Annotated in this window: 105 protein-coding genes and 3 tRNA genes (1 of these 108 only partly in view); 59 read left to right on the plus strand and 49 right to left on the minus strand. The window is 70.8% G+C overall.

The genetic code is table 11. The features are described from left to right. The 12 genes from dnaA to ACVFI9_RS00060 all read left to right on the plus strand — a co-directional run bounded on the left by dnaA (position 1) and on the right by ACVFI9_RS00060 (position 12,562). A complete protein-coding gene (dnaA, locus tag ACVFI9_RS00005; protein ID WP_474764000.1) occupies positions 1-1,458 on the plus strand; it encodes a chromosomal replication initiator protein DnaA in 1,458 nt (485 codons plus the stop codon). 444 nt (positions 1,459-1,902) lie between these two features. After that, positions 1,903-3,051, plus strand: a complete 1,149-nt coding sequence (gene dnaN, locus ACVFI9_RS00010; protein WP_474766336.1) for a DNA polymerase III subunit beta — start codon at positions 1,903-1,905, stop codon at positions 3,049-3,051. Between the two features lie 99 nt (positions 3,052-3,150). Beyond that, positions 3,151-4,359 carry a DNA replication/repair protein RecF gene (gene recF / locus ACVFI9_RS00015; RefSeq protein ID WP_474764001.1) on the plus strand — a complete coding sequence of 403 codons (1,209 nt, stop codon included), beginning with the start codon at positions 3,151-3,153 and terminating at the stop codon, positions 4,357-4,359. Beyond that, complete coding sequence (locus ACVFI9_RS00020) at positions 4,352-4,828, plus strand: DciA family protein (protein WP_474764002.1); 477 nt, start codon at positions 4,352-4,354, stop codon at positions 4,826-4,828. Before recF ends, ACVFI9_RS00020 begins: the two co-directional genes overlap by 8 nt. A gap of 123 nt (positions 4,829-4,951) precedes the next feature. Continuing rightward, positions 4,952-6,964: a DNA topoisomerase (ATP-hydrolyzing) subunit B gene (gene gyrB, locus ACVFI9_RS00025; RefSeq protein ID WP_474764003.1), complete on the plus strand. Its 2,013-nt coding sequence runs from the start codon at positions 4,952-4,954 to the stop codon at positions 6,962-6,964. An 82-nt stretch (positions 6,965-7,046) separates the two neighbouring features. Beyond that, positions 7,047-9,572 carry a DNA gyrase subunit A gene (gene gyrA / locus ACVFI9_RS00030; RefSeq protein WP_474766338.1) on the plus strand — a complete coding sequence of 842 codons (2,526 nt, stop codon included), beginning with the start codon at positions 7,047-7,049 and terminating at the stop codon, positions 9,570-9,572. A gap of 6 nt (positions 9,573-9,578) precedes the next feature. Continuing rightward, on the plus strand, positions 9,579-9,983 hold the full coding sequence (locus tag ACVFI9_RS00035) for a DUF3566 domain-containing protein (protein WP_360510580.1): 405 nt from the start codon (positions 9,579-9,581) through the stop codon (positions 9,981-9,983). Between the two features lie 162 nt (positions 9,984-10,145). Further along, a tRNA-Ile gene (locus ACVFI9_RS00040) sits at positions 10,146-10,219 on the plus strand. A gap of 44 nt (positions 10,220-10,263) precedes the next feature. Next, a tRNA-Ala gene (locus ACVFI9_RS00045) sits at positions 10,264-10,336 on the plus strand. A gap of 202 nt (positions 10,337-10,538) precedes the next feature. Further along, a complete protein-coding gene (locus tag ACVFI9_RS00050) occupies positions 10,539-10,757 on the plus strand; it encodes a hypothetical protein (RefSeq protein WP_474764004.1) in 219 nt (72 codons plus the stop codon). Positions 10,758-10,945: 188 nt separating this feature from the next. Further along, positions 10,946-12,052: a zinc-dependent alcohol dehydrogenase gene (locus ACVFI9_RS00055; RefSeq protein WP_474764005.1), complete on the plus strand. Its 1,107-nt coding sequence runs from the start codon at positions 10,946-10,948 to the stop codon at positions 12,050-12,052. Between the two features lie 63 nt (positions 12,053-12,115). Beyond that, a complete protein-coding gene (locus ACVFI9_RS00060) occupies positions 12,116-12,562 on the plus strand; it encodes an NUDIX hydrolase (RefSeq protein WP_474764006.1) in 447 nt (148 codons plus the stop codon). A gap of 171 nt (positions 12,563-12,733) precedes the next feature. On the opposite strand, the gene ACVFI9_RS00065 is transcribed toward ACVFI9_RS00060, so the two are convergent. After that, the gene (locus ACVFI9_RS00065; RefSeq protein ID WP_474764007.1) at positions 12,734-12,985 is read right to left on the minus strand and encodes a hypothetical protein; all 252 of its coding nucleotides are present in this window, start codon (positions 12,983-12,985) and stop codon (positions 12,734-12,736) included. Positions 12,986-13,619: 634 nt separating this feature from the next. Beyond that, on the minus strand, positions 13,620-14,129 hold the full coding sequence (locus tag ACVFI9_RS00070) for a hypothetical protein (protein ID WP_474764008.1): 510 nt from the start codon (positions 14,127-14,129) through the stop codon (positions 13,620-13,622). Between the two features lie 119 nt (positions 14,130-14,248). Here ACVFI9_RS00070 and ACVFI9_RS00075 point away from each other — a divergent pair, with 119 nt between their 5' ends. Together ACVFI9_RS00075 and ACVFI9_RS00080 are read left to right on the plus strand one after the other, a co-directional pair. Then, entirely contained in the window at positions 14,249-14,788 is a 540-nt protein-coding gene (locus ACVFI9_RS00075) for a peptidylprolyl isomerase (RefSeq protein WP_474764009.1), read from the plus strand. A gap of 235 nt (positions 14,789-15,023) precedes the next feature. Beyond that, positions 15,024-15,653 carry a rhomboid family intramembrane serine protease gene (locus ACVFI9_RS00080; protein WP_474764010.1) on the plus strand — a complete coding sequence of 210 codons (630 nt, stop codon included), beginning with the start codon at positions 15,024-15,026 and terminating at the stop codon, positions 15,651-15,653. Between the two features lie 208 nt (positions 15,654-15,861). On the opposite strand, the gene ACVFI9_RS00085 is transcribed toward ACVFI9_RS00080, so the two are convergent. After that, positions 15,862-16,101 (minus strand): cell division protein CrgA, encoded by a 240-nt coding sequence (locus ACVFI9_RS00085; protein ID WP_474764011.1) that lies wholly within the window; start codon positions 16,099-16,101, stop codon positions 15,862-15,864. A gap of 71 nt (positions 16,102-16,172) precedes the next feature. Here ACVFI9_RS00085 and ACVFI9_RS00090 point away from each other — a divergent pair, with 71 nt between their 5' ends. From ACVFI9_RS00090 to ACVFI9_RS00100, 3 genes are read left to right on the plus strand one after another with little or no spacing between them, the layout of a single operon-like run. After that, positions 16,173-16,985: a class E sortase gene (locus ACVFI9_RS00090; protein WP_474764012.1), complete on the plus strand. Its 813-nt coding sequence runs from the start codon at positions 16,173-16,175 to the stop codon at positions 16,983-16,985. 1 nt (position 16,986) lies between these two features. Beyond that, positions 16,987-17,142, plus strand: coding sequence for a hypothetical protein (locus ACVFI9_RS00095; RefSeq protein ID WP_360510571.1), 156 nt, complete (start codon positions 16,987-16,989; stop codon positions 17,140-17,142). Further along, positions 17,143-17,781, plus strand: a complete 639-nt coding sequence (locus tag ACVFI9_RS00100; protein WP_474764013.1) for an anthranilate synthase component II — start codon at positions 17,143-17,145, stop codon at positions 17,779-17,781. Between the two features lie 56 nt (positions 17,782-17,837). Here the strand turns inward: ACVFI9_RS00100 and pknB are convergent, their stop codons facing one another. The 9 genes from pknB to ACVFI9_RS00145 all read right to left on the minus strand — a co-directional run bounded on the left by pknB (position 17,838) and on the right by ACVFI9_RS00145 (position 30,070). Further along, positions 17,838-19,535, minus strand: coding sequence for a Stk1 family PASTA domain-containing Ser/Thr kinase (gene pknB / locus ACVFI9_RS00105; protein ID WP_474764014.1), 1,698 nt, complete (start codon positions 19,533-19,535; stop codon positions 17,838-17,840). 32 nt (positions 19,536-19,567) lie between these two features. Next, entirely contained in the window at positions 19,568-21,310 is a 1,743-nt protein-coding gene (locus ACVFI9_RS00110) for a protein kinase domain-containing protein (protein ID WP_474764015.1), read from the minus strand. Then, complete coding sequence (locus tag ACVFI9_RS00115; RefSeq protein ID WP_474764016.1) at positions 21,307-22,761, minus strand: peptidoglycan D,D-transpeptidase FtsI family protein; 1,455 nt, start codon at positions 22,759-22,761, stop codon at positions 21,307-21,309. Before ACVFI9_RS00115 ends, ACVFI9_RS00110 begins: the two co-directional genes overlap by 4 nt. Continuing rightward, positions 22,758-24,161 carry an FtsW/RodA/SpoVE family cell cycle protein gene (locus ACVFI9_RS00120; RefSeq protein ID WP_474764017.1) on the minus strand — a complete coding sequence of 468 codons (1,404 nt, stop codon included), beginning with the start codon at positions 24,159-24,161 and terminating at the stop codon, positions 22,758-22,760. The genes ACVFI9_RS00115 and ACVFI9_RS00120 overlap by 4 nt, the downstream gene beginning before the upstream one ends. Then, positions 24,154-25,386: a PP2C family protein-serine/threonine phosphatase gene (locus tag ACVFI9_RS00125; protein ID WP_474764018.1), complete on the minus strand. Its 1,233-nt coding sequence runs from the start codon at positions 25,384-25,386 to the stop codon at positions 24,154-24,156. Before ACVFI9_RS00125 ends, ACVFI9_RS00120 begins: the two co-directional genes overlap by 8 nt. 2 nt (positions 25,387-25,388) lie before the next feature. After that, positions 25,389-25,928: an FHA domain-containing protein FhaB/FipA gene (locus tag ACVFI9_RS00130; protein WP_474764019.1), complete on the minus strand. Its 540-nt coding sequence runs from the start codon at positions 25,926-25,928 to the stop codon at positions 25,389-25,391. Next, positions 25,925-26,668 carry an FhaA domain-containing protein gene (locus ACVFI9_RS00135; protein ID WP_474764020.1) on the minus strand — a complete coding sequence of 248 codons (744 nt, stop codon included), beginning with the start codon at positions 26,666-26,668 and terminating at the stop codon, positions 25,925-25,927. The genes ACVFI9_RS00130 and ACVFI9_RS00135 overlap by 4 nt, the downstream gene beginning before the upstream one ends. Before the next feature lie 64 nt (positions 26,669-26,732). Next, positions 26,733-29,243 carry a glycoside hydrolase family 65 protein gene (locus ACVFI9_RS00140; protein ID WP_474764021.1) on the minus strand — a complete coding sequence of 837 codons (2,511 nt, stop codon included), beginning with the start codon at positions 29,241-29,243 and terminating at the stop codon, positions 26,733-26,735. After that, a complete protein-coding gene (locus tag ACVFI9_RS00145; protein WP_474766340.1) occupies positions 29,240-30,070 on the minus strand; it encodes an HAD family hydrolase in 831 nt (276 codons plus the stop codon). Before ACVFI9_RS00145 ends, ACVFI9_RS00140 begins: the two co-directional genes overlap by 4 nt. Before the next feature lie 361 nt (positions 30,071-30,431). Here ACVFI9_RS00145 and ACVFI9_RS00150 point away from each other — a divergent pair. Together ACVFI9_RS00150 and ACVFI9_RS00155 are read left to right on the plus strand one after the other, a co-directional pair. Beyond that, positions 30,432-30,518, plus strand: a tRNA-Leu gene (locus tag ACVFI9_RS00150). A gap of 36 nt (positions 30,519-30,554) precedes the next feature. Further along, complete coding sequence (locus tag ACVFI9_RS00155) at positions 30,555-31,232, plus strand: phosphatase PAP2 family protein (protein ID WP_474764022.1); 678 nt, start codon at positions 30,555-30,557, stop codon at positions 31,230-31,232. Between the two features lie 23 nt (positions 31,233-31,255). On the opposite strand, the gene ACVFI9_RS00160 is transcribed toward ACVFI9_RS00155, so the two are convergent. Both ACVFI9_RS00160 and ACVFI9_RS00165 read right to left on the minus strand, forming a co-directional pair. After that, a complete protein-coding gene (locus ACVFI9_RS00160) occupies positions 31,256-32,443 on the minus strand; it encodes a 4-hydroxybenzoate 3-monooxygenase (RefSeq protein WP_474764023.1) in 1,188 nt (395 codons plus the stop codon). A gap of 121 nt (positions 32,444-32,564) precedes the next feature. Next, positions 32,565-33,323: an IclR family transcriptional regulator gene (locus ACVFI9_RS00165; protein WP_474764024.1), complete on the minus strand. Its 759-nt coding sequence runs from the start codon at positions 33,321-33,323 to the stop codon at positions 32,565-32,567. A gap of 192 nt (positions 33,324-33,515) precedes the next feature. Between ACVFI9_RS00165 and ACVFI9_RS00170 the strand changes: the two genes are divergently transcribed. From ACVFI9_RS00170 to pcaC, 6 genes are all read left to right on the plus strand, one after another. Then, positions 33,516-34,292, plus strand: coding sequence for an IclR family transcriptional regulator (locus ACVFI9_RS00170; protein ID WP_474764025.1), 777 nt, complete (start codon positions 33,516-33,518; stop codon positions 34,290-34,292). Positions 34,293-34,389: 97 nt separating this feature from the next. After that, positions 34,390-35,205 (plus strand): protocatechuate 3,4-dioxygenase subunit beta, encoded by an 816-nt coding sequence (pcaH, locus tag ACVFI9_RS00175; RefSeq protein ID WP_474764026.1) that lies wholly within the window; start codon positions 34,390-34,392, stop codon positions 35,203-35,205. After that, on the plus strand, positions 35,205-35,801 hold the full coding sequence (pcaG, locus tag ACVFI9_RS00180) for a protocatechuate 3,4-dioxygenase subunit alpha (protein ID WP_474764027.1): 597 nt from the start codon (positions 35,205-35,207) through the stop codon (positions 35,799-35,801). The genes pcaH and pcaG overlap by 1 nt, the downstream gene beginning before the upstream one ends. Beyond that, a complete protein-coding gene (locus ACVFI9_RS00185; protein ID WP_474764028.1) occupies positions 35,791-37,212 on the plus strand; it encodes a lyase family protein in 1,422 nt (473 codons plus the stop codon). The genes pcaG and ACVFI9_RS00185 overlap by 11 nt, the downstream gene beginning before the upstream one ends. Continuing rightward, positions 37,209-37,988: an alpha/beta fold hydrolase gene (locus tag ACVFI9_RS00190; protein ID WP_474764029.1), complete on the plus strand. Its 780-nt coding sequence runs from the start codon at positions 37,209-37,211 to the stop codon at positions 37,986-37,988. Before ACVFI9_RS00185 ends, ACVFI9_RS00190 begins: the two co-directional genes overlap by 4 nt. Beyond that, complete coding sequence (pcaC, locus tag ACVFI9_RS00195) at positions 37,985-38,389, plus strand: 4-carboxymuconolactone decarboxylase (RefSeq protein ID WP_474764030.1); 405 nt, start codon at positions 37,985-37,987, stop codon at positions 38,387-38,389. Before ACVFI9_RS00190 ends, pcaC begins: the two co-directional genes overlap by 4 nt. Here pcaC and ACVFI9_RS00200 read toward each other — a convergent pair. Beyond that, positions 38,386-39,303, minus strand: a complete 918-nt coding sequence (locus ACVFI9_RS00200; RefSeq protein ID WP_474764031.1) for a LysR family transcriptional regulator — start codon at positions 39,301-39,303, stop codon at positions 38,386-38,388. The two genes, pcaC and ACVFI9_RS00200, sit on opposite strands and share 4 nt — an antisense overlap. Before the next feature lie 154 nt (positions 39,304-39,457). Between ACVFI9_RS00200 and ACVFI9_RS00205 the strand changes: the two genes are divergently transcribed. Next, on the plus strand, positions 39,458-40,831 hold the full coding sequence (locus tag ACVFI9_RS00205) for an aminomethyl transferase family protein (RefSeq protein ID WP_474764032.1): 1,374 nt from the start codon (positions 39,458-39,460) through the stop codon (positions 40,829-40,831). Positions 40,832-40,851: 20 nt separating this feature from the next. Here the strand turns inward: ACVFI9_RS00205 and ACVFI9_RS00210 are convergent, their stop codons facing one another. The 5 genes from ACVFI9_RS00210 to ACVFI9_RS00230 form a co-directional block, all read right to left on the minus strand. Then, positions 40,852-41,643, minus strand: a complete 792-nt coding sequence (locus tag ACVFI9_RS00210) for an IclR family transcriptional regulator domain-containing protein (RefSeq protein ID WP_474764033.1) — start codon at positions 41,641-41,643, stop codon at positions 40,852-40,854. Between the two features lie 25 nt (positions 41,644-41,668). After that, positions 41,669-42,838 carry a thiolase family protein gene (locus ACVFI9_RS00215; RefSeq protein ID WP_474764034.1) on the minus strand — a complete coding sequence of 390 codons (1,170 nt, stop codon included), beginning with the start codon at positions 42,836-42,838 and terminating at the stop codon, positions 41,669-41,671. Further along, positions 42,835-43,464: a 3-oxoacid CoA-transferase subunit B gene (locus ACVFI9_RS00220; protein ID WP_474764035.1), complete on the minus strand. Its 630-nt coding sequence runs from the start codon at positions 43,462-43,464 to the stop codon at positions 42,835-42,837. The genes ACVFI9_RS00215 and ACVFI9_RS00220 overlap by 4 nt, the downstream gene beginning before the upstream one ends. Positions 43,465-43,466: 2 nt before the next feature. After that, positions 43,467-44,177, minus strand: coding sequence for a 3-oxoacid CoA-transferase subunit A (locus tag ACVFI9_RS00225; RefSeq protein ID WP_474764036.1), 711 nt, complete (start codon positions 44,175-44,177; stop codon positions 43,467-43,469). Positions 44,178-44,363: 186 nt separating this feature from the next. Beyond that, a complete protein-coding gene (locus ACVFI9_RS00230; protein WP_474764037.1) occupies positions 44,364-45,068 on the minus strand; it encodes an SOS response-associated peptidase in 705 nt (234 codons plus the stop codon). 141 nt (positions 45,069-45,209) lie between these two features. Between ACVFI9_RS00230 and ACVFI9_RS00235 the strand changes: the two genes are divergently transcribed. From ACVFI9_RS00235 to ACVFI9_RS00245, 3 genes are read left to right on the plus strand one after another with little or no spacing between them, the layout of a single operon-like run. Beyond that, positions 45,210-45,689, plus strand: a complete 480-nt coding sequence (locus ACVFI9_RS00235; protein WP_474764038.1) for a universal stress protein — start codon at positions 45,210-45,212, stop codon at positions 45,687-45,689. A 5-nt stretch (positions 45,690-45,694) separates the two neighbouring features. Beyond that, a complete protein-coding gene (locus ACVFI9_RS00240) occupies positions 45,695-47,086 on the plus strand; it encodes an MBL fold metallo-hydrolase RNA specificity domain-containing protein (protein ID WP_474764039.1) in 1,392 nt (463 codons plus the stop codon). Then, on the plus strand, positions 47,083-47,913 hold the full coding sequence (locus ACVFI9_RS00245) for a universal stress protein (protein WP_474764040.1): 831 nt from the start codon (positions 47,083-47,085) through the stop codon (positions 47,911-47,913). Before ACVFI9_RS00240 ends, ACVFI9_RS00245 begins: the two co-directional genes overlap by 4 nt. Positions 47,914-47,964: 51 nt before the next feature. Here ACVFI9_RS00245 and ACVFI9_RS00250 read toward each other — a convergent pair whose 3' ends face one another. Beyond that, positions 47,965-48,801 carry a universal stress protein gene (locus ACVFI9_RS00250; RefSeq protein ID WP_474764041.1) on the minus strand — a complete coding sequence of 279 codons (837 nt, stop codon included), beginning with the start codon at positions 48,799-48,801 and terminating at the stop codon, positions 47,965-47,967. Between the two features lie 155 nt (positions 48,802-48,956). Here ACVFI9_RS00250 and ACVFI9_RS00255 point away from each other — a divergent pair, with 155 nt between their 5' ends. Then, positions 48,957-49,457 (plus strand): Hsp20/alpha crystallin family protein, encoded by a 501-nt coding sequence (locus ACVFI9_RS00255; protein ID WP_474764042.1) that lies wholly within the window; start codon positions 48,957-48,959, stop codon positions 49,455-49,457. Between the two features lie 95 nt (positions 49,458-49,552). Next, positions 49,553-49,993: a pyridoxamine 5'-phosphate oxidase family protein gene (locus ACVFI9_RS00260; protein WP_474764043.1), complete on the plus strand. Its 441-nt coding sequence runs from the start codon at positions 49,553-49,555 to the stop codon at positions 49,991-49,993. A 46-nt stretch (positions 49,994-50,039) separates the two neighbouring features. On the opposite strand, the gene ACVFI9_RS00265 is transcribed toward ACVFI9_RS00260, so the two are convergent. Next, complete coding sequence (locus ACVFI9_RS00265) at positions 50,040-50,675, minus strand: response regulator (protein ID WP_474764044.1); 636 nt, start codon at positions 50,673-50,675, stop codon at positions 50,040-50,042. Beyond that, a complete protein-coding gene (locus tag ACVFI9_RS00270) occupies positions 50,672-52,396 on the minus strand; it encodes a sensor histidine kinase (RefSeq protein ID WP_474764045.1) in 1,725 nt (574 codons plus the stop codon). The genes ACVFI9_RS00265 and ACVFI9_RS00270 overlap by 4 nt, the downstream gene beginning before the upstream one ends. Positions 52,397-52,590: 194 nt before the next feature. On the opposite strand from ACVFI9_RS00270, the gene ACVFI9_RS00275 reads away from it, so the two are divergent. Genes ACVFI9_RS00275 through ACVFI9_RS00285 form a run of 3 tightly spaced genes read left to right on the plus strand, consistent with a single transcriptional unit; the run spans position 52,591 to position 54,767 of the window. Continuing rightward, the gene (locus tag ACVFI9_RS00275) at positions 52,591-53,412 is read left to right on the plus strand and encodes a universal stress protein (protein WP_474764046.1); all 822 of its coding nucleotides are present in this window, start codon (positions 52,591-52,593) and stop codon (positions 53,410-53,412) included. Positions 53,413-53,467: 55 nt separating this feature from the next. Further along, complete coding sequence (locus ACVFI9_RS00280; protein WP_474764047.1) at positions 53,468-53,794, plus strand: hypothetical protein; 327 nt, start codon at positions 53,468-53,470, stop codon at positions 53,792-53,794. A gap of 55 nt (positions 53,795-53,849) precedes the next feature. Beyond that, positions 53,850-54,767, plus strand: coding sequence for a DNA-3-methyladenine glycosylase family protein (locus ACVFI9_RS00285; RefSeq protein ID WP_474764048.1), 918 nt, complete (start codon positions 53,850-53,852; stop codon positions 54,765-54,767). Between the two features lie 19 nt (positions 54,768-54,786). Here the strand turns inward: ACVFI9_RS00285 and ACVFI9_RS00290 are convergent, their stop codons facing one another. Next, positions 54,787-56,295, minus strand: a complete 1,509-nt coding sequence (locus ACVFI9_RS00290) for an FAD-binding oxidoreductase (protein ID WP_474764049.1) — start codon at positions 56,293-56,295, stop codon at positions 54,787-54,789. A 152-nt stretch (positions 56,296-56,447) separates the two neighbouring features. Here ACVFI9_RS00290 and ACVFI9_RS00295 point away from each other — a divergent pair, with 152 nt between their 5' ends. Continuing rightward, positions 56,448-57,344 (plus strand): LLM class flavin-dependent oxidoreductase, encoded by an 897-nt coding sequence (locus tag ACVFI9_RS00295; protein WP_474764050.1) that lies wholly within the window; start codon positions 56,448-56,450, stop codon positions 57,342-57,344. A 325-nt stretch (positions 57,345-57,669) separates the two neighbouring features. Here the strand turns inward: ACVFI9_RS00295 and ACVFI9_RS00300 are convergent, their stop codons facing one another. Continuing rightward, positions 57,670-58,530, minus strand: a complete 861-nt coding sequence (locus ACVFI9_RS00300) for a carbohydrate kinase family protein (protein ID WP_474764051.1) — start codon at positions 58,528-58,530, stop codon at positions 57,670-57,672. A gap of 52 nt (positions 58,531-58,582) precedes the next feature. After that, a complete protein-coding gene (locus ACVFI9_RS00305) occupies positions 58,583-58,927 on the minus strand; it encodes a cupin domain-containing protein (protein ID WP_474764052.1) in 345 nt (114 codons plus the stop codon). A 73-nt stretch (positions 58,928-59,000) separates the two neighbouring features. On the opposite strand from ACVFI9_RS00305, the gene ACVFI9_RS00310 reads away from it, so the two are divergent. Then, positions 59,001-59,573, plus strand: coding sequence for an RDD family protein (locus ACVFI9_RS00310; protein ID WP_474764053.1), 573 nt, complete (start codon positions 59,001-59,003; stop codon positions 59,571-59,573). 21 nt (positions 59,574-59,594) lie between these two features. Continuing rightward, positions 59,595-62,042, plus strand: coding sequence for an HAD-IC family P-type ATPase (locus ACVFI9_RS00315; protein ID WP_474764054.1), 2,448 nt, complete (start codon positions 59,595-59,597; stop codon positions 62,040-62,042). On the opposite strand, the gene ACVFI9_RS00320 is transcribed toward ACVFI9_RS00315, so the two are convergent. Further along, positions 62,033-62,464, minus strand: coding sequence for a DUF7144 family membrane protein (locus ACVFI9_RS00320; RefSeq protein ID WP_474764055.1), 432 nt, complete (start codon positions 62,462-62,464; stop codon positions 62,033-62,035). The two genes, ACVFI9_RS00315 and ACVFI9_RS00320, sit on opposite strands and share 10 nt — an antisense overlap. 181 nt (positions 62,465-62,645) lie before the next feature. Here ACVFI9_RS00320 and ACVFI9_RS00325 point away from each other — a divergent pair, with 181 nt between their 5' ends. Then, the gene (locus ACVFI9_RS00325) at positions 62,646-63,638 is read left to right on the plus strand and encodes an acetylxylan esterase (protein WP_474764056.1); all 993 of its coding nucleotides are present in this window, start codon (positions 62,646-62,648) and stop codon (positions 63,636-63,638) included. 19 nt (positions 63,639-63,657) lie between these two features. Here ACVFI9_RS00325 and ACVFI9_RS00330 read toward each other — a convergent pair whose 3' ends face one another. The 4 genes from ACVFI9_RS00330 to ACVFI9_RS00345 form a co-directional block, all read right to left on the minus strand. Next, positions 63,658-64,134, minus strand: a complete 477-nt coding sequence (locus ACVFI9_RS00330) for an SRPBCC family protein (protein WP_474764057.1) — start codon at positions 64,132-64,134, stop codon at positions 63,658-63,660. Beyond that, positions 64,131-64,511: an ArsR/SmtB family transcription factor gene (locus tag ACVFI9_RS00335; protein ID WP_474764058.1), complete on the minus strand. Its 381-nt coding sequence runs from the start codon at positions 64,509-64,511 to the stop codon at positions 64,131-64,133. Before ACVFI9_RS00335 ends, ACVFI9_RS00330 begins: the two co-directional genes overlap by 4 nt. A gap of 199 nt (positions 64,512-64,710) precedes the next feature. After that, positions 64,711-66,090 carry a pyridoxal phosphate-dependent decarboxylase family protein gene (locus ACVFI9_RS00340; RefSeq protein WP_474764059.1) on the minus strand — a complete coding sequence of 460 codons (1,380 nt, stop codon included), beginning with the start codon at positions 66,088-66,090 and terminating at the stop codon, positions 64,711-64,713. 169 nt (positions 66,091-66,259) lie between these two features. Further along, positions 66,260-66,829 carry a hypothetical protein gene (locus ACVFI9_RS00345; RefSeq protein ID WP_474764060.1) on the minus strand — a complete coding sequence of 190 codons (570 nt, stop codon included), beginning with the start codon at positions 66,827-66,829 and terminating at the stop codon, positions 66,260-66,262. A gap of 108 nt (positions 66,830-66,937) precedes the next feature. Between ACVFI9_RS00345 and ACVFI9_RS00350 the strand changes: the two genes are divergently transcribed. Continuing rightward, positions 66,938-67,753, plus strand: coding sequence for a DNA/RNA non-specific endonuclease (locus tag ACVFI9_RS00350; protein ID WP_474764061.1), 816 nt, complete (start codon positions 66,938-66,940; stop codon positions 67,751-67,753). Here the strand turns inward: ACVFI9_RS00350 and ACVFI9_RS00355 are convergent. After that, positions 67,750-69,009 (minus strand): AI-2E family transporter, encoded by a 1,260-nt coding sequence (locus ACVFI9_RS00355; RefSeq protein ID WP_474764062.1) that lies wholly within the window; start codon positions 69,007-69,009, stop codon positions 67,750-67,752. The two genes, ACVFI9_RS00350 and ACVFI9_RS00355, sit on opposite strands and share 4 nt — an antisense overlap. Positions 69,010-69,093: 84 nt before the next feature. Between ACVFI9_RS00355 and ACVFI9_RS00360 the strand changes: the two genes are divergently transcribed. From ACVFI9_RS00360 to ACVFI9_RS00370, 3 genes are all read left to right on the plus strand, one after another. Further along, positions 69,094-70,641 carry an FAD-dependent monooxygenase gene (locus tag ACVFI9_RS00360; RefSeq protein WP_474764063.1) on the plus strand — a complete coding sequence of 516 codons (1,548 nt, stop codon included), beginning with the start codon at positions 69,094-69,096 and terminating at the stop codon, positions 70,639-70,641. 46 nt (positions 70,642-70,687) lie between these two features. Next, positions 70,688-71,611, plus strand: coding sequence for an EamA family transporter (locus tag ACVFI9_RS00365; RefSeq protein ID WP_474764064.1), 924 nt, complete (start codon positions 70,688-70,690; stop codon positions 71,609-71,611). A gap of 253 nt (positions 71,612-71,864) precedes the next feature. Beyond that, entirely contained in the window at positions 71,865-73,253 is a 1,389-nt protein-coding gene (locus ACVFI9_RS00370) for an MFS transporter (RefSeq protein WP_474764065.1), read from the plus strand. Positions 73,254-73,364: 111 nt separating this feature from the next. Here ACVFI9_RS00370 and ACVFI9_RS00375 read toward each other — a convergent pair whose 3' ends face one another. Further along, positions 73,365-74,270 (minus strand): LysR family transcriptional regulator, encoded by a 906-nt coding sequence (locus tag ACVFI9_RS00375; protein ID WP_474764066.1) that lies wholly within the window; start codon positions 74,268-74,270, stop codon positions 73,365-73,367. A 160-nt stretch (positions 74,271-74,430) separates the two neighbouring features. Between ACVFI9_RS00375 and mmsB (ACVFI9_RS00380) the strand changes: the two genes are divergently transcribed. The 5 genes from mmsB (ACVFI9_RS00380) to ACVFI9_RS00400 all read left to right on the plus strand — a co-directional run bounded on the left by mmsB (ACVFI9_RS00380) (position 74,431) and on the right by ACVFI9_RS00400 (position 79,866). Then, positions 74,431-75,396 (plus strand): 3-hydroxyisobutyrate dehydrogenase, encoded by a 966-nt coding sequence (mmsB, locus tag ACVFI9_RS00380; RefSeq protein ID WP_474764067.1) that lies wholly within the window; start codon positions 74,431-74,433, stop codon positions 75,394-75,396. 96 nt (positions 75,397-75,492) lie between these two features. Beyond that, positions 75,493-76,974 carry a CoA-acylating methylmalonate-semialdehyde dehydrogenase gene (locus tag ACVFI9_RS00385; protein WP_474766342.1) on the plus strand — a complete coding sequence of 494 codons (1,482 nt, stop codon included), beginning with the start codon at positions 75,493-75,495 and terminating at the stop codon, positions 76,972-76,974. A gap of 10 nt (positions 76,975-76,984) precedes the next feature. Continuing rightward, positions 76,985-78,100: an alcohol dehydrogenase catalytic domain-containing protein gene (locus ACVFI9_RS00390; RefSeq protein WP_474764068.1), complete on the plus strand. Its 1,116-nt coding sequence runs from the start codon at positions 76,985-76,987 to the stop codon at positions 78,098-78,100. Between the two features lie 230 nt (positions 78,101-78,330). Next, entirely contained in the window at positions 78,331-79,248 is a 918-nt protein-coding gene (gene mmsB, locus ACVFI9_RS00395; RefSeq protein ID WP_474764069.1) for a 3-hydroxyisobutyrate dehydrogenase, read from the plus strand. A 9-nt stretch (positions 79,249-79,257) separates the two neighbouring features. Next, on the plus strand, positions 79,258-79,866 hold the full coding sequence (locus ACVFI9_RS00400; RefSeq protein ID WP_474764070.1) for a DM13 domain-containing protein: 609 nt from the start codon (positions 79,258-79,260) through the stop codon (positions 79,864-79,866). A 32-nt stretch (positions 79,867-79,898) separates the two neighbouring features. On the opposite strand, the gene ACVFI9_RS00405 is transcribed toward ACVFI9_RS00400, so the two are convergent. Then, positions 79,899-80,483: a GIY-YIG nuclease family protein gene (locus ACVFI9_RS00405; RefSeq protein ID WP_474764071.1), complete on the minus strand. Its 585-nt coding sequence runs from the start codon at positions 80,481-80,483 to the stop codon at positions 79,899-79,901. 119 nt (positions 80,484-80,602) lie between these two features. Between ACVFI9_RS00405 and ACVFI9_RS00410 the strand changes: the two genes are divergently transcribed. Then, a complete protein-coding gene (locus tag ACVFI9_RS00410; protein WP_474764072.1) occupies positions 80,603-81,259 on the plus strand; it encodes a hypothetical protein in 657 nt (218 codons plus the stop codon). A 4-nt stretch (positions 81,260-81,263) separates the two neighbouring features. Here ACVFI9_RS00410 and ACVFI9_RS00415 read toward each other — a convergent pair whose 3' ends face one another. After that, positions 81,264-81,941 (minus strand): cation diffusion facilitator family transporter, encoded by a 678-nt coding sequence (locus ACVFI9_RS00415; RefSeq protein ID WP_474764073.1) that lies wholly within the window; start codon positions 81,939-81,941, stop codon positions 81,264-81,266. Positions 81,942-82,012: 71 nt separating this feature from the next. Here ACVFI9_RS00415 and ACVFI9_RS00420 point away from each other — a divergent pair, with 71 nt between their 5' ends. After that, positions 82,013-83,197: an MFS transporter gene (locus ACVFI9_RS00420; protein WP_474764074.1), complete on the plus strand. Its 1,185-nt coding sequence runs from the start codon at positions 82,013-82,015 to the stop codon at positions 83,195-83,197. A 49-nt stretch (positions 83,198-83,246) separates the two neighbouring features. Beyond that, on the plus strand, positions 83,247-84,011 hold the full coding sequence (locus tag ACVFI9_RS00425) for an aquaporin (protein ID WP_474764075.1): 765 nt from the start codon (positions 83,247-83,249) through the stop codon (positions 84,009-84,011). A 53-nt stretch (positions 84,012-84,064) separates the two neighbouring features. On the opposite strand, the gene ACVFI9_RS00430 is transcribed toward ACVFI9_RS00425, so the two are convergent. The 3 genes from ACVFI9_RS00430 to ACVFI9_RS00440 form a co-directional block, all read right to left on the minus strand. Continuing rightward, complete coding sequence (locus ACVFI9_RS00430; protein ID WP_474764076.1) at positions 84,065-84,724, minus strand: arsenate reductase/protein-tyrosine-phosphatase family protein; 660 nt, start codon at positions 84,722-84,724, stop codon at positions 84,065-84,067. 8 nt (positions 84,725-84,732) lie between these two features. Then, positions 84,733-85,152 (minus strand): arsenate reductase ArsC, encoded by a 420-nt coding sequence (locus ACVFI9_RS00435; protein ID WP_474764077.1) that lies wholly within the window; start codon positions 85,150-85,152, stop codon positions 84,733-84,735. Between the two features lie 81 nt (positions 85,153-85,233). Then, a complete protein-coding gene (locus ACVFI9_RS00440; protein WP_474764078.1) occupies positions 85,234-86,145 on the minus strand; it encodes a metalloregulator ArsR/SmtB family transcription factor in 912 nt (303 codons plus the stop codon). A 146-nt stretch (positions 86,146-86,291) separates the two neighbouring features. Between ACVFI9_RS00440 and ACVFI9_RS00445 the strand changes: the two genes are divergently transcribed. Continuing rightward, positions 86,292-86,684 (plus strand): DUF2834 domain-containing protein, encoded by a 393-nt coding sequence (locus tag ACVFI9_RS00445; RefSeq protein ID WP_474764079.1) that lies wholly within the window; start codon positions 86,292-86,294, stop codon positions 86,682-86,684. Here the strand turns inward: ACVFI9_RS00445 and ACVFI9_RS00450 are convergent. From ACVFI9_RS00450 to ACVFI9_RS00460, 3 genes are read right to left on the minus strand one after another with little or no spacing between them, the layout of a single operon-like run. Beyond that, on the minus strand, positions 86,635-86,937 hold the full coding sequence (locus ACVFI9_RS00450) for a hypothetical protein (RefSeq protein WP_474764080.1): 303 nt from the start codon (positions 86,935-86,937) through the stop codon (positions 86,635-86,637). The genes ACVFI9_RS00445 and ACVFI9_RS00450 overlap by 50 nt on opposite strands. Beyond that, positions 86,934-88,712: an arsenical pump-driving ATPase gene (gene arsA, locus ACVFI9_RS00455; protein ID WP_474764081.1), complete on the minus strand. Its 1,779-nt coding sequence runs from the start codon at positions 88,710-88,712 to the stop codon at positions 86,934-86,936. Before arsA ends, ACVFI9_RS00450 begins: the two co-directional genes overlap by 4 nt. A 49-nt stretch (positions 88,713-88,761) precedes the next feature. Continuing rightward, complete coding sequence (locus ACVFI9_RS00460) at positions 88,762-90,099, minus strand: NAD(P)-binding domain-containing protein (RefSeq protein WP_474764082.1); 1,338 nt, start codon at positions 90,097-90,099, stop codon at positions 88,762-88,764. 99 nt (positions 90,100-90,198) lie between these two features. Here ACVFI9_RS00460 and ACVFI9_RS00465 point away from each other — a divergent pair, with 99 nt between their 5' ends. Next, on the plus strand, positions 90,199-90,588 hold the full coding sequence (locus ACVFI9_RS00465) for an ArsR/SmtB family transcription factor (RefSeq protein ID WP_474764083.1): 390 nt from the start codon (positions 90,199-90,201) through the stop codon (positions 90,586-90,588). 149 nt (positions 90,589-90,737) lie between these two features. On the opposite strand, the gene ACVFI9_RS00470 is transcribed toward ACVFI9_RS00465, so the two are convergent. The 4 genes from ACVFI9_RS00470 to pdxR form a co-directional block, all read right to left on the minus strand. Continuing rightward, positions 90,738-92,057 carry an FAD-binding oxidoreductase gene (locus ACVFI9_RS00470; RefSeq protein ID WP_474764084.1) on the minus strand — a complete coding sequence of 440 codons (1,320 nt, stop codon included), beginning with the start codon at positions 92,055-92,057 and terminating at the stop codon, positions 90,738-90,740. Positions 92,058-92,281: 224 nt separating this feature from the next. Then, positions 92,282-94,459 carry a S9 family peptidase gene (locus tag ACVFI9_RS00475; protein WP_474764085.1) on the minus strand — a complete coding sequence of 726 codons (2,178 nt, stop codon included), beginning with the start codon at positions 94,457-94,459 and terminating at the stop codon, positions 92,282-92,284. A gap of 146 nt (positions 94,460-94,605) precedes the next feature. Continuing rightward, positions 94,606-95,067, minus strand: a complete 462-nt coding sequence (locus tag ACVFI9_RS00480) for a LysM peptidoglycan-binding domain-containing protein (protein ID WP_474764086.1) — start codon at positions 95,065-95,067, stop codon at positions 94,606-94,608. Between the two features lie 121 nt (positions 95,068-95,188). Then, positions 95,189-96,703, minus strand: a complete 1,515-nt coding sequence (gene pdxR / locus ACVFI9_RS00485) for a MocR-like pyridoxine biosynthesis transcription factor PdxR (RefSeq protein WP_474764087.1) — start codon at positions 96,701-96,703, stop codon at positions 95,189-95,191. A gap of 85 nt (positions 96,704-96,788) precedes the next feature. Here pdxR and ACVFI9_RS00490 point away from each other — a divergent pair, with 85 nt between their 5' ends. The 4 genes from ACVFI9_RS00490 to ACVFI9_RS00505 all read left to right on the plus strand — a co-directional run bounded on the left by ACVFI9_RS00490 (position 96,789) and on the right by ACVFI9_RS00505 (position 101,716). Next, positions 96,789-97,559 carry a pyridoxamine 5'-phosphate oxidase family protein gene (locus tag ACVFI9_RS00490; protein ID WP_474764088.1) on the plus strand — a complete coding sequence of 257 codons (771 nt, stop codon included), beginning with the start codon at positions 96,789-96,791 and terminating at the stop codon, positions 97,557-97,559. Between the two features lie 355 nt (positions 97,560-97,914). Continuing rightward, positions 97,915-98,103: a hypothetical protein gene (locus ACVFI9_RS00495; protein WP_474764089.1), complete on the plus strand. Its 189-nt coding sequence runs from the start codon at positions 97,915-97,917 to the stop codon at positions 98,101-98,103. 62 nt (positions 98,104-98,165) lie between these two features. After that, positions 98,166-101,171: a helix-turn-helix transcriptional regulator gene (locus ACVFI9_RS00500; protein WP_474764090.1), complete on the plus strand. Its 3,006-nt coding sequence runs from the start codon at positions 98,166-98,168 to the stop codon at positions 101,169-101,171. A gap of 155 nt (positions 101,172-101,326) precedes the next feature. Continuing rightward, entirely contained in the window at positions 101,327-101,716 is a 390-nt protein-coding gene (locus ACVFI9_RS00505; RefSeq protein WP_474764091.1) for a hypothetical protein, read from the plus strand. A 32-nt stretch (positions 101,717-101,748) separates the two neighbouring features. Here the strand turns inward: ACVFI9_RS00505 and ACVFI9_RS00510 are convergent, their stop codons facing one another. Continuing rightward, positions 101,749-104,418 carry an ATP-binding protein gene (locus ACVFI9_RS00510; RefSeq protein ID WP_474764092.1) on the minus strand — a complete coding sequence of 890 codons (2,670 nt, stop codon included), beginning with the start codon at positions 104,416-104,418 and terminating at the stop codon, positions 101,749-101,751. 272 nt (positions 104,419-104,690) lie between these two features. On the opposite strand from ACVFI9_RS00510, the gene ACVFI9_RS00515 reads away from it, so the two are divergent. Together ACVFI9_RS00515 and ACVFI9_RS00520 are read left to right on the plus strand one after the other, a co-directional pair. Further along, positions 104,691-104,996: a hypothetical protein gene (locus ACVFI9_RS00515; protein ID WP_474764093.1), complete on the plus strand. Its 306-nt coding sequence runs from the start codon at positions 104,691-104,693 to the stop codon at positions 104,994-104,996. Further along, complete coding sequence (locus ACVFI9_RS00520) at positions 104,939-106,330, plus strand: threonine/serine exporter family protein (RefSeq protein WP_474764094.1); 1,392 nt, start codon at positions 104,939-104,941, stop codon at positions 106,328-106,330. Before ACVFI9_RS00515 ends, ACVFI9_RS00520 begins: the two co-directional genes overlap by 58 nt. 12 nt (positions 106,331-106,342) lie before the next feature. Here the strand turns inward: ACVFI9_RS00520 and ACVFI9_RS00525 are convergent, their stop codons facing one another. From ACVFI9_RS00525 to ACVFI9_RS00535, 3 genes are all read right to left on the minus strand, one after another. Further along, entirely contained in the window at positions 106,343-107,452 is a 1,110-nt protein-coding gene (locus ACVFI9_RS00525; RefSeq protein WP_474764095.1) for a hypothetical protein, read from the minus strand. 58 nt (positions 107,453-107,510) lie between these two features. Further along, complete coding sequence (locus ACVFI9_RS00530) at positions 107,511-110,123, minus strand: ATP-binding protein (protein WP_474764096.1); 2,613 nt, start codon at positions 110,121-110,123, stop codon at positions 107,511-107,513. A 166-nt stretch (positions 110,124-110,289) separates the two neighbouring features. Further along, positions 110,290-111,315 carry a DUF2804 domain-containing protein gene (locus ACVFI9_RS00535; RefSeq protein WP_474764097.1) on the minus strand — a complete coding sequence of 342 codons (1,026 nt, stop codon included), beginning with the start codon at positions 111,313-111,315 and terminating at the stop codon, positions 110,290-110,292. Between the two features lie 127 nt (positions 111,316-111,442). Here ACVFI9_RS00535 and ACVFI9_RS00540 point away from each other — a divergent pair, with 127 nt between their 5' ends. Beyond that, positions 111,443-111,675, plus strand: partial view of a TetR/AcrR family transcriptional regulator gene (locus ACVFI9_RS00540; protein WP_474764098.1) — the 5' end (the start) only. 403 nt of this gene lie beyond the right edge of the window; only the first 233 of its 636 coding nucleotides appear in the window; it begins with the start codon at positions 111,443-111,445; its stop codon lies off the right edge, out of view.

The raw sequence follows: 111,675 nt of genomic DNA on the forward strand, positions 1-111,675 counted from the left end.
ATGACAGAGCAGCCCATTTCAGAGACATGGGCAACCGTCCTCGACCGACTCTCCGACGACGAGGCGATCACGCCGATGCTCCAGGGATTCCTCAACCTCGTCGAGCCGAAGGGCATCGCCGCCGGCACCTTCTACCTCGAGGTGCCCAACGACTTCACGGCGAGCATGCTGAACCAGCGCATGCGGGTCTCCCTGCTCTCGGCGATGAGCGTCATCGACGCACCGTCCGCCGTCACCTCCTTCTACGTCGTCGTGAATCCCGACCTCGAGGAGGCGCGCGCACCCGAGCCGCCGTCCGGGCAGGCCGGGCAACCGGGGCAATCCGCACCATCCGCATTACCCGGCGACTACGCCAACGCCGTGGAGATGCCCGCATCCCCGCAGTCGGTGTTCGAGAACACGAGTCCCGATCGGCCGCGCGACGCCCGGCTCAACCCCAAGTACTCGTTCGACAGCTTCGTCATCGGCCAGTCGAACCGGTTCGCCCACGCGGCCGCGGTCGCGGTCGCCGAAGCGCCCGCGAAGGCGTACAACCCGCTCTTCATCTACGGCGACTCGGGCCTCGGCAAGACGCACCTGCTCCACGCCATCGGCCACTACGCCCTCAGCCTGTACCCGGGCATCCGGGTGCGCTACGTGAGCTCCGAGGAGTTCACGAACGACTTCATCAACTCGATCGCCAACAACCGCGGTTCGCTCTTCCAGCAGCGCTATCGCAACATCGACATCCTGCTCATCGACGACATCCAGTTCCTGCAGGGCAAGGCGGAGACCCAGGAGGCGTTCTTCCACACCTTCAACACGCTGCACGACCACAACAAGCAGGTCGTGATCACGAGCGACGTGCCGCCCAAGCACCTCACGGGCTTCGAGGATCGCATGCGCAGCCGGTTCGAGTGGGGCCTCATCACCGACGTGCAGGCACCCGACCTCGAGACGCGTATCGCGATCCTCCGCAAGAAGGCGCAGTCCGAGCGCCTGCAGGTGCCCGACGACATCCTCGAGTACATGGCCTCGAAGGTCTCGAGCAACATCCGCGAACTCGAAGGCACGCTCATCCGCGTCACGGCCTTCGCGAGCCTGAACCGCACCCCGGTCGACATGCCGCTGGTGCAGACGGTGCTGAAGGACCTCATCACCGACGACTCCGACAACGTGGTCGCGCCGGTCGACATCATCACGGCGACCGCGGAGTACTTCAAGCTCACCGTCGACGACCTCTACGGCTCGAGTCGCTCGCAGGCGGTGGCCACCGCGCGACAGATCGCGATGTACCTGTGCCGCGAGCTCACGAACCTCTCGCTGCCGAAGATCGGCCAGCTCTTCGGCAACCGCGATCACACCACCGTCATGTACGCGAACAAGAAGATCTCCGAGCTCATGAAGGAGCGCCGGTCGATCTACAACCAGGTCACCGAGCTCACCGCACGCATCAAGCAGACGACACGCTACCGCTGACCGGATGCCCCGAAGGGGATCGATCCCGCCGCCCCATGCGCTCTCCGGCACCGTATGCGACCCGCTGACGGCGAATCCCACAGCTGTGGACAACTTGTGGATTGTTAACGAGCAACGCCGTCAACACTGTTGAGACAATGCCGCACCCTGTGCACAACTCGGTTCCGGGCGAGGCACGCATCTGCGGCATCCGCTGCGAAGCCCACACACTGTGCACAGATCGGATGCCCCGCCTCGGGCGTCATTCCGCGGATCGCTGCACACCATCCACAGTTTCCACAGCGGTTAACACCGTTAAGAGAAAACTGGTTAACCGAGGGGCCCCGACAACAATCGAGTCGAGGTGTCGTCGCACGGCCCGGCGGGATCGGAATGACCCTCCGCGGCGTCGACCCTGCGGATAGCATGGGAACCCACGAATGCGCCATCCACGACGGGAGAACCGTGAAGTTCCAGGTCAATCGCGACGTCTTCAGTGAGGCCGTGTCCTTCGCCGTCAAGCTGCTGCCGCAGCGCACGACCCTGCCGATCCTCTCGGGCATCCTGATCCAGGCGAACGCCGACGGGCTGGTGCTGTCCTCCTTCGACTACGAGGTCTCCTCCCAGACCGAGATCCAGGCCGATGTCGAGGAGCCCGGCACGGTGCTCGTGTCCGGCCGCCTGCTCGCCGAGATCGCCGGTCGCCTGCCGAACGCGCCCGTGCGCGTCTCGACGGAAGACGCGCGCATCTCGGTGAGCTGCGGTTCGTCGAACTTCACGCTGCTCTCGATGCCGGTCGAGGAGTACCCGTCGATCCCCGAGATCTCCGGCGAATCGGGTGTCGTACCCGCAGAGGAGTTCGCGACGGCGGTCGCGCAGGTCGCCGTCGCAGCATCCCGTGACGATGTCACCCCCGTGATCACGGGCGTGCAGCTCGAGGTGCGCGAGCACCACCTGGGTCTCGTCGCGACCGACCGCTACCGCGTGGCGGTTCGCGAGATCGACTGGGACGGTGGCAACGTCGCCACCGACGACACGCTCACCGCACTCGTGCCGGCACGCACGCTGCAGGAGGTCGGCAAGACGTTCGGCCACTCGGGCACCATTTCGGTCTCGATCACGAGCCGCGACGACCGCGAGCTCATCGCCTTCAGCGCCGACCGGAAGACCGTCACCTCGCTGCTCATCAAGGGCAACTTCCCCCCGGTGCGCCGGCTGTTCCCCGACACCGTCGACAACTACGCGGTCATGAACACCGCCGAGCTCATCGAGGCGACCCGCCGCGTCGCGCTTGTGCTCGAGCGCGAGGCCGCCCTGCGCTACACGTTCACGGCCGACGGGCTCACGCTCGAGGCCATCGGCAGCGAGCAGGCGCAGGCCTCGGAGTCGATCGACGCGATCCTCACGGGCGATGACACGGTGGTCTCGCTGAAGCCCCAGTTCCTGCTCGACGGACTCGGCGCCGTGCACTCGGAGTTCGTGCGCATCTCGTTCACGAAGACCGAGAATCCGAACAAGCCCGGACCGGTGCTCATCACGAGCCAGTCGTCGCGCGAACAGGCCGGCGCCGACACCTATCGCTACCTGCTGCAGCCCAACCTGCTGCTGCGCTGAGCCCGCGCCGTCACGAGGCCCATATGCGGCCGCCGGGAGGTCGGCGGTGGGCGGTAGCGTGGAAACTCCCGGATGCCGCGTGATCGAAGGGAGTTCAGCGTGCATGTCGCCCGCCTCTCCCTCACCGACTACCGCAACTACGAGCGCGCCGAGCTCTCGCTCGGGCCTGGTGCCACCGTGCTCGTCGGGCGGAACGGCCAGGGCAAGACGAACCTCGTCGAGGCGATCGGGTACCTGTCCACGCTGGGGTCGCACCGGGTCTCGGGCGACCAGGCGCTGATCAGGGCCGGGGCGGATGCCGCGATCATCCGCGCGCTCCTGGCGCACGGCGACCGCGAGCTCCTGGTCGAGGTGCAGCTCAACCGGCAGGGCGCCAATCGGGCCCAGCTCAACCGCTCCCCGGTGAAGGCCCGGGAGCTTCCGCGATACGCGCACAGCGTGCTGTTCGCCCCCGAAGACCTGGCGATCGTGCGCGGTGAGCCGTCGGTCAGGCGACGGCTGCTCGACGAGCTCCTCGTGCAGCGCACGCCGCGGCTCGCGGGGGTCATGGCCGACTACGACCGCGTCCTGAAGCAGCGCAATTCCCTGCTGAAGAGCGCCCGCGCGCGAGGACTCGCGGCCGCGAAGCTGCCCACGCTCGAGATCTGGGACGAACGCCTCGTCGAATTCGGGTCGGAGATCATCGACCAGCGGGTGGCGCTCATCAGCGAGCTCGCGGCCCCGCTCGCGGCGGCGTACCGCTCGATCGTCGACGCCGATCATCGTCCTGAGCTCAGGCCGCTGCTGTCGATCGACGGGGGCGACGTCGATCTCGATGCGGGCGGTGCGGGTTTCGAGACGCCTCCTTCGTCGGCTCCTCGACCCGCGGACTCGTCGGCTCCTTCGGGCGCAGCCGGCACGCGGAGCCGCTTCGCCGACGCCGTGCGCCGGCTGCGCCCGAAGGAGCTCGAACGTGGCATCACCCTGGTCGGGCCGCACCGCGACGATGTCGCGCTGCTCCTCAACGGCCTGCCGGCCAAGGGGTACGCGAGCCACGGCGAGTCCTGGTCGTTCGCGCTCGCGCTCCGGCTCGCTTCGGCCGAGCTGCTGCGGCGCGATTCGTCGACCGGCGACCCGGTGCTGGTGCTCGACGACGTGTTCGCCGAGCTCGACCGGCTTCGCCGGGAGCGCCTGGCGGCAGCGATCGGCGGCTTCGAGCAGGTCCTCGTCACGGCGGCCGTGCTCGAAGACGTCCCCGAGCCGCTCACGGCGCGAATCGTGCACATCGAGGCGGGCCGCATCGTCGAGAGCGAGACGACCGATGTCTGAGGCGGCGCGCGTATACCAGCATTTCCGCGAGATCTTCGGCGACACGCGACCGCGTCCTGGCCGGGCGCGCAATCGCACGCGCGAGGCATCCGGAAGCGAGCCCTTCACGCCTGGTCGCGACCCCAAGCCCCTCGGCGACGCGATCGACGGGCTCACGACCCAACTCGGCTGGACGGCCCCGCTCTCGCAGCACGAGGTGCTCGCGTCGTGGGCCGAGGTCGCGGGGGAGGAGATCGCGAAGCACACCGAGGCGATCGCGATCGACAACGGCGTGCTGCAGGTGCGCTGCGAGTCCACCGCGTGGGCGACCCAGCTGCGCCTGATGCGCACGGAACTGGTGACCCGCATCCTCGATCGGAGCCCGGATTCGGGAATCGAGACCATCCGCTTCCAAGGGCCGGATGCCCCCACCTGGAAAAGGGGCCCCAGATCGGTTCCAGGGCGGGGCCCGCGCGATACTTACGGCTGAGACGGCAAATTCGGTCACTGAGCCCGCTTCATCCCCTCAGATCGGCGCTTCCGGGCCGGGGCACAGCCTCCGTTTGATAGGATGAAGGGTCGCCAGAATGACGGTCAGGAGCCCGATTCACACATGACAGCCGAACCCGCGAAGGCCCAGCAGAAGCCGGCATACGGCGCTGATGACATCCAGGTACTCGAGGGCCTCGAAGCGGTTCGCAAGCGGCCGGGCATGTACATCGGCTCCACCGGACCGCGCGGCCTGCATCACCTCGTGTACGAGATCGTGGACAACTCCGTCGACGAGGCGCTGGCGGGGTATGCCACCGCCATCGACGTGACGATCCTCCCCGACGGCGGCGTGCGCGTGGTCGACAACGGCCGCGGCATCCCGGTCGACGTGCACAAGACCGAGGGCCGCTCCACCGTCGAGGTCGTCCTCACCGTGCTCCACGCCGGAGGCAAGTTCGGCGGCGGCGGGTACGCGGTCTCGGGCGGCCTGCACGGCGTCGGGTCATCCGTCGTCAACGCGCTCTCGTCCAGGCTCGAGGTCGAGGTCCGCCGCCAGGGTTCGGTCTGGACGCAGTCGTACACCGTCGGCGTGCCCGACGCCCCGCTCGTGAAGGGCGAGGCGTCCGAGGAGACCGGCACGACGATCACCTTCTGGCCGAGCCCCGACATCTTCGAGACCGTCGAGTTCGACTACGAGACGCTCCGCACCCGGTTCCAGCAGTACGCCTTCCTCAACAAGGGCCTTCGCATCACGCTCACCGACGAGCGCGTGGGCAAGGAGGAGATCGACCCCGAGGACACGCCGACCACCGGCGCGATCACGATCCACCCGCGGTCCGACACCTTCCTCTACGAGCGGGGCCTCGTCGACTACGTCGAGTACCTCAACCGCTCGAAGAAGGCCGACCTCGTGAACGAGGAGGTCATCTCGTTCGAGTCCGAGGACACCGAGCGGAAGATCGCACTCGAGGTCGCCATGCAGTGGACGACGGCGTACACCGAGTCCGTGCACACCTACGCGAACACCATCAACACGCACGAGGGCGGCACGCACGAGGAGGGGTTCCGGGCGGCATTGACGACGCTCATCAACCGCTACGCGCGCGAGAAGGGCATCCTCAAGGAGAAGGACGACAACCTCTCGGGCGACGACGTGCGCGAAGGCCTCACGGCGGTGATCTCGGTGAAGCTCGGCGAGCCGCAGTTCGAGGGCCAGACCAAGACCAAGCTCGGCAACACCGAGGCGAAGTCGTTCGTGCAGAAGGTCACCGGCGATCAGTTGGGCGACTGGTTCGAGCGCAACCCGGGGCCGGCCCGCGACATCATCCGCAAGGCGATCCAGGCGGCGACCGCGCGTCTCGCGGCACGCAAGGCACGCGAGGCGACGCGGCGCAAGGGGCTGCTCGAGTCGGGCGGCATGCCCGGCAAGCTCAAGGACTGCTCGTCGAAGGACCCGTCGGTCTCCGAGATCTTCATCGTCGAGGGCGACTCGGCCGGCGGCTCGGCCGTGCAGGGACGCAATCCCGAGACGCAGGCGATCCTGCCGCTGCGCGGCAAGATCCTGAACGTCGAGAAGGCCCGCCTCGACCGCGCGCTCGCGAACAACGAGGTGCAGGCGATGATCACGGCGTTCGGCGCCGGCATCGGCGAGGACTTCAACACGGAGAAGGCCAGGTACCACAAGATCGTGCTCATGGCCGACGCCGACGTCGACGGCCAGCACATCACGACCCTGCTCCTCACGCTGCTGTTCCGCTACATGAGGCCGCTCATCGAGCTGGGCTACGTGTACCTCGCGCAGCCGCCGCTCTATCGCATCAAGTGGTCGAACGCCGAGCACCAGTTCGTGTACTCCGACAAGGAGCGCGACCTGCTCGTCGGCGACGGCACCGCGAAGGGCTGGCGCATCCCCAAGGAGAACGGCATCCAGCGGTACAAGGGTCTCGGCGAGATGAACCACCAGGAGCTCTGGGAGACGACGATGAACCCCGAGACCCGAACGCTCCTGCAGGTGACCATGGAGGACGCGGCAGCAGCCGACGAGATCTTCTCGACCCTGATGGGCGAAGACGTCGAGAGCCGCCGCAACTTCATCCAGAAGAACGCGAAGGACGTGCGTTTCCTTGACATCTGACGTGATCAACCCCGGGGCCGACGACAGCGGCGAGGGCTACGGCATCCACGGGCGCATCGACCAGGTCGACCTGCAGCTCGAGATGCAGCGGTCGTACCTCGACTACGCGATGAGCGTCATCGTGGGCCGGGCCCTGCCCGACGTGCGCGACGGCCTGAAGCCCGTGCACCGCCGCGTCATCTACGCCATGTACGACGGCGGGTACCGACCCGACAAGGCGTTCTCGAAGTGCGCCCGCGTCGTCGGCGACGTCATGGGTCAGTTCCACCCGCACGGCGACACCGCGATCTACGACGCGCTCGTGCGCCTCGTGCAGCCGTGGAGCCTGCGCTACCCGCTGGCGCTCGGACAGGGCAACTTCGGCTCACCGGGCAACGATGGCGCCGCCGCGCCACGGTACACCGAGACGAAGATGGCGCCGCTCGCGCTCGAGATGGTGCGCGACATCGACGAGGACACCGTCGACTTCCAGGACAACTACGACGGCCACACCCAGGAGCCGTCGATCCTGCCGTCGCGATTCCCGAACCTCCTCGTCAACGGCTCGGTCGGCATCGCCGTGGGCATGGCGACGAACATCCCGCCGCACAACCTCCGCGAAGTGGCATCCGGTGCCCAGTGGTACCTCGAGCACCCCGAGGCGACGCGCGAGGAACTGCAGGAGGCGCTGATCCAGCGCATCAAGGGACCCGACTTCCCGACCGGCGCGCAGATCCTCGGCGTGAAGGGCATCAACGACGCGTATCGCACCGGTCGCGGTTCGATCACCATGCGCGCGGTGGTGTCGGTGGAGGAGCTGCAGGGCCGCACCTGCCTCGTCGTGACCGAGTTGCCGTACCAGGTGAACCCCGACAACCTCGCGATCAAGATCGCCGACCTCGTGAAGGACGGCAAGATCGGCGGCATCGCCGACATCCGCGACGAGACCTCGGGCCGCACCGGCCAGCGCCTCGTGATCGTGCTGAAGCGCGACGCGGTCGCGAAGGTCGTGCTCAACAACCTGTACAAGCACACGCAGCTGCAGGAGAACTTCGGCGCGAACATGCTCGCGATCGTCGACGGCGTGCCGCGCACGCTCTCGATCGACGGCTTCGTCGCGCACTGGGTCGACCACCAGATCGAAGTGATCGTGCGTCGCACGCAGTTCCGCCTCCGCAAGGCGGAGGAGCGCATGCACATCCTGCGCGGCTACCTCAAGGCGCTCGACGCACTCGACGAGGTGATCGCGCTGATCCGCCGCTCGCCCACCGTCGAGGAGGCCCGCGACGGACTCATCGACCTGCTCGACATCGACGAGCTGCAGGCGCGCGCCATCCTCGAGCTGCAGCTTCGCCGGCTCGCCGCGCTCGAGCGCCAGAAGATCATCGACGAGGCCGAGGAGCTCGAGGCCCTCATCGCCGACTACCGGGCGATCATCGCGTCGCCCGAGCGCCAGCGCGCGATCGTGTCCGACGAGCTCGCCGAGATCGTCGACAAGTACGGCGATGAGCGCCGCACCCACATCCTCCCGGGATACGACGGCGACATGTCGGTCGAGGACCTCATCCCCGAGGAGGAGATGGTCGTCACCGTCACGCGCGGCGGCTACGTGAAGCGCACCCGCAGCGACAACTACCGCTCGCAGCACCGCGGCGGCAAGGGCGTGCGCGGCGCGCAGTTGCGCGCCGACGACGTGGTCGAGCACTTCTTCGTCACCACGACGCACCACTGGCTGCTCTTCTTCACGAACATGGGTCGCGTCTACCGGGCGAAGGCGTACGAGATCCAGGAGGGCGGCCGCGACGCCAAGGGGCAGCACGTCGCCAACCTCCTCGAGATGCAGCCCGACGAGCAGATCGCCGAGATCCTCGACATCCGCGACTACGAGGTGGCGCAGTACCTCGTGCTGGCGACCCGCGACGGGCTCGTCAAGAAGACCGAGCTCACCGCCTACGACACCAACCGCTCGCGCGGGGTGATCGCCATCAACCTCCGCGAGGGCGACGAACTCGTCTCGGCGATGCTCGCCGACGACGACGACGAGATCCTGCTCGTCTCGCGCAAGGGCATGTCGCTCCGATTCGAGGCGACCGATGAGGCGCTCCGACCCATGGGACGCTCGACCTCTGGTGTGAAGGGCATGAGCTTCCGCGACGGAGACAGCCTGCTCGAGGCATCCGTCGTGCCCGCATCGAACGGCGATGGCGGGCCGGATGTCTCGACGCCGACGTCGTCCGATGACAACGGACAGAAGCTCAGCACGAGTGACACGTACGTGTTCGTCGTGACCGAGGGCGGCTACGCCAAGCGCACTCGCGTCGAGGAGTACCGCAAGCAGCAGCGCGGCGGACTCGGCATCAAGGTGGCCAAGCTGAGCGAGGATCGCGGCGACCTGGCAGGGGCGCTCATCGTCTCGAGCGCCGACGAGGTGCTGGTGGTTCTTGCCAGCGGCAAGGTGGTACGCTCTGACGTCGCCGAGGTTCCGGCCAAGGGCAGGGACACGATGGGCGTCGTGTTCGCGAAGTTCGCGGATGACGACCGGATCATCGCCATCGCGAAGAATTCCGAACGGAATCTCGTGGAGGAGGCCGCAGAAACCGAAGCGGCTGAACCCGCGGGGGAGGAGTAACCGTCCATGAGTAGCGTCGCCGAGAAACTGGCTCGCAAGACCAACCGCCGCCCCCCGGCGAAGCAGGTGCGGTTGCGCCTTGTGTACATCGACTTCTGGTCCGCGGTGAAGTTGTCATTCCTCGTCGCGGTGGCCCTCGCGGTGATCAGCATCGTCGTCACGTTCCTCGTGCACACGGTGCTGAGCTCGACGGGCATCTTCGAGCAGGTCAACTCGCTCGTGCAGGATGTCGCGGGCTCGAGCGGCGACCTCACGTCGGTGCTCTCGCTCGGCAACGTGATGGGCTTCGCCGTCGTGGCGGCGCTCCTCAACCTGGTCGTCACCACTGCGCTCGGCGCCATCGTCGCCGTGCTCTACAACCTCAGCGTGAAGATCACGGGCGGCCTGCTCGTCGGGTTCACCAACAACTGAGGCCGCCCGGCTGCCCGGCTCCGCGCCAGTTCGCCGTCCGGTGCGCCAGTTCAACTGGCGCAGCGGCGCGCGAAGTGGCGCAGATCGCGCGGGAGCGGGGCCGGGTCGGCGTCGATTGGGCGAATCCCGCAGCGTCGGGTAGTCTGTCCTTCGGCCGAATTCGGGGATATAGCTCAGGCGGTTAGAGCGCTTCGCTGATAACGAAGAGGTCCGAGGTTCAAGTCCTCGTATCCCCACCCCGAACAACTCCACACCGACGGATGCCGCGGCCTCCGTCTCCGGGGCCTTAGCTCAGTTGGTAGAGCGCCTGCTTTGCAAGCAGGATGTCAGGAGTTCGATTCTCCTAGGCTCCACATCTCGTCACCCGTCAGGTCGATCTCATCCTGCCGAGCCCTCCACGCAGGGGAGTGCCTCGTCGGCCCCGCGGCATCCCGATGCGTGCGCACTTCGACGCCGTCGCAAGAATTGCGCGACGCCGTGCATCCGATACCGCGTCGCGAGGGGAAGTCAGTGGTGAAGGGTGAACATGCACCCGCCGACGGAAGGGAACATCCAATGAAGCGCATCATCGCCACCGGATTCATCACCGCTCTCGCCACGTTCGGCTTCGCCGGCGCCGCCCACGCTGCGCCCGCCGACGCTGCCTGCTTCGGCCAGGTGCACAAGACCATCAACACCGAAGGCGCCCTCGGATTCACGAACGTCGGAGACGTCGTCACGGCGCTCGGCGGCCAGGGCAAGAACGAGACCGCCAGGGGCATCTGCGGCGACTGAGGCCCCTGACGCTTCTTCGCACGGTCGTCGGCGGCTCGGAACCTCGTGTCCGAGCCGCCGACTCACGTTCTCCCTACCGGCCGCGACCCCGTCGACGGAGGTCTTCCGTACGGTAGAACTCGGACTGGCCGGCTCGACCGTTCGCGGCGATCCTGAATCGCCGAAGAACGGATCGAAGGAGACCCCGCATGACGCAGATGGTGCGTGCCGCCGTGCAGACCGGACCGCGAACGATCGAGATTCGCGAGTTCCGCAGGCCCGAGATCGGCCCCGACTCTGCATTGCTGCGGGTGGAAGCGAACGGCATCTGCGGCAGCGATGTCGAGATCTACCGCGGCCACCTCGGGGGCGAGCGGGACCCGTTCATCCCGGGCCACGAGCCGCTGGGCATCATCGAGGAGCTCGGCGACCGAGCGGCGGAGCGTTGGGGCGTCCAGGTCGGTGACCGCGTCGCCGTCGAGGTGATCGTCCCGTGCCGCGCATGCGTTGACTGCCTCACCGGGCGCTACCAGGCGTGTCGGTTCCGCACCTATGGGCACGGCGTCACGGGCGTCGAGGTGGCACCGTCCCTGTGGGGCGGATTCGCCGAGTACATGTACCTGTCGCCGACGACCGTCGTGCACAAGATCGACAGGACGCTGCCGGTCGAGATCGCGGCCATGTACAACCCGATCGGCGCGGGCGTGCGCTGGGCGGTCGATCTCGGCGGCGTCGGCCTCGGCGGCACGCTCGTCGTGCTCGGTGCCGGGCAGCGCGGCATCGGAGCGGTCATCGCCGCCAAGGCGGCCGGGGCGAAGACGGTCATCATCACGGGCCTCGAACGCGATCGCCACAAGCTGGCGGTCGCGCGCGAGCTCGGCGCGGACCACACCGTCATCGTCGACGGTGACGAAGGTCGGAACATCGTCGACGCAATCACCGAGACCACCGACGGGAGGATGGCGGATGTCGCCCTCGAGGTCACGCCCATGGCGGCACAGCCCGTCACCGACGCGTTCACCTCGGTGCGCCATGGCGGTGTCGTCGTGCTGGCCGGCCTCAAGGGCCGACGCGAGATTCCGCTCGTCACCGACCTCCTGATCAACCGCGCCCTCACGGTGAAGGGCGCGTTCGGCGTCGATGCCGTCGCGAACGAGAAGGCGATCGCCCTGATCGGGTCGCGGCGCTTCGCGCTCGAGAAGCTGCACACGCACTCGTTCGGTCTCGACGAGGTCGGCCTTGCCATCGACACGCTCGCCGGAGACGCCGGCGACGGATCGGCGATCCACGTCTCCGTGCATCCCGAGTACGTCTGAGGTCGCAACCCGCCCGGTCCCAGTGGCATCGGCAGCCCTCGGACCGCGGGGTACAGTGACGTGATGGACATCCGCATCGCCGCGTACGGGGTGATCATCCGCCACGGCGAGATCCTGTTGTCGCACTGGAACGAGCACGGTCGCTCCGGTTGGACGCTGCCGGGGGGAGGGATCGACGGCGCCGAGCACCCGGTGCAGGCGGCGAGGCGGGAGATCCTCGAGGAGACCGGCTACGAGGCCGCCATCGACCGCCTCCTCGGCATCGACACGATGGTCGTGCCCGCCGCACGACGGCATCGGGGCGAGTCGCCGCTCTATGCGATGCGCATCGTCTACCGCGCGACGGTCACGGGCGGGGAGCTCCGAAACGAGGTCGGCGGGTCGAGCGACGAGGCCAGGTGGTTCCCGCTCGAGCAGGTTCCGGAGCTGCACCGGGTGAGCCTGCTCGACATCGCGCTCCGGCTCAATGCGGATGAACCGGCCGACGGCGTACCGCGCCCGGCATCCTGATCGATCGAGGACGGTCCGCGAACGTGCACGGCGACGGCGGCAACGCAGCGACGCCGAGGTCGGTGCGCTCTCGCCATCGCCGCGCACGGCCGAAGCCCCCGCGGCAGAGATCTCCATCGAGTGATGAAGTCGCGAGCCGCGGGGGCTCGGTGGGGAAGGTGCCCATGATCGTCACACCATCGGTGCGGCGAGCACGGCCAGTCGCTGGAACTGGTCGTCGCGCGCCCGGGTCGCGGCCTGCTCGGCCTCTCGACGGAGCTGCACCGCACCGTGGCTGCGGCGCTCGTCCTGGCGGTTGCTCCAGGCGAGCAGCGCCAGCCCGGCACGGCGAGCCATGCGCTGACGCAGATGGCGTGCCTGGGTACTGAGTTCGACGGATCGGCCCTGGCGGGTCGCGCCGGCGGTGAGGGGATTCGCGTTCACGATGTTTCCTTCGGTTGGGGTGTTGCGAGGTGCCCGACGGCGGTTGCCGAGGGCGGGGCGATCCGTGGTCGTGCGGGATGCGTGCGCCCGACGGATCAGCGCGAGCGTGCGCGGGGGAGGCTGCGAGGGCGCGCGAGCGCGCGTCGGGAGCCGGTGCGTGACGGCGAGTGCGGTGCCGGCGAGGCATCCGAGGGTCGTCTCAGTCGTGGCGACGAGATCGGCGGATGTCGCGGGAGGGGACCCGCAGGTCACGCCCGAGCGGGCGGAGTGACGTCAGGCGCAGCAGCGCGAGAGGTCGACGAAGCCCGCTAGCAGGCGGCGTACGCGAGGAGGACTCCCGTGCGCGGCAGTGTGAAGATTCGGCGCGTCATCATGGGTATCAACTCCTCTCGTGATTCGGCCTGGTCAGGCACGAGTCAACAGAGTAGCGGGATTCTCGCCGGGAACGCAAGGCGATTTCTCAGATTCCTGTGATTGGCAGGATTCGATCGGGACGACGGCCGGATTCGTACGTCTCGGGCGCATGCGCAGATGACGATGACCCCGCCGCAGAGACGATGGGCCCCGCCCAAGAGACGATGACCCCGCCCAGAGGGCGAGGCCATCGCGAGAACTGCAGAGGCGTCGTGCGGCGTCAGGCCGGAGGCGCCGCCGCCGGCGCCGGGGTCGGCGTGGGCTCGTCGTCGGCGACCCAGAGCTCGTCGTCGGCGCGGAAGGTCTGCCAGACGGCGTAGGCGACGCCCGCCGCGACGACGACGGCCGCGCCGACCGCGAGATAAGTTCCGACACCGGGGCCGCGGTTCTTCTCGACCACGGCCACCGCTCTCGGAGAGATGCGGCCGATGGCCCGGCGTACGCGTGCGTCGTTGGCGATGTCGCCGATGGAGAGCACCGAGCCGAGGGCGTTGCCTACGGTGCGCTCGATGGCGTTGCGAGCCTGATCGACGCCCGGACGGACGTAGCTCTCATAGCCGGTGCGCACGCGCGGTACGAACTCCTCACGAGTGAGGTTGCCGAGTGCTCGGCTCGCCTCCCGCGCGACCGCGTTCGCCTCGGCGAGCACGTGCTGCTGGTCCCCCCAGAGTTCTTCCGCACTGCTGCGCAGTCGCTTGAGTTCCTTCCGGCGCTTGCGTGACAGGCTCATCTCGACCTCCATCGTTGTGCAGCGAACCCCTCCATCTTGCCACCGAAACGGCTGATAGCGGGGTGGGAGTCCCAAACCTGCATGCCGGTTGACGAATCCGTGCATGACAGAATAAGGGCATGCCGATCCACACCGCAGTCGCGACCCTCAACACCAACCACGGACCGATCAAGGTCGACCTCTACGGGCACCACGCGCCCAAGACGGTCAAGAACTTCGTCGGCCTCGCGACGGGTGAGATCGAGTGGACCCACCCCGGCACGGGTGAGAAGTCGACCAAGCCGCTGTACGACGGCGTGGTCTTCCACCGCATCATCCCCGGCTTCATGATCCAGGGCGGAGACCCGCTCGGTCAGGGCATCGGCGGCCCCGGCTACCAGTTCGACGACGAGATCAACCCCGAGCTCGACTTCACCGAGCCCTATGTGCTCGCCATGGCCAACGCCGGCATCCAGGGCGGCCGCGGCACCAACGGCTCCCAGTTCTTCATCACGGTCGGCCCCACGACGTGGCTGCAGGGGAAGCACAGCATCTTCGGCAAGGTGACGGATGCCGCGAGCCAGGCCATCGTCGACAAGATCGCGTCGGTTCCGACCGACGGGCGCGACCGTCCCCTCGAGGATGTCGTCATCGAGAGCGTCACCGTCGAGCAGGCCTGACGCCCCGGTGAGCGACGCCGACGCCGATCGGCCAGGCACCTGCTACCGGCACCCCGATCGGCCGAGCTACATCCTGTGCCAGCGGTGCGGGCGCACGATCTGCCCCGAATGCCAGACGCCCGCGCCTGTCGGGGTGATCTGCCCCGAGTGCATGCGCGAACAGCGTGCTTCGGCACCGCGGACGACGCCTGCCGTGGTCACTCGAATGCGGTCGGCGGCGCGGCGTGGAGCACCGGTGGTGACGTATACGCTCATCGGCATCACGCTCGCGGTGTTCCTGCTGCAGCTGGTTCCCGGGCTGGCGCTCACCGAGCGACTGCTCTACGCCGGCGTGTACTCGCCGCCGTTCAACTTCGAGCCGTGGCGCATGCTGACGTCGGTGTTCGTGCACTCCAACCGACTGCTCTTCCACGTGCTGCTGAACATGTACACCCTGTGGATCTTCGGTCAGCTGCTCGAGGGAATCCTCGGTCGGTGGCGATTCCTGGCCCTCTACCTCATCGCCGGATTCGCGGGCTCGGTGGGCGTGCTCTGGCTCGGTGACCCGAGAACCGGCGTGGTCGGGGCATCCGGAGCGATCTTCGGCCTCATGGGCGCGTTCCTCGTGATCCAGCGGCGGCTCGGCGGGCAGACGACGCAGCTGTTCGTGCTCCTCGGCATCAACCTCGTGATCGGGTTCATCCCGGGCTTCAACATCGCGTGGCAGGCCCACCTCGGCGGCCTCGTGGTCGGTGCGCTCGTCGGCCTCATCTACGTCGAGACGCGCAAGCGCTCGCAGCAGACGCTGCAGGTGTGGCTGCTCGTGGCACTCGTGGCCGTGCTCGTGGTGCTGAGCCTGCGCTATTTCTACCTGCCGATCGTCTGAGTCGCTGGAAGCGACGACCCACGGCGTTGCGCCAGGCCGGCGAGGGTGCGAGTTATCCACAACGCTGTCCACAGTTGGGGAGAGTTACACGCCTGTAATTGACGCCAACTCGGGGGACAACGGGGGGCGAGCGTGTTCATGGCCTGTGGAGAACATGACGGTGGGCGGATGCCGCGACATCCGCCCACTCGATGGAAATCGCCGCCGGCTACCGCCAGCGGGTGGTCATGAGGAAGCCGACGAAGGCGATGCCGAAGCCGATGAGGATGTTCCACGAGCCGAGATCGGCGACGGGCAACCGGCCCTGGCTCACGTAGAAGACGATGATCCAGGCGAGGCCGACGAGCATGAAGCCGAACATCACCGGCTTGAACCAGACGGGGTTCGGGGCGTCTTCGCCGCTCACCTGTTCTGCGCGCGCGGGCTTCGAGGGTTTCGTACGTGCCATGCGGGCGATTCTAGCCGAGTGGGCCGGGGACTCCCAGCCGGGTCGGTTGCCGCGGGAATAGAATCGCTCATATGTCCGCCGAGCAGTCCGAGCCGCCTCGCGCGCCCGGCGAGCGCACGCCCCGGCGGGTCGGTGTCATCGGCGTGCTCGGCGAACTGCTGGTCACGGCCGGTGTGCTCATCCTGCTGTTCCTCGGCTGGCAACTGTGGTGGAACGACGCCATCATGGCCGGGCAGCAGTCGAACGCGGCATCCGGTCTCAGTGCGGAGTGGCTCGAGGAGGCGCGAGCCGACCGCGGCGACGGCGGCGGCGACGGAGCCGACGGGGCCGACGACCAGGCACCCGTCGTCGAGGACTACGGCGACCCTGTGGTGGCCGCCGCATTCCCCGACGGCGATCCGTTCGCCATCATGTATGTGCCCCGCTTCGGCGAGGACTCGCAACGGCGCATCGCCGAGGGCGTCGGGCTCGACGTGCTCAACAGCAACGCGCTCGGGGTGGGGCACTACCCCGAGACCCAGATGCCGGGAGACGTGGGCAACTTCGCGATCGCCTCGCACCGCAGCGCCTACGGCGGCGGCATGCACGAGATCGAGCAGCTGCGCCTCGGTGACGCCATCTACGTCCAGACTCGCGACGGCTGGTACACGTACCGCTTCCGCGACCTCGAGTACGTGACGCCAGAGACGGTCGAGGTGCTGGCACCCGTGCCGCATCATCCCGACCTGCAGCCGGTCGACCGCCTCATCACGCTCACGAGCTGCAATCCGCTGTACTCGACCGCCGAGCGCATCATCGCGTACGGGGTGCTCGAATCGTGGCGGCCGAGCACGGCCGGCCCGCCCGCCGAGATCGCCGACGTCGTCGCAACCTGGGAGTCCTGACATGTACGCTGCACTCTGGCGGGTGCTTCCCGGCCCCGTATGGCTGCGGATCCTCCTGCTCCTGCTGCTCGCCGCGGCCGTGGTGTTCGCCCTGTTCACGTGGGTGTTCCCATGGGTCGACGGCATCGTCAATCCGATCGAAGTCACGGTGGAGTGAATGACCAGAGTCCTCGTCATCGACAACTACGACAGCTTCGTCTACACGCTGAACGGCTACCTGCAGGAGCTCGGCGCCGAGACGGAGGTGGTGCGCAACGACGCGATCGCACCCGAGGAGGTCGCGGCGCGCATCGCCGAGTACGACGCCGTGCTGATCTCGCCGGGGCCCGGCAAGCCGTCGGATGCGGGTGTGTCGATCCCGGTGGTCGAAGCCGCCCTCTCGACGGGCCAGCCGGTGCTCGGCGTGTGCCTCGGACATCAGGCGATCGCGGAGGCGTTCGGCGCGGTGGTGACGAATGCCGAGGAGCTCATGCACGGCAAGACCTCGAGCATCACGCACGACGACAGCGACTTCTACACCGGGGTGCCGCAGCCGTTCACGGCCACCCGGTACCACTCGCTCGCCGTCGTCGACGACACCGTGCCGCCAGAGCTCGTCGTCACCAGCCGCACCCAGGGCGGCGTGATCATGGGGCTCCGGCACGAGTCGGCGCCGATCTTCGGCGTGCAGTTCCACCCCGAGTCGGTGCTCACCGAGGGCGGGTACCGGATGCTCGGCAACTGGCTCGCGGTCGCCGGCCTCCCCGAGGCGCGCGAGCGCGCCGTGCACCTGAACCCCCTGGTGCGGTCGAGCTGACGCACGTGGGTCGGGCTGGCGGCCTCACGACCCTCGGGACGCCCTCCGCCGCGGCGTCAGCCGGCGCAGTAGGTGAGTTCGACCGTGGATCGCTGCGGAACGTCGCCGGGCGGCAGGGACTGCTGCGTCACGGGTGAGCCCGGTTGCGACTTGCAGGACGGGTCGGGCTTCGGCACCGGGTTCAGCTGCAGGTTCTCGGCCGAGAGGTAGGAACTCGCCGCGGAGAGCGTCTGGCCCGTGAGGTCGGTGAGCGTCACCATGCCGCTCGAGACCCGGAAGTCCACGGTCGACCCGGCCTCGACGGAGCTTCCGGCCTCCGGCGAGGTGCCGAGCACGGTGTCGGCCGCCACGGACGGGGAGTTCTCTCGGGTCTCGGTGCCGGGCGCCAGGCCGACCGCCTGCAGGTCGGCCTTCGCCTGCTCGAGGGTCTTGTTGCGCAGGTCGGGTACCGTCACCGCCTGTCGTCCGGACGAGACCCAGATGGTCACGGCCGTGCCCGAGTCGACGATCTCCGCCGCCGGCGGGTCCGTGCGGATCACCTGTCCGGCCGGCACCGTCTCGCTCGATTCGTCGATGCGGCTCGCGGGAAGGCCGAGCTCCTGCAACTGCTGCACGGCGTCCTCGTACGTCGCGCCCGCGAGGGCGGGGATCTCGCGGGCGTTCGACGGAAGGTCGTCGGCGGGCTGGAGGTTGAAGGCCCAGTACATGACGGCGACGACGATCACGACGACGCCGATGATGCCCGACCAGATCCACACCGCGGGCGGTCGACGCTGGGTGCGCGTCACGGTCTCGTCTTCAGTGAGCTGGCGCAGCGCGAGCTCAGAGGTCGAGAGCGCGCCCGTCGGCGCCCCGAAGAGCAGGGTCGCCTCGTCGGGCTGCTGATGCACCGGCACCCGGCCGGTGGCGGCGACGTCGACGTCGGCGCGGAACTCGGCCGCCGTCTGGTAGCGCTCCTCGCGGTTCTTGGTGAGCGCGTGCATGACGACCGCGTCGAGTGCGGGGGAGACCTTCGGGTTGATGACGCTCGGCTTCACGGGCCGTTCGCTCACGTGCTGGTAGGCGACGGCCACCGGGGTGTCGCCCCGGAACGGCGGACGACCGGTGAGCATCTCGAAGAGCACTACGCCCGTCGAGTAGAGGTCGGTGCGCGCGTCGACCGTCTCACCCTTCGCCTGTTCGGGCGAGAAGTACGACGCGGTGCCGAGGATCGCGGTGGTCTGGGCGACCGTGGTCGCCGAGTCCGACACCGCTCGCGCGATGCCGAAGTCCATGACCTTCACCTGGCCGGTGGTGGTGATCATGATGTTGCCGGGTTTGATGTCGCGATGCACGACACCCGCCCGATGCGAGTACTCGAGCGCGGTGAGCACTCCGTCGATGACGCGGACGGCTGCGACCGGCTCGAGTGGTCCGTCGTGGATGATGTCCTTCAGGAGCCGCCCCTCGACGAACTCCATGACGATGAACGGCAGCTGCACCTCGTGCCCGGCGGCGTCGACGACCGTCTCCTCGCCGGCGTCGAAGACGCGCACGATGGTCGGATGCGCCATGCGTGCCGCCGACTGCGCCTCCTGGCGGAAGCGCATGCGGAAGGCGGGGTCGGTCGCCAGCTGCGGCTTGAGGAGCTTGATCGCGACCTGGCGACCGAGGCGGCTGTCGGTGCCGACGTGCACGTCGGACATGCCGCCCCGACCGATGAGTGCACCCACGCGGTATCGACCCGCGAGTACGCGTCCCTCATCGCTCACCATGCAGCTCCGTTCCGTACGTCCCAGTTCGCCCGTCAGCCGTTGCCGTTGGCGGCCTTGATGTCGACCGTGAGGGCGGGCGAGAACGGTGAGTCGAGCTGACCGCAGAAGTAACGGTAGGTGACCTCGAACGATCCGCCGGGCGCATCATTGACGTTGATCTGCGCGCTCGTCGTACCGGGTCCGAAGACCGGGTTGTTCGGAACGGATGCATCGCCCGTGACGGCGACCTCGTAGCCGCTCAGCGTCTGTCCGGCCGGGCACGTCTGCGGAGACCACTGCACGGTGATCTGCGAGCCCGGATCGGCCGGATTCGTGTTCGTTGTGGGCGCCGACGACGGTGCGGTGGGCGCAACCGGGTCGGTGAGGTAGGTGAGCGTGATCGTCGTGCCGGGCTGCACCGGTCCGCTCGGGTTCACCTCCGAGACGGTGTTCGCAAGGCCGGGCTCCGTCGCCGCAGCACCGGCCTGGCGGGTGACGGGCAGGCCGAGCGCCTCGATCTCCGCCGCGGCATCGTCGATGTTCATGCCGATGTAGGCATTGCGGTCGATCTGGATGGTCTGCGGCGCCTGCGTGGTGGGCGGCGTGGTCGCCGTCGGAGGCGCCGTCGTGGCGGTCGGACGCGCCGTGGTGGAGGTCGGGTCGTCGTCGCCGCCGCCTTGGCTCATCGCGATCGCGATGATGGTGCCGATGAGCACGATCGCGAGGATCGCGATGAGCACGATGAGCGGCCAGGTCCACGGGCTGCGCTTGCGCTCAGCGGTCTCCTCGTCGACGGTCTCGGTCGTCGCGACGTCTCCGGCACCGAGCCCAGCGGCAGCTCCCGCCGCGTATCCGCCCGCCGCGGAGGGCAGTACCGTGGTCGCCGCCGTCGCGCCCTGCTGCGGCATGAGCATGGTCGCGGCGGTGCCGCCGGCGGCACCCAGCACGGCCGGGACGGCCGCCGCCGCCCCCTGCACATCGCCGCGTCGCAGCGCCGTCGCGGCGCGCGCGAGGTGGGCCGCCGACTGCGGGCGATCGGCCGGATTCTTCGCGATGGACGCGTACACGAGGTTGCGGACCGGCTCGGACACGGTGACCGGCAGGTCGGGCGGCGTCTCGTTGATCTGCGCCATGGCGATCGCGACCTGGGACTCGCCGGTGAACGGTCGACGCCCGGCGAGCGCCTCGTAGGCCACGATGCCGAGCGAGTAGATGTCGGTCGTCGGCGACGCGGGATGCCCTGACGCCTGCTCTGGCGAGAGGTACTGCACGGTGCCCATGACCTGGCCGGTGGCGGTGAGCGGCACCTGGTCGGCGATGCGGGCGATGCCGAAGTCGGTGATCTTCACGCGCCCGTCGGGTGTGATGAGCAGGTTGCCGGGCTTGATGTCGCGATGCACGAGGCCGGCCGCGTGTGCGGCCTGCAGTGCGCCCGCGGTCTGCGCGACGATGTCGAGCACCTTGTCGGTGGAGAGCACGTGCTCTCGCTCGAGGATGGTGGAAAGGGCCTCGCCGGGCACGAGCTCCATGACGAGGTAGGCGCTGCCCTCCTCCTCGCCGTAGTCGAAGACGTTCGCGATGCCCTCGTGGTTCACGAGGGCGGCGTGGCGCGCCTCGGCGCGGAACCGCTCGAGGAAGCCGGGGTCGCCGAGGTACTCGTCCTTCAGGATCTTGATCGCCACCTGACGGCCGATGACGAGATCCGTCGCCTGCCACACCTCGCCCATGCCGCCGATGGCGATCCGGGACTGCAGTTCGTAGCGCCCTCCGAAGGTGAGCCCTGCGCTCGGTCTCATTTGTTCAGCACCGCCTCTAGTACCTGCTTTGCGACGGGTGCGGCGATGAGATTGCCGTACCCCTCCTGACCAAGTCCCCCGCCATCCTCCACGAGTACCGTGATCGCATACTGAGGGCTGTCGGCGGGGGCAAAACCCGTGAACCAGAGAGTGTAGGGGTCACTCTCTCCGTTCTCTGCTGTACCCGTCTTACCGGCCACGCTGACGCCGTCTATTCTTGCATTACTCGCGGCCCCGCTTTCGACGCCGTCCACCATCATCTGCACCATGGTGTTCGCCGTGTCCTCGCTGATCGCGCGGCCGAATTCGGCGCCCTCGAACTCCTGCAACGGCGTGAAGTCGGGGGCCGTGATGGCGTCGACCAGATCGGGCTTCATGACGATGCCGCCATTGGCGATCGCGGCCGAGACCATGGCCATCTGCAGGGGCGTCGCCCGCACGTCGCTCTGCCCGAAGGCGCTGAGCGCGGTCTGCGGTTCGTCGAGCACGCGAGGGTAGACGCTCGTCTCGGTCGGCGTGGGGATCTCGAACGAGGAGTTGAAGCCGAACTTCTCGGCCTGCTCGCGAATGGCGGCATCGCCGAGCTCCATGCCGAGCTCCGCCATCGGGATGTTGCACGAGAGGCGGAGCGCGTCGGCGAGGGTGACCTCGGCGCCCGGCCCGCAGGTGCCGCCGCCGGAGTTGCGCACCACCGTGTCGGTGCCCGGCAGGGTCAGCGTCGCCGGATTCGGGAAGGTGGACTGCGGCGTGTACCGGCCCGACTCGAGCGCGGCCGCCGTGACGACCAGCTTGAACGTCGAGCCGGGCGGGTTCATGTCGCCGCCGATGGCACGGTTGAACAACGGGTCGGCCGGATCCGCGAGCAGTCCCTCGTACGTCGCCTGCACCTGGGAGCTGTCGTGCACGGTCAGCGCGTTGGGGTCGAACGTGGGCTTCGACACCATGGCGATGATGCGCCCCGTGGACGGTTCCGTGACGATCACCGAGCCGGTGTAGTCGCCGAGCGCGTCCCAGGCCGCCTGTTGGGCGACCGGGTCGATGGCGACCTCGACGGATGCTCCCATCGGGTCCTGCCCGGAGATGAGCCGGTTGAGCTGGTCGAAGAACTGGCTCGACGACTGGCCGCTGAGGTACGAGTTCAGCGCGTGCTCGAGGCCGGTGGACTCGCCGTTCACCGGGATGTACCCGGTGACGGGCGCGTAGAGCGGCCCGTTCGCGTACACGCGCTGGAACTTGTAGTCGTCGTCGGTGGGCTGCGAGAACGCGATGGGCGTGCCGTCGACGAGGATCGGTCCGCGCTCGACCGAGTAGCTCTCGTAGAGCGTGCGCGAGTTGCGCGGGTCGGCGGCGAGGTTCTCGGCCTGCACGTACTGGATGATCGTGGTCGACACGAAGAGCGCCAGGAACATGAGGAGCGCGACGATCGTCACGCGCTTGAGCTCGCGGTTCATCCCTCGATCACCAGCCTCGGGTGGTTGCGCACGGTGTCCGAGAGCCGCAGCAGCAGGGCAACGATGATCCAGTTCGCGACGAGCGACGAGCCGCCGGCCGCGAGGAACGGGGTCGTGAGGCCCGTGAGCGGGATGACGCGCGTGACGCCGCCGACGACGATGAAGACCTGCAGCGCGATGACGAAGGCGAGGCCGACGCCGAGGAGCTTGCCGAAGTCGTCCTGCCCGGCGAACCCGATGCGGAACCCGCGCGCCACGAACAGCACGTAGAGGGCGAGGATGGCGAAGATACCGGCGAGCCCGAGCTCCTCGCCGAGGCTCGCGATGATGTAATCGCTCTGCGGTACGGGCGTGATGTCGGGCCGCCCCTGTCCCCAGCCGGTGCCGATGAGCCCGCCGTTCGCCAGCCCGAACAGGCCCTGCACGAGCTGGTAGCTGCCGCCGAACTCCTGGTCGAACCGCTCGGGGTTGAACGGGTCGAGCCAGTTCGCGAACCGGTTGCCGACGTAGTCGAGCGTCTGGCTCGCGACGATCGCGCCGCCGATGAAGAGGCTGAGGCCGAGCACCACCCACGAGAGCCGGCTCGTCGCCACGTAGAGCATCACGAGGAACAGGCCGAAGTAGAGGAGGGCCGTGCCGAGGTCGCGCTGGAAGACGATGACCGCCATCGACAGTGCCCACACCACGAGCAGCGGACCGAGGTCTCGAGCCCGCGGGAATCGCATGCCCAGCACGGTGCGCCCGACCATCGACAGCGAGTCCCGGTTGCGCACGAGGTAGCCGGCGAAGAAGACGGCGAGGGCGATCTTCGCGATCTCGCCGGGCTGGAACGTCGCCACGTCCCCGATGCCGATCCACACACGTGCGCCGCTCACTTCCCGGCCGATGCCGGGCACGAGCGGGAGCAGGAGCAGGACGATGGCCACGAGGCCCGAGAGGTAGGTGTAGCGGAACAGCACGCGATGGTTGCGCAACGTCAGGATGGTGGCGATGGCCGCGACGATCGCGATCGCGCTCCACACGATCTGCCGCACCGACGCGCTCTCCCAGCCGCTCTCGCCGTCGGCGATGTCGATGCGGTAGATCATGGCGATGCCGAGGCCGTTGAGCACGGTCGCGACGGGGAGCAGGAACGGGTCGGCGTCGCGAGCCACGAAACGCATCGCGAGGTGCAGGCCGAACACGAGCACCGACAGGCCCAATCCGAGCAGGATCAGCTGCGTGTCGATGCCGCCCATGGCACCGAGCTGCACGAGCAGGAGCGCGCCGATGTTGATGATGCACGCGAGGGCCAGGAGCCACAGCTCGGTGTTGCGCAGTCGCTGCGGGAGGCGGATGCGCCGGACGCCGCCGGGAGGCGTGCCCGTCGAGACTCCGCCCGCGGTTCGCTGGTCAGTCAACGGATTCCTCCAGTCGCTGCACGATGCGGTAGGCCTCGGAGAACGAGCCGGCGCTGATGGTCTGCTCCACCCGCTGCTGGTCGTACGTGCGCAGGTCGGCGATGTCGATCGTGGTCTCGGTGTGCAGCTCGTGCAGCGAGATCGGCCCGAGATCCTGCTGGATGCCCTGGAAGATCGCGACCCGGCCGTTCGACTCGCCGACGTAGTAGCGGGTCTGCGTCCACTGGTAGCCGACCACGAACGTCGTCACGATGGCGGCGATCAGCAGTACGACCCAGAAGATCCACATGATGCGCCGCCGGCGGCGGCGACGCTCGTCCTCCTCGATCAGCTCGTCGAAGTAGTCCTCCGAGTCGGGCTCGAAGTGCGTCTCCTGCACCGGGTGCGGCCGGAACGGAGCCAGCCGGATGCCCCGGGCTCGCACCGGTTCCGCGGCGGCGCCGAACGCGAGCGGGGCGGCGGCCGAGCCCACCACGAGTGGCGGGGTGGCCGGTGCGGGCGGATCGCCGATGTCGACCACGACGACGGTGACGTTGTCGGGGGCACCGCCGTCGAGGGACGCCTTCACGAGCCGGTCGGCGACCTGCTTCGCCCCGGCATCCGTCGAGAGCAGGTCGTGCAGCTCGTCGAAGGAGACGACGCCCGAGAGGCCGTCGGAGCAGAGCATCCACCGGTCGCCGGGGCGGGCGTCGAGCACCATCGAGTCGATCTCTGGGGAGCTCTCGACATCGCCGAGCACCCGCATCAGCACCGAACGCCGCGGGTGCACCATCGCCTCCTCGGCGGTGATGCGTCCGGCGTCGACGAGTCGCTGCACGAACGTGTGGTCGGTCGAGATCTGGCTGAGCTCGCCTGAGCGCAGCAGGTAGATGCGGGAGTCGCCGATGTGCGCGATCACCACCCGGTCGCCCTGCACCAGCAGGGCGCTCACGGTGGTACCCATGCCGGTGAGTTCCGAGTGGCCGGCCACCGTCTCGGCGAGCTGGCGGTTGGCGGCGACGAGAGCGCCCTCGAGGGCGGCCGCGGCATCCGGAGCCGAAGGGTAATCGGCGTCGGCGTCGGCGATGCGGGTCGTCGCGATGGCGCTCGCCACGTCGCCGCCCGCGTGACCGCCCATGCCGTCGGCGACGAGGAAGAGCCGCCGCCCGGCATAGCCGGAGTCCTGGTTGTTCGAGCGGATCCGCCCGACGTGCGAGACCGCCGCGCTCGCCTTGACCGTCGCCATGGCTACCGCCGCAGCTCGAACGTCGTCGCTCCGACCTTCACCGTGGCTCCGAGCGGGATCGGGGTCGGCACGGTCACTCGGGAGCCGTTGAGGAAGGTGCCGTTCGTGGAGTCGAGGTCCTGGATCATCCAGCGGCCGTTCCACAGCATGAGTCGCGCGTGGTGGGTGGAGGTGTAGTCGTCGCGGATGATGATGGCCGAGTCGCTGGATCGGCCGATCGTGATCTCGTCACGGCCGAGGGGGAACTCGGCGCCGGCGCGCGCACCGCTCGTGATCACGAGGCGCGTGGCGTTGTCGGTCGAGGCCGTCTCGCCGCCGGGACCCGATGCGGGGGCCGACGGGTGCGACACCGCCTCGGTGGGTGCCGCCGACGACGCGGGGAACGCGGATGCCGCGACCGGCGCCGCAGCGGCGTCGGGCTGGAGCTTGCGCACCCGCTGGCCGAAGAGGTCGCTGCGCAGGGAGTAGACGATCGCGAAGACGAAAACCCAGAGCAGCAGGAGGAACCCGAGCTGGAGGACCAGGAGGGTGAGTTCGCTCATTCGCCGGGCCCCCAGAATCCGCCCATGTCGTGGCGTTCGGTGGCCGGGTCGGGTCGCCGCGCCGCGGCCGGGGCGGACGCCTGGGCCAGCACTCGGAACACGATGCGGCTGCGGCCGATCGTGATGACGGAGTCGGGCTCGAGCACGGCGTCCTTCACGGGGGCGCCGTTGAGCTGCGTGCCGTTGGTGGACCCCAGGTCGCGCACTCGCGCGCGCGAGCCGTCCCACTGCACCTCGGCGTGACGGCGGGAGGCCCCGGAGTCGTCGAGCGTGATGTCGGCCTCACTGCCGCGACCGATCACGGTGCGGCCCTTGAGGATCGGATGCCGCGTGCCGCCGATGTCGAGCACGGGGGTCCAGGCGACCTGGCCCTTCACGTTGCGGGAGTCGACCTGGACCATGCCCTCGGTGAGGCCGGGATCGGACTGGAGGGTGATCGAGATGCCGCCGGCGAACTGGAAGCGCTGGCTCGCCGCGTGCTTCTGCACCAGGTCGGTCAGCTCGTCGATGAGCGCCGGACCGAGGCCGGTCATGCGGTCGTGGTCGGCGGGAGACATCCGCACGGCGAAGGTGTTCGGCACGAGCACGCGGTCGCGTGAGACGACCGCCGCCTTCGTGTCGATCTCGCGCTTGAGTGCCGCGGTGATCTCGACGGGCTGCAGCCCCGAGCGGAAGGTCTTCGCGAATGCGCCGTTGACGGCGCGCTCGAGACCCTTCTCGAAGTTGTCCAGTAGGCCCACAGGTCTCCCGATCCCGTATCCGTGATGGTGTCATGGTAGCCCGAGCGGCTGGGAAGCCCCGTGCTCAGTCCACCGGCAGCGGCAATTCCTCCTCGTCGACGTCGAGCGAGAGCGTGGGCAGCGACGCGGTGAGCAGCGTGCCGTCGGCACGGCGGGAGCCCGTGACATCCCGCATCGTGGGAGCCCCGTAGAGGCGCGGTCCGTGCCCCTCGAGCGGCACCGTCACCGGAGCGCCGGCCCTGACGGCGACCTCGGCACCGCGCACGCGCACCTGCGCCTCTTCGCCCGTCTCGACGGTGAACGAGATCGACTCGGGCACGAGCGTGACGCGGAGCCGGGTGTTCCGCAGCGTGATGCGGTAGGTGATGCGGGTCCAGTCGTCGGGCAGCCGCGGGTCGAACGTGAAGACGCCGTTGTGGTCGCGGAATCCGCCGAAGCCCGAGACGAGCGCGCTCCACACGCCGCCCGTGGAGGCGACGTGCACGCCGTCGGCCGCGTTGTGGTGCAGGTCGGCGAGGTCGACGAAGAGCGCGGCGCGGAAGTACCGTATGGCCAGCTCGTGGTAGCCCACCTCGGCCGCGATGATCGACTGCACGACCGCGGAGAGCGTCGAGTCGCCCGTGGTCAGCGGGTCGTAGTACTCGAAGTTCGCGCGCTTGGCCTCGGTCGAGAACCGATCGCCCTGCAGGTACAGGGCGAGCACGACGTCGGCCTGCTTGAGCACCTGGAAGCGATAGATGACGAGCGGGTGGTAGTGCAGCAGGAGCGGGCGGCGGTCTTCCGGGGTGTTCTCGAGGTCCCAGAGCTCCTTCTGCAGGAACGCGGCATCCTGCGGGTGGATGCCGAGCTGCTCGTCGAACGGGATGTGCATGTGCGCGGCGGCGCGACGCCAGCCGGCCACCTCGCCCGGCGTGACGCCGAGCCGCTCGACGAGCCGGTGGTAGGCGATGGGATCGAGCACCTGCAGGTTATCGACCGCCGCTGCCGCCGCAGCGAGGTTCGCTCGCGCCATGACGTTCGTGTAGAGGTTGTCGTTCACGACCGTCGTGTACTCGTCAGGCCCCGTCACGCCGTGGATGTGGAACACGTCGTCGGCGTTCGATCGCCAGAAGCCGAGGTCCTCCCACATGCGAGCCGTCTCGACGAGGATGTCGATCGCGCCGCGGGCGAGGAAGTCCTCGTCGCCGGTCGCGGCGACGTACTGGCAGAGCGCGTACGAGATGTCGGCATCGATGTGGTACTGGGCGGTGCCGGCGGCGTAGTAGGCCGACGATTCCTGCCCGTTGATGGTGCGCCAGGGGAACAGGGCCCCGTGCTGGTTGAGCTCCATGGCGCGGGCACGTGCGGAGTCGAGCATCCGCTGCCGGAAGCGGAGCGCGTTGCGGGCGACGATCGGCGCCGTATAGGTGAGGAACGGGAGCACGTAGATCTCGCTGTCCCAGAAGTAGTGGCCGCCGTATCCGGTGCCCGTGACGCCCTTCGCCGCCACGCCACCGCCGTCGGTGCGGGCCGTGGCCTGCGCGAGCTGGAACAGGTTCCACCTCGTGGCCTGCTGGATCGCCGGCTGCCCCTCGACCTCGACGTCGGAACGGTTCCAGAAGTCGTCGAGCCACGCACGCTGCTGGGCGAACACCTCGGCGACGCCGAGCTCGGCCGCACGGTCGAGGGTGCGGTCGCAGCGGTCGACCAGTTCGCGCGCCGGAACCCGTCGCGCGGTGTGGTAGCTCGTCGTCTTGGTGATGCGGATCGGCTTGCCGCGCCGGGCGTGCACCCGATAGCTGTGCTTCGCGAGGTCGTCGCCGACCGATCCGGATTCGGTGTACGCGTTCTCGGTGGCGATCGAGTGCTCGGCGCCGACCGCGATCGTCATGCCCGAGTTGGTGGTCTGGTAGCCGAGCACGTACCGAGCGTCCTCGGCGCGCTTGAACCGCGGCTGCAGCACGCGCTCGTTGAACTGCTCGGCTCGGCGCGGGTCGAACGCCCCGACGCTCTCGGCCACGCCCGAGCGGTACTCGTCGCGGCCGTCCTGGCGGTTGAGGATGTGGCTTGTGATGGTGACCGCGGCATCCGCGTCGAGGAGTTCCACCTCGTAGTCGAGCACGGCGAGGTGGCGGTCGGTGAACGAGACCATGCGCCGGCTCGTGATGAGCACGCGCTTGCCCGAGGGCGTTCGCCACTCGATCGACCGGCTCAGCGCACCGAGCCGGAAGTCGAGCCGACGTTCATAGGAGAGGAGTTCGGCCTCGGTGAGCACGAGCGGCTCGTCGTCGACGTAGAGGCGGATCACCTTGGCGTCGGGGACGTTCACGATCGTCTGTCCGACCCGGGCGAACCCGAACGCCTCCTCGGCGTGGCGGATGGGCCACGTCTCGTGGAACCCGTTGACGAACGTGCCATGGAAGTGGCCGTCGCGGCCCTCCTCGACGTTGCCGCGGAAGCCGAGGTAGCCGTTGCCCACGGTGAAGAGCGTCTCGGTGCGCCCCATGTCGTCGACGCCGAACTCGCGCTCGACGAGCGCCCACTCGTCGATCGGGAACCGGGTGCGGTTCAGCGGGTCGTGGTCGGCGAACCTCATGCGGGTTCCTCTCGGGTGGTGCCGGGGGATGGGTCGGGAGCGCTGGTCGCCGAGCCGGTCGAAGCTGGGAGCAGCGGGATCAGTTCGTCGAGCTCGTCGACGATCACGTCGGCGCCGAGCTCGGCGAGGGTGTGGCGTCCGACGCCGCGATCGACGCCGATGACGATGCCGAACTCGCCCGCCGCGCCCGCCTTGACGCCGGATTCGGCGTCCTCGACGACGGCGCACGCCTCGGTCGGCAGCCCGAGCAACTCGGCAGCACGCTCGAACGTGTCGGGCTCGGGCTTGCCGGGGAGGCCGTCGCGCGCGGCAACGACACCGTCGACGACGACCTCGAACCGGTCGGCGAGGCCGGCGGCGGCGAGCACGGCGGGGGCGTTCTTCGAGCTCGAGACGACGGCGACGTGGCATCCGCTCGCCTGTACCGCGTCGAGGAACGCGACGCTCGCGGGGTAGGCCTCGACGCCCTCCTCGGCGAGGGTGGCGTTGAAGGCCTCGTTCTTGCGGTTGCCGAGGCCGTGCACGGTGTCTTCGGATGCCGCGTCGCTCACGTCGCCCTCTGGCACGACGATGCCGCGGCTCGCGAGGAGGCTGCGCACGCCGTCGTAGCGCGGCTTGCCGTCGATGTGGGCGAAGTAGTCGGCGTCGGTGTACGGCTCGGCGCCGTGTTGCTCGAGGAACGGCGCGAAGAGGCGCGACCAGGCGTGCATGTGCACGACGGCGGTCGGCGTGAGCACGCCGTCGAGGTCGAAGAGGTAGCCGCGGATGCCGCTGAGGTCGAGGTTCTGGGGCACGGAGAAGTCGTTGGGCACGTCGGGGGGATTCATGGATTCGGGGGAGGTGTCGGGCGCGGTCATGGGTCGTCCTCTCATCGCATCGGTCGGGACGCCGGACCCGCTGATCGATGCTATTCCCGTGCGAGGGGGCGAGCGCAAGTGGCGGGGGAACTCGGAGGATTCCCGAAGGGTCGCCGAACGCGTGGCGACCCCGGGGCGGCAACTGTCATCGCCCGATGTTCCGTTCCCGCGCAGGGTGCCCGCCGTACGGGCCACATGACGCGGGAACGGGAACATACGGCGAGCAGTGGGGTCGGCCGGATGCCACGAGCTGCAGTCCCCCGCCGAATGGTGATTCGGCGGGTCGAGGTGATACTCTCGGTTGGTTGGCGCACTTCGGTGCGCCCCACGTGCGCGAGTGGCGGAATTGGCAGACGCGCTGGCTTCAGGTGCCAGTACTCGCAAGGGTGTGGGGGTTCAAGTCCCCCCTCGCGCACCATTCGTCCCGACGGTGCCGCGCCACTAGGCTGCGGGCATGCATCCGCTCCTCCGCTCGTTCGTCCTGCCGGGGCTCGGAGCGATCGGGATCCTCGCTGCAGCCGGTCGGGTCGCTCGATTCGTCGGCGGCGACGACCCCCGTGAGGACCGAGCGGTGCGCGCGCTCCAGGCCGCGTTCGGCCACCGGCACGACGGCGACGGCGCTCCGCCCGATCCGCCCGAGCCGCGTGAGGTGCTCGATCGGATCACCCACCCGTTCTCGTGGTATTCGGGGGTGCCTCAGACGATCGCGAACGGGGCGCTCTGGTGCGGCGTGACCTGGTGGCTGACGCGCGACCGCCGATCCGCCGTCGCCCCCGGCGCGGCCCTCGCGCTCGAGACCGCCTGCTTCGTCGGATCCGCGGCGCTCGTGGGGCGGCCGCGACCTCGAGGCGTGTGGCGGCCGGAGCAGCCGCACGCCACATCCTCGTTCCCGTCGGGGCACACGGCGGCCGCCGTCGCGCTCCACACCACGCTCGCCGACCTGCTCGACCGGCACGGAGTCCGCGGCGCCCGACTCCTCGGACCCCTGCTGCGGTACGGGATTCCCGCCGCCATCGCGTTCTCACGGATCTACCGCGGGCAGCACCACATCTCGGACACGGTCGCGGGAGCCCTGCTGGGGCGGTGGAGCGCTGCCGTGGTCCGCCGGGAGTTGCTCTCGTCGTCGGACTGACGGGCCGGAACGAGCCGGCCCGCTCAGAGCTCCGTCTGGAACGGCCATCCCGTGTACGCCTCGGCGAGGTAGCGGCGGCCCGACTCGGAGTCGACGACCGAGCGCAGCTCGCCGAGCTGGCGCAGGCGGTCGAAGTCCGAGGCATCCGGCGCGACGTGCAGCATGCTCGTCATCCACCAGGAGAAGTGCTGCGCCTTCCAGATGCGTCGCAGGGCGGTCTCGGCGTATCGGTCGAGCGGACGCTCGTCGCCCTCGAGCAGGAGCGCCCGCAGCGCACGATCGAGGAGGAGCACGTCGGCGACGGCGAGGTTCATGCCCTTCGCGCCCGTGGGCGGCACCGTGTGCGCCGCGTCGCCGACGAGCGCGACGCGGCCACGACGCAGCTCGTGCGCCACGAAGCTGCGGAAGCGCAGCACGTCGCGTTGGAAGATCGGGCCCTCGAGGAGTTCGTGGCCGTCCACGCGGGACTGCAGGTCGTCCCAGATCTCACGCTCGCTCAGCGACTCGGGGTCGATCTCGGGGTCGCACTGGAAGTACATGCGCTGCACCGTGGCGCTGCGCTGGCTGATGAGCGCGAAGCCGTTCGGCGAGTTGCTGTAGATGAGCTCGGGCGCGCTCGGCGGCGCCTCGCAGAGGATCCCGAACCACGCGAACGGGTACTCGCGGAAGTAACCCCCAGTGCTGGAACCCGTCACCGAGGTGCGGGCGACGCTGCGTGACCCGTCGGCGCCGACGACGAACTCGGCCTCGATCACGAGCGGCTCGCCGTCGGCCGTGGTCGCGTGCACGGTCGGCCGATCGGTGTCGGCGCCGTCCACGCTGACCGCGGTGATGCCGAACCGCAGGTCCTGTCCCGCGGCGAGGCGCACGGCGATGAGGTCGATGAGCACCTCGTGCTGCGGGTACAGCCAGACGCTGCGACCGGTCAGTGCGGGGAAGTCGATGCGGTGGCCCTCACCGGCGAAGCGCAGCTCGATGCCGTCGTGGCGGTGGCCGACGGTCATGACGCGGTCGGATGCCCCGGTGGCGGCGAGCACCTCGGCGGTGCCGTGCTCGAGGATGCCGGCGCGGATCGTCTTCTCGATCTCCTCGCGCGACCGCTGGTCGATGACGATGGAGTCGATGCCGGCCGACGCGAGCAGGTGGGAGAGGAAGAGTCCGGCGGGGCCGGCTCCGATGATGGCGACCCGGGTGCGGATGGCGTCGGTCATGGCGTCTCCTTCGACGTCGAGTGTGCGAGCGTGCGGATGTCGCGATCCAGTGTGCGTGACGACGACGACGAGCCGGTCGTGCCTTCCCGTTCAATGAGAAGCAGGCGTTGGCCACGGCGCATCACTCGCGTCGGCGGGACAGCACCTTCGTGATGCCGGCGGACGCAGCCGTCAACTCCTCGATCGCCGCGGCCTCGGCGCCCGAGTCGCGGGGGAGCACGACCGAGAGCGCAGCGATGACGCGCCCGCGCTCGTCGCGCACGGGCACCGCGACACCCGTGGACACACGTTCGATCGAGCCAGGGGCGACGACATGGCCGCGCCGCCGCACGTCGGCCAGCGTGCGACGGAGCTCCGCGGCATCCGTGATCGTCTCGGCCGACACCGCCTGAAGGGGTTGCGCGAACACCCGCTCGACGACGTCCGCGTCGGCGTGGGCGAGGAGCACGAGGCCGGACGAGGACGCATGCAGCGGAAGACGGCCGGCCACCCGCGTGATGTTCGCTCCCGAGGTCGGCGACGAGAGCCGCTCGAGAAAGAGCGCTTCGTCCTGTTCGAGCACGGCGAGCTGGGTGTGTTCGCGCATGCGTGCCTGCACGCGCTCCATGAAGGGGAGCGCCGCCTGGCGGAGGCGGAGCGCGCGGGAGCCGCGCAGCGCGAGCTCCCAGAGGCGCATGCCGAGGCGGATCCTGTGGTGCTCGTCGCGCTCGAGCAGGCCCGCCTCGACGAGGTCGTCGACGATGCGGTGCGCGGTCGACGAGGGCAGGCCGGCCCGGCGCCCGATCTCGGCGGCGGTCTGCACGGTGCGATCGGTGGAGAAGGTCTCGAGGATGCGCACGAGCCGGTCGATCGTGGAGTCACCGGACGGTGAGTTCGCCATGCCTCACTGTCTCACGCGCGGCGATCGCCTCGGCACTGCGCCAGCTTGACGCGGTCTGCGCCAGTACAGGTGGCGCAGAGGCCGCCGAAGTGGCGCGGCGGACGGCGGGGGCGGATGCCGCGGAGGCGGGGCGGATGCCGCGGAGGGCACGACCCGGCGCGGGCGGGAGGGCATCGGGGTACCGTGGGCGACGTGACAGGTGAGGGGGAGCCGGCCGAGGGCGTGCTGGCCCGCGCGATGGGCGTGCTGAGCTGCTTCACCGAGGAGGAGCCCGTGCTCTCGGCTGCGCAGCTCGCCGCGCTCACGGGCACGCCCACGTCGACCATGCACCGGCTGCTCGCGCAGCTCGTGGGGTATGGGCTCGTGATGCGGGTGCCCGGCCACGCCTACACGATCGGCGCCCGCCTCTGGGAGCTGGGCGAGCTCTCGCCGCTGTCGCTCCGCCTCCGCGAGACGGCATTGCCGCACATGATGCGCCTCTACGAGGCCACGGGCGAGAACGTGCACCTCGCGGTGCTCGACGCGCCGACCCCCGAGACGGCGACGGCGCTCTTCGTGGGCCGGCTCACGGGCCAGGGATCGATCCCGACGCTGGGACGCATGGGCGGGAGGCATCCGCTGCACACCACCGGAGTCGGCAAGGCGTTGCTGATGACCCGCGACGAGGCGTGGCTCACCCGGTTCCTCTCGGTGCCGCTCGAGCGGGAGACGACGCACTCGATCACCTCGCACGACCAGCTGCGCACCGACCTCGAGCGCGCTCGCACGCGCGGTTACGCCACCACGCGCGAGGAGATGACGCTCGGCAACCTCTCCGTCGCCGCGCCGCTCGGCAGGATCGACGGCCTGCCGCCGGCCGCCATGGGCGTCGTCGCGCGCCTGAGCCGCGCCGACGAGCGGCACCTCGGGCCGCTCGTCATGCAGGCCGCGAAGGACCTGACGAAGACGCTGCGTTCCGGAGCCTCCTGAATCATTCCCACTGAGTGAGAATCAGCACCGACTGAGGGTGCCTCGGATGTCACGCTGGAGGAAGCCACCAGCCGCGGGTGACAGTCGAAGGAGACCCATGACCACGAACAAGACGGCGGCGGCGCCCGAGGAGCTGCTCGCAGCACCCGACCAGGCGACGCAGAACCAGATCACGCAGGAGATCCGCGACCTGCACGGCGAGTACGCCAAGCGCGAGGCAGACGGCGAGCACGTGCCCTCGACGCTCTGGAACTTCCCGCCCTACCGCTCGAGCATCCTGCGCCACCCGACGAAGAACCCGCGTCTCGTCGACCCCGAGACCATCGAGCTGTGGTCGCCGGCGTACGGCCAGCGTGACGTCGCGGCCATCGAATCGGACCTGACGCTGCAGCACACGGGCGAGCCGCAGGGCGAGCGCATCACCGTGCAGGGGCGCCTCCTCGACTCGTGGGGCCGCCCGATCGCCAACCAGCTCATCGAGGTCTGGCAGGCCAATGCAGCCGGCCGGTACATCCACCAGCGCGACCAGCACCCCGCGCCGCTCGACCCGAACTTCACGGGCGCCGGACGCTTCGTCACGAACGACAACGGCGAGTACAAGTTCACGAGCATCAAGCCGGGGCCCTACCCGTGGAAGAACCACGTGAACGCCTGGCGCCCCGCGCACATCCACTTCTCGATCTTCGGCTCGGGCTTCACCCAGCGCATCGTGACGCAGATGTACTTCCCGGGCGACCCGCTCTTCGCGCTCGACCCGATCTACAACACCATTCCGCGCCAGAAGGACCGTGACCGGCTCATCGGCACCTACGACCACGACCTCACGGTCCCCGAGTTCTCGATGGGCTACCGCTGGGACATCGTCGTCGACGGTCCGGATGCCACGTGGTTCGAGCCCGAGGGAGAGCACTGATGACCACGTCCAGCGAGCGGGTCGTCCGCACCAAGCGCGACCTCGGCCCGAAGACGCACGAGAAGACGCCCGGCCAGACCGTCGGCCCGTTCTTCGCGTTCGGCACCGTCTACCCGAAGATGAACGAGGTCGTCTACCCGCACAGCCCGGGGTCGGTCCGGCTCTCGGGCGCGGTGTACGACGGCGCCGGCCAGCCGATCCCCGACGCGCTCGTCGAGATCTGGGGCGCCGACTCCGAGGGCAACATCCCCCGCGGCCGAGGCTCGCGCCGTCGCGACGACTTCACCTTCACGGGCTACGGTCGCTGCGCCACGACCGATGAGGGCGGCTTCGCGTTCTGGACCCTGAACCCGGGCCAGGTCGACAGCCGGGCACCGTTCTTCGCTGCGATCGTGTTCGCCCGGGGCCTTCCCGACAAGCTGCACACGCGCATCTACCTGCCCGACGACCAGGACCTCCTCGACGCCGACCCGTTCCTCTCCTCGCTCACGCCGGAGGAGCGCGCTACGCTCATCGCAACGCGCACGCCCGACGGCAACCTGCACCACGACATCCGGTTGCAGGGCGAGAAGGAGACCGTGTTCATTGCCTTCTGACGCACTCCCCGACGAGTCGCCCGGTGCGCTCGACGTGGGACTGCTCGCGCCCGTGGCCGTCGGCCACGACGCCGACGTGACGGATGCCGCGGTGCTCGACGGGCTCGTGGCCGCCGAGGTCGCGCTCGTGCGCGCGTACGCCGACGTCGGCTCAGCTCCGAGGGCCGTGGCCGACGCTGTCGAGTCCGCGCTCGGATGGGTGGGTCCGGGCGAGCCGTGCCGTGGGCACGGGCTCGACGTGGTGGCGCTCGCGGAGGCAGCCGTCTCGGGAGGCAATCCGGTCATCCCGCTCGTGGCCATGCTGACGGAGCGGGTGCCCGCCGACGCGCGGTCGTGGGTGCATCGCGGGGCGACGAGCCAGGACATCCTCGACTCGGCGCTCATGCTCACCGCGTTCCGGGCCGCGACCCACGTCGCCGCCTCGTTGCGCGCCACCGAGGTGGCGCTCGCCGCGCTCGCCGAGGAGCATCGCGACACCGTGGCCGCGGCGCGCACGCTCACGCAGCACGCGGTGCCCACGACCGTGGGCCTGCGCGCCGCGAACTGGCTCCGGGGCGTGCGTCGGGCCGCCGAACGGCTCGAGGCGGCGACCGCCGCGCTGCCCGCCCAGCTCGGTGGCGCCGGTGGCACCCTGGCCTCCTTCGTCGAGGTCGCCGGTGCGGATGCCGCGAGCCGACTGCCTGCCCGATTCGCCGCGTCGCTCGGGCTCGTCGCGCCCGAGGCGCCGTGGCACACGACCCGGTGGCCGGTGACCGAGCTCGGCGACGCGCTCACATCGGCGATCGACGCGGTCGGCGTGATGGCGGCGGATGTCGCGACCCTGTCTCGCACCGAGATCGGCGAGCTCGCCGAGGGTGTCGGCGGCGGGTCATCCGCCATGCCGCAGAAGCGGAACCCCGCGCAATCGGTGCTCATCCGTTCGGCCGCCCTGCGCGCGCCGCAGCTCGGTGCGACGCTGCACCTCGCGGCGTCGACCGCGGTCGACGAGCGACCCGACGGCGCCTGGCACGCGGAGTGGCCGTCCCTGCGGGAGCTGCTGCGGCTCGCACTCGGCGCCGGCGCGCACGCGGCCCGACTCGTCGATGGGCTCACCGTCGATGACGCCGCCGTCGCGCGCAATCTCTCGCTCACCCGAGGGCTCATCGTCGCCGAGCGTCTGTCGCTCGTGCTCGGCCCGCTCATCGGGCGCGACCGCGTCGCGGCGCTCGTCGATGCGGCAGGCGGTCGCGGCGACGACCTCGCCGCGCTCGTGCGGGCGCTTCCCGAGGCCGCCGACCTCGACGTCGACGCGCTGCTCGACCCGGCGGACTACACCGGGCTCGCGTCCCGGTTCGTCGACGACGCCGTGGGCGTCGCACGCATCACGCCCGCCGGCGAGCAGCCGGCCCGACCAGAGGACACCACCCCGTGACCGTTCCATCCATCGCGCTCACTCAGGAGTTCGGACCGGCCGGCGCGCCGCTCGTCGTGCTGGGCCCCTCGATCGGCACGTCCTCGATGCTGTGGGAGAAGGTCATCCCGCTCCTGTCCGACCGGTATCGGGTCGTCGCGTGGGACCTCCCCGGGCACGGACGCGGTCCCGCGGCGACCGAGCCGTTCACCATCGGGGAGCTGGCCGACGCGGTCGCCAAGGCCGTCGGCGGATCGCACCCGTTCCTGTACGCGGGTGTGTCGCTCGGCGGCGCCGTGGGCCTCGAGCTGCTGCTGCGGCATCCGGAGCTCGTGACGGCTGCGGCGATCGTCTGCTCGGGCGCGAAGATCGGCCAGTCAGAGACCTGGCGGGAGCGCGCCGAGCAGGTGCGCGCGCAGAGCACCTCGGTGCGCATCATCCCATCGGCGCAGGTGTGGTTCGCGCCCGGGTCGATCGAGCGCGAGCCCGACCTCACCGGGCGCCTGCTGCACGTGCTGCAGGACGCCGACGACGAGAGCTACGCCCTGTGCTGCGACGCGCTCGCCGGGTACGACGTGCGTGACCGGCTCGGTGAGATCACGGTTCCCGTGCTCGCCGTCTGGGGTGAGCACGACACGGCGACGCCCGAGGCATCCGCCCGGGAGCTCGCGAACGGCGTGCGCGACGGACGCCTCGAGCGCATCGCAGGCGCCGCGCATCTGCCGCCCGCCGAGCGGCCCGAGGAAACCGCGGAGCTGCTGCGTGAGTTCTTCGAGGCGAAGGGCCGAGCGCGATGACGCGACCACAGGGCGACGGGCTGACCGACGGCGAGCGGTACGACCAGGGCATGACGGTGCGCCGCGAGGTGCTCTCGGACGAGCACGTCGACCGCGCGACCGCGGCGGCCGCCTCGTTGACCGCCGACTTCCAGGACTTCATCACGCGAGTCGCCTGGGGTGACGTGTGGTCGCGTCCGGGCCTCGAGCGGCGCCTGCGGTCGGTCGCGGTGCTCACCTCGCTCATCGCCCACGGGCACCACGAGGAGCTGGCGATGCACCTGCGCGCCGCACGACGCAACGGCCTCACGATCGACGAGATCAAGGAGGTCATCCTGCAGTCGGCGATCTACTCGGGTGTACCCGCCGCGAACACGGCGTTCCGGATCGCCGGCGAGGTGTTCGCCGACGAGGTGCCCTAGCCGCCGCGGATCGCGAAGAACTCGCCCTGCAGGCCGCGCAGGGCGCGCTCCACGGTGTCGTAGAGCCAGTCGAGCGCCGCGAGGTGCTGCGTGGTCGTGCGCCGGTAGAGACACACGTCGACCGGGTGCATGTCGACCGGCAGCGGCTTCAGCGTGAGCGGCCACGACGTCGTCCATCCAGCGCCGATCGTGTCGGGCACCGTCGCGACGAGGTCCGGCGCGGCCACGAGCATCGGCGGAACCGAGGCGAAGTGGTTCACCGTGAGCGGATCCTCCATGGCGATGCCGGCCCGCTGCAGGGCCGCGCGCAGGTTCGGCAGGCCCGAGTCGCCGGCCACCACGATGTGCGTGGCGGCCGCGTACGACGCCGCCGTCAACTCGCGGCCGGCGAGCGGATGCCTCGTCGACATGAGCACCCCGTAGGCCTGCTGCTTGAGCACCACGTGTTCGAGCCCGGCCCGCACGGGTGACGAAGTGACCGCGAGGTCGATCGCCCCGGTCGCGAGCCACTCGGGGAGCGCCCCGACGTCGAGCGCGACCGCCTCGATGCGCACGTCGGGCGCGGCTCTGCGCACGATCTGGGTGATCGCGGGGAGGTACCCGATCTCGCCGAGCTCCGACAGCGCGATGCGGAACCGTCGCCGCGAGCTGACAGGGTCGAACGCGCGCACGGCGTCGAGCGTCCGATCGACGCCCACGACGGCGTCGCGGAACCCCGGGAAGACCGCCTCGGCGACCGACGTCGGCTCCATCGCGCGGCCGACACGACGGAACAGCGGATCGCCGAGTTCCCGCCGGAGTCGCCCGAGCGACTGGCTCACGGCGGGCTGCGTCACGTAGAGACGCTCGGCGGCGATGGTGAGGCTCCGTGCCTCGTAGACCGCGACGAAGACCCGGAGGAGGTTGAGGTCCATGGGGGTGCTCCGTGCTCCGTGCTCCGAACGACTCAGGAATGGTTCACCAAGGATAAGCGCTGCTTATGTGATTCGGGTCATCCGGCCACGAACTCCTCATAGCATGAACACGTCCCCGCGCGGTTGCCGTGCGTGCCCGAACGAAGGAGTTCCCATGGCCGAGTCCCTCGCCGATGCCATCGCCCGCGCCGGCAGCGCGGTCGAGCTGCTGCGCAATGCACCTGCGCGACCCACGATCTTCCCGGTGACCCCGGAGTACAGCAACTGGCGCTCCGAGCAGCAGTCCTGGCGCACGACGGTGGCACTGCTCGACCAGTCGCACCACATGACCGACCTCTTCATCTCGGGGCCCGACGCGTTGCGTCTGCTCGCCGACGTCGGCGTCAACAGCTTCGCGAAGTTCGAGGTCGACCGCGCGAAGCAGTTCATCGCCGTGAACCACGAGGGCTACCTCATCGGCGACGCCATCCTCTTCCACCTCGACGAGGACGAGTTCGACCTCGTCGGCCACCAGATGGTCATCGACTGGGTGCAGTTCCACGGCGAGACGGGCGACTACGACGTCACCTTCGAGCGCGACGGCAACTCGATCGTGCGGGCCGGCGATCCGAAGCTGTTCCGCTTCGAGCTGCAGGGCCCCAACGCGCTCGCCCTCATGGAGAAGGTGACGGGTGCGCCCGTTCCACCGACGAAGTTCTTCCACATGGCGACGTTCAGGATCGACGGTCTCCGAGTGCGATCCCTCCGGCACGGCATGGCCGGGCAGCCCGGGTTCGAGCTCTTCGGGCCGTGGGAGCAGGGCGGCCGCGTGCGCTCGGCACTCATCCACCACGGCGAGGAGTTCGGCCTCGTGCTCGTGGGCTCGAAGGCGTACTCGTCGGCGAACCTCGAGTCGGCCTGGGTGCCGTCGCCCCTTCCGGCGATCTTCAGCGGCGAGGGAACGGAGGAGTACCGGAAGTGGCTCCCCGCCGCAGCCGCGGGTTCGCTTGCCGGCAGCTTCACGTCCGACCGCATCGAGGACTACTACGTCACCCCCTACGACCTCGGCTACGGACGCAGCGTCGCCTTCGACCACGACTTCATCGGCCGCGCGGCGCTCGAGCGGCACGCGCAGAACCCCGGCCGGGAGAAGGTGACCCTCGTCTGGAACGACGCGGATGTCGCGGACGCCATCGGCTCCCTCATGAGGCCGGGCCTGCCGGCCAAGTACATCGACTTCCCGAAGGCGAGGTACGGGCTCTACCAGGTGGACCGCGTGCTCGCCGACGGCCGCGACGTCGGCATCTCGCACGACGCCGGCTACATCACGAATGAGCAGGTGTTCGCCTCACTCGCAAGCGTCGAGCACGACTTCGCCGCCCCCGGCACCGAGGTCACGGTCGTGTGGGGCGAGGAGCCGAACTCCCGCAAGCCCGCCGTCGAGCGCCATCGGCAGGTCGAGATCCGTGCCACCGTGCAGCCCGCACCGTACTCGGCCTTCGCGCGGGAGAACTATCGCAAGGACGTCTCGAGCGCGCCGTCGAGTTGACGGGCACCTCGAGCCGAGGCCTACTTCACCGCCGCCATCGTCCCGCTGTGCCGCAGTGCCTCGTCGATCTGGGCGGCCGTGCGGAGCAGTGCGGGCAGGTACACGTCGCGGAGCCGCTCGAGGCTCGACGTGGCCGCTGCGCCCGACACGTTCACGGCCGCGGTGACGCTGCCGTCGCGCGCGTGCACGGGTGCGGCGATGCTGCGGAGACCGATCTCGAGCTCCTGGTCGACGAGCGCCCAGCCCTGCTCGCGCACCTCCTCGAGGATCGCACGCAGCTCGGCAGGATCGGTCACGGTGCGATCGGTGCGGTGTTCGGCGTGCAGCGTGCTCAGCAGGGGCTCGAGCTCGCGGTCGGGGAGCGCCGCGAGCAGGACCCGGCCCATCGAGGTCGCGTGCGCCGGGAACCGCGTGCCGATCGTGATGCCGACGTTCATGATGCGCCGAGTGGGCACACGCGCGACGTAGACGATGTCGGCGCCGTCGAGCACCGACGCCGAGGTCGACTCGCCGAGCTCGTGCGACAGCGCCTCGAGGTGCGGCTGCACGAGCTCGGGCAGCGTCAGGGCCGAGAGGTAGCTGAAGCCGAGCTCCAGAACGCGCGGGGTCAGCTGGAAGAGCCGCCCGTCGCCGGCGACGTAGCCGAGGCCGACGAGGGTGTACAGGAACCGCCGCGCGGCCGCCCGGGTGAGCCCGGTGCGGTCGGCGACCTCGCTCAGGGTCATCCGCGGGTGGTCCGCGTCGAAGGCGCGGATGACGGCGAGCCCTCGCGCGAACGACTGGACGTACTGGTCGCTCGACTCGGGCTGCATGGCGTTCACGCTACCGGTCGCCGCGCTACCGTTCGAGCACGACGGCGAGGCCCTGGCCGACGCCGATGCAGATGGCCGCGACGCCCACGCCGCCGCCCCGGCGGGCGAGCTCGTGCGCGAGGTGGCCGATGATGCGACCACCGGATGCCCCGAGCGGATGCCCGATCGCGATGGCGCCGCCGTGGATGTTGACCTTCTCGGGGTCGAGGTCGGGCCAGAGGCGCAGGCACGCGATGGACTGCGACGCGAACGCCTCGTTCAACTCGACGACATCGACGTCGGCCCAGGTGCGTCCGGCGCGGGCGAGCGCCCGGTTGGCGGCCTCGACCGGTGCGATGCCGAACGTGTGCGGGTCGTTGCCGAACGCACCGCGTCCCGTGATGCGGGCGAGCGGCTCGGCGTCGATCGGGGCATCCTCACCTCCGATGAAGAGCATCGAGGCGCCGTCGTTGAGCGGTGATGCGTTGCCGGCCGTGACGGTGCCGTCGGGGCGGAAGGCGGGCTTCAGTCCAGACAGCGTCTCGACCGAGGCATCCGGCCTGATGCCCTCGTCGCGCGTGAGCGTCGTGCCGGGCACGGGCACGACCTCGGCGTAGAGCCCCGCGTCCCACGCGGCGGCCGCGAGGTGGTGGCTGCGCACGGCGAATTCGTCCTGCTCCTCGCGCGTGATGCCGAAGCGGTCGGCGAGCTGCTCGGCGGTCTCGCCGAGCGGAACGGTCCACTCCTTGGGCATGCGCGGGTTCACCATGCGCCAGCCGAGGGTCGTCGAGTGCATGGTCTCGGATGCCGCGGGGTACGGGTTCTGGGGCTTCAGCACCACCCACGGGGCGCGGCTCATCGACTCCACGCCGCCCGCGAGCACGAGGTCGGCGTCGCCGGTCTCGACGGCGCGGCTGGCCTGGATCACGCTCTCGACACTCGAGCCGCAGAGCCGGTTGACGGTGCTGCCGGTGACCGAGGTGGGCAGGCCCGCGAGCAGGGCGGCCATGCGGGCGACGTTGCGGTTGTCCTCGCCGGCCTGGTTGGCGTCGCCGAGGATGACGTCGTCGATCCGAGCCGGGTCGAGCTCGGGATGCCGCGACATCAGCGCCTCGATGGTGTGCGCCGCCAGGTCGTCGGGGCGGACGCCGGCGAGGCCCTTGCCGAACCGGCCGAACGGCGTGCGGATCGCGTCGTAGACGTAGCTGGCGGTCATCGCAGCTCCTTCAGGTCGAGGCCGAGCAGTTCGCGCAGCTCGTCGATGCTCGTGTCGAACGTCTCGCGTACGACGAGGCCGTCGGGGGTGATGTCGAACACGGCGCGATCGGTGTAAACGCGGTCGACGCATCCGACGCCCGTGAGCGGGTAGGTGCAGTCGGCGACGATCTTCGGGGTGCCGTCGCGGGTGAGGAGGTCCATCATCACGAAGACCTGCTTCGCGCCGATAGCGAGGTCCATGGCACCGCCGACGGCGGGGATCGCATCGGGTGCCCCGGTGTGCCAGTTCGCAAGGTCGCCGCGCGCCGAGACCTGGAACGCGCCGAGCACGCACACGTCGAGGTGGCCGCCGCGCATCATCGCGAAGGAGTCGGCGTGGTGGAAGTACGCGGCACCGGCCCGCTCGGTGACGGGCTGCTTGCCCGCGTTGATGAGGTCGGGGTCGACCTGGTCGGGCGCGGGCGCCGGACCCATGCCGAGCATGCCGTTCTCGGTGTGCAGGATCACCGCGTCGCCGGGCGGCAGGTAGTTGCCGACGAGCGTCGGGATGCCGATGCCGAGGTTGACGTATGAGCCCTCGGGGATGTCGCGGGCGACGATCGCTGCGAGTTCCTGCCTGCCCATGCTCATGATGCTGCCTCCCCGATGAACTCGCCCTCGCGGAGCCAGGGCCGCTCGCCCACCTCCACGACGTGGTCGACGTAGATGCCCGGCGTGACGATCACCTCGGGGTCGAGCGCGCCGAGCTCGACGACCGAGTCGACCTGCGCGATCGTCGTGGTCGCCGCGGCGGCCATGATGGGGCCGAAGTTGCGGGCCGTCTTGCGGTACACGAGGTTGCCCCACGGGTCGGCGTGCAGCGCGCTGATGAGGGCGAAGTCGGCGCGCAGCGGGTACTCGAGCACGTAGTCGCGGCCGTCGATCTCGCGGGTCTCCTTGCCCTCGGCGAGGAGCGTGCCGTACCCGGTCGGCGTGTAGAACGCCCCGATGCCCGCGCCCGCCGCACGGATGCGCTCGGCGAGGTTGCCCTGCGGCACGAGCTCGAGCTCGATGAGGCCCGCGCGGTAGAGGCCGTCGAAGACCTGGGAGTCGGACTGGCGTGGGAACGAGCAGACGATCTTGCGCACCCGACGCGCGGCGAGGAGGGCCGCGAGTCCTGTTTCGCCGTTGCCCGCGTTGTTGTTCACGATCGTGAGATCGCTCGCGCCCTGCTCGATGAGCGCGTCGATCAACTCGACGGGCTGTCCGGCGCGGCCGAAGCCGCCGATCATGATCGTCGCGCCGTCGGGGATCTCGGAGAGCGCGGCGGCGACGCTCTCACTCACCTTCGATTTCACCGAGCACCATCCTCGTGTTCGCTGTGCGAACGACTGTTCGCACAGCGTCAGGATAGCACGATGCGCTCGGTCGCGGCGGCCGTTGCTCGCGGCGGCGGCTCGAACTCGGGCCGCCGCCGCGAGCGCGGGCCGCCGCGGGAAGTGAGTTGCGGGGGGTTCGGCGCGCGGCTCGGGTGAGGGGCGAGGTCAGTCGAGCGGCTCGATGAGCGACGGGTCCTCTGGGTCGGCCGTGCGCGTGTTGTTGACCTTGCGGTCGACCTCGTAGCTCTCGATCGTGGATGCCACCTTCGACGACTCGGCGTCGAGCAGGGCGACCATGCGCTGCTTGCCGGCCTCGTCGAGCTTCTCGGGGGCGAGGTACTCGTCCCACACGTCGCGGTCGAGGAACACGGGCATGCGGTCGTGCACCTCGCCAGAGGCATCCCGAGCCTCGCGCGTGATGATGGACGTCGAGACCTCCCACTCGTCGCCGACCTTGCGCGCCGTGTAGATGCCGGCCGCGGCGAGCATCGGCTGGTCGCCGTGCAGGAAGAACGCCTGCTTGTGCCCGGGCTCGCCCGTCCATTCGTAGTAGCCCCGCATCGGCACGAGGCAGCGCGACGACGCGAACGCGCCCTTCCACAGGCCGTTCGTGGCCACCGTCTCGATGCGGGTGTTGAACTGCGGGCGCTTCGACTCCTTCATGAACGAGGGATGGAAGTTCCAGACCGCCGGATCGACCGACCGCACGACCTCGCCCGTATCGCGGTTGGGCCGCTCGCGCACGATCGGGATCACCGCCGTGGGCGCGATCGAGTACTGCGGCCGCCAGTCGCGGTAGTCGCCGCCCTGCGCGACGAACTCCTGGATCATCTCGTCGACCTTGGCGTCGTTGGCGAAGCGTCCGCACATGATGCCAGTCTGCACCCGCCCGCCGACATGCGCACCGCCACCACAGTACGGAGGTCGGGGCATCCGGCGGCAGGGGTTGACCGCGGCACGCCGTATGACCTTCGGCCCGCGATCTTCGCGGAAACGCGAGATGATGCGGACATGCCCGAGACGCTGAGGGACCCCAACCCACCAGACCCGAGCCCTGAGCCCGAGCCCGGGCCTCCCGGCGTCATCGTCGGCGTCGACGGCTCCGAACCCTCGGTGTCGGCGCTCCGCTACGCGGCCGACCTCGCCCCGAAGCTGGGTCTTCGCGTGCGTGCGCTCGCCGTGTGGAACTACCCGTCGTTCATGTACGGCGGCTTCTACCCCCAATTGGACTGGACGCCCGAGGAGGACGCCGAACGCGTGGTGGCGAGGGTCGCCGAAGAGGTGTTCGGCACCGACGTCCCCGAGTGGTTCGCCACCCGCACCCGCCAGGGTCGCCCCGCCGAGGTGCTCATCGACGAGTCGAGGCACGCCGAGATGATCGTGGTCGGCAGCCGCGGGCACGGCGGCTTCGCGGGGCTCCTGTTGGGATCGGTCAGCGCCGCGGTCGCCGAGCACGCGAAGTGCCCCGTGCTCGTCGTGCACGGGCGATGACCCCGGTGACCGCGACGCTGCAGTTCCTCGGCGCGGCCGACACCGTCACGGGGTCGAGGTACCTCGTCGACACGGGCGACGCGCGCGTGCTCATCGACTGCGGGCTGTTCCAGGGATACAAGGTGCTGCGCGAGCGGAACCGCGCGCCGTTCCCCGTTCCGCCGGAGTCCATCGACGCGGTGGTGCTGAGCCACGCGCACCTCGACCACTCGGGGTACCTGCCCGCGCTCGTGCGCGACGGGTTCCGCGGGTCCGTGTACGCGACGCCCGGCACCGTCGAACTGTGCGGCATCCTGCTGCCGGACAGCGGGTACCTCCTCGAGGAGGAGGCCCGGCACGCGGCATCCGCCCGCTGGTCCTCGCACCGCGACCCGACCCCGCTGTACACGGCGGCGGATGCCACGCGGTCGCTCGAGTCCCTCGTGCCCGTGGAGTTCGACCGGACCCGGCGCCTCGGCCCCGACCTCGAGTTCACCCTCGTCCCGGCCGGCCACATCCTCGGGGCGTCCGGTGTGCGGCTCTCGGTCGGCGGACGCATCGTGCACTTCTCGGGGGACCTGGGCCGTTCGTCGGATCCGCTCATGCGGCCGCCGCGGCCCCTCGAGCCGGCGTCGGTGCTCGTCACCGAGTCGACGTACGGCGACCGTCGGCACACCTCGGGCGACGTCGAGGACGCGCTCGGCGACGTGGTGCGCCGGGTCGCGAAGCGCGGCGGTGTCGTGCTCATCCCCGCATTCGCCGTCGGACGCACCGAGACGGTGCTGCTGCACCTCTCCCGACTGCGAGACCGGGGCGAGATCCCCGACCTCCCGATCTTCCTGAACAGCCCGATGGCCGTCGAGGCGGCCGGGATCTACGAGCGACACCCCGACGAGCACCGCATCGGGCCCGACGAGCTCGAGCGCATGTACCGGCTGCCGACGAGCGTGCACACCGTCGACGACTCGAAGCTCCTGAACCTGCGCGGTGGGCCGATGATCATCATCTCGGCGAGCGGCATGCTCACCGGAGGACGCATCCTGCACCACCTCGTCGCCTACGGCCCCGACCGCCGCAACGCGATCGTGCTCACCGGCTACCAGGCGGGCGGAACCCGCGGCTCCTCGCTCCTCGGCGGTGCGACGTCGCTGCGCATCTTCGGCCAGGACGTGCCGATCCGCGCCGAGGTCGTCTCGATCGACGGCATGTCGGCGCACGCGGACGCCGAGGAGTTGATGGACTGGTTGCGGGCCGTCGGCGAGCCGCCGGAGGCCGTGTACGTGACCCACGGGGAGGCCGCCGCCGCCGACGCCCTTCGCGCCCGCATCAAGCGCGAGCTGCGCTGGCCGGTGCGCGTGCCCGAGCACCTGGAACGCGTTCCATTGACCGAATCCGAACGACAGGAGATCGCATCATGACCGATCACGTGGTCCTCGCCCTCGACGGTGGAGATGCCAACTCGGTGGCCGAACGCTGGGTGGCCGAACGGTGCCGGAACGCGGCGGTGGACCTCGAGCTCACGACCGTGCTCGAGCAGGTGCCGCTCGCCGCGGGCTATCCCGACACCGAGCGCGATCGGCGGAAGGAGCGGCTCGAGCAGGCGGCCGAGCGGCTGCGCGATCAGCTTCCGGATGCCTCGGTGCGCGTCCTCATGCGCGACGGCGACCTTGTCGACGAACTCCTCGGGGCGGCTCGGCTCGGGAGCATCCTCGTGGTCGGCATGACCACGGTCGACACCGTCGACGAGCTCGCGCACCTTCCGCTCGGGCTGCGACTCGCGGGCCGCACCAAGGGCCTGCTCGTCGTCGTGCCGACGGCGTGGACGGTCGGCGGCAGCGGCGTGGTCGTCGGGTGGGCCGAGGATGCTGCCGGCGAGGCCGCCCTGGCCTTCGCGGCCCGGGAGGCGAGGCACGCGGCCTCCGAGCTCACCGTCGTGCACGCCGGCCGCGGGAGCGCGCCCCGCGACCTCGAACTCGCGGTCCAGCGCCTTCGCGCGAGCCACCCCGACACCGTCGTGAATGTCGTGTCGAACGAGCGGTCGGCGGCGGACGCGATCCTCGAGGCGTCGCAGGGCGCGGCGCTCGTGGTGGTCGGTTCCCACGGACGCGGCGCGCTCGAGGACCTGCTCGTGGGATCGGTGAGCGAGCACGTGCTGTCGCGATCGAACGTTCCCGTCGCCGTCGCCCCCATGCCCGCTGAGCCGATCGAGGTGTCGCCCGGCCTGGAGGACGAGGACCTCCTCTGACGAGGACCCTCGATCGACCGGTCGGCCGGAGCCGCCGTTCCCCGGAGCCGGTCAGTCCCGAGGGCTCACGATCATGAGCGGGGCGGGCAGCGACACCAGCAGCGCGTGACTCACCGAGCCGAGCAGGAATCGTGCGAGGTTCCCGCCGCCGTGGCTGCCCACGACGAGCACCGCGGCACCTTCGGCGGCACGATGCAGCACCTCGGCGGCCGGCCCGGGCTCGAGTCGCCCCGTCGGCCGGGAGTGCAGGCCCCTGGCGAACTCGACGGCGTCCTCCAGCAGGCCCCGGTGCATGTCCTCGAGCGCCTCGATGTCGCCGAGGTACTCGCCGTATGCGGCGTCCCAGCCCGCCGGAATGCTCCACGCGTGCACGACCTCGAGGTCGGCGCCGAGGCGCTTCGCCTCAGCGGCAGCCGCCTCGACCGCGAGCATCGAGGCGGGCGACCCGTCGACGCCGACGACGACGGGGGCTCCCGCCTCGGGCGACGAGCCCATCGGGACGACCGCCACGGTGCCGCCTCCTCGGCGGCCGGCCAGGCGTGAGGCGACCGTCCATCGCGAGCCCGCGTGCCGTTCGGGCACGCCGACGACCACCAGCGTGTCGGGGCCGAGCTCGTCGGCGAGTGCGGTCAGCCCGGAGCCGTGCTCGGTCTCGGTGGTCAGGTTGAGGTCGGGTCGCTCGGCGCGCAGCCGCTCGGCGCGGTCGATGAGGCGGACCCGCTCGTTCGACAGCTCACCCCCCGCCCGCTGGTACTCGCTCGCCGTGGCGCTGCCGCCGATGGCGTGCACGATCTTCAGCGGCGTGCCGACGCCGCGGGCGACGGCCCATTCGAGCGCCGCCTCGGACTCCGGTGTGCCATCCCAACCGACGACGATGCGTGTGAACATGGCCGAATGCTGCCCGCTCACGCGCCGCGCGGGCGGGTCCAAGGTCACATGGGATCGCGCGGCGCCCGCGCGGGACCTTGGGCCCGGCCGAGGCATCCGTCGCATCGTACGGTCGAACCGAACCAGTTGAGCATCGCTCATGAAGGGAGACCACCATGGCTGGATCGCTGAGTCGCTTCGACCCGTTCGCCGAGCTGTCGGCGCTGCAGAAGCAGCTGTTCTCCGAGGGTCTGTTCGGGCTGGGTCGCCGGCAGATGCCGACCACCGACATCTTCACGCAGGACGACTCGAAGCTGACCGTCGAGGCGCACCTGCCGGGGTTCGCCGACGACGCCATCGACATCGACGTCGACCAGGGCGCACTCGTCATCCGGGCGGAGAAGCACGAGAAGGAGGAGGACAAGGGCAAGAAGTACGTCGTCCGCGAGTCCAGCTCGAGCTACTACCGGCGCATCCAGTTGCCCGAGCAGGCCGATGAGGACGCCGTCACGGCGACCTTCGACTCCGGCGTGCTGCGGGTGACGGTGCCGTTCAAGGAGGTGCCGAGCCCGCGGAAGGTCACGATCGACCGTGGCGGCGCGAAGCCCGGCGGCGCGACGTCCGGTGGCGGTGCGGCGCCTGGCGCCGCGTCCGACAGCAGCGGTACCGCCATGTGAGCCGCCGGGCCGGATGGGGAGGGGGATCCCGTCCGGCCCGGCGCCGCGGGACCTTCGGACTTGCCGCCGGATGATCCGCCCGCGAGACTCGAAGCATGAACGATGACGACGTCAACAACCGCCCGCCGACCCGAGCCCTCACGGAAGACGAGTGCTGGCAGCGCATCGCCGAGGCGCCGTTCGGGCGCGTGGCGGCTGCCGCGGCAGGCGAGGTCGACATCTTCCCCGTGAACCACGCGGTCGACTCGCACGGGGCCGACGCGCGCACCATCGTGTTCCGTACGTCGGCGGGCACCAAGCTCCTCGAACTCACGATCCACGAGGGCGTCGCCTTCGAGGTCGACGGCTACACCGACGCCGACGCGTTCAGCGTCGTGGTCAAGGGCACCGCAGAGGAGTTCGACCGCCACGGCGAGGTGGAGGCCGCCGAGAAGCTCGGCATCACGCCCTGGGCGCCCGAGGAGAAGACCCGCTGGGTGCGCATCACCCCCTCCGAGGTGAGCGGTCGCACCTTCCAGAGGCGGCAGGCCGTCTGAGCGTGACGGCGGATGCCACGGGGGCGGCCCCGTGGCATCCGCCCACTCACTCCTGGTCGCGGTGCTCGAGCTGGTAGACGGCGGCCTGGGTGCGACGCTCGAAGCCGAGCTTGCGCAGCAGCCCCGAGACGTAGTTCTTCACGGTCTTCTCGGCGAGGTCGAGCTGTTCGCCGATCTGGCGGTTGGTGAGCCCTTCGGCGATGAGCGCGAGCACCTGCCGCTCGCGGAGGTTGAGCGAGCCGAAGCGCGGGTCGTCGCGATCCTCTGACGCGGCCCTCGTCGCCACCTGCCGGGTGACGGCGGCGTGCAGCAGGCTCCGCCCGGCGGCTGCGGCGCGCACGTGCTCGACGAGTTTGGAGCCGTTGATGTTCTTCAGCACGTAGCCCGACGCGCCCGCGAGCACCGCGCTCATGGCGGCCTCGTCGTCGTCGTAGGCGGTGAGGATCAGGCAGCGGATCTCGGGATGCCGCGACCGGATGTCGCGGCAGAGCGCGATGCCGTCGCCATCGGGCAGTCGCATGTCGAGCAGGGCGACATCCGGCAGGGTGGCGTCGATGCGCGACAGGGCGTGGGCGACGTCGCCCGCCTCGCCGACCACCTCGAGGTCGTCCTCGCGCCGCAGGAGCTCGGCCACCCCACGTCGCACGATCTCGTGGTCGTCCACCAGGAACACGCGGGTCATGCGTGCGCTCCTGCTCCGGGGTCTGCGGGCACCGTCCAGCGCACGGTGGTGCGACCCGGCTCGGAATCGATGTGCAGGCGGCCGCCGCGTCGCTCGGCCCGCACCTGCAGGTTGGCGAGCCCGCTGCGACGGCCGGACTCGGGGATGCCCGTGCCGTCGTCGTCGACGGCGACGCGCACGGCGCTCTCGTTCGCGACGAGCGAGAGGCGCACGTTGGTCGCCGAGGCGTGCCTGACCGCGTTGGTGAGCAGTTCACGAGCGACGGATGCGACGTCCTCCGCGATCTCGCCCGTGACGACGAGGTCGACGGGTCCGCTGAAGCTCACCGCGATCGGCTGCGGCAGCGGCACCGAGCATTCGGTCGCGATGTCGAGGAGGCGCCGGCGGAGCGAGCTGTCGGCCTGGGGGCGCGGCGACATCGCGAAGATGATCATGCGGATCTGCGCGATGCTGTCGTCGAGCGTCGACACCGCAGCCTCGAGGCGTCGGGCGAGTTCCGCGTTGCCGGCGCCGGCGGCCAGCGCCTGCAGTTCGAGTCCGGTGCCGAAGAGCTGTTGGATGACCCGATCGTGCAGGTCGCGGGCGATGCGCGAGCGGTCGTCGGCGAGCAGGGCCCGCTGCTGGTCCTCCCGAGCCTGCGCGAGCTCGATCGCGAGTCCGACCCGGCTGGCGAGGTCATCGGCGATGTCCAGCTCGGCGGGCGTGAAGTGACCCTTGCCCGGAGTGCGGCTTGCCGCGACGACGCCCCAGACCGACGACGCGTTCTTGAGGGGCGCGAACATGGTCGGCCCGATGCCGATGCCGTCGTCGGTCATGATGGCGAGTGCATCGCCCGTGTCGCCCGCGCGTCCGCCCGAACGGGCACGGGATTCGCCGCTCTCGAAGACCACCGCGGCGGCGGTGCGCATCGCCGGGATCACCGTGCCGCCGAGCCGCTCGGCGCCGATGCCGCGGGCCTCCGCCACCCGAACCGTGAGCGGGTCGGGTCCCGGCACGACGATGCAGATGCGGTCGGCGGTCGTGCGCGCGATGAGCTCGTCGGCGAGCATCGGCAGGGCCGACGCGCTCGCCGTGCCGAGGAGCGCCGACGCGATCTGCGCCGACGACGCCGTCCAGGACTGCCGCATGCGCGTCTCGTCGAAGAGTCGTGCGTTGGCGATGGCGAAGCCCGCGGTCGCGGCGAGGGCCGTGATCATGTCCTCGTCCTGCTTGGTGAACTCCCCTGCGCGGGGATTGGAGAGGTAGAGGTTCCCGAAGACCTCGTCCCGAACCCGGATCGGCACGCCGAGGAATGCGTCCATCGCCGGATGCCCCTTGGGGAAGCCGGCGGATCGAGGGTCGTCGGAGATGTGCCGCAGCCTGATGGGACGCGGGTCGTCGATGAGCGCGCCGAGCACGCCGTGGCCTTCGGGGAGGTGTCCGATGCGCTCGACCTCCTCGGGGGGCATCCCGACATGGATGAACTCCTCGAGCCCGCCCTCGGGTGCGACCACGCCCAGTGCGCCGTACTGTGCGTCGACGAGCTCGAGGCCGGCCCGCACGATGCGCTCGAGCACGATCGGGAGCTCGATGGGTTCGACGACCGCCTGGGTGGCGTGCAGCAGGGCGCGCAGCCGACCCTGCGTGGCGATGACGTCGTCGGCGCGCTCGACGAGGTCGAGCAGCGCTCGGTCGAGTTCCGAGGCCGACTCTTCGGGCGGCAACGGGTGCGACTCCGGCACGGCACCCCCTCCGTATCGCGCTTCGTCGGCAGAGTATCACCGGTGTCCGGCGGAGACGAGATGCCGTGCGGCCGTACTCGGGGGACCAATGGCCCGAACCGCCCACGGCGCTCGGGTGATGCTGGGACGAAGCGATCGGAATCCACGCGGCGGCACCCCAGCCGCATCCGCATCGCAGGGGAGACGGTGCAGCCATGGAAAGGTCGATCCTCGTCGGCATCGACGGCTCGATCGCGAGCCGAGCGGCGGTCGCGTGGGCGGTCGCACGGGCCGCGGGCATCGGCGCGGAGGTCGTGTTGCTGACCGTCGTCGACGATGAGTGGGGGACGATCAGCGATCGAGACCTCACGGAGCTTCGTGCCACGGCCGAGCAGATGGCGGCGCGCGAGTTGGACTACGCGCGCGAGCAGGCCGGCGACGTCGCGGTGAGCGCCCGCATCGAGGTGGGATCGCCCATGCTGGTGCTCGCGTCCGAGGCATCCGCTCACGAGTCGGTGGCGATCGGCACCCACAAGGTGGGTTCGTTCCACGGTCACGCGCTGGGCTCCCGGGGCCTGCAACTGGCCGCCATGGCCCCCGTGCCGACCACGATCGTGCCGATCTCGGCGTCCACCGGCCGCAGTGGCGTCGCGGTCGGCGTCGGCGACGAGCCCGGATGGATCGACCCGGTGCGCTTCGCCGCGCACGAGGCCGTGCGCCTGGGGGAGCGGCTCATCCTCATCCGTTCGGGAGGTCCCGACGCCACCGACGATGAGCGCGCTCTGGGTCTCGTGCGGGAGCTTCCCGAGACGAGCGAGCTCGCGGCCGGCATCGTCGTGCGCCGGTCGACGTCCTCGCCGGGCGAGGCGCTCGCCGCGGTGTCGCGTCGCGCGGTGCTGACGGTCAGCGGTCGGCCGACCGCTGCGGGCTCGCAGGGGTTCCGTCCGCTGGGCCGTACGAACAACGACCTCCTGATGAACGCCGGCGGGCCGGTGATGATCATCCCGTTCCTCGTCGGCGCGCCGGTCACGAGCTGAGGCCCGCCCCCGAACAGGTGACGGGTGCCCGCTTCGACCGGTATGGTGCAGGACCATGGGGGCAACCGAGACCGAGGTCATCGTCGACAAGCCGAAGCAGTTCGCCATGGAGGGGGCGCCCGGGAAGGTGCTCGCCTGGGGTGTGGTGCTCGGCGTCCTCGGGGCGCTGCTCGTGGTGCTGGTGCCGTGGCTCCTCGACCTGCTCGGACTCGGATCCGACCAGCAGGGCCAGGAGTTGCGGGTCGGGCTCGAGCTCGCGCTCCGCGTGATCCGGGAGCTCATCGTGCCGCTCGGCACGGCGCTCATCGCCGCGGCCATCGTGATGGCATTCATCCAGGCGCGGCACCCGCGTCGGGAGTCGGTGCGGCACAACTGGAAGTGAACGGCGCCGGGCGCGTGCCGCCCCAGCTGTCAGGTGGGTCGGGCACACTGGAGCGGTGATCGCCGAGCATGCCCTGACCTGGAGCCCGAGGCATCCGACCGACCTGCACCAGACGATCACGACACTGCGGCGCGGGCCCGGCGATCCGACGTTCCGGCTCGACGGCGGGAGAGCCGTGTGGCGCACGACGCGCACGTCCGACGGGCCCGCGACGCTGCGGTACACGCAACCGGCGGTCGACGAGTTGCGCTGCGAGGGCTGGGGTCCCGGCGCCGCGGCCGCGGTGGCATCCGCACCCGAACTCCTCGGCGATCGCGACGATCCGTCGGAGTTCGACCCGCGCATCCGGCTGCTCGACGACGCGCACCGGCGCAATCCCGGACTGCGCATCCCGCGCACGGGTCGGGTGTTCGAGGCACTCGTGCCCGCGATCCTCGAGCAGAAGGTCATCACGCTGCAGGCGCACGACTCGTGGCGGAAGCTCGTGTGGCGGTTCGGCGAGCCCGCCCCGGGCCCGACGCCGCGACCGATGATGATCGCCCCGGCGCCCGATCGCTGGGCGTCCATCCCCGTGTGGGAGTGGCACACCGCGGGCGTCGACCCGCGGCGCGCCCGCACGATCGCGAACGCCGCGCGGTACGCGGCTCGCCTCGACGAGCCGGCCGGCATGGGCCCGGCGGATGCCGCGGCTCGCCTCACCCTGCTGCCCGGCATCGGCGCCTGGACCGCCGCGGAGGTGGCGCAGCGGGCCCTCGGCGACGCGGATGCCCTGTCGGTCGGCGACTACCACCTCTCGAACTACGTGGGTCATGCCCTGTGGGGACGCGACATGACCGACGCCGAGATGGTGGCGGCCATGACGCCGTGGTCAGGGCACCGGTACCGCGTCGTGCGGCTCCTCGAGGCGGCGGGCGTGCGGGGGCGACCGCGCCGCGGGCCGAGGATGCCGTTCGTGGATCACCGCGCGATCTGAGCGGCAGTCTGCGCTGCGCTCAGGTCGCGCCGCTCAGGCCCTGCGCCGACGTGAAGACGTTGCCGGGGTCCCACTCGGCCTTGACCGTGCGGAGCCGTTCGAGGTTCTCGGCGAAGTACTGCTCGGGCCAGTCCTCGATGGCCCGGTTGGGGAAGTTCTGGTAACTCTCTCTGGGCGTGTGCGGGTCGAGCACTTCGATCGCGGCGTCCGTCCACGCCTCGAGATCGGCGACGAGGGCGGCATCCGTGAGATTCGCCCACACGGGCGTCGGACGGAGCAGTTCAGTCATGCCGCGGTGCACGTAGGCGGTTTCAGAACGGCCGACCGAGTCCATCACGGCACCGCCGACCCAGCCGATCATCCAGAACTGCACATTGGTGCTCTCGGTGCGGCTGGGGGCATCCGCCGTCAACTCGACGATGCGCTGCAACGCCGGCTCGGGCAGCGGGGAGTCGGCATACCGGGAGATGTCACCCCAGGAATGGCTCTCTGACGCCGGGTTCGTGAACCGTGGTGCAACCGCCCAGAACGGTTCCACCTGGATGTCGGTGCGAGCAGGTGGGGGCGTGGCCGCGAGAAGCGGTGCGACGATGGCGCGGAAATCGTCCTCTGAGCCGAGGAACTGACCGCGCACGAAGACGTCCATCGCCGCTGCCGGACCGTCGTCGCCGACCGGGGTCGCCTGGATACCCGCGGACGCGACGAACTCGGGTGGGGCGCTCTGGTGGATGCCGTCCAGTGCCACGAGCATGGCGAGCGCGGCATCCGCACCGGTCCAGGCGAAGCGGTAGTAGACGATGTCGTCACGCGGAACCGGGGCGGGGTCGAACTCGAACTCGGTGCACACGCCGTACGTGCCGCCGGTGCCCCCGCGGAGCGCCCAGAAGAGGTCGGGCTGCCCGGCGGCGTCGGCGACGACCACGTCGCCGTTCGCCGCGACCATGCGCGCGGCGCGCAGGTGATCGCTCGTGAGCCCGGCCCAGCGCGAGTGGTAGCCGATGCCGCCGCCGAGCACGAGGCCCCCGACCCCGACGCTGAGGCATGTTCCGCCGGGGAGGAGCCATGGGCCGCCGCGCGTCGCGTCGAGCACGTCGGCGTTCGTGGCCCCGCCGCCGACCGTGATCCGGCCGTCCGGGCCGACCCGTACGGACCTCAATCGCGACAGGTCGATGACGAGCCCAGTCGTCGTCGACAGCCCGGCATAGCTGTGGCCGCCGCCGCGCACCGTGATCGGCAGACCGTGTTCCGTGCACCAGTCGAGGCACGTCGCGACGTCGTCGTCGCCGGCCACGCGCACCACGACCTGCGGCACTGCATCGGCGTACCGGGCATTCCGGGGCATCCACGCGTTCGTGAAGCCACTGTCGCCGGGAACCAGCACCGTGCCGTCGATCCGCCGCCGCAGCGCCTCGATCGCCGCGGACTCGAGTCGCAGCCAATCGCCACGGGGCGTGCACGCCGCGAGTCCGACGCCGGCCGCAGCGAGCGTCCCGGCGAGGAGGAAGGTGCGGCGGTCGATCCTCGACACGAAGCCGACGCTATCCACCGAGGACCGGTGCCGCCAGACCGCGACCGGGGGTCAGGTCAGGGTGCGGGGTTCACCCATCGGTCTTGCGGACATCCGCGTTCACCGCATCAAGATGGACTCGGCGGACACCGGCAACGATCGATCGGAGCGCGATGCATTACGGTCACCGACTGCAGTTCGGCACGTTCATCACCCCCCGCAACGACCCGCCGCATGCGGCGGTTCGCCTCGCCGAACTAAGCGAGGCATCCGGTTACGACCTCGTCACCTTCCAGGACCACCCGTACCAGCCGAGGTTCCACGACACGCAGACGCTCCTCACGTGGGTCGCGGCTCGCACCGAGCGCATCCATCTCTCGGCGAACGTGACCAATGTGCCGCTGCGCCCGCCCGCCGTGCTCGCTCGCGGGGCGGCAAGCCTCGACCTGCTCTCGGGCGGGCGCTTCGAACTGGCGCTCGGCGCCGGGGGGTTCTGGGATGCGATCGAGGCCATGGGCGGTCGCCGGCTCACGCCCGGCCAGGCGGTGGACGCGCTGTCGGAGGCGATCGACGTCATCCGGGGCGTCTGGGATGCGGGCGAGCGCTCGCGCTTCGAGGTTGCCGGCCAGTACTACCGGGTGAGCGGCGCGAAGCGAGGGCCCGCGCCCGCGCACGACATCTCCATCTGGATCGGTGCGCTGAAACCTCGGATGCTTCGGCTGGTGGGGCGGAAGGGCGATGGCTGGTTGCCGTCGCTCGCGCGCCTGCAACCGGGCGAGCTCGCCGCCGGAAATGCGACGATCGACGAGGCGGCGCTCGCTGCCGGACGCGACCCGGGCGAGATCCGGCGCATCGTGAACATCGACGGGCGGTTCTCGGCGGTGGGTGGTGGCGGCTTCCTCCGCGGTCCTGCCACGCAATGGGTCGAGGAGCTGCTGCCATACGTGGTCGACGACGGTGTCGGAACGTTCATTCTCGCGAGCGACGATGCCGACGACATTCAGCGGTTCGGCGAAGAGGTCGCGCCCGCGTTGCGGGCCGCGGTCGCTCGCGAGTCGGGGCCGGCGTAGGGGAGGAGCCGGCGCGGGCGAGTTCGATGACGACGACGCTCGTGGAACGGCTGGCCGTAGTTGCCGTCGCATCCGGCGAGCGACGGTTTCGTTTCCAGGACCGGTGCCGAAGTGCCGAAGTGCCGAAGTGCCGGAGTGCCGGAGTGCCGGGGTGCCGGGGTGCCGAAGTGCCGAAGTGCCGAAGTGCCGAAGTGCCGAAGTGCCGAAGCACCGGAGTACCGAAGTGCCGAAGTGCCGGGGTGCCGGGGTGCCGGGGTGCCGGGGTGCCGGGGTGCCGGAGTGCCGAAGTGGCTGGTAGGCGGAGAAGGGTAACGGTCGCCAGAGCTCAGCCGAGCAGCGCGTCCAGACTCGGGTGCAGGTGCCGCGTCGTCAGTACGGAGGCCGCGTTCCGCGCTCCTGCCAACAGCGCCTCGGGCAGCGGCGAGCCCGAGAGGGTCGCGTCGAGCACGCCCGCCATGAACGCGTCGCCCGCACCGTTGGTGTCGAGCACCTCGACCGGGGCCGCCGCCACGGCGTGACGGGTCATCCGTTCGTCGAGTGCGATCGCGCCCTCGGCGCCGAGCGTGCACACCACGAGCCTCGCCCCGCCCTCGATGCATCGCTCCATGAAGGGCAGCGGGTCGCCGCCGATGCGGTCGGCGTTCATGAAGATCACGTCGGCGGCCTCGATGAACGGGCGGTGGAACTCGGACTCGCCGTCGTAGTCGTGGATGTCGGTCCAGATGGGGCGGCCGGTCGCGCGCGCCGACGGGATGAGGTCGAGCGACAGCGGGGCCAGGTCGAGCACGATGGCCGAGGCATCCGTCATGGCCGCGGCGGCGGCAGGAGCGGGACCCGCACCGTGGTCGACGGGGGTGGCGAGGAACAACGAGACGCGCGCGCCCTCGCGGGTCATCAGGTTGAGGTGCCGCTCGGTGGTGCGGCCGTCGCCCGCGAGCAGCTCGACGCCGACCGACGTGAGCAGGCGGCGGACACGATCGCCCTCGACATCGCCGCCGAGCAGCGCATGCAGCGTGACGCGTCGCCCGAGCGCGGTGAGCCCGAGCGCCTTGCCTGCCGAGGTGCCGCCCATCGTCTCCCATTCGCCGAGCGCGAACTGCATGTGGGGCACCGGTTCGGGCAGCCGGTCGAGCTCGACGATGTGGTTCCAGGAGGCGGGTCCGGCGATGAAGACGTGGTCGGTCACCCGTACATTCTGTCGGCGCCGAAGCGGTCGCGCGCCACCCGCCTCCGCCGGCCTACTCCAGCCACTCCGTGATGAACGTGGGATTCGCGTGGATGTTCGTGGACACGAAGGGCTCGGGCCCCACCACCTCGAACTTGTGCGGCGTGAACGCCGGCACCACGAGCACCCGGCCGCCGGATGCCTCGAGCCGCTCGTCGCCGACGGTGAACACCGCGCGCCCGCTCCGCACCACGAACGTCTCGGTGTACGGGTGCCGGTGGAGCCGCGGCCCTGCGCCCGCTCGCGACTGGTACACGAGGATGACCGAGACCTCGGAGCCGATCGTCTCGCCCTCGATGGACTCGTTCCAGCCCGCGTCGTCGGTCGCGGCATCCGCCCGCTCGTGCATGAGCACCATCGCGTTCCTCCCTTGATCGCATCGGATGCGCGACACGATACGCCGATGCCGGCCGCCGCCGTAGTGTCGAGCCATGGGCATCGGCGGACGACGGATCGTGGCGTGGCTCATCGACTGGGCCTGCATCATCGGCTGGGCGGCACTGACGGCGGTCATCGCGGTTCCGCTGTACCTCGCCGGGCTGCTCGCCTCCACGGGCCTCGTCACCTCGAACGTGATCGCCGCCCTGGTGGTCGTCGTTCCGACGGTCGTCGCCGCCGCCTGGTTCGAGTCGCGACCGCGTGCGGCGACGCCGGGCAAGCGGGTGCTCGGCCTCGAGGTGCGCACGGATGCCGGGCGCCCGGCCTTCCCGGTCGCGCTGCTGCGCAACTCGCTGAAGATCGGAGTGCCGTGGCTCATCGGCCACGCCGCCGTCTTCGCGATCACGACGAGCACGACCGGCACCGGCACGGGCTCCGTTCCGCCCGCGGTCTGGGTGCTCACGGCCGCCGCCTACGTCATTCCGATCGTATGGATCGTCTCGCTGTTCGTCGCCGGCGGGCGGACCCCGTACGACCGCATGAGCGGCACGACAGTGGTGCGCAGCGCCGGAACCGGGGCGGCGGGCGCGGCCGGACCCGCAGGCGCAACCACCCGTGCCTCGTGATGGGATGACAGGGTGGTCGGGGTGGACGCGACGGTGGCGACGCACGCCGGGCTGAGCTCCGCCGCGGTCGCGGAGCGCATCGCCCGTGGCGAGACGAACGCGTTCGAGAGTCCCACGAGCCGCAGCTGGTGGAGCATCGTGCGCGAGAACGTGTTCACGCTCTTCAACGCGATCATCGTGGCGTGCTTCCTCGTGCTCCTCGCCATCGGTCGCTGGCAGGACTCCCTCTTCGGGTTCGCGGCGCTCGCGAACATGGTCATCGGGTCGGTGCAGGAGTTCCGCGCCAAGCGCTCCCTCGACCGGCTCGCGCTCCTGCACGCGCCCCACGCGACGGTCCGCCGCGACGGCGCCGAGCGGGACGTCGCGATCGGCGACGTGGTGCGCGACGACCTGCTCGTGCTGCGGGCAGGCGACCAGGTCGGGGCCGACGGCGTGGTCGTGGCATCCGCGCGCCTCCAGGTCGACGAGTCGATGCTGACCGGCGAATCGGACCCCGTCGACAAGGAGCCCGGCGAGCCCGTGCTCTCAGGTTCGATCGTGATCGCCGGCAGCGGGACGGCGACCGTCACGCACGTCGGCGCCGAGTCGTTCGCCAACCGGCTCTCGAGCGAGGCGAAGCAGTTCTCGCTCGTGTCGAGCGAGTTGCGGCGCGGGATCAACCGTGTTCTCGGCTGGGTGGCGTGGATCATCGGGCCGGTGAGCCTGCTCGTGCTGAACGCGCAGATGGTGAACTCGGGCGGCTGGGCCGCGGCGATCGAGTCGGGCGCCTGGCAGGACGCGGTAGTGCGCGCGATCGCGTCGGTCGTCGCGATGATCCCGCTCGGGCTCGTGCTGATGACGAGCATCGCGTTCGCGGTCGGCGCGCAGCGGCTCACGCGCCGCCAGGTGCTCGTGCAGGAGCTCGCCGCCGTCGAGGTGCTCGCTCGCGTCGACCTCATCTGCCTCGACAAGACCGGAACCCTCACCGAGGGTGACATCGTCTTCGATGCGTTCCACGGGGTCGGGTTCGCGCCGCACGGGCTCGACGACGTGCTCGGCTGGTACGGCTCGGAGCCCGAGGCGAACGCGACCGCCCGCTGCCTCGCCGCGGCGTATCCGGTGGAGCATCCACTCGAGCCGTCGGCGCGCATCCCGTTCTCGTCGGCGCGCAAGTGGAGCGCCGCGAGCTTCGACGGGCTCGGTACCTGGGTGCTCGGCGGGCCCGAGGTCGTGTTCGGGGCATCCGGTGACCGTGCCATGGCAGGCCGTGACGAGACGTCCGGTGCCGGCCCCGACCATGCCGAGGTGCTGGGCCGGGCCGCCGAACTCGCGGCCACCGGCCGGCGCACCGTGCTGCTCGCGCACGCGACCGCCGCGATGAGCGACGCGGATGTCGCGGCCGAACGACTGCCCGCCGGGCTCGCGCCCGTCGCGCTCCTCACCTTTCGCGAGCAGGTGCGGCCCGATGCACGGGAGACCCTCGCGTACTTCGCCGAGCAGGACGTCGCGGTGCGCGTCATCTCGGGCGACAACCCGCACACCGTCGCGGCCATCGCCCGCGAGGTCGGGCTCGACGCACCCACGGGGTTCGACGCGCGCGAACTGCCCGACGACCCGGTGGAGCTCGGTCGGGTGCTCGAGGAGCACGTCGTCTTCGGTCGGGTCACACCCGATCAGAAGCGGCAGATGGTGATCGCACTGCAGGGCCTCGGGCACACGGTCGCGATGACGGGCGACGGCGTGAACGACGCCCTCGCGATCAAGCAGGCCGACATCGGCATCGCGATGGAGTCCGGCTCAGCCGCGACGAAGGCCGTCGCGCGGCTCGTGCTGCTCGACGGCCGGTTCGCGCACCTGCCGGGCGTCGTCGGCGAGGGTCGCCGGGTCATCGCGAACATCGAGCGCGTGTCGATGCTCTTCCTCACCAAGACGTCGTACGCGACCCTGCTCGCCGTGTTGTTCGGGCTGCTGCTGCTCGACTTCCCGTTCCTGCCGCGGCAGCTGTCGGTGATCGACGGCCTGGGGATCGGCATCCCCGCGTTCTTCCTCGCGCTGATGCCGAACACGCAGCGCTACCTGCCCGGCTTCCTGCGGAGATCGCTGTCGTTCGCGATTCCGGCCGGTGTCGTGATCGGGCTCGCCCTCACGGCGTACAGCCTTGCGGCCGACGCCCTCGGCATTCCGCCGGCTGAGCTGCGCACGGGTTCGACGCTCATCCTCGGGGCCGTCGGCATCTGGGTTCTCACCGTGCTGTCGCGCCCGGTCGACGGCTGGAAGATCGTCATCGTCGGTTCGATGATGATCGGCCTCGTGCTCGTCTTCGCGGTGCCGCTCGCGAACGATTTCCTCGAGTTCGTCGAGCTGACCCTGCCGACCATGCTGCTCGTGATGGGTGCGGTCGGCGTCTCGATCGCGGGCGTCGAGGTGGTGCGGTTCGTGCACCGCCGGATCGACGCCCGCGACCGCGCCAGATGGCAGCGTCAGCGGTGACGCGACCGCGCTCGCACCTCGCGGAAGAAGCGACCCGCGCGGCCCGTCCACAGGGCGAGGATCACGAGCACGGCGATCGCGATCACGCCGAGCTGGAACCACGGATCCTGCGGCTCCACCGCGACGTCGATGACCGCGATGAGCGCCGACACGGCGACCCCGACGGTCGCCAGCACGCGGGCATCACGGCGGCCACGTGTGAGACCGGATGCCACGGCGATGACGAACAGGCCGGTGATGATCATCGTGGCTCCCCACCACGTGATCGTGAAGGCGTTGCCCGTCGCCCGCACCTCCTCGTCGTAACGGAGCAGGATCAGCACGAGGCCGGCCGCGATGTCGAGGAGTCCCAAAGCATAGGCGAGCACGACGACCCAGACGACGGACGCCGGGGGATGCCGGTGCTCGTCGGGATGCTGCACGGTGGCTCCTCGAGGTGCGAGGCGGGGTCGCTGCGGTCGGTTCGGGTCGCTCCAGCATACGCACGACGTCATGACGGCGTTCCGGGCCGGCCGTCTCCGCTACGCTGAGCGACGCCGCGAGGGCTCCCGCCCGCACCGGACTCAGCGACTCCGACCGCCGCCTCGACCCGAAGGACGACCCGTGCCCCGTTTCGATCTGCCAGTCGATGAACTCCGCGTGTACCGGCCCGAGGTCTCCGAGCCGGCCGACTTCGACGCGTTCTGGGCCGACACGCTCGCCGAGTCCCGCGCGCTCGCGCAGCCACCGAGACTCACCCGGGTGGACACCCCGATCACGGCGTTCGAGGTGTTCGACGTGTCGTTCAGCGGGTTCGCAGGCGACCCGATCGGCGGCTGGTTCATCGTGCCCACGGGATCGGAGGGGCCGCTCCCGACGGTCATCGAGTACAACGGCTACGGCGGCGGCCGGGGCCTTCCGCACGAGCGGCTCGCGTGGGCGGCATCCGGCTATGCGTACTTCTTCATGGACACGCGAGGCCAGGGCGGCGGGTGGGGGACCGGCGGCACGACGCCCGACCCGCACGGCACCGGACCGTCGGCGCCCGGCTTCATGACGCGCGGCATCGAGTCGCCCGCCACCTACTACTACCGCCGTGTGTTCACCGACGCCGTGCTCGCCGTCGACGCGGTGCGCACGCTCGACCGAGTCGACGCGTCGCGCGTGTCCGTGGCCGGTGGCAGCCAGGGCGGCGGCATCGCCATCGCCGCGGCCGGTCTCTCGGAGGGGCTCGTCGCGGCGATGCCGGAGGTGCCGTTCCTCTGCCACTTCGAGCGTTCGGTCGGCCTCACCGACCGGTTCCCGTACCAGGAGATCGTGAAGTTCCTGTCGGTGCAACGGGATGCCGCGGCCCGCGTCTTCGACACGCTCGCGTACTTCGACGGCGTGAACTTCGCCAAGCGCGCCACCGCGCCGGCGCTGTTCTCGGTCGGGCTCCTCGACCCCGTGTGCCCGCCCTCGACGGTGTACGCCGCCCGCAATCACTGGGGTACGGCATCCGGAACCGCCGCGAACGCGACGGCCGACATCGTCGAGTACGCCTTCAACGAGCACGAGGGGGGCGCCGCCCTGCACTGGACGAAGCAGTCCGCCTGGCTGGCGAAGCGGCTCGGCTGACGCGAGCGGATGCTCCGGCTCACGCCCCCGCGTAGCGGACGAGGTACGCCTCGATGCGGTCGAACGCACCCACCCAGGCCATCGACTCGAAGAAGTCGCGCACCTCGGGCGTCGGGAAGCCGGTCTGCTCGACCGTCACGAGGGTCCCGCCGTCGTTCGGCTCGAAGGTCACGACGACGTGCGTCGTCATCTCCTGTCCGCTCGGGTCGCTGCCCGTCGACTCGGTGACGAGCCGGTGCGGGCGATCGATCTCGAGGAAGGTCTGCGTCTCGCGGAAGAGGGTGTCGCGGTCCGGACCCCAGACGGCGGTCTGCGTGCCGCCGACCCTCAGGTCGACCTCGATCTCGACGACGCCGGGTTCCTCGTCGAGGATCGAGAACCAGATCTTCTGCTTCTCGGCGTCGGTGTAGGCGTCGAAGACCTCCTCGGGCGTCGCGGGCAGCTGCCGCTGCATCCGCAGGCCGATGGTCTCGGTGGTCTCGCGGGTGTCGCTCATGATTCCGTTCCTCTCGTGCCGTCGGTTCCGGTGGAGCCGTTCGAGCCGTTCGCTCCGCTTCGGAGCGTGAAGTAGGCCTCGAGACCGTCGAGTCGACGCTCCCAGAGCCGTTGATAGAAGGTGATCCATGCCATCGCGTCGTCCAAACGCTCGGTGCCGAGTCGGACCTGCCGCACGCGGCCGACCTTCTCGGTGGTGACGAGGCCGGCGGCCTCGAGCACGTCGACGTGCTTCCGGATGCCGGTGAGCGTCATGCCCGCCGGATCCGCAAGCTCGGTGATCGTCGCCGGACCGGCGCCGAGACGGGTCAGGATGCCCCGGCGCGTCTCGTCCGCGAGGGCGGCGAACGCCCGATCGAGTGCCTGTTGCTGAACCATGTGGTTCAGTTTAGGACACTGAACCGAAAAGTTCAATATCGAATGGAGCGAGCCGCAGTCCGCGGCTTCGGTTCCTTCCACCATCGCCCTGCGCGCCACTTCGGCGCCTTCTGCGCCAGCAGAAGTGGCGCAGAAGGCGCGCTCGTGGCGCAGCCGGAGGGAGGGCCGGGCCGGCCGGGGCGCGGCGCGGCCGCCCGGCTCACGCCATCGTGTCGAGGATCCCCACGAGCTGCTCGAACGTGGTCATCGGGTTCACGATCGCGAACCGCGTGTTCGGCCGGCCCGCGTGCGAGCTCGGCGTCACGAACGCGCGCTGCTCCTCGAGGAGGCGCGCCGACCAGGCGTCGTACTCGGCCTTGCCCCAGCCCTCGCGCTCGAACACGACGACCGAAAGCTGCGGATCGCGCACGAGCCGCAGCCCATCGCGCGACGAGATCTCGCGCGCGATGTCCTGGGCGAGCTGCAGGGCGCTCGTGATCGCGTCGCGGTACGCGGCGCCACCATAGGTCGCGAGCGAGAACCAGAGTGGCAGGCCCCGGGCGCGCCGGGTGAGGTGCGCGGCATAGTCCGAGGGACTCCACTCGCTCGTCTCGGTGAGGGTGTCGAGGTACTCGGCGTGCTGCGTGTGCGCCCGGCGTCCGGCCTCGGGGTCGCGGTAGATGAGCGCGCACGCGTCGAACGGCGCGAACAGCCACTTGTGGGGGTCGACGATGAGCGAGTCGGCGAGCTCGACGCCCGCGAACCGTTCGCGCGCGAGCGGAGAGAGCATGGCGGCCAGGCCGTAGGCGCCGTCGACGTGGAGCCAGAAGTCGAACTCCTCCTTGAGCGCGGCGATCGAGGCCACGTCGTCGACGATGCCGAAGTTCGTCGAGCCGGCGGTGGCGACGACGGCGAAGACGGATGCCCCGTGCTCGGTGAGCGCGGTCCGTACGGCGTCGCCCCGCAGCATCCCATCGGGGCCCGGGTCCACCGGCACCACCTCGACGTCCATGACGCGCGCGGCGGACGCGATCGAGGAGTGCGCCTCGGCGCTGCACACCACACGCCAGCGGCTCGGGGCATCCGCACCCTGCTCGCTCAGCGTGAGCCGCGCCTGCTCGCGCGCCGCGACCAGGGCCGAGAGGTTGCCGAGCGTGCCGCCCTGCACGAAGACCCCGCCCGCCGTCGCGGGCAGCCCGAACTCGTTCGCCAGCCAGGCGAGCACCTCGTTCTCGGCGTGCACCGCGCCGGCGCCCTCGAGCCACGAGCCGCCGTACAGCGCGCTCGCCGAGACGACGAGGTCGAACGCGATGGCGGCCTTCGTCGGCGCCGTCGGGATGAACGAGAGGTACTGCGGATGGTCGGTCGTGATGCACGCCGGGGCGAGCACGTGCTCGAAGAGCGCCAGGGCGCGCCGCGCGCCGATGCCGCGCTCGTCGATGGTGCGGCCGGCCAGCCGGTCGAGCTCGAACTCCGAGATGGGCTTGTCGAGCGGGGTGTCGCTCGCGAGCATGCGACGGCGGGAGTAGTCGAGCACGAGGTCGACGATCTTCGCGGTCTCGTCGGTGACCGCGTGCATGCGGGTGGCCTGCGATTCCATGGGGTGATCCTCTCGTGGCGGCGGGGCGGGGGCGCCCGCGGGCCCAGAGAAGGGTCGCACGGCGGATGCCGCGGCTGCAAAATCGGGCAACGGATGCCGCATTGGACGCACCGATCGTGCGCCGAGCGTCGCGATCATGCGGGTTTCCCGCGCCCGGCGCCAGGGTCGATCAGAACGCGACGAACTCCATGAAGTCGGGGTAGCTCGTGTAGTAGAGCATCCCCTCGCGGTACACGAAGCCGCGGGACGGGTAGCTCGCATCGGGACGATCCGGTCCGTCGAGGAACTCCTCGGGTCCGTCGGTGCGCAACTCGTAGCCCTCGGTCTCGAGCTGCGCTCTCGTGATCTCCCACGTCGGCGCGTCCATCGGCAGTTGCCCGAGCACGACCATGACGTCGCCGGAGTTCCCCCACTTGCAGACGACGCCCTCGGCGCTCATCGTGTGGAGCAGCGGGTAGTCCCAGCTCTGCGGCGTGAAGTCCACGGCGGAGAGGTTCGTCCGCGCGAGATCCGCGTAGCCGGCTTGGGTGAGCACGGTGTCGCAGCTCGCCGGGACTGCCGCGGCCGGCGTCGGCGTCGGCGTGCCGGTCGTGTCGGGCGTCGACGCTGTCGCGGTCGCAGGGTCGCTCGAGACGTCGGACCTCGCCGGCGTGGGCGCAACGGGACCCGTGCACGCCGTGAGTCCGATGACCATCACGCCCGCGCTCAGGGCCACGGCGAACCAGTCGCGTCTCGTCATGCGATGAGGCTATCGGCCGCTGCGGACCGCAGTGTTCGGGGCCAGCCCTGATGCGGGCTCGCTGCGACTCGTGCCGAACATGTCGGCGGCTCGTGGTCGAGTTGGGGCATGGGCTTCGACGCGCAGTTCCTGGGGGTGAGCGCGGCGATGCCGCGGGTGGGGGAGGCGGATGCCGCGACCTCCGTCGAACTCGATTACCTGCACTTCACCGTGGTGCTCGACTGCGCCAGGCGACTCGCACGTGTCACTGGCGTGAACGTCGACGGCGCCCGGCTCGTGGAGATCGAGCGCGGCGACCGGTGGCAGCTCGACGAGCGCATTCCGGCCGACTGGCAGGCAGGACCGGAGGTCTATGCCGCGAACGACCTCGACCGCGGCCATCTCGTGCGGCGGCGAGACCCGGTGTGGGGCACCCCCGAGGTGGCGGCGCGAGCGAACGCCGACACGTTCCGCTACCCCAACGCGGCGCCGCAGGCATCGGGCTTCAATCAGTCGAAGGAGTTGTGGCTCGGCCTCGAGGATCACGTGCTCGAGCACGCCAGGGCGTACGAGCTGAAGCTCAGCGTGTTCACGGCACCGGTGCTCGCCGCCGGGGATCCGCCGTACCGGGGCATACGGGTGCCGCTGCGGTTCTGGAAGATCGCGGCGTGGAGCACGGGCGCCGAGCCCGACACCGGCGAACTCGCGGCCGTCGGGTTCGTCGTCGACCAGGCGCCCCTCGTCGACACGGGCGCCGTGCGCGAGCCCGCACCCGGAGAGCCGCCGCCGCTCGGGCCGTTCCGCACGTTCCAGGTGCCGATCGCCGACATCGCCGCGGTGACCGGGCTCGCGATGCCCGACCTCGTCGTCGCCGACCGCATGCCGCCGGCGATCGCCGCAGCCGGGTGGCGGCGCATCGAGGAGCCGAGCGAGATCCTGCTCTAAGTGCCGTCGGCCTCGGCTGTCGTGCTCGGCGGCTGGGCCCCGGCCCCCTCGCGGCCCCCGGCCCCGGCGCGCCCTCCGGCCCCGGCCCCGGCGCGACGCGCCTTGCGTGCGGCCTTCAGCTCCGCGTCCGACTCGGCCATCAGCTCCTTCGTCTCGTCGAGGTCGCCGAGGATCGGCCGCATCCAGAGCATCGAGGGATGGGAGTCGACGAGCAGCAGGCGCACGAGCAGGGTGAGCGGAATGGCGAGGATCGCACCGATCGGCCCGATCACGATCGCCCAGAAGAGCACGGAGAAGAACGTGATCGTCTGGCTGAGCGAGACGGCGTTGCCCACGACGCGCGGCTGCACGACCGATTGCACGCCGGCGTTCACGATGCCGTACACGACGATGACGGCGATGACCGTCGGCCAGCCGCCTTCGAGTGCGCCGAACACGATGGGCGGGATGATCGCGATGAAGTAGCCGACGTTCGGGATGAAGCTGCAGATGAACGAGAGGAGGCCCCAGATGAACGCGCCCGGCACGCCGAGCAGCACGAGCGCGAACCAGTTGATGACGCCCTGGGCCAAGCCGAGCAGCGCCGTGACGACCATGTAGCGCCGCACGTTCGACGCGTAGTTCGACATCGCCGAGACCGCGAGCGGGCGGTACGGCTGCATCTGGCGGAGCAGGGTCGGCAGGAACGCGGCATCCATCGCCATCAGGAGCAGCATCGTGAAGATGATGACGAGCACCGACACGAGGCCGGCGAGCCCGCCGAAGACCGTGCCGACCAGGTCCACGAGTGCGGACGGATCGAAGTCCGCCCCGGCCTGCGCCACCGCGTCCCCGCTGATGCCGATCGAACCGAGCCACGCCGCGAAGTCCGCGATGGCCTGCTGCAGCTGCGGCGCGTACTGGAGGAGCAGCGCGGCGAACTGCTCGATGGCGACCAGGCTCGCGTAGCCGAAGGCGAGCAGCAGCACGAACACGGCCGTGATGACCGAACCGGTGGCGATGCCGCGGGGAACGCCGCGCCGCTCGAGCGCCACGCGCAACGGGTGCGCGCAGATCGTGAGCACGAGCGCCAGGAACACGGGAGCGAAGATCGAGCCGATCGCGGCGATCCCGAACGCCGCGAGCACGGCGCCGCCGAGCCCCGCGAGGATGAACGCGTTGCGATGCTCGCGGGTCGACGACTCCGACGGCACGGCAGGCTCCGGCTCCTGCTCGGCGCGATCCCCGGCCGCCGATCGTCTCCTGGTCCACCACATGAGGACTCCGATCCGCGAGCCGCCCCCGACCCGCGCTCGTGCCCACCATAGCGATCGGATGCCTCGTGGTGCGACAGTGGACGCATGGCAGGTGCTGCTCCCGCAGAACTCCGCACCGACGTGCTCGTGGTGGGCGCCGGGCCGAGCGGGCTCATGCTCGCCGTGTGCCTCGCGAGGCTCGGCGTCGACGCGATCATCGTCGACGGCAAGGACGGCCCGACGCGCGAATCGCGCGCGCTCGGCGTGCAGGCGCGCAGCCTCGAGCTCTACGACCAGCTCGGGCTCATCGACCGGGTGTTCGCCGAGCGGTCGCCGGCGACCGGGATCGTGCCAGGTGCCGGACGAAGGGCGTTCGGCCGGGTCGAGTTCCGCGGCATCGGCGCGGGGATCACGCCCTACACCGAGATCACCGTGTTCGAGCAGAGCCGCAACGAGCGACTGCTCGTCGACGCGCTCGCCGAGGCCGGCCGAGAGGTGCTCTGGCGGCAGCGGCTCGAGCGACTCGAGGTCGACGACGGTGCCGGTGCCGACGCGGCATCCGTCACCGCGACCCTCGAAGGACCCGACCGCGCGACCGTCGTGCACGCGCGGTACTGCGTCGGCGCCGATGGGTCGCACTCCGCGGTGCGGGAGGCGCGCGGCATCCCGTTCGAGGGCGTGACGAACGCGTACACGTTCTACATCGCGGATGCCGCGGACGTGACCGGTCTCGTCGACGGGTCGATCAACATCAGGTTCACCGAGCACCACTTCCTGCTCGCCTTCCCGATGGGCGGCGGGCGGATGCGACTGCTCGGCGTCGTCCGCGATGCCGACCTCGACGCCGCCGCGCAGCTCCCCGAGGCGAACGTGCGGGCACTGCTGGAGCGCGAGTTCGATGTCGGGTACACGGATGCCTCGTGGTTCACGACCTATCGCGTGAGCCATCGTCTGGCCGCCCGGTTCCGCGACGGTCCGTGCTTCATCGTCGGCGATGCCGCGCACATCCACTCGCCGGTGGGGGCGCAGGGCATGAACACCGGGCTGCAGGAGGCGCACAACCTCGCCTGCGCGCTCGCGGACGTGCTCATCGGCGGCATGCCCGATCGACGGCTCGACCGATACGAGGCCGAGCGACGTCCGGTCGGTCGCACGCTGGTCGAGACGACCGACCGGCTCTTCGGCCAGGTCACGTCGGAGTCCCCGTTCGCCCGATTCGTGCGGGGTCGGGCGCTGCCGCGCCTGGGGCCGCTCGTGCTGCGGATGCTCCCGCGGCTGCTCGGCGGACGCATCTTCGGCTACGTCTCGCAGACCCGCATCCACTATCGGATGTCGCCGCGCGACGCGCGCTCGCCCGCCGCTGAGCGCCGGGACCGGGTCGTCGGCCGGCGCCTGCAGTGGACGGGCTCGAACTACGACGTCCTCCGTTCGATGACGTGGCAGGTGCACGGCTACGGCGTGTACGCACCCGAGGTGCATGCGATCGCCGACTCGCTCGGCCTCGAGGCGCACGCGTTCCCGCCCGACCCGTTCGGGCGGCTCGACCCGTCGCTCGTCTACCTCGTGCGTCCCGACGGGTTCGTCGCGGCCGCGGCATCCGCCCGCGCCGTGCCCGGCGGACCGCCCGCGTTCCGGGAGCAGCTCGCGGGCTGAGCGAGCGGATGCGGCGCCCGACGCGCGCGCCGCGTATCGTCGTCTGGTGCGACCTGACGATCACGAGACGGATGCCGCGCTCAGCCGCCGCCGCTTCACCGGCGCCGCGACGCAGCTCGGCACCGAGGTCTCGATCAACTTCGGGTCGGCACTCGCGGGTCTCGTGATCCCGATCGTCGGATCGTTCGTCGTCGTCGCCGCGCGCCAGATCGTCATGGTCGCGGCGGTGCTGCCGTTCTACCGGCCGAAGCGCGCGGAGCTCACCTGGCGTCGGCTCTGGCCCGCGGTCCTGCTCGGTGTCGCGCTCGCGGTGATGAACCTGAGCTTCTACGAATCCGTGCACCTGCTCGGGCTCGGCATCGCCGCGACGATCGAGTTCCTCGGTCCGCTCGCGCTCGCGCTCGCCACGTCGCGGCGCCTGCTCGATGTCGTGTGTGCGCTCGCCGCCGGCGGCGGGGTGGTGCTGCTCATCGGACCCGGATCATCGGATGCCGCGGCCATCGACCCGTGGGGCGTGACGCTCGCCCTGACGGCGGCGGCGGCGTGGGCGGCCTACATCGTGCTCACGCGACGCGTGGCCGTTGGGCTGCCCGGCCTCGAAGGACTCACGGTCGCGAGCATCGTGAGCCTCATGCTCCTGCTGCCGTTCGCCATCGCCACGTTCGATCCGGCGGCGATCGACTGGCGGGTCGCGGGCCTGCTCGTCGGCGTGGGCGTGCTCTCGTCGGCGCTGCCGTACAGCCTCGACACGTTCATCCTGCGGCGCATCACGCCGCGGCTCTACGCGATCATCACGAGCTTCGGGCCCGTGATCGCGGCCGTGTTCGGCTGGCTGGTGCTGTCGGAGACGTTCACCCTCGTCGAGGTGATCGCGATCGCCGTCGTCTGCGGTGCGGCCGGAACGGCGATCGCGACGCAGCGCGAGCGACCGAAGAGCGACCTCGAGCAGACCGCGGAGGGGCTGGCGTAGCGTTCGGATGGGCATCCCGCGGCGCCCGCGCCTGCTCGCGCCACCTCCGCGCCCTCTGCGCCAGTTCAACTGGCGCAGAGGGTGCGCTGCTGGCGCAGCGCCCGCCCGCCGGGCTCGTTGCAAGCGTGTGCACAAACGCACACCCGGTGTGCGCGATCGGCGATTGCCGCGAACCTGAACCGCCCGTCAGAATCGCCAGCATCGTGACGTCTTCCCCCGACGTCGCGCCATCACTACAAGGAGGTAGTCGCCAATGGCTGTCGACAGTTCGACACAGGGCACCAGCCGATCCGCCGGGACATCCGGAGCGTCCACTCCCACCGGCCTGCGCAAGGTGGTCGCGGCCTCGATGGCCGGCACCATCGTCGAGTGGTACGAGTTCTTCCTCTACGCCACGGCCGCGACGCTGGTCTTCAACGTCATCTTCTTCCCCGCGAGCGACAACCCGCTCGACAACATCATCAAGGCGTTCCTGACCTACGCCGTCGGCTTCGTCGCGCGCCCGCTCGGCGGCATCGTCTTCGGCCACTTCGGCGACAGGTACGGCCGCAAGAAGCTGCTGCAGCTCGCGATCATCCTCGTCGGTGTCGCGACCTTCCTCATGGGCTGCCTTCCGACGTTCGATGCCATCGGCTATGCGGCACCGATCCTCCTGATCGTGCTGCGGTTCCTGCAGGGCTTCGCGGTCGGCGGCGAATGGGGCGGAGCGGTGCTCCTGGTCGCCGAGCACTCGCCCGACAAGCAGCGCGGCTTCTGGGCCAGCTGGCCGCAGGCCGCGGTGCCCGCCGGCAACCTGATCGCGACCGTCGTGCTGCTCACGCTCTCGTGGACGCTCACCGAGGAGCAGTTCCTCAGCTGGGGCTGGCGCATCGGCTTCTGGCTCTCGGTCGTGATCGTGGCGGTCGGCTACTACATCCGCACCAAGGTCACCGACGCACCGATCTTCAAGGAGACGCAGGCCGAGGTCGAGGCAGCCAAGAAGGTGCAGTACGGCGTCTTCGAGGTGCTGCGTCGTTACCCCCGCGGCGTGTTCACCGCGATGGGCCTGCGCTTCGCGGAGAACATCATGTACTACCTCGTCGTGACGTTCTCGATCACCTACATGTCGGCGCACCTCGAGATGAACACGTCGACGATCCTGACGCTCATCCTGTTCGCGCATGTCGTGCACTTCCTCGTCATCCCGTTCGTCGGCCGGTTCAGCGACCGGCTCGGCCGCAAGCCGGTGTACGCCGCGGGTGCGGTCCTGGCCGCGGTGTGGGGCTTCGTCGCCTTCCCGCTGTTCGACACCAAGAACGACTGGCTGATCGTCGGCATCCTCATCGTCGGCCTCATCATCCACGCGCTCATGTACGCGGGGCAGCCGGCGATCATGGCTGAGATGTTCCCGACCCGCATGCGGTACTCGGGCGTCTCGCTCGGCTACCAGGTCACCTCGATCGTCGCGGGCTCGCTCGCGCCGGTGATCGCCACCCTGCTCCTGTCGACCTACGGTAGCTGGGTTCCCGTCGCGATCTACCTCGCGCTCGCCGCGGCCGTGACGCTCGTGGCCGTCGCCGCCCTGCGCGAGACGCGGGGCATCTCGCTCCGCGACGTCGACGCCGCGGACCGGGAGAAGTTCGTCGAGAAGGTGCACGCCTAGAAACCGGGTGCTTCACCTCGACCACAGCTCGTGCAGGAGAAGTGCGTGCATCCCCCCGCCAGGGGCAGGTTGCCGTCCTTCTCCTGCACGAGCTGATCGTGATAGCGATGGTCAGGTCCCGGCCGCGTCGCGCTCGGCCTGCCACACCGTGCGGTACTCCACGAGCGCGCGGAACGCGGCGGCGACGGCCGTGTTGCGCAGGCTCTCCTCGCGGGTGACGGCCCAGTACTCGACGGGGTGGTCGTAGTGGTCGGCGAGCACGCGCCGGAGGCTCGGCTCCCGGGCGGCCACGAAGTCCGGCAGGATCGCGATGCCCGCGCCGGCGACGGCCGCACTGAGGTGCGCGAAGACCCCCGTGGAGCGGATGCTCGGCGGGGACGCCGGAAGCTCCCCGAGGGCGTGGTCGAGTTCGTCGATCTGCAGTGCGGGCTCGATGTAGAAGATCAGGCGATGCTCGGCCATCTCGGCGATCGTGCGGGGCTCACCGTGGGCGGCGAGGTACGCCTCGGTCGCGTAGAGCGCCAGCGAGTACCGGATGATCGGCGTCGCGAGCGCCTTGCGCACATCGGGCCGGCCGACCGCGATCTCGATGTCGACACCCGAGCGGTGCTGCTTCACGCGTTGCGTCGCGCTGAGCAGCTCGAACGCGAGGTCGGGGTTGGCCTCCTGCAGCGGCGCGATCGCCGGCACGGCGTACAGGGCGGTGAAGGCGTCGGGAGCGGCGATGCGCACGAGGCCGGTGAGCCCCGACGTGTCGTCGCCGATGAGTCCGTGGAGCTCGGACTCGATGCGCTCGGCCGCGGCGATCGCCCGCTGTCCGAGCGGGGTCACCACCCAGGCGCCCGATGCCCGGGTGAGCACGTGGCCGCCCATCGTCTCCTCGAGCGCGGCGATGCGCCGGGAGACCGTGGAGTGGTTCACGCCCAGCACCTGCGCGGCCGCGGTGTAGCGACCGAGCCGAGCGACGGCGAGGAAGGTCATGAGCCCCTCGGCGTCGGGTGTGCGTGTCGTGACCATCCCGACATCGTGCATCAATGCACAGCAGCGGTGCAAGATTCGCGCACGCTGTGCATTGAACGCGAGTCATCGCGGAACGTAACGTGAGCCGTGCGTGGTCGGCCCGGCGGCCGGAACCCGCAGCATCGCTTCACGTCGAAGACGCCGTAGGAGGGCACACATGGCGACGATCGCCTGGATCGGGTTGGGCAACATGGGCGGTCCGATGACCGCGAACCTCGTGGCCGCGGGTCACGACGTGGTCGGGTTCGACCTCGACGCGCGCGCGACCGCCGCCGCCGCGGGGCACGGTGTGCGGGTCGCGGCATCCGTCGCCGAGGCCGTCTCGGGGGCCGACGCCGTGTTCACCATGCTGCCGAAGGGCAGCCATGTGCGCGACGTCTACGAGGGCGACGGCGGGGTATGGGCGAATGCGCCGACCGCCGCGCTGCTGCTCGACAGCTCGACGGTCGACATCGAGACCTCCCGGTGGTGCCACGAGGGCTCCGCCGAGCGAGGCTTCCGCTTCGTCGACGCGCCGGTGTCCGGCGGCATCTCGGGTGCGGCGGCCGGCACGCTCACGTTCATGCTCGGAGGCGGCGCAGCGGATGTCGCGGACGCGAAGCTCCTCGTCGAGCCCATGGCCGGCAACGTGTTCGCCGTCGGCGGCCCCACGATGGGCATCGCGGCCAAGCTCGCCAACAACATGATGCTCTTCATCTCGCTCGTCGCCGTCGCCGAGGGATCGCAGCTGGCTGCGAGCCTCGGACTCGACGCCAAGACGTTCTGGGATGTCGCGCGCGTGTCGTCGGCCGACTCGTGGGCCCTGCGCACCTGGTACCCGGTGCCGGGCATCGTCGAGTCGTCGGCGGCGAACCACGACTTCGACGCGACCTTCGCCACCACGCTCGCCCTCAAGGATGTCGCCCTGGCCCTCGAGGCGGGCGAGAACGCCGGTCTCTCGCTTCCCGGCGCGGCGGTCGCACGCGACCAGTTCGAGCGCCTCATCGACGAGGGCCTCGGCGGCAAGGACTGCAGTCTCATCGCGAAGTACGCCTCGGCCGACGGTCGCGTGGCGGGCTTCGACCCGGCCGAACCCGCCGAGCCCGAGCCGGCCGAGCCCGAACCGGCGTCCGCATCCCGCTGACCGCGTCTCGAGACGCGTCCTCCCTCGTCGAGCGCTCCTCGACGACCGAATCCCTCGAAAGGAACGATCGACATGACCGACACCCTGACCACCACGATGACCACCATCCCGCACGTCATCGGCGGCACCCGCGCCGATGACGATGCTCGGCGCGGCCCGGTGTTCAACCCGGCCACGGGCGAGCAGACCGGCGAGGTCGTGCTGGCCGACGCCGCCCGCATCGACGAGGCCGTAGCCGTCGCATCCGCCGCCCAGAAGGCCTGGCGCGCGACCGGACTCGCCAAGCGCTCGCACGTCATGTTCAAGCTGCGCGAGCTCATCGAGTCGCGGGCCGACGAGCTCGCGCGCATCATCACCGCCGAGCACGGCAAGACCGTCGACGACGCGAAGGGCGAGGTCGCTCGCGGGCTCGAGAACGTCGAGTTCTGCGCGGGCCTCATGCACCACCTGAAGGGCGACTACTCCGAGCAGGTCGCGGGCGGCGTCGACGTGCACCAGGTGCGGCAGCCGCTCGGCGTCGTCGCGTGCATCACGCCGTTCAACTTCCCGGCGATGGTGCCGCTCTGGATGGTGACGACCGCCATCGCGGCGGGCAACGCCGTGATCCTCAAGCCGTCGGAGCGAGACCCCTCCGCGGCGGTGTGGCTCGCCGACGCGTTCCGCGAGGCGGGCCTTCCCGACGGCATCCTCAACGTCGTGCACGGCGACAAGGTCGCCGTCGACGCGATCCTCGACCACCCGACGATCAAGGCCGTCTCGTTCGTCGGCTCGACGCCCATCGCGAAGGTCATCTACACGCGGGCGGCCGAGCAGGGCAAGCGCGTGCAGGCGCTCGGCGGTGCGAAGAACCACATGGTCGTCATGCCGGATGCCGACCTCGACGCCGCCGCCGACGCGGCCGTGTCGGCGGCCTACGGCTCGGCGGGAGAGCGCTGCATGGCGGTCTCGGTGCTCGTCGCGGTGGGCGATGTCGCCGACCCGCTGATCGACAAGATCGGCGAGCGGATGTCGCGGCTCGTCATCGGCGACGGCACCGACCCGGCCTCCGAGATGGGCCCGCTCATCACGCGCGAGGCGCGCGAACGTGTCGCCGGATTCGTCGACGGCGCCGCGGGCGAGGGGGCGACCGTCGTGGTCGACGGGCGCGAGCGGTCGTTCGAGGGCGACGGGTTCTTCATCGGTGCGTCGCTCGTCGACGACGTGAAGCCGGGCATGCGCGTCTACGACGAGGAGATCTTCGGGCCGGTGCTCTCGATCGTGCGCGTCGGCACCTACGACGAGGCGGTCGAGCTCATCAACGCGAACCGCTACGCGAACGGCACCGCGGTCTTCACCCGCGACGGCAAGACCGCGCGCAGCTTCGAGTTCGACATCGAGGTGGGCATGGTCGGGGTGAACATCCCGATCCCCGTGCCGGTGGGCGCGTTCTCGTTCGGCGGCTGGAAGGACTCGCTCTTCGGCGACACGCACATGTACGGGCCCGAGAGCTTCAACTTCTACACACGCCGCAAGGTCGTCACCACCCGGTGGCCGCTGCCCAGCGAGAGCCAGATCGACCTCGGGTTCCCCACGCACTGAGACCCCGGCGATGTCGAGGGTCATCACGGGGGCGGTGCTCGAGGAGGTCGGGCGCGCCGGGCCGTTCGCCGAGTCGCGCCCGATCGCGGTCGGCGAGCTCGAGCTCGGCCTGCCCGGCACCGACGAGCTCCTCGTGCGCATCGAGGCCGCGGGCGTCTGCCACTCCGATCTCTCGGTGGTCGACGGCAACCGCCCGCGGCCCGTGCCGATGCTGCTCGGCCACGAGGCGGCCGGAATCGTCGAGGAGGTCGGGGCCGCGGCATCCGCGGCGGGGTTCGCGGTCGGCGACCGCGTGGTCACGGCGTTCCTGCCCCGGTGCGGGGAGTGCGACGGATGCCGCACCGACGGCGTCATGCCGTGTGTGCCCGGTTCGGCCGCCAACGCGGCCGGCACGCTGCTCGGCGGCGGCATCCGGCTGCACCGTGACGGGAAGCCCGTGCACCACCATCTCGGGGTCTCGGGGTTCGCGACGTCGGCGGTGGTGGATCACCGTTCGGCCGTGGTCGTAGGGTCGGACGTGCCGCCGGATGTCGCGGCAGTGCTCGGGTGCGCGGTGCTCACGGGTGGCGGGGCGGTGGTGAACGCCGGCGCCGCGCGCCCGGGCCAGGACGTCATCGTCGTGGGCCTCGGCGGGGTCGGCATGGCGGCGCTCATCACCGCGCTCTCGCTGCAGCACGGGCGGGTGATCGGCGTGGATGCGGTGCCGGCGAAGCTCGACCGGGCGCGCGAGCTCGGGGCATCCGCCGCCCTCACGCCCGAGGAGGCCGTGGAGTCGGGGCTGCGCGCCCCGGTCGTCGTCGAGGCGGCGGGGCATCCGCGAGCCTTCGAGACCGCGTTCGCGCTCACCGCACCCGGCGGCCGCACCGTGACGGTCGGGCTGCCGCCGCAGGACGCGCGCTCGCAGGTGTCGCCGCTCACCGTCACCGCAGAGGCTCGCACGATCGTGGGCAGCTACCTCGGGTCGGCGGTGCCGTCGCGCGACATCCCGAGGTACGCCGAACTCTGGCGGCAGGGACGGCTGCCGGTCGAGGCGCTCATCTCGTCGCACATCGCGCTCGACGAGATCAACGCCGCGATGGACACGCTCGCCGACGGTGCCGCGATCCGGCAGGTGATCAGCTTCTGAGTCTGGGCGCGATGCCGACCGCGCTCCGCGCCACTTCGGCGCCCTCTGCGCCAGCGGAACTGGCGCAGAGGCCGCCCTCGTGGCGCGGCGGACACCCGGCCGCGGCATCCGTCACTCTTCCGTCATCTCGGTGCGTTGCCGGGCGGATGCCCCGTCCGTATCGTGGGACGCGCGGGCACCGGTCGGGTCCGCGCGGCACGCGCTTCGCGTCGACGACGTCGGGAGGGGCCATGGCGACGATCGCCTGGATCGGCTTGGGCAACATGGGCGGACCCATGTCCGGACATCTGGTGGACGCCGGTCACACGGTGCGCGGTGTCGACCCGGTCGCCGAGGCGCGCACGGCGGCCGCCGAACGCGGGGTGCAGCTCACCGACTCGGTCGCGCAGGCAGTGCGCGGCGCGGATGCCGTGTTCACGTCGCTGCCGCGCAACGAGCACGTTCGATCGGTGTACAGCGGCGACGACGGCATCTGGGCGAACGCGCCGACGTCGGCGCTGCTGCTCGACACGTCGACGGTGGATGTCGCGACCTCGCGCTGGTGCCACGACGAGTCGGCCGGACGGGGCTTCCGCTTCGTCGACTCGCCGATCTCGGGAGGCATCGCCGGCGCGCACGCCGGGTCGCTGACCTTCATGCTCGGCGGCGACGAGGCGGCGGTCGCCGAGGCGGCGTCGCTCGTGGAGCCGATGGCGGGGCACGTCTTCCCGGTCGGCGGCCCCACGATGGGCGTCGCGGCGAAGATCGCGAACAACCTCATGCTCTTGGTGTCACTGCTCGGGGTCGCCGAGGGCACCCAGCTCGCCGCACAGCTCGGCCTGGATGCCGAGACGTTCTTCAAGGTCGCCTCGGCCTCGTCGGGCGACTCTTGGCCGCTGCGCACCTGGTATCCGGTGCCGGGCGTCGTGCCGACGAGCCCCGCGAACCGCAACTTCGACGCGTCGTTCACGACGCAGCTCGCCGAGAAGGACCTGCGTTTCGCGCTCGCCGCTGCCGAGGATGCTCGGCTCAACACGCCCGCGGCGCAGCTCGCCCTGCAGCAGTTCGACCAGCTCATCGATGAGGGCTACGGCCAGAAGGACTGCAGCCTCGTCGTGAAGTTCGTGCCGCCCGATGGTCAGGTCGCCGGATTCGATCCCGGCATCTGAGGAGTTGCGATGACGGATGTCCCTGAGCCGCCGCGTCGACGCCGCCGACGCCTCTGGTGGTGGATCGGCGGCGGGGTGATCGCGGCGCTGGCCGTCGCCGCCGCGCTCGTGTTCCAGCCGTGGCTCCTGTTCGTCGACGTGCGCGTCGATGACGAGATCCCGCTCGCGTCGGCGGCGCCGACCTCCGAGCCGAGTGCCGTGTCATCCGCGCCGCCGACCGCGAGCGACACCCCGCTTCCCTCGGCGCCGCCGGTTCCGGCGGGGCCGGTCGAGTTGTCGCGGGGTTCGCTCATCAGCCACGAGCACGAGACGACCGGCACGGTGCGTGTGATCCAGCTGCCCGACGGCTCGCGCCAGCTCGCGATCGAGGACCTCGACACGACGAACGGGCCCGACGTGCACGTGTGGCTGAGCGCCGGGCCGGTGGTCGAGGGCTTCGACGGCTGGTTCACCGCGGGCGGGCACCCGTACGTCGACCTCGGCATGATCAAGGGCAACCAGGGCAACCAGGTGTACGACATCCCGGCCGACGTCGACCTGTCGGCGTACCCGACGGTCGACCTGTGGTGTGTGCAGTTCGCGGTCTCGTTCGGCGCCGCCGCGCTGACGGCGAGCTGAGCGGCGGCGCAGAACCGGCTCGGACGCCGCCTCTAGGAGCTCCCGCGGGCGAGGGCGCGGCTGACCCAGCGCCCGTACTGCGCCCAGGGGTCCTCGACGCCCTGCTGCAGCTCGGCGATGTGGGCGAGCAGTTCGTCGTGCACCGCGAACCACTCGGTGCCCGGGAATCGATGCCGGCCGAACTGCGCGTGCCGGCGCTGCTCGAGTGACCGCCCTCCGCGCTCGAACGCCAGCACCTCGTCATGGGGGAGCGTGGCGAGCCGCAGGCGCGGATTCGTCGACGTGCCGATTTTCACCTGATCGCGATACCGGATGTAGTACACCACCTCGACGACGGGTCGCACGATCTCGTCGTCTGGACGCTCGCCGACGCGCCACTCGCATTCCGCGCAGATCCACCCGGAGGGGTACCGGACGCCGACGTTGGAGCCGCAGGCCGCACACGGACTCGGCAACAGGTCGGTGATCCCGACGTCGCGCGCGACCCAGTCGTGGGCGACGAGGAGATGCTCGGTGCAAAGGTTCAGCGGTGCACCAGGCTCTGCGAGCCGCCCGCAGGCGTCACCGTCGGCCATGAGGATGCCGCAGCGGCATCCGTCGCCTTCGACCGCGCTCATGGAGGCAGCGTACGCGCGGCCGCTGACAGCATCTCCCGGCCACGGCCTCGCGGTAGGCTCGGTCTTCGACCGCGTGGCGGCGGCGGACACGGACGTTCGAGGCGGGAGGCGAGCAGCGAATGCCCATCTGGCGGAGGCGGAAACGCAGCGGTGCGAAGTTCGCGCCGTTCGACCGCACGAAGCTGCCCGAGCCCGAACCGCTCACGTTCGAGGAGTCCTTCGCCGAGGGCCTGCTCGTCGCCGAGTCCGCGGCCCGCATGGCGCTGAAGAACCGCATCATCGTGATGGCGCTGCGGGGCGAGGAGCCGTATGACAGCGACCGGGCGGCTGCGGCGGCGCGTGAGGTGCTGCATGAACTCGTGAAGGAGATGGACCAGGTCGCCGAGTGGTCCGCGCACGAGCGCGAGGAGGCTGCCCGACGAGAGGGACGCGCGCGGCACCAGCACGACTACCACCGAACGGACTCGTGGAACCTGCGGCTCCGCGAACGCGTGAACGAGGCGGTGGCCGCACGGTTGACCGAGCTGCGAGGGGACCCGGCCTACCTGTCCGACATGGCCGAACGCGCTCGCGACGACGCCTGGCAGGAGATCTCCGTCGTCATCGAGCAGCGGCTCGCACGCGAGTGGCCCGAGATCGAGATCGACGAGGCGTACCTTCGCGAGCGCGACGATCGCATGCGGGAGGTGTCGCTCGACCTGGAGCGCGACCTTCGCGAGGTGGTGCGTCGGCGTGAGGAGCGCGATGAGCTCGACGACACCTTCGGGGCGTGGTGAGGCGTCAGCGTCGGTCGCGCTTCGTGCCGTGCTGCTCGACGTCCTCGTCGAGTTCGCCGAGCACCTCGAGCGGGGACTCGACCTCGCCCCGCCACGCCTCGACGCCCTCCCGGATCGCCAAGCCCGCCACGATGAGCGCGGCGACGGAGTCGGCCCACATCCAGCCGAACAGGGTGTTCGCCAGCAGCCCGAGCAGGACCGTGCCCGAGAGGTAGACGCAGAGCAGCAGCTGCTTCGAATCGGCCACGACGCTCCGCGAGCCGAGCTCGCGTCCGGTGCGGAACTCGATCCAGGCGAGGATCGGCATGACGATAAGGCTCAGCGTCGCGATGCCGATGCCCAGCGGACTGTGGTCGACCTCCTGCACGCCCGCGAGCGTGAGGAACGCTTCGACGATGACGTAGGCGGCCAACGCGAAGAACGCGATGCCGATCGCGCGTACGGTCGGCTTCTCCCAGCGCTCAGGGTCCTTGCGCGTGAACTGCCACGCCACGGCCACCGCCGAGAGCACCTCGATGACCGAGTCCAGGCCGAAGCCGATGAGTGCGGCAGAGGAGGCCAGAGCGCCCGCCGAGAGCGCGACGATCGCCTCGATCACGTTGTAGCTGATCGTGAATCCGACGATGAGCCGCACGCGGCGGTGGAGGGTCGCGCGGCGTTCGTCGGAGATCGCGGTGGTCATCACCCTCGATCGTAGACCCGCGGCCGTCTCTGGATCGACAACCGTCGATGCATTCGGCTAGCGTGAGGCGGGTGAGCCCCCTCGCCGAAACCGCCGTCACCGCACGCCACCCGGTGCGGCTCGCCGCGCTGTCCGTCGGCCAGGTCGTGAGCTGGGGCATCCTCTACTACGCCCTCATCGTCGCCGCACCCGCGATCGCCGAAGACACCGGGTGGTCGCTCGTCGCGGTGACCTCCGCGTTCTCGGGCGGTCTCGTGGTGTCGGCGCTCGCCGGAGTCGTGGTCGGTCGATTGCTCGACCAGCGAGGGCCGCGGGTGGTCATGACGGCGGGAGCGCTCATCGGCACGGCGGGTCTCATGATCGTCGCGCTCGCGCCCGACCCCCTCGTGTTCGCCGTCGGTTGGGCGGTCTGCGGACTCGCGCAATCCGCCGTGCTGTACCAGGCGGCGTTCACCGTCATCACTCGTCGGCACGGTGATCGGCGCCAGACGCCGATGACCGTCGTGACCCTGGCCGGCGGGCTCGCCTCGACCGTCTTCGCGCCCGTCACCGCGATGCTGCTCGGTGTACTCGACTGGCGCGGTACGTTCCTCGTACTTGCGGTGGCATTCGCCCTCACCACCGTGCCGCTGCACTGGTTCTCGCTCGAGCGATCGTGGGCGCACCTGCCGGTGCACCACGGCAGCGGGCCCGCACACACCGTCTCGGGGGTCATCCGCACCCGGCGATTCTGGTTCCTCGAGGTGACCATGATCGTGGTCGACATCTCGATGTTCAGCGCGACCCTCGCAGCCGTGCCGCTCTTCACGGAGAAGGGACTCACCTTCGAACTGGCCGCGCTCGGGCTCGGGCTGATCGGCGCCGGGCAGGTCATCGGGCGGCTCCTCTTCCTGGTGCGCCCGCGCCACACGCCGCCGTGGGCGCTGCTCGCCGCCGTGGCCGCGCTCACGGCGTTCTCACTCGGACTGCTCGCGCTCGTCCCGGGTCCGGCCTGGCTGCTGCTGGTGCTCGGTGTCGTGGCCGGCGCGGTACGGGGGGCGATCACGCTCGTACAGGCCTCCGCGGTGGCCGACCGCTGGGGTACCCGCAACTACGGTTCGATCAACGGCGTCTTCGCGGCGCCCATCACGATCGCCTCCGCGCTCACTCCGGCCATCGGTCCGGCCGTTGCGGCGGGCATCGGCTCGTTCTCGGGGATGGTCGCGGTGATGGCCGCTGCGGCGGTGGTCGCCGCGGTGACGGCGCGGTTCACCTGACGCGCTACGATTCCATAGATGTAGGTCTATGGAACGGAGTCATCACGACATGAGCATCGCATCGACTGAGCCGCGCCCTGCGCCGCTCCCCGCATCCGCTCGCCTGCCCCGGCGGCTGCTCGCCGAGGCGCTGGGTACCGGTCTGCTCGTGACCGTCGTGGTCGGATCGGGAATCGCCGCCTCGCGCCTCTCGCCGGATGACGTCGGGCTGCAGCTCCTCGAGAACAGCCTGGCGACCGCGCTCGGGCTGGGTGTGCTCATCGCCGTGTTCCTGCCGGTCTCGGGTGCGCAGTTCAACCCGGTGGTCTCCGTCGCCGACTGGGCGCTCGGGCGTCCTTCCGGTCGCGGGCTGGCGCCGGGCGACCTGGCCCCGTACCTGTCGGCGCAGGTGGTCGGCGCGATCGCGGGTGCCGTGCTCGCGAATGTGATGTTCGGTGTGGAGACCTCCGTCGCGTCGACCGACCGCGCCGACGCCGGTGCGCTCGTCGCGGAGGTCGTCGCGACCGCGGGCCTGGTGGTCGTGGTCTTCGCGCTCGTGCGCACCGGTCGGCCGACCTTGATCGCACCAGTGGTCGGGGCCTACATCGGGGCGGCCTACTGGTTCACGAGCTCCACGTCGTTCGCCAACCCGGCCGTGACCGTCGGCCGCATCTTCTCGGACACCTTCGCCGGGATCTCGCCGGCGTCCGCCGCCGCGTTCCTCGGCGCGCAGGTGATCGGTGCCGCGGTCGGCGTCGCGCTCGTGACGGTCCTGCTTCCGTCTCCGGTCGCCGAGCCCGCCGAGGAGCTCGCCGAGGTAGCGCGCGGGAGGTAGCGAGCGCGGGGTAGCGGAGGGGTAGCGAGCGCGGGGTAGCGCGCGCGGGTGGCTCAGCGCGCGTCGATCCCCAGCTCCGCGAGGAGCGCCTCGACGTGCGCGCGGACCTCGTCGCGCACCCGGCGCACATCGTCGAGCGGGAGGCCGTCGGGGTCGTCGAGCTTCCAGTCGAGGTACCGCTTGCCGGGATACACGGGGCAGGCGTCGCCGCAGCCCATGGTGACCACGACGTCGGCGGCCTGCACCACGTCGTCGGTGAGCGGCTTCGGGAACTCGCGCGCCACGTCGAGCTCGAGCTCGAGCAGTGCGGCGACGACCGCAGGATTCAGGTCGGCGGCGGGCATCGACCCTGCCGAGCGAACGTGCACGCGGTCACCGGCCAGCGCGTGCGTGAGCACGGCGGCCATCTGGGAGCGCCCGGCGTTCTGCTCGCAGACGAAGAGGACCTCGGGTACGTCGTGCGCGACCGCGCCCTTGGCCTGAGCGAGTGCAGTGAGGCGGTCGGTGGCGAAGCGGATGACCCGGTTCGCGAGGTGCGCTCGCACCGTGGCAGTGCGCAGCAGCGCGGTGTAGGACTCGAGCACGTAGCGCTCGACGGTCTCGGCATTGAACGTGCCGTCGAACCGACCGGTGAGTTCCAGTGACAGATCGTGCAGGTAGCGCTCGGGGTAGGCGAGGCCCGGAAGGCCCCGGCGACCCGCCGTGGCCGGCATGCTCACGATCAGGCCGCCGGCGCCGGGGCGATCTCGGCGATCAGCGCCTCGACGCGTCCGCGGATGTCATCGCGCACTCGGCGCACGGTCTCGAGCTCCTTGCCGGCGGGGTCTTCGAGCTCCCAGTCCTCGTAGCGCTTGCCGGGGAAGATCGGGCACGCGTCGCCGCAGCCCATCGTGATGACGATATCCGATTCCTTCACGGCTTCGACCGTGAGGATCTTCGGGGTGTTGCCCGCGATGTCGATGCCCTCCTCGGCCATCGCCTCGATCGCGACGGGGTTGATCTGATCCTTCGGCTCGGAACCGGCGGAGAGCACCTCGACGCGATCGCCCGCCAGCTCACGCAGGTAGCCGGCGGCCATCTGCGAGCGGCCGGCGTTGTGCACGCAGACGAACAGAACGGTGGGCTTGCTGATCGCGGTCATGGGTCCCTCACTTTCGATACTGAAAGCATAGACTGAGATCTATCGATCAGTCCAGCGAGCGGATGTCCCAGCCTCCTCCGTTCACGCGGCGTTCACGTCGAGCTCGGCGAGCAGGCCGCGCACGCGGGCCTCGATGTCGTCACGGATCTCGCGCACGCGGTCGAGCGGGAGGCCGGCCGGATCGTCGAGCTCCCAGTCGAGGTACCGCCGGCCGGGGTAGATCGGGCACGCGTCGCCGCAGCCCATCGTGATGACGACATCCGCAGCGCGCACCACCTCGTCGGTGAGCGGTTTCGGGAACTCGCCGCCGATCGGCACGCCGATCTCGTCGAGCGCCTGCACGATGGTCGACTTCACCGCGCTCGCCGGCTCCGAGCCGGCGGTGCGCACTCGCACCCGGTCGCCCGCGAGCTGCCGGAGGATCGCCGCGGCGAGTTGCGAACGTCCGGCGTTCTGCACGCACACGAACAGCACGTCCGGCGGCTCGGCGCGCTGCGCGCCGCGATCCTCGCGTGCGACGGTCGCGAGCGCGGCGAGCCGATCAGCGGCGAACGCGGAGGTGAGCGACGGGAGGTGGCGGGTGATGTGCGCTCGCTCAGCCAGCAGCTCGTGGCTCTCGCGCACGTAGCGCTGCACCGTCTCGGGCGAGAAGACGCCCGCGAACCGCGCTGCGAGGTCGGATGCCACGCGCTCGAGCACCTCGTCGGACGCGGGTGCCGGGACATCCCTCGACACGAGCTCGTCCACCCGCTCGGCCGCGTCGGGTGCGATCGAGTACCAGACTCGACGGCCGTCGGGCTCGCGCTCGAGCACGCCCTCGTCGAGCAGCGTCCTGACGTGATGGCTGACCGTGGGCTGCCGCAGGCCGAGTTCGCCCGCCAGCCTTCCGACGAGTGCGCGGCCGTCGGGGCTCGAGCGGATGAGCTCGAGGATCCGCAGGCGCGTGGGGTCGGTGAGCACCCGGATGCCGCGTGCCGAGTCGATCCCATCCATAGACCGAAGTCTATTCGGCGGCCGGCCAGTGCCGACCCGTGGCGTGCCGGCGGCCCCTCGTCGCCAGGGCGCCCCGAGTTCGAGCCGCCGCCGCGAGCGCAGGCCGCCACCGGACGCGTGGCGACGGCATCCGCCACACTGGGTGCATGACCAGGCACTGGAGCCCACTCGCCGTCGTCTACCTGCTGCTCTCGATCGGCGGGCTCGTCGGCACCTGGTGGTTCAACGTGCGCGCCATCGTCGAGTCGCGCAACTACCTGGGCGATCTGGTGACGAGCGGACCTGCCGTCTCGTCGATCACCGTCGACCTGCTCATCGTCGCCGCTGCCGGGAGCGTGTTCATCGTCGTCGAGGCGCGCCGGCTGGGCATGCGCTTCGCGTGGCTCTACGTCGTCGGGGCGGGACTCACCGCGTTCGCGTTCACGTTCCCGCTGTTCCTCGCGATGCGGCAGCGAGCGCTGAACGCGCGCGCCGCGAAGCTCACGGATGCTACGGACCGCCCGCGCCGCTCGGACCGCTCGGACCCCTCGGCGCCGTGAGGATGCTCCTGCCCGCTTCGGTGAGGTCGTAGCCGCGCTCGCCGACGGCGACCCAGCCGAGCAGCTCGAGTCGCCAGAGCAGGTGCCGGATCATCCGGGGAAGTTCGCGCACGTGGCGCGGCGACATGTCGGGCCTGCTCGCCCGCCACGCGTCCCGGATGCGAGCCTCGTCGGCCGGTCCGTGTTCGGCGAGGATCTGCAGGACGGCCCGGCGCGGCGCCGTGAGATGACGCGAGACGTCCGCGTGCTTCATGCGGGTTGCGGGAGGCCTGCGGTCAGCGACGAGAGCCTCGCCTCGCCGACCGGCTCGTCGGCCATCAACGGCACGAGGGCGACCCGCGCGGCGGTGTCCCGCACGCGTTCGATCTGCTCGATCTCGTTCTCTGCTCGCCTGCGCAGGAAGGGCGATCGGGGCTGCGCAGCCACGATGGAGTTGTTCACGACCCAGGCCCACGGATGGATGCCCGCCCGTTCGAGGTCGCGCTGCAGTTCCTCGGCCTCGAGGACCGGTGTCGTCTCGGCCAGCGTGACCAGGATGACCTTCGTCTGCTCGGGGTCCTGCAGCCGCATGAGCGGCGTGATGAGGCCGGCGCTGCCGCCCAGTTGCCTCGTGATGTCGCGGTGGTACGAGCCGGCCGTGTCGAGCAGCAGCAACGTGTGCCCGGTCGGGGCCGTGTCGATGACGACGAACCTCCGCCGTGACTCGTGGATGGCTCGCGAGAACTCGTGGAAGACCGCCACCTCCTGGGTGCACGGCGACATCAGGTCCTCGGCCAGCGCCGCTCGCCCGTCATCGTCGAGGTCCTTGCCCTTCGTGGCCATCGCGCGGCTGCGGTAGCGCTGCAGGGCGGTCTCGGGGTCGATCCGCGAGACGGTGAGGCCGGCGACCTCGCCGTGCAGCGTCTCGGTGAGATGCGCGGCGGGGTCGGTGGTCGTGAGCAGCACGTCGTGCCCGCGCTGGGCGAGGGCGACGGCGATCGCGGCCGCGATCGTGGTCTTGCCGACCCCGCCCTTGCCCATGCACATGACGAGTCCCCGGCCGTCGCGCTCCAGCTCGTCGACGAGTTCCGACAGGGGCGCGGCCGGGATCAGAGCGAGCTCACCGGGGGTGGCGGCTCCGGCTCCGGCTCCGGTGTCGCCCGACGCCGCTGCGGGCGCGAAGAGCGTCCGCAGCGCCTCGACGCCCATCACGTTGTCGGGCTTGAGATCGATGACGTCGCGGGGCAGCGCCGCGATGACCGGGGGGATGGCCGCGATCGCCTCGGCTTCCCTCGCCCGCACGGCCGTGGCGATCGGCTCATCGCCCGCGAGCGCGGGAAGCACGCCGTTGATGACGAGGTACCCCTCGGGCATGCCGATCTCGGTCAGCTCGGCGAACGTGCGGTCGACCTCGTTGAGCGCCGACGGCTGCGCACGACTGACGAGCACGAGCCGCGTTCGGGCGGAGTCGGTGAGCGCCTCGACCGCCCCGGCGTAGGCCGTCTTCTGGCGCTCCAGCCCGGAGAGCGGCCCGAGGCACGACGCCTCCCCGCCGGCGGTGAGGAACTCGGTCCACGAGCCGGGCAGTTGCAGCAGCCGGATGGTATGGCCGGTCGGGGCGGTGTCGAAGATGACGTGGTCGTACGCGCCGTAGGCGCCGTCATCCGTCAACAGGCCCGTGAACTCGTCGAACGATGCGATCTCGGTCGTGCACGAGCCCGAAAGGCTCTCGTTGATGGCGGCGATCTCGCTCTCGGAAAGCTCGGCGCGCACCGGCGCGATGATGCGCTCCCGATAGGCCTCGACCGCCTGCTCGGGGTCGATCTCGAGCGCCGAGAGGCCCGGCACCGCGGGAATGGGCGTGATGGTGTTGCCGATCGTCATCCCGAACACCTGCCCGATGTTCGAGGCGGGATCGGTGCTCACGAGCAGCACCCGCGCGCCCTGGTCGGCCAGTCGCACGGCCGTCGCGCAGGCGACCGACGTCTTGCCGACGCCGCCCTTTCCGGTGAAGAAGACGAACCTGGGCAGACGCTCGAGGAACTTCATGGTCGCCTCCGCTTCCGGGTGGTGCCGTTTCAGCTGCCTCGATTCTCCCTCAGCCGCAGCAGCTCGAACCGGAACCCGAGGCGCTCGGCGCTCCCGTCGAGCACACGCCCGTTGCAGGGAGCGTGAGTTCGACGTTGCGTGCCGCGGCCGAGTCGCCGGCCAGCCAGGCCGACACCGAGCGCACCTGCTCGTACCCCGTGGCGAGGAGGAACGTCGGCGCGCGGCCGTAGCTCTTCATGCCGACGATGAAGAAGTCGCGCTCGGGCTGGGTGAGCTCCGCGAAGCCGTGCGGCTCGACGGTGCCGCAGGTGTGCACGTTGGGGTCGATGAGCGGTGCCAGGCGCTTGGGCGCCTCGACGATGTCGTCGAGCTCGAGGCGGATCTCGCGCAGCATCCGGAGGTTCGGACGGAAGCCCGTGGCATTCACCACTCGGTCGGCCTCGATGGTCTCGAGTCCGTCGCCGCGACGGCCCGTGATGCGAAGGCCGGACGCCTCGCCCTCGCCCGTGCGGGCGACGCGCACGATCTCGAACCGGTCGACGACCTCGATGCGTCCGGATGCGACCAGCGCGTCGACCCGTGCGCCGATGGAGGCACGGGCCTGCAGTTCGTCGTCGGCCGACGTGGTGACGCGAACCGCCTGGGCATTGCGGATGACCCACGTGATGCGAGTGCCGGGCGCCTCGTCGGCGAGGGCCGCGAGGTTCAGCAGGGTGTTCGCGGCGGAGTGGCCCGCACCGACGACGACGGTGTGGCGGCCGGCGAACGTGTCGCGCTCGCGCCCGAGCACGTCGGGCATCGCCGGGCTCACGAGATCGGCCACCTCCTCGAACCCGAGCGGATCGAGGCCCGAGGAGCCGAGGCTGTTCGGCGAGCGGTACGTGCCCGAGGCGTCGATGACCGCGCGCGCCGTGAGCTCTTCGACGCCGTCGGCCGTGCGCACACGGAGGAGGAACGGCGCCTGGGCGCGGCCCTTGGTGCGCGTGCGGTCGATGCCTTCGCGAGAGACATCCGTCACCGTCACGCCGAGTCGGGTGCGTGCGGCGATGGCCGGAAGGTCGGCGAGGGGGATCAGGAAGTCCCGTACGAGTTCGGCGCCCGTGGGCAGCGCGTCGGCGGGCGGCTCCTGCCATCCGGTCTCGGCGAGGAGTCGCTTCGAGACGGGGTCGACGAGGTGCTTCCACGGCGAGAACAGGCGGATGTGCCCCCACTGCTCGATGCTGTCGGCGACGCGGTCGCCGGCCTCGAGCAGCACGAAGTCGATGCCTCGGTCGGTGAGGTTCGCCGCCGTGGCCAGCCCGATGGGGCCGGCGCCGATGATCGCGACGGGCAGGCCCTGCAGCCGTGGGGCGAGTTGCTTCGGGGGAGTGAGGTCGAGGAGGGTCATCCGTCATCCTTCGCATGTGGGTCGTGACGTCGGGTATCGACGTTCATCGATATTCAGAGTCTGGGACGTACATCGAAGTTTGTCAATATCTCGAGTAGGATGGAAGCCGTGACCGTCACCGAACTGACCCTCGTGCCTCGCGACGAGGCGAATTCTTCCGTAGCCGAGGCGCCCGCCGCCTGCTGCGGACCTCTCACGCGCGAGACCATCAGCGCCGACGACGCCGAGGTGTTCGCACGGCGGCTGAAGGCGCTCGCCGACCCGGCGCGCCTGCGGCTCGTGTCGATCGTCGCGGCATCCGAAGGTCAGGAGGCGTGCGTGTGCGACCTCATCGAACCCGTCGGCCTCAGCCAGCCCACCGTGTCGCATCACCTCAAGATCCTCATGGACGCGGGCTTCCTGACCCGCTCCAAGCGCGGCACCTGGGCCTACTACAAGCTCGTACCCGGCTCGCTCGACGCGGCGGCGGCCCCGCTCGTCACGGTCTGACCGAGGGGGCGCCTTTGCCGGGCGGGCTCGCGGACGCCGGCGCCTGGGCCGGGCGGGACCTGACCCGCGACGGCGGCCGATCTTCGCCGCGGCGGCCCGAACTCGGGCCGCCGCAGCGAGCGAAGGCCGCCGCCGCGGGCGGACACCGGTCAGCGCGCCGGCGTGATGTGGTGCATCGGCCGGAACACGTCTGTCGGGTCGACCTCGGCCTTGACCCGGCGGAGCCGCTCGAGCGTCGCGGGCGGGTAGATGGTCGCCGTCACCTCGTCGCCGAACTCCTGCGTGAAGTTCGCGTAGGGCCCGCTCGTGAAGCCGAGCGCGTCGGCGACTCCGGCCCGCACCGCCTCGACCTGCTCGTCAGCGGCATCCAACGGCAGCAGCGCGTTCACGATGAACAGCGCCTGCGCGTCGCGGAACGCGATGGGCGTGGCGTCGGGGGCGACGCGTGAGAACGCGCCACCGAGCGCCCGGAGCATGAGCATCGTGGGTGCGGCGACGGCGAGGGTACGCTCGCACGCGGCGAGGAACTCGTCGGAGAGGTCGGACGCGAACCCGTTGCCGCCCACGAAGCGGAACGGAGGCCGCCCCGGGGGAGCCGCCTCGAGCAGGTCGCCATAGGCGACGGGACCGAGCTTCACCTCGGTCGCCGAGGGCAGCGACAGCAGGGGCTCGAGGAGTCGTCGCAGCTCCTCCTCGGTGCCGCGCAACGCGACCGCGAGCTGGGGTCCTGCCGGCATCTCGGGCATGAGCGGCGGCATGACGATCAGCGTCGAGTTGAGCTCGTCGGGGGAGTCGACCGTGACGTCGCGCCAGGCTCGGAGCACCGCGCCGACGTCGGACTCGTCGAACTGCACGTGGCCGCCGACGATCCCGTCGACGGGCGCCGCCTGCAGCGTGAAGCGCGTGGCGATGCCGAAGTTGCCGCCACCGCCCTTCAGCGCCCAGAACAGGTCGGGGTTCGACTCGGCATTCACCGTGAGCACCTCGCCTGCGGCGGTGACGACCTCGATCTCCCGCACGAGGTCGACCGTCAGGCCGTGCGTGCGGACGAGCCATCCGATGCCGCCGCCGAGGGCCAGCCCGCCCACGCCGACGTCGAGCGTGTCGCCCGAGGTGATGCCGAGGCCGCGCGGGGCCAGGGCCTCGGCGACGTCGCCCCAGTGGGCACCGGCTCCGACGGTGACGAGGCCACCGTCGCCGAACTCGATGCGGTCGAACTCGGCGAGGTCGATGACCACGCCGTCGGTGGCCGGGAGGCTGCCGTGTCCGCCGCTGCGGACGGAGATCGGCACATGGGCATCGACGGCGGCGCGCACGGCGGCGGCCAGTTCGTCGACGGTGGATGGACGGATGACGGCCTCGGGTTCGCCGGGGCCGTAGAACACGGTACGACCGTCGTCGTACTCGGTGGAGCCGGGCCCGAAGGTACGGCCGGGCACGCGCTCGCTCAGGTCAGAGAGAATCGACATGGGTGGAATACTGACACCGGCGTACGACATCCGACAGCGTCGCTCGCTCTCGGCGGAATCGCTGCGTTTGCATAGGTCGCCGCGGCGCCCACCCGCAGACCCGCATCGCCCCCCATGGCCACGGCTTGTGCAGGAGATCTGCACTGACCTGCCGCTGGCCGGGGGATAGGGCCCATTCTCCTGCGCATGCGCTTGGCGCTCCCCCGCAAGCGCTCGGCGCCGGGCTACTCCCCGCTCGGGTGCGCCTTCGCGCGATCGATGACCCACGCGTACGCGAAGGCCCGCTCGCGCCAGGCGGAGTAGCGCCCCGAGACGCCGCCGTGCCCGGCCGCCATCTCGATCTTCAGCAGGGCGTCCGCACCGGCGTCGCGGAGCCGGGCCACCCACTTCGCCGGCTCGACGTAGAGCACGCGCGTGTCGTTGAGTGACGTCACGGCCAGGATCGGCGGGTAATGCCCGCCTCCGTCGGCACCGCCGTGCACGTTCTCGTACGGCGAGTACCCCTTCATGTACGCGTACACCTCGGCGTCGTCGAGCGGGTTGCCCCACTCGTCCCACTCGATCACGGTGAGCGGCAGGGTCGGGTCGAGGATCGAGGTCAGCGGATCGACGAACGGCACCTCCGCGAGGATCCCCGAGAAGTACTTCGGCGCCATGTTGGCGACGGCTCCGACGAGCAGTCCGCCGGCACTGCCGCCCTGGGCGACGAGGCGATCGGGTGCGGTGATGTCGTTGTCGACGAGGTGCTGCGCCACCGCCACGAAGTCGGTGAACGTGTTGCGCTTGTCGAGCTTCTTGCCGTGCTCGTACCAGAGCCGGCCCATCTCGCCGCCGCCGCGCACGTGCGCCACGGCGAAGATGATGCCCCGGTCGAGGAGCGACAGCCGCGGGATGCCGAACCCCGGGTCGATCGAGTGCTCGTAGGAGCCGTAACCGTACAAGACGGTGGGCGCAGGCGTGCCGAGCTCGACGAGGTCGGGCCGGTACACGAGCGACACCGGGATCCGCGTGCCGTCGTCGGCCACCGCCCAATCGCGCCGCTGCGCGTAACGCGCGGGATCGTAGCCGCCGAGCACGGGCTGGCGCTTGCGCAGCCGCCGCTCGCCGGTCGCGACCACGATGTCGTACACCGTCGCGGGCGTGACGAAGCTCGAGTATCCGAGGCGCAGCGTCGGCTGCTCCCACGACGGGTTCCCGCCGACGCCCACGGCGAAGAGCGGTTCCTCGAACGGCAGCTCGTGCAGGGTGTCGTCGGGTGTGGCATCCGCCGGGATCCCCGTCGGCGGCACCTTGGCGATCGCGACCCGCGGCAGTCCCTCGCGTCGGTACTCGACGGCGACGAAGTCCCGGAACGCGTCGACGCCCTCGAGGCGCACGGCGGGATTGTGCGGCAGCAGCATCCGTCGCGGTCCCTGCGGGTCGGATGCCGCGACGCTGACGAGCTCGAAGTTCACGGCCCCGTCGTTGTGCACGATGAGCAGGCGGTCGCGCCCGCCCGCGACCACATGATCGACGTCGTACTCGACGCCCTCCTTGCGCGGCCACACGACACGGAACTCGCCGGTCGGCTCGTCGGCGTCGAGCAGCCAGGTCTCGCTCGTGACGTTCGAGCCCGCCTCGATGAGCATGAACCGGCGGCTGCGGGTGAGGCCGACGCCGAGCCAGAAGCGTTCGTCGTCCTCCTTGAAGACCGGGACGTCGTCGGATGTCGCGGTGCCGACCTCGTGGCGCCAGATCGTGTCGGGGCGCCACGACTCGTCGACCGTGGCGTAGAAGACGTAGCGGCCGCTCGGGTCGAATACCGCGCCGCCGGCCGTGCCCTCGATGAGGTCGTCGTACTCGCGGCCGGATCCGTCGATGGCGCGCAGGCGCAGCGTGTACCGCTCGTCGCCATCGGTGTCGATCGCGTAGAGGAGCGTCGAGCCGTCGGCGGTGACGTCGAAGCTGCCGAGCGCGTAGTAGTCGTGGCCCTCGGCCTCGACGTTGTCGTCGAGGAGCACCTGCTCGCCGGGGAGCGGCTCGTACGAGGCATCCGTCAGCTCATCGCCCGTGGTCTCGGGGAGCACCGGGGGTTCCCAGTCGTCGGATGCCGCGATCGGCGCGCGGCAGTGGATGCCGTACTGCTTGCCCTCGACCGTGCGCGTGAAGTACCACCAGTCGCCCTCGCGGGTCGGCACCGAGAGGTCGGTCTCCTTCGTGCGGTCCTTGATCTCCTCGAACACCTGTTCCTGGAGGAGCATGAGGTGCTCGGTGCGGGCCTTCGTGTAGGCGTTCTCCTCGTGCAGGTGCGCGATCACGGCGGGATCGTCCTTCACGCGGAGCCACTCGTAGTCGTCGTGCACCACATCGCCGTGGTGCACGCGTTCGGTCGGTCGCTTCTCGGGCTTCGGAGGAGTGAGCACGTGTCCACGCTACGCGCTCACCCGGTGTTTCCGTCGGCGCTCGAGCTCGCCGCCGTGAGGGCGACCGTCGCCTGCGCCAGGTTCGCGGGCCGCGCGCCAGTTCTACTGGCGCAGAGGGCGACGAAGTGGAGCAGCGGACCCTCGGCTCAGCCCGTCTTCGTCCAGTCGAGGTTGATGACGTCGCCGATGTAGACCGTCTCGCCGAAGTCGTGCACCTGCGGGTTCATGCGGAGGAGCTGCTGCTGCGGCAGCTCGAAGCGCTGCGCGATGTCGAAGAAGCTGTCGCCCTCGACCACCGTGTAGCTGAACGGCACGCCGGCCGCGTCGAGCACGGGCGTGCCGGTGGCGCCGGGTCGCGCGCCCGTGTCGTAGGCCGGACCCCACTCCACGACGGGTGCGGGTGCGTTCGGCACCGGCGCGGGCGGGGGCGCCGGAGGGGGCGGTGCGGGAGGCGGCGGCGCTGGCTGTGGCGTCGGCGTGGGAGTCGCGGTGACCGTGGCGGTGACGGTCACGGGCGGCGGCGTGGGCACCGGCGCCCCGGTGCATCCGCTCAGCAGCAGGGCCACGAGTCCCGCGGATGCCGCGCCAGGGCCGGGATTCCGCCGCATCGAGCCTCCCCATCGACGTGCTGGACGGCGCTCCGCGAGGAGTGCCGATCGCGCCAGCCTAGCGACCGGCCGCGACCGCGCCATCCGATATCCACAGGAGGCTCACGCATCCACAGGAGGCTCACGCGGCGAGGACCGCCGCCCGGATCCGGGCGAGCGCCTCGGCGAGCTCCGTGTCGCGCACGCCGGCGTACCCGAAGACGATGCCGGGTTGCGCCCCGCCGGCGTCGGCCGAGTAGTCGGCGAGGGACGCGACCGCGATGCCCTCTCGTGCGAGCCTTGCCACGACGGCGTCGGACGCCGTGCGATCGGGCAGTCGCAGCACGGCGTGCAGCCCGCCGTCGAGTCCCGAGAGCGGGGCGCCGGGAAGCGCGTCCAGCAGTTCGACGACGAGCCGCCGGCGATGCGCGTAGTCCCGCCGCGTCGCGGCGATGTGCCGACGCACCGCGCCGCTCGCGAGGAGGGCGGCCGCGGCATCCTGCACGACTCCCGCGACCGGGCAGGTCTCGTCGGATCGGAGGAGCGCCATCGCCCTGCGGAGCGCGGGATCCGGCGGCAGCACGAGGTAGCCGAGCCGCAGCCACGGGGTGAGCACCTTCGAGAAGCTGCCGACGAGCACGACGCCCTCGCCGTCGCCGAGGGACGCGAGCGCGGGAAGGGGCGGGCCGAGATGACGGAACTCGCTGTCGTAGTCGTCCTCGATGACCAGGCCGCCGTGGTCGCGGGCCCACTCGAGCAGTGCGAGTCGTGCCGAGACGGGCAGGCGGCCGCCGAGGGGGTACTGGTGGCTCGGCGTGACCATGACGGCGCGTGGCGGCCGCGGCATCCGTCGGAGCCGCTCGACCCGGAGGCCGTCGGCATCGACGGGCACGGCCACGGTGCGCACTCCGCGCCGCTCGATCGTGCGACGCGCCGAGGGGTAGCCGGGATCCTCGACCGCGATCGTGACGTCGGCAGGGTCGCCGTCGTCGGCGCGGTCTGCCTCGTCGGCGCGGCCTGCCCCGAGGAGGAGCAGCGCGGATGCCACGAGCGCGACGGCCTCGCTCGTGCCCGCCGTGACGACCACGTCGTCGGCGTCGCAGGTGACTCCGCGGGCCTGGCGCAGGTGGTCGGCGATCTCCTCGCGGAGACGCCGCACGCCGAACGGCGGCGGCGATTCCGACGGGATCTCGAGGGCCGCCGCGTGACGCCAGGCCGATCGCCAGGCGCGGGTGTCGATGCGCGAGGTCGACGGCCGTCCGGGCAGGAGGTCGATGCGGGGGCGAGGTGGCTCCTCCCGCCGCCGAGTCGGCAGTGACGGCTGGCCCGGATGCTCCGGAGGCCGCCATCGCCGACCGCTCGATGGAGCGCCGGTGCCGTCGGGCGACGTCGTGGGGGCGGTCCCGTCGGCGAGCTCGGTGACGCGCGTGGGCGCGCCCTGCCGCAGCTCGAGGTAGCCCTCGCCGGCGAGCTGCTCGTAGGCGGCGACGACCGCGCTGCGCGAGACGCCGAGCTCCGACGCGAGTGCGCGGGTCGAGGGCACCGCATCCCCGGGTCGAAGTCTGCCGCCGAGGATGCCCCGACGCAGGCCCTCGACGAGCTGCACGCCGACCGGCCGGCCGCCGCCGCGGTCGATGGTGAGGATGGCGCCGTCCATACCTGCTCCGATGGTCGAACTGGACTGCCTGATGTTGCAGCAACTGGACTGCACGGCGAACCAGTGTGCTGGCGAGACTAGCAGCGTGACCACGACCGCCACCACCGCCACGACCGCCACGACCGCCACCACCGCCGCCACCGCCACCCGCCGCGTCCGCCGCATGCCCGAGCGGCAGACCACCGACCGCCTCGACCTGCATGCCCTCCTCGATGGCGAGCTCGTCGGCCACCTCGCGGCGGTGGTCGCGGACGAACCGGTGATCGTGCCCATCGCGTATGCGCGCGTCGGCGAGCACGTGCTCCTGCACGGCTCGACGGGAGGCGGATTCGCCCTGCGCGCCGCTGCGGCCCGCACGACGGTGGCCTTCGCGGTGACCGCGCTGGACGGGCTGGTCTACGCCCGCTCCCTCTTCGACAGCTCGATGAACTACCGCAGTGCGGTCGTCTACGGCGTGCTCGAGACGGTCCCGGCCCAAGAGGAGGAAGACGCCCTCCTCGCCCTCTCCGAGCGGCTCATGCCGGGCCGGCCCGCCGAGGTGCGCGACATGACGCGCAAGGAGACGGCCGCGACGCGCGTGCTCCGCCTCGCGCTCGACGACGTGGTGATGAAGGCGCGTGCGGGCGGGGCATCCGAGGAGCCCGACGACGGTGAGGACCACCGTGCGTGGGCCGGGGTCGTGCCGCTATTGCGCACCTGGGGCCGGCCGGAGCCCTCGCCGCTGACCGCGCCGGGAACCCCGCTCCCCGAGTCCGTGGTCGCACTGACGGGCGGTGCTTCGGGGGTGTCGGCACCGAGCGCGAATTCCGTGGAACCACTGATGTCCGCGGGCGCCGGCGTCGACAGGCTTGCCTGATGGAAAGGAGGTGCGAGATGTTCGCGACCATGCTCGTGCTCGGTCTGCTCGCCGCTTCGGCGATCGCGACCGCGCTCGTGCAGTTCCGGCGGGACGGCTACGGCCGTACGCCGACCGTGCTGCGCTGAGCCCACACGACCCGACGAACGAACGCGCCTCCGGACGACTCCCACGTGGTCGATCCGCCACGCCCGGACCCCTGCGTCCAGGCGGCTCAGGTGCCTCAGGCACGCCATGAGGCAGCACGAGCCCCGACCCCGCCCGGAAATAGGGCGATCGCCCGATGGTTCGGGCATGCCTTAGCGCGCACGCTGTAGGCATCCGGTCGAATGCACCGGAGCACCCAGGAGGAATCATGCAGTTCTCGGCAGACTTCATCGCACTCGGGATGCACCGCGCCGACGTGCGGAGCGCCGAGCACGAGCTCGGGCTGCGCATGAGCGCCCAGGAGCGTGCGGCGGATGACGCGGAAGCGTCGTCCGCCCCCGCCCCCGAGCGCCGCCGCAGCCACCGTCACGCGCCGCGGCCCGCATTCCTCCGGTGAGTGCCGCGGTCGCGGCGGGCGCACCCGTGCCGGGTGTCGGCGGGGAGTGGCACCATGGGATGGTGACCACGTCAGCGCCGGCCATGATCGGTCGAGACGCCGACCTCGCGAGGCTCAATGAGCGTCTCGACGAGGTGCGCGCGGGTGCGCCCTTCACCGTGATCATCGGCGGCGAGGCCGGCATCGGCAAGACACGGCTGATCCGCGAGTTCGAGGCGGGGCTGCCGGCCGACGTGCGCCTGCTGGCCGGGCAGTGCGTCGACCTCGGCGATGTCGCGGCCCCGTACGCCCCCGTCAAGGCCGCGCTCCGCGCGCTCGTCGCGGAGGAGGGCGCCGAGCGCGTGCTCGAGGCCGTCGGTCCGGGTCGCGCCGCGTTCCTCGCGCTCCTGCCCGAGCTCGCCCCGGGCGACGCCGGCTCGCTGCCGCCCGTCGCCAAGGCCGACGCGGGTGCCGCCACCGGTCAGTTGCACGAGGCCATCGCCGTGCTCCTCGAGTCGTTCTCGCACGAGCGGCCCATCGTCTTCGTGATCGAAGACCTCCACTGGATCGACGCGGCGAGCCTCGCGCTGCTCCGCTTCCTCATGCGGGCGCTCGGCTCGAGCCGCGTGCTCACCGTGCTCAGCTACCGCGCCGAAGACGTCACGAGGGGGCATCCGGTGCGGGCCTTCCTCTCCGAGGCCGAGCGCGATCGCTGGGTCGAGCGCCGCGAGCTCGGCCGGCTCTCCCGGGTGCAGGTGCGCAAGCTGGCGAAGTCGCTCATCGTCGAGGCGCCGCCCAGCGAGAGCGTGCTCGACGCGGTGTTCCGCCGCAGCGACGGCGTACCGTTCTTCGTCGAGGAGCTCGTCGGCATCGACGGATGCCGCGACGAGGGCGAGGTGCCCGACACGCTCCGCGAACTCCTGCTCGCCCGGTACGAGCGGCTCTCCGAACCGGCGCAGGGACTGTTGCGGCTCCTCTCCATCGGCGGCGTGTGCGTCTCGCACACGATGCTGGCCGCCGTGTACTCCGGCACGGGCGACGAGCTCGACGCCGCGGCGCGCGAGTGCGTGCTGTCTGGCGTGCTCATGATCGACGGCGACGACTACACGTTCCGTCATGCGCTCGTGCGCGAGGCGATCATGTCCGACCTGCTTCCAGGCGAGCGCGCCCGGTTCCACGCTCGCTACGCCGAGGCCCATGAGGCCGCAGCAGCGGCCGGCACCCGGCGGCTGGCCGCCGAGATCTCCTTCCACTGGCTCGGCGCGCACGACGCCGGGCGCGCGTTCCCGGCGACCATCCAGGCCATGCGCGAAGCACGATCCGCTGCCGCGTACGCGACCGCGGCGCAGCTCGGCGAGCGCGCCCTCGGACTGTGGGACGTCGTGCCCGATGCCGCCACGGCCGCGGGCATGAGCAAGCTCGAGCTCATGGGTCGCACGGCGTCGCACCTCCGGAACGCCGGCGAGGGCGAGCGTGGCCTCGCGCTCGTGAAGGCCGCGCTCGCCGAGTGCCCGCCCGATGACCCGAACTATCCCCGCCTCCTGCGCGACAAGGCGCTGTACCTCGCGAACGTCGGCAAGCCCGGGTCGATCGAGTTGCTCGAGCAGGCGCTCGACGCACTCGATGCACGCGGCGATGTCGGTCCGACCGAGTTGCGGGCGAACACCCTCACCGCCCTCGCGGGCCGGTTCATGATCGACGGTCGCATCGACGACTCCGTCGACGTCGCGGAACGCGCCCTCGAGGTCGCCGACGCCATCGGCTCCGCGCGTTACCGGTCGGTCGCGCAGAACATCGCGGCGGTCAGCCGAGCCACTCGGGGTGAGCTCGAGCGCGGCCTCGAGTTGCTCGAACGTGCGCGGGTGCTCGCCGAGGGCGACGGCACGGCGCTGCTCCGCTACTGGGTCAATGCGTCCGACCTGCATCACCTGATCGGCAACCACCATGAGGCGGTGCGACTCGCCGAGGAGGGGCTCGCCCAGTCGCGACTGCAGGGTGTCGAGCGCACGTCGGGCGTCATCCTGGCCTCCAACGCGGTCGAGCCGCTGCTCGCGCTCGGCGAGTGGGAGCGCGCCGAGGAGCTGGTCGACCGAGCACTGGCGCTCGACCCGCCGGCGCCGTTCTCGGTCTACCTGCTGCGCGGCAAGATCTGGTCGCTGCTCTGGCAGGGCGAAACGGCCGCGGCAATCGAGCTCTACCGCAACTTCCGCACGATGATCACGAACGTCATGAAGGTCGAGATGCAGACACGGCTCGGTTCGGGCCGCCTCGCCGCAGAACTGGCGCTTGCCGACGATGACCTGCCGGGTGCCTGGCGCGAGGCGCGAGCCATTCTCGACGAAGAGCTGCTTCCGTTGCCGGGCTACGCGGAGCCGTTCCTCTGGGTGGCGGCGCGCGTTGTCGCCGCCGTGCGTGCCCGCCCGGATGCCGTTTCCGATTCGGTGCGCGCCGAGGTCGAGGCGGCGGTCCCCGAGTTCAGGGCCCTGCTCGGGCGGCTCGCCTTCTGGCCGACCGCCGCGATGTGGACGACCATGTTCGAAGCCGAGCTCGCCGAGGCGTCGGAGGGTGCCGGCGCCGGTGTCGCGGGCACCGACGTCGACGTCTGGCGCGCTGCCGTCGCCGCGACGGCGGCGCCGAGTGCGCCCGGATTCCTCGCCCCCTACGCGTTGCTGCGGCAAGGCGAGGCCGAACTCGCCGCGGCCGATCGCACCGGCGCCAGGGCCTCGCTGCAGGCGGCGTTCGACGTCGCCGAGTCGGGTGGGGTGAAGGTCGTGCGCGACCGTATCCTCCGCGTCGCCGCGGCGGCCGGCATCGCCATCGAGGGCGTCGGCGGCGGGGTCGGGCTCGTTGCGCCGTCCGGCGGCATCGCCGACTCCGTGGCATCCGACGACGTCGCGGCCGCAGCGGAACTCACCGCCCGCGAGCGGCAGGTGCTCGAGCTCATCGCCGAGGGCCTCAGCAACCGGCAGATCGGCGAGCGGCTCTTCATCAGCGGCAAGACCGCGAGCGTGCACGTCTCGGCGATCCTGCGCAAGCTCGGGGCCGCCACGCGCACCGAAGCGGCGTACCGCGCCCGGGCCCTGCGCTGAGCATCGCCCGGCGCACCTGTGCTCCGCGCCACTTCGGCGTCGTCAGCGCCGGTTGTGCTGGCGCGGCGGGCGCGGAAGTGGCGCGCCGCCGGCGGGCGCTACGCTCGGAGCATCCATCGACCTCGGGGAAGGTGCTGACAATGCGGACTCGTCGGATGATCGCCATCGTGCTCGCCTTCATCACCCTGCCGTTGCTCGTGTTCGGCCTCATCGACCCGCTCGAGGGCGGCCTCGCGCTGCTCGCCGCGATCGTGCTCGGCGTGGTCGTGTGGGCGCTCGCCCGAGTGCCATTGCCCAAGCTGCTCTGGATCCCACTGATCGTGACGGTCGCGATCGGGGCGCTCACGCTCGGACTCGCGAGCGTCGGGAGCGGTGAGCGCACGGGCGAGGGCACCGCGACGAACCCGATCTTCCCGCTGATCGGACTGCTCTGGGTGTGGCGCGTCGGCGTGCTGGTGGTGCTGGCCGGAGCGATCCTCTACCTCGTGCGACTGTTCCGGAGCCTGCGGTCGACGCAGGCGGACGCGGAGCGACCCGCCGCCTGAGTCAGGGCCCGGGGGCCGTGGCATCCGCCCGGTCAGGTCGTCGGCGCGCGATGCCGTGCTCGAGCGGCCGTGGCGTTCGCCGGCGCGAGGGCGAATCGCATCGCGGCGCGCCGTGACATCGCGCGACCGCGAACCCGGGAGGACTCGAACTCCGTCGCACGTTCCGAGGCGAGGACGCGCTCGACGAACGGGCCCGACGTGGGATACGTGCGCTGGTCGACGTTCCCCACCCGGGTCGCCAGGGTGTCGCAGATGCCGAAGAGCACGCCGGCGCGATCGATGTCGCCGAGTGTGATCGCGCAGGCGCCGAGGCCTTCGATGGCGTGGCTGGCCCCCTCCTCGTTCCCGAGCTCGAGCGCCAGCTCGAGGTGCCGGGCGAACAGGTCGAGCCTGGCCTCGTCGAGCGCGAGCCGCGCCCATCCGGCGTTCCCGATCTCGATCATCTCGACGAAGTGGTCGCCGATCCGCACGGCGTCGGCGATGACCTCGTCGAACGTCCCGAGCGCTTCGGCGGCGCGGCCGCGCAGGAGCCCGATACTCGCGAGCTGGCCGCGGAAGAGCGTGTTGAAGCTCGGGTCCTCGGCCCAGGTGACGAAGTCGAGGGCTCGTCGATGGAGTCCCTCGGCGCCATCGAGGTCGGGAATCGCCGCCGTGGTGCACGAGATGCCCTCGACCGTCAGGGCGGCACCCTCGCCGAATCGATCGCCGGCCTCATGGAACAGGGCGGCGGCCTCGCGGAGGCTCTCGCGATCGACCTCGTTGCCCTTGTGCGCCAGCGTCACCCAAGCCGAGAAGGTGAGCGCGATCGCACGGCTGCGACCCGACAGCGGAGCACCGCTTTCGAGGAGTCGATCCGTCCACGCCTTCGCGGCGGGCAGGAGGTTCCGGATCCACCAGTACAGGAGCAGCCGCCAGACCGCGTCCGCGACCGTGTCGACCTCCCCGACGGCGACCAGGTACGCGTAGCCGGCTCGCACGTTGTCCCGCTCGGCCTCGATGCGTTCCAGCGCCGCCAGCTGGGTCGGTCCGCGCAGCAGCGGCTCGATCTCCTTCGCGAGCTGCACGTAGTAGGCGGCGTGGGCTCGGCGGATCGCCTCGATGTCGGGTTCGAGCGCGAACCGTGCGGCCGCGAGTTCGCGAACCGGCACGAGCATCGAGAAGAAGGGGACCCCGCCGACCTCGTACTGCCGAACGAGACTCGCGTCGACGAGTTCAAGCAGCGTGCCGGGAAGGTCGGTGGCCCACGGCTCGTCCGCGGCGACGGCCTCGACGGCGTCCAGACCGAAGTCGCCGACGAAGACCCCGAGTCGCACGAACAGTTCGCGTGCCTCGGCGCTCAGCAGGTCGATGCTCCACTCCACGGTGGCCCGGATCGTGCGCTGGCGTTCGGGTACGTCGCGGTCGGCCGTCGCCAGCAACGGGAGCATCTGGTCGAGCTTCGCGAGGATCGCCGCCGGCGTGAGGGCACGGATGCATGCGGCCGCGAGTTCGATCGCGAGCGGAACTCCGTCGAGGGCCCGGCAGATGCGGGCGACCACCTCGGCGTTGTGCACCGTGAGGTCGAACCTGGAGTCGGCCGCGTTCGCGCGATCGAGGAAGAGTCGCACCGCCGGGGCCTCGGCGACCTCGGCGAGCGTGACCGCGTCGGGATCCGTCGGAAGGCCGAGCGGTCCGACATCGAAGACCTGCTCGCCGTGCAGCCTGAGCCGGGCGCGGCTCGTCACCATGACCGTCGCCCCGTCGAGCTCGGCGAGGAGCGAGGTGACCTGCGGTGCCGCGGCCATCACCTGCTCGAAGTTGTCGAGGAGCAGGAGGTCGCGTCGTCCGGTCCTGGCGTGGGCGATGCGCTCCAGGGTCGGGTGCTCGCCGTCCTCCCGAACGCCGAGCGCGCGGGCGACCGCGGGCAGCACGCCATCGGCGTCGCGCACGTTCTGGAGCGGCACGAACGTGACCCGATCGAACCGCTCGCCCGCCAATCGCGCCGCCTCGATGGCGAGACGGGTCTTCCCGATCCCGCCCGGCCCGATCAGGGTGACGAGCCGTTTCGGATCCTCGCCGCCGAGCCACTCGAGCAGCGTGAGGAGGTCCAGCTCGCGGCCGAGCATCTCGTCGGGCGATGCGGGGAGATGGTCGGCCGCGTCATCCGTGGCCTCCGCGCCGGCGTCGCTCCCGTCGAGGTGCCGGCGCGAGGCATCGAACCGCTCGGCGAGCAGGATCGCCAGGTCGGCCTCGACGAGCTCGGCCAGCTCCTCGGCGCTCGAGAACGACTTGTACGAGGTCGTGTCGTCGTCGCGGATGTGCGCCACGAGCTCCTCCAGCCGCTCCTCGCGCTCAGCCGGCCGCTTCAGGTAGATGAGCTTCGGCATCTCCCGGGGTGCGAGCCGGAACTCGTCCTCGAGTCCCGAGACGTCCTCGCCGGGCGCCACCCAGCCGTACTGCTGCCAGTAGATGCCGAGGAACACCTCGCTCTGCTCGAGATACGACCGGTAGAGCTCCCGGGGCGGGTGCGGCCGGGCGCCGAGCTCGAACATGACCGGCGCGAGCCGCAGACGCTCGATGGCGGCGCGTACCGCGATGCGTTCGGGTTCGAGCTCCCTGAGCGTCGAGCTCACGAACACCCGCAGACGCTGGTCGGGTGTCCGGATGACGCGCTCGTTCACGCCGTCGCCCATGGCACCGGCGCCCTCGCTCGGCGGGTGCATCCCCCTCGACGCCCCATGGCGCCATTGTCCGCCCAGAGGGGGCACCCGTCCAGCACCAGATCGGGGGTGTCGCGCTGCACTGGCGTCGACCGCTGCTCTCGTGTCGGCGGCGAGATCGCGCCGGCGCGCTCCGCTGAGCGGCGCTCCAGGCGGCCGGTCGCCGCGGGCCTCTGGGTGTGGCGCGTCGGGGTGCTCGTGGTGCTGGCCGGGGCCGTGCTCTACATCGTGCGGCTGTTCCAGAGCCTGCGGGCACCCGCGGCGGAGGTCGGGCGATGACCGCGCCGACCGGATCGCAGCATCGTTCGGCGGGGTCGAAAGCACCGTGGACGGCGCTGCCGGCGCGTCCGATCGGCTGGATCGCGGTCGGTGCGGCGATCGTCGGCCTGGGCTCGTGGATCGTGCTCAACCTCATCGGGACGCTCCTCACCGTCGCTGCGGCGGTCTTCGTGCTGCCGATCGTGATCGGCGAAGGATCGCCGGGCCTGACCGACGGTCGGGCGCCCGTCGTTAGTGTGGCCTCATGTTCGAATGGGGTGACTGGGTTTCGTGGGCGATCGCCGCCGGCGTGCTCGCCGTGAGCGCGATCCTGCTCCTCGTACTGCGTCCGCGCGCGGAGCGCGACCTCGCCGCGAGCGCGAAGGCCGCCGCCCACACGGGAGCGGTCCCCGTCCCCGCCGAGGGCGGCCCCGACTCCGCTGCGACGCTCGCCGCGACCGAGGTGGTGGGCGACGCGATGATCCAGGCCGGCTACTCGGTCACGACGGTGCGCGACGCCCTCGAGGACATCGCACGCGTGAATCACCTGCCCGCCAGCCAGGTCGTCGTCTTCCCCACTGCGCTGCTCGTCTCGGCGCGCGGTGAGGGCGAGCACGGTGGGGAGCACCGCACCGGGGCCATCTCGAGCGGCGAAGGCCGCCTCCTCCTCGCGCAGGTGGACGAACTGCAGCGCACCGTCGACGCCGCGCGCCTCGGCGTGATCGATCCCGCATCGACGATCGAACGCATCCGGCGGATCCGGGAGATGCCGCCGACGTACGGGCGGGCGCTGCGCACCGTCGGCTATGCGTTCCTCAGCGGCGCCCTCGCCGTGATGCTCGGGACGACGTGGACCGGAGTCGCGGTCGCCGTGGTGCTCGGCGCGCTCGTCGGCGCCGCGCTCCTCGTGAGCGAGCGCGTGCCGAGGCGCTACGCCGCCCTGATCACGGTCGGGATGGCGCTCGGTGTCTCACTCGTGGTGTTCCTCCTCCTCGAGGCGGGATTCGGGCCGCGCATCCTCGCGGCGCTCATCGCGCCGCTCGTCGTGCTGCTGCCGGGCACCCTGCTCACGACGGCGGTCATCGAGCTCTCGACGGGCCAGATGATCTCGGGGGCCGGCCGCCTCGCCGCGGGTGGCATGCAACTCGTGCTCATCGCCGCGGGCATCGTCACCGCCGGTGCGATCGTCGGCGTGCCCGACTACGACTTCACCGAGCACCCCGAGGCGCTCGGACCGTTCGCGCCGTGGGTCGCCGTCGCCGTGTTCGGCGTGGGAATCGCCGTGCACCAGTGCGCTCCGCGCCGTTCGCTGCCGTGGATCCTGCTCGTGCTCTACGTCGCCTACGGCGCGCAGGTCATCGGTGACGTCTTCCTCGGCGGCGTGCTCTCGGCGTTCGTGGGCGCGCTCGCAGTCACGCCCGTCACCGCCCTCGTCGCGCGGCAGCCGTCCGGACCGGCCGCACTCGTGAGCTTCGTGCCGGCGTTCTGGCTGCTCGTGCCCGGCGCCATCGGGCTCGTCGGCGTCGCCGACGTGCTCGGCGGCGACGCGGGCGGCACCAACTCGCTCGTCGCCACCATCGCCACGATGGTGGCCATCGCGCTCGGCGTCCTCGCCGGCTCGGTGGTGTCGAACCGGATGCAGCGACCGCCCCTCTGAGGCCGGGACGCGTCAGACCGAGTAGCCGCCGTCGTCGCTCCCGCCGGTGGTGGCCAGGGCGTCGACGAAGCGGATGAAGACCGCGATCCAGCCGAAGATGAGCGAGAAGGCGAGCAGCTCGAACGCCGTGAGGTTCCAGTAGCTCACGGGCTCGAAGAGCAGTGCGCCACCGAGGAGCACCACGATGGTCACGCCGCAGAACACGAAGAACCGAACGGGCATCCCGCGCAGCACCCACGGCGACGCGATGAGCAGACCCAGGAACGACAGCGACATGCCGATCGCCGACGAGTTGTGCAGCAGGATACTGACGTTGAGGGGGAAGATTCCGACGCAGGCGAGCATCACGCCCATGACGACGAAGACGATCGAGACGACACGGGGCGCCCAGGCGTGCACCAGCACGCCCTGCCGCACGAGGGTCGTGAGGTCGCGGTCGACATACAGGGCGAACGTCGTGACGAAGGCGCCGGCGATGATGAGCGCGAGGTTGAAGAGGGAGCTCGAGAAGTCGTCCGAGATGCCGAGCTGGCTGAAGTGGTACTCCCACCACTGCGGGTCCTGCGAGGTGGCCATGCTCGCGAGCGTCGCGGTCGCCATGAACACGACGAGCAGGGTCGCGAGCTTGTTCGTGGTGATCGACGAGACCGAGAGGTAGGTCCAGTAGCCGAGGAGGCCGGCGGCGGCTGCCGTCCCGCCGGTGCCGATCCACACGTCCACGACAAGGCCCTCGAAGCTGCGCTGCAGCAGCACGAACGTGGTGATGGTGAGGATGGTGCCGATGATCGCGTGCACGGCCGAGACCGTGGCGACATCGATCGAGAACTTCCAGGGCCGAAGGCCATGCCGCCACTCCTGACCGGGGAGGCTGCGAGCCCGCCAGTAGCCCGTCGCGCCGATCGCGATCCCGGTCACGAGCACGGCGACGGCGGCGACGATGCCGACCGAGAGCCCGCCCCAGAGCGGCCAGAGCCCGCCGGCGAAGATGAATGCCGCGACGACACCGCTCGCGACGGCGGCGAGAGCACCGGCGACGAGTGCCTCGGTCTCGACGGCGACCCGGCGCCGTGGCGGAGCTTCCTGCGTATCGGGGGCCGGGGCCGCCGTCGTCGATGCTGACATGGCCTCATGGTACGACCGACGGCCCCGCTCTCCTGGGCGCAACGTCGCGCATCCTCGTTCAGCCGACGCCCTCGGTCGACACGGGCATCACGCCGGCGCCCAGCGCGAGCTCCAGGGCGGCTCGCCGTGCCATCCGTCGCCCCCGCGCCCGAGCCGTCTCGAACTCGGCCGCCCGCTCGGAGGCGAGCACCTCGGCGACGAAGCGCTGGTAGGTGACGTACGACTGCTGTTCCGAGAGGCCGGTACGCGCTCGGGCGTTCTCGGCGGCGCCGAGGAGGATCCCGGCACGCTCGAGGTCGCCGACGGCGGCCGCGGTGCCGGCGAGACCCTCGAGCGCGTATCCGACCCCGTCTTCGCTGCCCAGGAGTACGGCGAGCTCGAGATTGCGGGCGAACAGGTCGGGTCTCGGTTCACCGAGGGCGAGCCGCGCCCAGCCCGCCTGGGTGAGCGTCACGCCCTCGACGTAGAGATCCTCGGCACGCTTGGCCTGGTCGAGCGCGGCATCGAAGAGCGCGAGGGCCCCGGCGAAGTCGCCGCGGAGGAACCGCACGCGCCCGAGCGCGCTCTGGAACAGGGACGAGAACGACGGGTCCTGTCGGGTCGCCGGCAGCTTCAGCGTGGCCTCCTGGGTCGCCTCGGCCCGCTCGAGGTCGGGCGGCGACGACGACAGGCACGCGAGCGAGAGGATCGTGAGCGCGAACGCCTCACTGAACTCGTCGCCGCAGGAACGGAACAGCGCGACGGCCTCCTCGAGGTCGGCCAGGCGGATCTCGGTGTCGGCCTGCCATAGCGAGACGAACGACGACAGGGTGAGCGCGATGGCGCGGGTCCGGCCCGAGAGCGGTGCGCCGGTGGCGAGGATGTCTCCCATCCAGGACTTCGCCTCGGGGAGCAGGTTGCGGATCCACCAGTAGAACAGGAGGCGCCACACGGCGTCGGCGACGGCGTCGACCTCCGAGCTCGAGATGAGGTGACGGTACCCGGCGCGCAGGTTGTCGCGCTCGGCGGCCAGCCGGCGGACCGCGGCCAGTTGCGTCCTGCCCCGCAGCAGCGGTTCGGTCTCCACGGCGAGGCGCACGTAGAACTCTGCGTGCGCGCGACGCACGGCCGCGGCATCCGCCTCGAGCTCGAACCGAGCGGTGGCGATCTCGCGCACCGGCACGAGCATGGAGAACAGCGGCAGGCCGTCCTCGTCGTGCTGGCGCACGAGGCTCCCGTCGACGAGTTCGAGGAGCGTGCCGAGCAGATCACCGGCCCATGGCGCGTCGGCGGCGACGGCCTCCACCGCGTCGAGGCTGAAGTCGCCCGCGAAGACGCCGAGCCGCGTGAAGAGGGCACGCGCTTCCGCGCCGAGCAGGTCGATGCTCCACGTGACGGTCGCCTCGATGGTGCGCTGCCGATCGGGAAGGTCGCGCGCGGCCGTGGCCGGCATGGGCAGCTTCCGGTTGAGCCGGTCGAGCATCGCGGCGGGCGTGAGCGCGCGAATGCGTGCGGACGCGAGCTCGATCGCCAGCGGAACGCCCTCGAGGGCTCGGCAGAGCCTCGCCACCACGTCGGCGTTCTCGGTCGTGAGTTCGAAGCGCGGGTCGGCCGCGCGCGCCCGCTCCACGAACAGTCGTACGGAGGGAGCCGCCATGATGGCCGGCACGGAGTCGAGGTCCGGATCGGCGGGCAGGCCGAGCGGCTCGACGTCGAAGACGTGCTCGCCCCGCACGCGCAGCCGGGCACGGCTCGTGACGAGGAACGTCGCGCCCGGCAGGTCGCTCAACAACGAGGTCACCGCCGGGGCGGCGGCGATCACCTGCTCGAAGTTGTCGAGGACGATGAGATCGCGACGACCGGCCCGGGCCACGCCGAGCCGCTCGCCGATCGGCCCCTCGTGCCCGCCGAGTACGCCGAGCGCGCTCGCGACGGCGGGAAGCACGTCCGCGGGGTCTCGAAGATGCTCGAGCATGACGAACGTGACCCGGTCGAATCGATCGGCGGCACGCCGGGCGACCTCGATCGCGAGCCGGCTCTTGCCGATGCCGCCTGGTCCCGCCAGGGTGACGAGCCGACGGCCGTCCGCGTCGAGCCAGTCGAGGAGCGTCTCGATGTCGTCGTCGCGTCCGACCGCGTCGGTGTAGGGGGCCGGGACGTGTCCGGTGCGTCCCTCGTCGTCGGCTGCGGCAGGGCCGCGCGCCTCGCGCGATGCATCGAACCGCTCGGCGAGGAGGGTCGCGAGGTCGGCTGCGACGAGTTCGGCGAGCTCACCCGGGTCCGAGAAGGACGTGTAGGAGACGGTGTCGTCGGCGCGAATCGCCGCGAGGAGTCCGGCCAGGCGTTCATCGACGTCCGCGGGTCGCTTCAGGTAGACGAGCTTCGGCATCCCGCGTGGCGCGAGACGGTATTCGTCCTCGAGGCCCGACACGTCCTCGCCCGGCGCCACCCAGCCGTACTGCTGCCAGTAGATGCCGACGAACACGTCGCTCTGCTCGAGGTACGCGCGGTAGAGGTCGCGTGGGGGATGCGGGCGCGCACCCAGCTCGAACATGACCGGTGCGAGCCTGAGGAGTTCGATGGCCGAGCGAGCCGCCCGGCGCTCCGGCTCGAGCTCCCGGAGCGTGGAGCTGACGAACACGCGCAGCCGCTGGTCGGGGGTTCGGATCGCCGGCCCCGTGTCGGGGCTCACCACGGCACGCCCCCCGTCGACCGGGAGCGGCGGCCTCGTCGGTGCGCCATCCTGCCATTGTGGGCGGTGGCCCGGCAGCCGTCCAGCACCCGCACGGGGGACGCGGGCGCACGAGCGACGCGGAGACACGGCGGACGCAGAGAACGGCGCCGAGGCATCCGCTCGGCTACCAGCGGTTCGTGACGTGCTCAGCCCACCCGAGCAGCGACTCGATGGAGACGACCTCGCCGTCGTCGGCGGTCACCGTTCCGCGATAGTGACCGAAGCACTGGTGCGTCTCGGAGTGGACGACGCCGAGCGCCGTGCGCGCGAAGCGGTCGTGGAACGGCTGGAAGCGCAGGACGACGCGCGGGCCGGTGATCGACCACGGCGCGAGCCAGTCGTGCGCGTCGAACCGCCAGTCGAGCTCGTCGCCGAGTTTGTGCAGGCGGCCGTCGAGCGAGACGGCGTTCTCGGTCGAGCCGGTGCCGCGGGTCCACAGGCCGCCGAGCTGGAGCCCGAGACGACGGCCGTGCTCGATGCCGGATGCCGCGCCCCAGTGCCATCGCATCGAATAGGGCCATCGGCCGCGGCCGTGGTCGAGCACCGCCCAGCTCTCGCCCGGCGGCAGTTCGTGCACGGTGCCGTCGGCGATCACCGCGCCGGTGGCCGGCCGCGCGACATCCTTCACGGTGTACTGGAACCGCGTCCGGCTCCACGGCACGACGACGCCCATCGCCTCGTGCCCGCGCGGCCTCGCCGCCAGGACGTCGATCGAGACCCGCGAGGTGGTCGCCCGAATGCGGGTACCGCCCAGTTCCTCGTCGATGCGCACCTCGAGACCCGGTACACGGGCCGTGGCCGGGCCGCCGCCGAGCGAGCCGGGGAGGCCGACGCCTCGGGAGAGCGGCGTGACGGCGCTGCGGTCGGTCTCCTCGCCGGTGCGGCGATCGAGCACCCACACCTGGCTCATCGTCGCGTAATCGAGCTTCGCCACGGTGACGGCGGCGATCACGTCGGGCGCGGTGAACGCCCAGTACTCCCATCGCTTGTTCCGGCCCCACGCGCGTGCTCCTCGGCCGATGCCCGAGGTGTCGTGCAGCGGATGCCGCGTCCAGCCGACCGCCGCCGGGTTCAGCCGTCCGTTCGGCAGCGTGAGCGTCACGGGTTCGGTGAGCTCGCGCTCGCGCGTCGCGCCGCCTGGATCGGCCACATCGCCTCCTCGGGCTCCTCAGGATTCGGCCCGCACGAATCATGGCAGAGCGGGCGGTCGCATGCCATCCCGCCGCCGGGTTCCGTCGTCCGCACCGGGTACGGTGGGGTGGACCGCGAGGAGCACCATGAGACCCGGACCGAGGCGCAGCCTCAGCCAAGCCGACATCGTCGACGCCGCGTTCGAGATCCTCGAGCAGAAGGGCTTCGCCGCCGTGTCGGTGCGCGGCGTCGCCGCGTCGCTCGGCCTCACGCCGACGGCGCTCTACACGTACTTCCCATCGAAGAACGCCCTGCTGCGTGCGATGGTCGAGCACCTGCTGTCGACCGTGGCGCCGGCCGCGGCATCAGACTCCGGCAC

This window comes from Agromyces sp. NSFZ, assembly GCF_056156205.1.

Excerpts from the sequence above, each read along its gene's own strand:
- dnaA (WP_474764000.1), top strand. The coding sequence starts at position 1 with ATGACAGAGCAGCCCATTTCAGAGACATGGGCAACCGTCCTCGACCGA.
- ACVFI9_RS00020 (WP_474764002.1), top strand. The coding sequence starts at position 4,352 with ATGTCTGAGGCGGCGCGCGTATACCAGCATTTCCGCGAGATCTTCGGC.
- gyrB (WP_474764003.1), top strand. The coding sequence starts at position 4,952 with ATGACAGCCGAACCCGCGAAGGCCCAGCAGAAGCCGGCATACGGCGCT.
- gyrA (WP_474766338.1), top strand. The coding sequence starts at position 7,047 with ATGCAGCGGTCGTACCTCGACTACGCGATGAGCGTCATCGTGGGCCGG.
- ACVFI9_RS00035 (WP_360510580.1), top strand. The coding sequence starts at position 9,579 with ATGAGTAGCGTCGCCGAGAAACTGGCTCGCAAGACCAACCGCCGCCCC.
- ACVFI9_RS00050 (WP_474764004.1), top strand. The coding sequence starts at position 10,539 with ATGAAGCGCATCATCGCCACCGGATTCATCACCGCTCTCGCCACGTTC.
- ACVFI9_RS00055 (WP_474764005.1), top strand. The coding sequence starts at position 10,946 with ATGACGCAGATGGTGCGTGCCGCCGTGCAGACCGGACCGCGAACGATC.
- ACVFI9_RS00060 (WP_474764006.1), top strand. The coding sequence starts at position 12,116 with ATGGACATCCGCATCGCCGCGTACGGGGTGATCATCCGCCACGGCGAG.
- ACVFI9_RS00070 (WP_474764008.1), bottom strand. The coding sequence starts at position 14,129 with ATGAGCCTGTCACGCAAGCGCCGGAAGGAACTCAAGCGACTGCGCAGC.
- ACVFI9_RS00075 (WP_474764009.1), top strand. The coding sequence starts at position 14,249 with ATGCCGATCCACACCGCAGTCGCGACCCTCAACACCAACCACGGACCG.
- ACVFI9_RS00085 (WP_474764011.1), bottom strand. The coding sequence starts at position 16,101 with ATGGCACGTACGAAACCCTCGAAGCCCGCGCGCGCAGAACAGGTGAGC.
- ACVFI9_RS00090 (WP_474764012.1), top strand. The coding sequence starts at position 16,173 with ATGTCCGCCGAGCAGTCCGAGCCGCCTCGCGCGCCCGGCGAGCGCACG.
- ACVFI9_RS00095 (WP_360510571.1), top strand. The coding sequence starts at position 16,987 with ATGTACGCTGCACTCTGGCGGGTGCTTCCCGGCCCCGTATGGCTGCGG.
- ACVFI9_RS00100 (WP_474764013.1), top strand. The coding sequence starts at position 17,143 with ATGACCAGAGTCCTCGTCATCGACAACTACGACAGCTTCGTCTACACG.
- pknB (WP_474764014.1), bottom strand. The coding sequence starts at position 19,535 with ATGGTGAGCGATGAGGGACGCGTACTCGCGGGTCGATACCGCGTGGGT.
- ACVFI9_RS00110 (WP_474764015.1), bottom strand. The coding sequence starts at position 21,310 with ATGAGACCGAGCGCAGGGCTCACCTTCGGAGGGCGCTACGAACTGCAG.
- ACVFI9_RS00115 (WP_474764016.1), bottom strand. The coding sequence starts at position 22,761 with ATGAACCGCGAGCTCAAGCGCGTGACGATCGTCGCGCTCCTCATGTTC.
- ACVFI9_RS00125 (WP_474764018.1), bottom strand. The coding sequence starts at position 25,386 with ATGGCGACGGTCAAGGCGAGCGCGGCGGTCTCGCACGTCGGGCGGATC.
- ACVFI9_RS00130 (WP_474764019.1), bottom strand. The coding sequence starts at position 25,928 with ATGAGCGAACTCACCCTCCTGGTCCTCCAGCTCGGGTTCCTCCTGCTG.
- ACVFI9_RS00140 (WP_474764021.1), bottom strand. The coding sequence starts at position 29,243 with ATGAGGTTCGCCGACCACGACCCGCTGAACCGCACCCGGTTCCCGATC.
- ACVFI9_RS00145 (WP_474766340.1), bottom strand. The coding sequence starts at position 30,070 with ATGAATCCCCCCGACGTGCCCAACGACTTCTCCGTGCCCCAGAACCTC.
- ACVFI9_RS00155 (WP_474764022.1), top strand. The coding sequence starts at position 30,555 with ATGCATCCGCTCCTCCGCTCGTTCGTCCTGCCGGGGCTCGGAGCGATC.
- ACVFI9_RS00160 (WP_474764023.1), bottom strand. The coding sequence starts at position 32,443 with ATGACCGACGCCATCCGCACCCGGGTCGCCATCATCGGAGCCGGCCCC.
- ACVFI9_RS00165 (WP_474764024.1), bottom strand. The coding sequence starts at position 33,323 with ATGGCGAACTCACCGTCCGGTGACTCCACGATCGACCGGCTCGTGCGC.
- pcaH (WP_474764026.1), top strand. The coding sequence starts at position 34,390 with ATGACCACGAACAAGACGGCGGCGGCGCCCGAGGAGCTGCTCGCAGCA.
- pcaG (WP_474764027.1), top strand. The coding sequence starts at position 35,205 with ATGACCACGTCCAGCGAGCGGGTCGTCCGCACCAAGCGCGACCTCGGC.
- pcaC (WP_474764030.1), top strand. The coding sequence starts at position 37,985 with ATGACGCGACCACAGGGCGACGGGCTGACCGACGGCGAGCGGTACGAC.
- ACVFI9_RS00200 (WP_474764031.1), bottom strand. The coding sequence starts at position 39,303 with ATGGACCTCAACCTCCTCCGGGTCTTCGTCGCGGTCTACGAGGCACGG.
- ACVFI9_RS00205 (WP_474764032.1), top strand. The coding sequence starts at position 39,458 with ATGGCCGAGTCCCTCGCCGATGCCATCGCCCGCGCCGGCAGCGCGGTC.
- ACVFI9_RS00210 (WP_474764033.1), bottom strand. The coding sequence starts at position 41,643 with ATGCAGCCCGAGTCGAGCGACCAGTACGTCCAGTCGTTCGCGCGAGGG.
- ACVFI9_RS00215 (WP_474764034.1), bottom strand. The coding sequence starts at position 42,838 with ATGACCGCCAGCTACGTCTACGACGCGATCCGCACGCCGTTCGGCCGG.
- ACVFI9_RS00220 (WP_474764035.1), bottom strand. The coding sequence starts at position 43,464 with ATGGGCAGGCAGGAACTCGCAGCGATCGTCGCCCGCGACATCCCCGAG.
- ACVFI9_RS00230 (WP_474764037.1), bottom strand. The coding sequence starts at position 45,068 with ATGTGCGGACGCTTCGCCAACGACGCCAAGGTCGACGAGATGATCCAG.
- ACVFI9_RS00235 (WP_474764038.1), top strand. The coding sequence starts at position 45,210 with ATGCCCGAGACGCTGAGGGACCCCAACCCACCAGACCCGAGCCCTGAG.
- ACVFI9_RS00245 (WP_474764040.1), top strand. The coding sequence starts at position 47,083 with ATGACCGATCACGTGGTCCTCGCCCTCGACGGTGGAGATGCCAACTCG.
- ACVFI9_RS00250 (WP_474764041.1), bottom strand. The coding sequence starts at position 48,801 with ATGTTCACACGCATCGTCGTCGGTTGGGATGGCACACCGGAGTCCGAG.
- ACVFI9_RS00255 (WP_474764042.1), top strand. The coding sequence starts at position 48,957 with ATGGCTGGATCGCTGAGTCGCTTCGACCCGTTCGCCGAGCTGTCGGCG.
- ACVFI9_RS00260 (WP_474764043.1), top strand. The coding sequence starts at position 49,553 with ATGAACGATGACGACGTCAACAACCGCCCGCCGACCCGAGCCCTCACG.
- ACVFI9_RS00265 (WP_474764044.1), bottom strand. The coding sequence starts at position 50,675 with ATGACCCGCGTGTTCCTGGTGGACGACCACGAGATCGTGCGACGTGGG.
- ACVFI9_RS00275 (WP_474764046.1), top strand. The coding sequence starts at position 52,591 with ATGGAAAGGTCGATCCTCGTCGGCATCGACGGCTCGATCGCGAGCCGA.
- ACVFI9_RS00280 (WP_474764047.1), top strand. The coding sequence starts at position 53,468 with ATGGGGGCAACCGAGACCGAGGTCATCGTCGACAAGCCGAAGCAGTTC.
- ACVFI9_RS00295 (WP_474764050.1), top strand. The coding sequence starts at position 56,448 with ATGCATTACGGTCACCGACTGCAGTTCGGCACGTTCATCACCCCCCGC.
- ACVFI9_RS00305 (WP_474764052.1), bottom strand. The coding sequence starts at position 58,927 with ATGGTGCTCATGCACGAGCGGGCGGATGCCGCGACCGACGACGCGGGC.
- ACVFI9_RS00310 (WP_474764053.1), top strand. The coding sequence starts at position 59,001 with ATGGGCATCGGCGGACGACGGATCGTGGCGTGGCTCATCGACTGGGCC.
- ACVFI9_RS00330 (WP_474764057.1), bottom strand. The coding sequence starts at position 64,134 with ATGAGCGACACCCGCGAGACCACCGAGACCATCGGCCTGCGGATGCAG.
- ACVFI9_RS00335 (WP_474764058.1), bottom strand. The coding sequence starts at position 64,511 with ATGGTTCAGCAACAGGCACTCGATCGGGCGTTCGCCGCCCTCGCGGAC.
- ACVFI9_RS00340 (WP_474764059.1), bottom strand. The coding sequence starts at position 66,090 with ATGGAATCGCAGGCCACCCGCATGCACGCGGTCACCGACGAGACCGCG.
- ACVFI9_RS00345 (WP_474764060.1), bottom strand. The coding sequence starts at position 66,829 with ATGACGAGACGCGACTGGTTCGCCGTGGCCCTGAGCGCGGGCGTGATG.
- ACVFI9_RS00350 (WP_474764061.1), top strand. The coding sequence starts at position 66,938 with ATGGGCTTCGACGCGCAGTTCCTGGGGGTGAGCGCGGCGATGCCGCGG.
- ACVFI9_RS00355 (WP_474764062.1), bottom strand. The coding sequence starts at position 69,009 with ATGTGGTGGACCAGGAGACGATCGGCGGCCGGGGATCGCGCCGAGCAG.
- ACVFI9_RS00360 (WP_474764063.1), top strand. The coding sequence starts at position 69,094 with ATGGCAGGTGCTGCTCCCGCAGAACTCCGCACCGACGTGCTCGTGGTG.
- ACVFI9_RS00370 (WP_474764065.1), top strand. The coding sequence starts at position 71,865 with ATGGCTGTCGACAGTTCGACACAGGGCACCAGCCGATCCGCCGGGACA.
- ACVFI9_RS00375 (WP_474764066.1), bottom strand. The coding sequence starts at position 74,270 with ATGGTCACGACACGCACACCCGACGCCGAGGGGCTCATGACCTTCCTC.
- mmsB (WP_474764067.1), top strand. The coding sequence starts at position 74,431 with ATGGCGACGATCGCCTGGATCGGGTTGGGCAACATGGGCGGTCCGATG.
- ACVFI9_RS00385 (WP_474766342.1), top strand. The coding sequence starts at position 75,493 with ATGACCACCATCCCGCACGTCATCGGCGGCACCCGCGCCGATGACGAT.
- ACVFI9_RS00390 (WP_474764068.1), top strand. The coding sequence starts at position 76,985 with ATGTCGAGGGTCATCACGGGGGCGGTGCTCGAGGAGGTCGGGCGCGCC.
- mmsB (WP_474764069.1), top strand. The coding sequence starts at position 78,331 with ATGGCGACGATCGCCTGGATCGGCTTGGGCAACATGGGCGGACCCATG.
- ACVFI9_RS00400 (WP_474764070.1), top strand. The coding sequence starts at position 79,258 with ATGACGGATGTCCCTGAGCCGCCGCGTCGACGCCGCCGACGCCTCTGG.
- ACVFI9_RS00405 (WP_474764071.1), bottom strand. The coding sequence starts at position 80,483 with ATGAGCGCGGTCGAAGGCGACGGATGCCGCTGCGGCATCCTCATGGCC.
- ACVFI9_RS00410 (WP_474764072.1), top strand. The coding sequence starts at position 80,603 with ATGCCCATCTGGCGGAGGCGGAAACGCAGCGGTGCGAAGTTCGCGCCG.
- ACVFI9_RS00415 (WP_474764073.1), bottom strand. The coding sequence starts at position 81,941 with ATGACCACCGCGATCTCCGACGAACGCCGCGCGACCCTCCACCGCCGC.
- ACVFI9_RS00425 (WP_474764075.1), top strand. The coding sequence starts at position 83,247 with ATGAGCATCGCATCGACTGAGCCGCGCCCTGCGCCGCTCCCCGCATCC.
- ACVFI9_RS00430 (WP_474764076.1), bottom strand. The coding sequence starts at position 84,724 with ATGCCGGCCACGGCGGGTCGCCGGGGCCTTCCGGGCCTCGCCTACCCC.
- ACVFI9_RS00435 (WP_474764077.1), bottom strand. The coding sequence starts at position 85,152 with ATGACCGCGATCAGCAAGCCCACCGTTCTGTTCGTCTGCGTGCACAAC.
- ACVFI9_RS00440 (WP_474764078.1), bottom strand. The coding sequence starts at position 86,145 with ATGGATGGGATCGACTCGGCACGCGGCATCCGGGTGCTCACCGACCCC.
- ACVFI9_RS00445 (WP_474764079.1), top strand. The coding sequence starts at position 86,292 with ATGACCAGGCACTGGAGCCCACTCGCCGTCGTCTACCTGCTGCTCTCG.
- ACVFI9_RS00450 (WP_474764080.1), bottom strand. The coding sequence starts at position 86,937 with ATGAAGCACGCGGACGTCTCGCGTCATCTCACGGCGCCGCGCCGGGCC.
- arsA (WP_474764081.1), bottom strand. The coding sequence starts at position 88,712 with ATGAAGTTCCTCGAGCGTCTGCCCAGGTTCGTCTTCTTCACCGGAAAG.
- ACVFI9_RS00460 (WP_474764082.1), bottom strand. The coding sequence starts at position 90,099 with ATGACCCTCCTCGACCTCACTCCCCCGAAGCAACTCGCCCCACGGCTG.
- ACVFI9_RS00465 (WP_474764083.1), top strand. The coding sequence starts at position 90,199 with ATGGAAGCCGTGACCGTCACCGAACTGACCCTCGTGCCTCGCGACGAG.
- ACVFI9_RS00470 (WP_474764084.1), bottom strand. The coding sequence starts at position 92,057 with ATGTCGATTCTCTCTGACCTGAGCGAGCGCGTGCCCGGCCGTACCTTC.
- ACVFI9_RS00480 (WP_474764086.1), bottom strand. The coding sequence starts at position 95,067 with ATGCGGCGGAATCCCGGCCCTGGCGCGGCATCCGCGGGACTCGTGGCC.
- pdxR (WP_474764087.1), bottom strand. The coding sequence starts at position 96,703 with ATGGACGGCGCCATCCTCACCATCGACCGCGGCGGCGGCCGGCCGGTC.
- ACVFI9_RS00495 (WP_474764089.1), top strand. The coding sequence starts at position 97,915 with ATGCAGTTCTCGGCAGACTTCATCGCACTCGGGATGCACCGCGCCGAC.
- ACVFI9_RS00505 (WP_474764091.1), top strand. The coding sequence starts at position 101,327 with ATGATCGCCATCGTGCTCGCCTTCATCACCCTGCCGTTGCTCGTGTTC.
- ACVFI9_RS00510 (WP_474764092.1), bottom strand. The coding sequence starts at position 104,418 with ATGCACCCGCCGAGCGAGGGCGCCGGTGCCATGGGCGACGGCGTGAAC.
- ACVFI9_RS00515 (WP_474764093.1), top strand. The coding sequence starts at position 104,691 with ATGACCGCGCCGACCGGATCGCAGCATCGTTCGGCGGGGTCGAAAGCA.
- ACVFI9_RS00520 (WP_474764094.1), top strand. The coding sequence starts at position 104,939 with ATGTTCGAATGGGGTGACTGGGTTTCGTGGGCGATCGCCGCCGGCGTG.
- ACVFI9_RS00525 (WP_474764095.1), bottom strand. The coding sequence starts at position 107,452 with ATGTCAGCATCGACGACGGCGGCCCCGGCCCCCGATACGCAGGAAGCT.